Source organism: Paenibacillus sp. sgz302164 (genome assembly GCF_056120505.1).
Genome location: NZ_JBVYOL010000004.1, coordinates 162,106 through 277,448, shown reverse-complemented (window position 1 = coordinate 277,448; position 115,343 = coordinate 162,106). Strand labels below are relative to the sequence as shown.

Below are 115,343 nucleotides of genomic sequence, written 5' to 3'. Positions count from 1 at the left end.
TGGGATTAAAGGATATTGTTTCCTGCTGAGGAGGAAGCGTTATTTTTTTCTTCCTAATTTCATTTATTTTTTGCAAAATGGATTGAACAGACATCATGAGCACTAGCGCACACTCCTTTAGAAGCGTCTTATGACATCATTCTACCATGTAACTCTCTTTTGCAAAAATGATTGCTCGGCTATAAAAAAAAGTCCACCGAAAGGTGAATAACCTTCCATTGGACTTTTCCTTTCACTCTGCAGCTATTCGCTGCTCCATGTCACCGCAATCCACACATCCGCCAACTCTTTGCTTTCAAAAAACAGGTCCAGCTTGCTTTCCGCACTTTCCGGCACGGCAATCTCATGCACGCCGCCGCTGAACTTGCCGATGAGCAAATTGCCCATTCGCTTGTCCTGCACAAGCGTCGATTTCTTCGTTCGATCGGCCGTTTCGTAGACATCCAAGCTGGCGGGAGACGAATGCGGGGTGCGGACAATCAAATCGAATCGCTGCATGGTTACTTTCCCCCGGCTCCAAAACGGAAAGTGCTCCGCGCGAAAATCGAGCGAAAGATTGTAAAGCGGATTGCCCCCCTCCGGACTCTGACTTTGGCTTTGGCGCTGGAATTTCGCCCATTCCGTCGGGAACTCGTGGCGTACGGAGAACAGACGCACGGAGCCCGGGGCGAGCGCTTCCTTAATCAACGATTTCAAGTTTTTAACGGCATCATCGCGTAACCGGGCGCCGCCTTCGCGTGCCGTGTAGCGGATATGCAGGATGACGTCGCTAATCGAGTTGTAATCGAACTGGCGATGATCGCTTGGCAGCTCCAACAGCCATTCGCTGATGACGCCGGAATTCTCAAACGGCAAATACCGCTCGTCGCGAAGATTAGTTTCGAACAGTCCGCTGTCGTTCTGGGCCGTGCTCGTAACGATCGCCTGCATGCTCCCGTAGTAATCGCTGAACCTGCTGTCCTCGCCCTCCCGATTGCGCGCATAGCCGTCCTCCATGCCCGCGTCTTTGCGAATCGAGCTTTTGTTCAACTTCAGGGTGCAATTCACCGAAGTGTAAGGACCGGCCACGCAAGGAATGCTGATGGCCACGTTTTTGATGCGGCGGAAAAAATGCCCAGGCCCATCCATATCAAAAAGCTCTTCAGGCAGCGATACCGTACATGTCCCTGCAGTCCGAAGCTGCAGCAGCGCCATCGGGTCCAATTGCACAAGGCTAACGTGCTTCGTAAGCTCGTATTCGCGCTGGTTCTGCTCGTGATAGGCCATCTCCATCCGCTTCAAATCGAGATAGAGCTTTTCACCGGCCAGCAATCCTTCTTTGCCGGACATGTAACCGAATTGCAAAAACGTCAACTCCGGCTTTCCCAGCTCGTGCTGCAGCGCCCGCTCGGCTTTCTTCGCGATATCGAAGGCGAATTGGAATACTTGCGCATACATGCCGCGAACTTCGCGCTTCAGCCACGTATAAAAGGCCTGGTTCGTTTTTTTGCCATTTTTTTCGTTGGTGAGAAAGTTTTCGATTTCCTGCGAATGCTCCATTTGCTTCTGGTGATTGAGCCACTCGCGCTGGGCGATGTTTTCGCGAATTTGCGCGGCACGCAGTTGTTTGAAAATTTGGTTGATTTCGCCGGCGGCGGCATTGCTCTGCTGCACCCAGTCTTGCTCCCGACGGGCGTAAACGCCTATTTTGGCGGCGCGCCCCGCTTCATAACTCAGCCGGTCGGAAATTGCGAGCGCGACGTTTGCCGCAAACCGGCTCACTTGCGACAGTTTGGAACCGCCGGAGATGTTGGTAGATCCTCCAAGCCCCCAGTAATGGAGGTTAATTTTGAAATCCGGAATTAATGACAGCCCTTGTGCCGAAAGGTTCAAAAGCTTGATCGCATCCTGGATGCCGCGCGCCTGATCCGATTTGTCCAATTCTTCCGCCTCGTATTTGTTCACGATTTTGCCGCCGGAATCGCCCAGGTCTTGGGCAATGTCGATGTCTGCGGCGCGGCGCTGCAATTCCGGTTCGACGCTTTTGAACTTTAATTTGTCCAAAAGGCTCGTGTCCAGCGGATCAAGACCCGGAATTTCGATTTCGCTCTCCTGTTTGCCGAGCATCCGCTCATAGTAAATAAATCGATTGGCGGCATTGGCAAGTGAAGTTTCCAGCCCTTCGCGGCTTTTGATTGCCTCTTGCCATTGCGCGTACTTCACTTGCCGGATCAGACCCATCATTTCTTTCTCGTGTTTGGCGCGCAGAATCGACAGCGCCTCGTTGTCCTCTTTCTCCATCGCCGACAGCAGGCTGCCGCCCAGCGATTTGACCTCTTGGCAAACCTCGGCTGCCTTTTGCACGAGCAGTTGAAAGCGCACTAATGGCAGCGGCTGGTTGACCCCTGCGACTACGCCTCCCGCATCAAGGCCCGAGGCGGCCGCGCGCGCCAGCAAGGCCGGGTCGATAGGCGGCTCGAACAGCGGCAGCTGGCGGAAAATGCCTTGCAGGTTCAAGCTGTTGCGGATTTTGAACAATCGGTCCGCTACCGTATCCCAGTAGCCCATCAACTTGTCGTTATGCGGCACGCAAAAATAGAGAGATGTGCCGATGCTGCTTAACGCCGCGAATTGGTCGCTTGAACCGCCCGCCTGGGGAAACGGCGCCAGGTCAAACAGGATCTCGCTTTCCATTTTTACCAGCGTGTTGCCGAGCTCATCCCATTTGTCGCGCACGCGAGCGTAGGTGAGCGGCGCCAAAGAAGCTTTTTTGGGCACGGCTTGCGGACGCTCGCCCAAAATCAGCGCAGCAAGCACATAAATTTGCGTCGCCTCGTTAATCGACTCGCCGGAATCCTGGCGGAACAGATCGTCCCCCCATGAGATGAGATTGTCCAAATAAGCCATGACGGCCTTGTACATATACGCCGTCTGGCGGTAGCGCGCGACGAGGTGAGGGCGAAACGGCGAATCCTTCCATGCTCCGATACTGTTGATCGTATCTTGTTTCAAAAGCGAATCGGCTCCCGAGGACAAATTGACGAGGATGTCTTCGATTTGCTTGACTTCGGTGTATTGAAACGGCTTCACTTTCCAGTATCGCTCGGGAGCCGCCCCGTCGCTGCTGTCCGTCGGATCGAAAATGAAGTGGAACCAGCGCTGGGCGTCCTCGTAGCGCTGGTTTTTGCTTAAATGAACGGCTACTGCCATCGGCACATGATAAAACAATTCCCAATTGTAGATGGAATAGGCTCCGCCGGACGTGAAGTCAAGATCGCGCACCGGATACGGCTGTTGAACCGCTTCGGTCGGGGTATATTGCGTTTCGGTAAATATATCCCGGTACAAAACAGGACGCGGCTTGCCTCCCAGCAGCTGCACATCGGTCCCGATCGGCACTTCCACGACGCTTGGCTCTGTAAGCCGGCGCAGCTTGCCGTCTTCGCCAATGATAACGACCGCTTCGGGCAAGGTTACTTTTGCGGCGTCCAACAACGAAACGATCTCACCGATGTCGAGATCGGCGGTTGTGCCGTCATTTTGCAATACGCGCGTGCCATGCTGCGAATCGTGGGCAATGACGCTGCCGGGCAGGACAGCCTGATTGCCGCCTGCAAGCTTGATTTTGACGCTGTCCGGCAGCGTTACCGCGACGCTGCCCTGGAGTGTAATCGCCTCCGATTCGGTCGGCCGGGCGGGTTTGGGTATCGTCAGCGCAAGTCCGATAGGCAGCGCGATCCGATAGCTGAACGGCAGCGTCTGAAAGGTGCCGTCGTCGTTCGCTTTGTATTCGGTGTCGGCAACCTGCAATCCCGGTACCGATTGCTCGTTCAGCCGCTTGACCAGCTCACCTACGTAAGGGTGTAAGTGCGAATAGAAGCGGTAACGCAGCGTGCGGGTCAAGGTGATGATGTTGCGTTCGCCTATTTCGGTCACGACGACATCCTCGGCGGCATTCAAATACCTCCGGGCAATGGAATCCATCACCCCGTGAAAAGGAGTCGTCACATTGTTTTTGGCACTATTCATATGCATTCTGCTCCTTTACCTTCTCAAATTAAAGCTGCCGTTAACACTGGTGATGATGCGGGTATTCGGATCGGGATTTTGCAGCCGGCCTGCGCGTCCTACGACCGTACTGCCGAACATAACCGCAGTGTCGGGCTGGGCGAGCATATCCCGGTTCGGCTTGATCGCATGCAGCGCCGTCGGGTCAATCAGAGCAGGCAGCTTGTATTTGGGCGGAATGATCGGTACGAGCTGTTGCGGCGGGTGCTCGATAAAGTCCTTCCACTTCGGACGCTGCGATTTTCGGGTATGGCTGTAACCTTGCCACAAGTCGATTCTTGTCTCCGTCAGCGAAGGCTCGACAAAAAAAGTATGCAGGTCGTCGGCATAAAACACCGGGCTAATGAGCGGCACGAACTCCGCATTGGGAAAAGCCATGCGGTTGCCGCTCGGCAGCAGCGTATAATCGCCGATGTTCGACAAAATGGGTTGCGGTGCAGGCGGATCGGCTTTTGTGACGCCATCCGTCGTTTCCATTTTTTGCACGTACGTTACCGCCAAAGAACCCGTTCCCGTATAGCGGTTATACAGCTTCTCTTTGGCATAAGGGGAAACCGGACCGGGCATTCTTGGTTCTCCTTTAAGCTGGGGGAGGCTGTTTTTGCTAATGACGCGGAAGTATAATTTCAAGTTGAGCTTGTCCGCATTCAAATGGATCCGGATGGCGCCTTCCAAATCCGAATCCGGATTCTTTTCCTTGGACGCAGTCATAAATATTTGGCTTGGGTCGAACGGCGAGGATAAAGAAACGGTATAGTCAAGCCCGCTCGATTCGCGCACGGTCCAACTGCCTTGAAAGTATTCGGACCAATTCAGCTGGATGGACAGCTTTCGAGCCGTCACCCCCTGCGAAATCGCCGTCGCCGCCGTGACCAGTTTGTCGAAATGCAAGCCACCGAGTGCACCTTGTTCCGTCATCTGCGGCCCCTTCCCTGTTTCTTCCATTTTCTCCATGAACGTCAACCAAAATACATGCAGTCGCTCGCGCCACATGACCGCTACGAGATGATCTCCGTCTATTTCGGCCGTCACGGGCTCCCACGGAGTCCACATCTGATGGGCGTAGCGGCGGTAAAAATATTGATGCGGCGACAAATAAGTGCGCCCGATGACATGCATGACCGGCGGGCTGAGCGGTTTCTCTTCGGCATACATCGTCACGATTTCCAGCCGCGCCAATTGGTCCAGCTTTTGCAGGTATACGTACAGCGCATCCTCGGCGAGCTGATTGGTCACATCGCCCTGCAGCAAACTACTCTCCAGTTCCTGGAATAAATGCGTTTTGTCATCGCGCCATTCCGTCTCCAGCCAATTTTCGGGAAACAGAAATATTTTGCGGTTCGCCTCCCACACCCGATACCGTTTCATCCAGCTCCAGTGCTGCGCGTTCAGTACGGAAGGATGCACTTGCTTCTCCAAATTTAAAAAGCAGCGTTGAATGAACGTTTGCAGCGAAGAGATCGCCAGTCGCAGGCGGGAAGTTTGCACGACAGGTTCGGTACCGGGATCGATCAGAAAATATTCGAACAGCTTCTCCACGCTGTCCAGCTCTTCGTTCATATGCATGATGCGCGCGACGAGCGCATCCCGCTGCCGCTGCCGCAAAGGATCAAAGACGGATTTGGCGATACGCTGCCAAGCCTCCGGTTCAAAGCGGGCCTTGACCGCATTGCGCACATTCATGGCGACGGGCGCGTCCGGACGCGGGGTCAGCCATCGCTTCAACGCTGCGGCCGACACGCCGAACCGCTCCAATATTTGCAGAGCATGCCACAAACTTTTCAAACGTACGACGCCGGCAAAATCGGCGGCTTCCGTCATCTTCAACATGGCCGCTGCCGCTTGAACTGCGTCAAGCCTCCGCCGCGTCATATCCGCTATTTTTTGGCACAAATCCTGTATGCCCGCGGCAATATCCGCCGTTGAACGATGCGCGGCCTCGAAAACGGCAATCAGGTCGTCGCCCCCGCCGGCCATCTCCTGCTTGAGCGCATCGTAATCCAGCAACCCCATTAATCCGGCGAAAAGCATGGCGGCAGAATCAGCGCTCTCATCGGCCTGCGTCGGCAGCAATCGCCAGTCCGCGCCCCCGCAATCCGACGGGTGCGACAACATATGACGAACCTCCCGCTCGCTGAGGTTAAGCCCTTGCGCAAGCTGCAGCGCTTTGGCCAGCATAGTTTGCGAGCGCAATGCCCCGTCCAGCCCGGTTTGAGGAATCATAGCCACGAGCTGGTTGAGGGGCACTTTGGCCGTCGTCTCCCCTTTGATTCGCAATCGAAACGCTCCTTCTTGCAAGCTGCTTGCTTGCAGCGTCACTCTGTATAGCACACCTGACTTCAAGTCAACAAAGCCGCTTAGCTCAGCGCCGTCTTTTTCCGCCGTACCGGACAAAATCGGTTCATCGGCCGTGTCTAAACGCATTTCGACTGCTGCGCCTTTCTTGCCCAGCATGGCGTAGAACCGGTAAGCGCCGTCCGAAGGAACTTCGATAGCGCCCTGCCACCGGGCTTCTGTGCATTTGTCGGCTGCCCGGATTTCGAACAGGCCGTCAATGTGCGGCTGCCCGGGAGCGGACGGCGTGAAATTCGCGGAGAATCCGCTCGCTCCGAGCTCTTCAAACCGCGCTATAAGCGGCTCGTTGCCCGATTCGGGCAAAGCGAGAAACTCGCTGTTTGTCATCAAGGTTTCGACGAGCGCCGGGTCGGCGCCGGTTTGCAGCGCCAAAGCCCGGATGATAGCCTGATGCGTCAGCTTCGCTTGCAAGAACGGCAAAATCTTTTTCACTAACCCGCTGCGTCTCTCTTCCCGCGTAACAACCGCTTCCCCGCCAAAAAAATCGTCAAACTTTAACAGCTCGTCATCAAAATGTTGGTCAAAGAACGCCTTGTATTGGTCGATCGACTTCGTCGCGATGTTATCGAGCAGCTCCGCAAACAATGCATGTGCAGCGGTGGCGGCCTGATCATCAGGCGCCGGTGGCGGCAATTGGTCCAAGAGCGCTTTTTTCGCCGCTGCGGTTAGCACGCCCGTATATGCTGCTTTTTGCAGCTCGCGCGTATCGTCATAAGAGACGGTTACTCCATTTTGACCGAATTCCGCAGGGTCGAGACGATTCTCCGGAAGTACGTTTTCCTTTGTTGCGGTAAATACGACTTTATCCAGCAGCTTCTCCACGACATCGGGCGCAAACGCCATGGCCAACTTTTGCCGCAGCGCATCATCGCTTATGTCGTTCCCGCCGCCAGGCACGGCAAAATCGCCGGCAATCGTCCGCAGCTCCGCTGCCAAAGTTCTGAGCCATGCCCCGTTGGCGCCATTGTCAGCCCCGTATTTGCTGAGGGGATCGGCTTTGTGCCGGAATACGTACTCGAGATCCGGAATCGAGAATGCACTCGTTTTTAACTGCTGTGCACGCTGTACGAATTCAATCGTATGCATGATCGGATATTCGTTCCGCGCATCCGCGCTTATACGGACAAACGGGTTCACGCCGCTTAACGTTTTCAATGCAATCAATTCGCCGATGGACAACTTTAATGCTTTTGCCAAAAGCCCGTAACGGTATAACAAGGAAACATTGGCGAGCGTGAGCGCCGCATGGCCGACATCGCCCTCGCCGCCAACATTGCCGTCCTGCAAAATTTGCGCAATCTCGCCGGCGGTTAGATTCAGCGCAGCTTGCAGAGCAGGCAGGTGATCGATAAGCGGCACATTGGAGCTGCCAAGGTAATTTCCTGATGGATCGTCGAAAACATCGTCGTCTTTCAGAATGCTGCGCGTTAAAAATAATTGCGCATACAACGAGTTTTTGCCCTTGACCGGCAAGTCGCCCCACAGCGTCAGAAGCTTGATTTTGCCAATGCCGATAAGCGCTTCGAGCTCTTTAAGCTGTGCAAGATGGACGACTGCCGTCCTCATCGCATTTCCTAACGATTGGTCGCTTACGACCTCGTTGTCGGGCAAGAAAAAGAAAGCTTTCAGAGTGCGATCCGTCTCCTCGATCGACCAGCCGAGCCGTTTCCATAGCCGAACGAACATATTCAGCTTCATCAAATCTATCGGCTTTACGACTTCATTCGGATTCGCATAGCTTAACTTCGTATCGTCGAAATTGCCTCCCGATCCCGAGTCCTTGAGCAGCAAAATGCGCTCGAATTTGCCATCGTCCCACGCACTATTCAGCCAACTTGCGGCATCGAATTGCGGCTGGAACTGCCCGGTCAGCAAATCAAGCTTCTTCTTCAATTCAGCCTCATCTTCCGGGGAGAGCGGTTCGTAACCTTCGTGTTTTTTGTAGCTGAACACCTGGCTTACTTCCAAACCGAGCTTACGCAGCGTTTCCAAAGCGCTCAGATGCGGATTTACGAATTCCGTCTCTAACAACCGGACGAGTTCTTTGTAAGTCACGCCTAACCGATGCGAAAGCGTTTTGGCAGATAGTAACGCCTCGATCGCTGCTTCTGCGGTGTCGTTTTCTTTGTCATAGCCGTATAGCTTCGGCCATTCTGCAATCCTGGGTGTCGTGTAAATGACGTATTCGTTAGGGGAAATGCCGAGATACTCCGCAAAAACATGCTCGCGGTAATAGGCTTCCGCACCCGAATCGATCGGTGCGAAAACATCATCGCCGGTCCGGAACGAGTCCAGCACTTTCCAGAACGGCATGTCAAAATAGTCGCAGAAACGGCGAACGGTTTCCAACCACAAATCAAACGGCAAAGTTAGAGGATATACCGCGTTTTTTAACGTATCGTATGCCTGAGGGATGATATGGTGCGGTTCGGCGATAAGCTCGGCCGACGGGGCTTCGCCCGTGTTGTACACGGCGTTTTCGTCCATACGATGATGGGCGACGTAATATTCCAAAATTTCGTTCACAAGATCGATGTAAGGCAGCGCCGTGTTCGTATTTTCGCAGGTCAACGGCAGATGCGGCAAATCCGGGCGGCGGAGAAGGAGCGCGTCATACGGTTTGAGGAAGTTATATTCGGGCCCTGTGTACTCCCGCTGATTGTGCCTCTCTTTCCAGTCCTTCATTATATGTTCCCAGTCTTGTTCCGCCGGATCGATAAAACGCAGCAAATCGACCATATATGCGGCCGGGCTCAGCACCGAGCGGCAATGCTCGCATTCGCAGTAATCCATGGAACCGAAAAGCGATTCCATCGACGGATACTCTTTCAGCAGCGTTTTCAAATCTTCTTTCGTTTTTTGATGCCGTTCGAGAGTGCCGGAAAGCGCCATCACCGGCGGGGTGCTGTCTATTTTTTTCGCCAGCGTATAGATGTTGAACGTGGAGGAATAAATTTGCATGCTTTTATCCCAGACGACTTCCGTTTCCGTGCGCGTGGCGAACTCCTTCCCGTATATTCTTACAAAATCCGCTTTCGGAATGGAGGCGATCTGGCTGGCCGACGTAAAACCGAGCGTGAGCAGCTTCGCCATCGTTTCGTCGCCGGGGGTCATCTGGTAAACCCGGGTCAACAGCTTGGCGCCGTCCACGGCAAATTGTTTGTTTTCCTCGGAGAGACCTTCCAACACATCTCCATGCTGCTTCAAAAACGAATCCACCGGCGTTTGCCCAAGTTGAAACCCTTTATTCGCAGCACGTTTCAAAAACGATTGCACCGGCAAGTTCATCGCTTCACGCTGCGCGCCAAGCGTGAGGTCTTCATTTTCCAACATCCGGCCGATGACTTGGGTGGGGTAACTTTGCCGTACTTTGTGCGCCATGTCGCTTGCATACGCATCAAGGCGGTCAGCGGCTTCGCTTTGGGTATAGCCTGTCGGAATCAGCTTCGCCAACCGATCCCAATCCAGAACGCCGCTATCGGTCGCCAAGCCCTTGAGCCGGATGATCCATGCTTCTTTTTTGTATAAATCTTTCTCGGCCAATTGCACCAAATTGTCCTGCGAGCCGATCTCATTTTGCAAGGACTCGATCAGCGGCGCGTTGTTCAATGTCAAGTAAGCCAATTTCCCCTGCAGCTGCAGATCGGCGATTTGTTCGCCCGGGATTCCGCTCGTCTTGGCTTCCTTCCAGAGGTGCTCGTCTTCTCCGTCGTGCATGAGCACCAGCTTTTCAAAAACCGCTTTATGCGCCGGCTCGATGTGCGCCCGATCCAGCAGCTCTCCCACGCTGGACAACGTGCCGGGGACGATCAGATTGCGCCTCGTTCTCAGGGCATAGTCCGCGAACTGTTTGCCGGCTGCAGCCAGCCGCTCATTGTCGAAGGCAATGACGCCCGCCTCATTGGCGCGGGTCAATGCCGTCGCGAACGCATCCGGGCTCACCAGTGCAAACGCTTCCGGATCGTCGGGCAATCCGGCGCGAAAAGCGCCATACAGCGCTTCTTGCGGAATGCCTGTTATGGCGTTCATTTGGACGGCCGAGGAAGCTCTGGCGATCAAGCGGGCATCCCAATCCGTGGATTGATACAGCATGGTCAAATCCTGCCGGTCTTCGCCCTCCGCAGCTTGGGCGAGCTTGCTCAAGTCCGCACCCGCGAACGTTCCCAAATCGGTCGCCAGCAGCGAAAATTCGTTGGCCAGGGATTTGACCGCGGACGGCGCGACGAGGTTCAGCACCTCGCTGCGGTCGGCGTTAAATTTAGGATTGGAGAGGCGCACCTCGTTGTCGTGCCTATCCCACGTACGCACCTCGATATTGGCTGCCGCTCCGTTTATCTCGTACGGCAGCGCATAAAACCCGCGCTCGTCAGTCTCAATCTCACCCAGCAGCGCCTCATCTTTGCCGAAGCCTTTGTTGACGATACGCAGCTTGATTTTCGCGCCCGGCAGCCCGTTATCCAGGACGATACGGCCTTCGACCCGTCTGGGATGGGCGGCATTGCCCGCGGTGATGGCAAGAGCGCTGCGCGTTGCGTCGTCAAACGCCCCGGTGCGGGCAAGATCGTATTTCGCTTGCAGCTGCAGCAGCGTATCGCGAGTCCCTACGCCGAAGATGCTCTCCGCCAGCTCGCTCTCCGGCAATATAGCGCCTGCGCGTGCCAACTGCGCGTGCAAGCCTTTTACGGCTTCGCCGCGCATGCCCAACGAAAGCGTCGGCGCCGGCGCCGGCGTTTGGCCGCATGTGCCGAGCTTCTCGTCGATCTTCGCCAAATAATCCGTACCGCGGTTAATAGCGGTTAACGTTTGGCTCTGCGCATTCAGCGCCTCGACTACTTGCGCCCAGCCGCCGTCGCCGAGCAATCCGGACTCGCGCAGCATGGCGTTGATCGCGCCGGCGGTCCGTTCGTCGACCGCACCCCCGCCTTCCATGCGCCGCTCCTCCTGAAAGATGCTGACCAGTTTACGGGTGGCATCCTTATAGACTTGCGCGGCGCGTTCGCGCTGCAGCTCGGCGCCAAGCTCCCGGCGGACCGCCTCATCGCCGGGCAAAATTTTGCCCCGGTCGAGCATCCATTGCAGCGCATCTTGCAAATCGGCCACTTCAGGGCCTTGTTTTCCCGGTTGCAGGGGGAAGATGATTGGGTTCATGATGATCCTCCTCGTAAAATCATGTTCTCCTTCGATTGCTGCGTATTTACCATCTATTGAAGCTTGCACCTCTGCCGGTTGATAAGTGAATATGGAAAAACTGATCGATGAATAACGCTTGAATAAAGACGCTTCGTTTAGCAGCTTCATCTCTTGCAGTTTCTAATTCCTTTTTGGCCGCAGGATTCACGATCCGGCTGAAACCCGCGTCTCCCGTTGTATGAATGGTTCCTTTATAATCCTTGTAAACTCGCGGAAGAATACTTTGGCCGCCCTCCGGTCTGTAAGGCGAAGGCGTCAAATTTTTAATTTTGCCGTTTGGCTCAATGACAGCAGGCGTTGCCTGTTCGCTGGAGGACAAGGAGCTGTTGTAATCATTCTCAAAAGCTTTATGCTTTGAATCGCTCTCGATTTTAGGGTTATCCAAAAAGGTCGCGGGATTCCGCGGCAGCCCAAAAGCATATTCTCCGGCGGGCAAATCGCCTATTAATTTAATTAACGCCTTTTGTGTTTCCTTCCATGCATTTTCGCTGCCTTGACTAATAAAGTGTCCGGCATATCTGCTAATATCAACTGCAAGAAGAGAACCATGCAGCCCTTGACCGCTTCTGAATAAACTATCGATGGAAAAAGTAATCAGCTGATCTTTCTTCTGATAATCCTTAGCTTTTGCCGTGAGGACCGACAATGGCTGGAGAATATTCAATTCTTGCAGCTCAGTGCCCCTCCATTGCTTGTCTGTATAAGTTAATTTCTTGAGCGATTCTAATTGCGAACGGACGGACGGGTCTAAACTTACGGCGGCGTCCGATCCGGTTGCAGAATCCAGGATCGCTGCCGCATTTTTCTTAATGGCATCTATCGCTTTTACTCTGTCGTTAAATTTTTTATTTTGTTCAGCAGCATTTCGGGCAAATTCCTGTGCGTATTTACCCGGCTTATCCTCGACCTGGTCGTCCGGGGGCTCTCCTTCGTATCCTTGCAGATCAGACAATACAGTAGGCCTATTATTTGTATATGCATACAAATTAGGCCCATCCGCCAGTCCCGCCGGATCGCAGCTGCACCACCTCCCCAGCCACGGCGCGTAATACCGCGCCCCGTGATAGGTGAACCCCGTCTCCTCATCGCGCTCTTTGCCCGTATAGCGGTATCGCTTCAGGCTCACTTCGGCGGCGCTGCGTCCGGCGCAATAAGCTGTGCTGCCATATGGCGTATATTCCTCATACGTGATCACCGCAGCGTTATCGTCCAGTTCCAGGCTGACCGAACCGAGGTGGTTGCCCAGTTGATAGCGCACAATCGGCGGAGGATCAACGACCGGTGTTTGCTCCCGGATCGTCTGCGTCTCCACCAGCGCCACAAGCTGCTTGTCGTCCATCACGTGCAGTGACTCGCGCTCCATTGCGACTGCTCCGCCGCTTCCGTATTCGCGATACACCTCATATCCGCCGAGATAAATGCGCTGCGTACCGATTGCCCCCGACTGGGTTTCGGTCACTTTGCGCACGCGTTGTCCTGCCGCATCGTACACATAGTATGTCGTCGCAGGAACAGTGTCCGGCGGCGGGCTGCTATTTATAACCGTCCCCGCAGCTGCGAGTAATTGGTCTTTGAAATCCCATTTCATCTGCGGCAAGTGCGGCATCGCTGTCATATTGCCGTGCACATCGTACGCGTAGCTCACGCTGTAACCGGGTGCGGCGGCATAATCCGGCAAAGCGTCGGGATCGCCGGGCAAACTCGTGGCCAGCAAACGATTGCTGTCCATCGCGTATTGATAGCGCCGGTCCCAAAGCGCCTGACCCGGCTGCTCCGGATTGCGGCCGGCATGATGCACCAGCTGCATGATATTGCCAACCTCGTCGTAGCGATACGTCTCGACATAGTTCCGGAGCGCCTGACCGTCATTTGGCAAGGTCGTCATATATCTCGGACGGTCGTTCCCGTCATACGGCTCGCCTGTGCCCTTGTGCTCGCGCCCGCTGGCCGCGATCAGTCGATACAGCGCGTCATAGCGATACTCCGCGCCCGGCAGCACGTGTTGATTGCCGTGAAACACGTGATCCTGAGCCTCGTCGACGATTTGGGTAATATTGCCCGCCGGATCGTACGTGTAGCGCAAGTCTTGCAGCACCGCCCCGTCGCTTGCCCTCGCAGTTTTCAACCGGTTCAGCCGAAAAGTGTATGGATCGTAATCGTACGACGTTTCCGCTCCATTGCCGTATTGCAGCAGCAAACGCTGCCCTTTGGCGTTATAATCAATACGGCTCACGACATGCCGGCTTGCCGAATCGGCAGCAAGCAGCGCCGCCGGTTCGACGGATTGGCCGAACCATACATCCACCCGCTCCAACAAACCGGCTTCGTTGTATGCAGGTTGGGTGACCGTGACGCGCTGCGTATGATTCGCCAAGTTATGGGGTGCGACGATTTGGACCGGCCGGTTCAGCGCGTCGTAACAGATACCGGCGGCATAGCGCTCATCTTCCAGAGCCGGAATTTGCGACCAGTCGGGAACGACCTTGTAATCGGCTGCCAGTTGGCGTATCGTACGCAGCGGGTTGCCCTTGAAATCATAAGCTTCGCTGGTCGCGATGCCCGCGGTGTCCATATGCTGATACAATTTGCCGCGGAGATTGTACTGCTTGCCGTCAGCCTGCCCTTCGCCATAAATCAGCTTCTCGAATTGAATCTCGCGCGCAGGATCGGCCGGATGAACGCCGGTGACGAAAGAGCCGGTCGGACGACGCAGCTCATCGTAGGTTATCCTCGTCGCGAACGAGCGGCTGTTCCAGGCGAACATCGGCTTGCCTGCCGCGTCGTTCAACATCCAGCGGTCGCCGGCGTCCATGCTGTGCTGAAAAAGCAAATTCCCTGCGATGTCGTAACAGGGTACAAACCCGCCCGGCGCCAAATTGCCGGCATCGTCGAACGGATGACCGCCTTCCGGCAGCGGCGGCATGATGTACTGCATCACGCGGTTGCCGCGTGAATCTTGCACCCACAGCGGCTTGCCCTCCGCATCGAGCCGGGTAAACGTAACATACCGCTCGTCCGCCGCCGAGTCAGCGGGTCCTACGCGGTTGTGAGCGATCGTGACGACTTCGCGCCCGAGGCTGTCGAGCACCGTCACCGACGGCGTGTCCGCATGTTCCGCAGCAAGCCGGGCCGCGCGCCGGTCTTCCGCCGATGCCGTCGGCGCGCTTTTTGCTTTAAACCAGGCATTGTCCGCTTCCAGCACCGTATCGTTCGCATCGTAGTGCACCGCATCCCACGCCGAAAAATCGACCCGGCTGTACGATCCGTCCGGCGACTCGGTGCGCCCGATCCGCCCGACCGCGTCATAAAACATGACCGGCGTTACGCCTGCTTCAACCGGTTCTTCGCAGCGATGCCCGGCTGCCGCCGGACTGAAATACGGCTCATACTGCTTGACCGGTTTGCCCTTGTTGTTCAGGATGACTTTGCCGCTCGCAATCCATCGCAAAGGCCCCCCGGCCTGCTCCGGCTCGGCCTGCGTCTTCTTCACGAGCACGCTGCCCGCCCCGTCCGAATACTCAAAAGCGCACCGTACCGGGCTATCCGCTTCGTCGGCCAAGTGCCGCTCCCGCTCGATGCTGCAAGCGCATGCGGGATGCTGCCCCCACACTGTGCCGCCCGCTTCATCCGCGGTTTCGCCCGAATAATACAGATACCTTATGCTGGCTCCGCTTAGCCAGCTTTTGGCCTCGGCCGCATCATAGTCCTCCAGGATGAAAAACTTTTGCAGCGCATCCGGATTCGGATTCAGCAGCGCCTCGCCAGGATCAAAGCCGCTGAGGCTGTCGGCTTCCGTACCTTTACCGAGCATGGCGGCGGCGGTTGGCCTGCCCAGCGCATCGAATCGCGCTTCCAGCAAATTGTCGTTCATATCTTTGATTTGACGCGGAGCCAGCGCATGAAAATCGAACTCCGTCACCTCGGTGCGGTTGCCGAGCGCATCGGTGCAGGACGCGATGTAGAGACCGTGCGGGTCGTAAGCCAGTGCAGTCAGGCTGCCAAAAGGGTCCGTATACCGTTCGGGCAAATAAAAATGAGCTGCCGGTGCCGCGTCCGCGTTAAAACCGGCAACGCCGGAACACATCCAGTATTGTCCCGCAGAGTCGGGCCCAAAACGCAAAGCCAGATCGGCGCCTGCCATGCAGCCGCTTTTACGCTGATCTGCAAGCGCGGTCCGAACATCCGGAGTGATTTTGTCCGCGAAGATCCGATCCAGAATGTCATCCGTCAGCGCCAATTTGTAACTTTCATACGGCAATGCCAAAGCATTCAGTTGGCCCAGCGTCAGCGGCTTATCCAACGTTTTATCGAAAAACAGCGTGCGCGTATGTTCCATGAGCCGTTTTTGAGGCGAACTGCGGTCAGGCTGCAGATGGTAAGCGATTTCTTTTACGGCCATGCCGCTGCTTTGATACTTGTCGCTCAACCGATAGGCGCGCAGATCCGCCAAAGTATAGTGACGATTCACCGAATCGGCGTCACGGAGTATGCCTGTCAGCTCATAAATCATGACCTCGCATGGCATGCGCAAGCGATAGTTGTCCGGATCGGGGTTAGCGGAATCCGGCAAGTCGTTGGTATAGCGCGTCTCGGTGTAGGACATCCGGAGCTCGTCCTGAAGCTGCCGGATCAGCTCCTGCGCGTCTTCCTTTAGCGTGGCGTCGGCATATTTGCCCAAGCGGGGGTACACCGCAGTGACGGACTGCCGGACGTTGCCGTACTCATCGACGTTCAGATGAAGCGCGTGCACGATGCGCGGATCGGGATTCAGCGAATCCGGACGCAGATCCAGTTCGTAATGATAAGTGACCGCCTCGCTCTCGGTAACGTGAAAAACCGCATGGAGGTTGGCCGCTTGCGGCTGTATACGGCGAATGCGGCAGTTGTGATACGCAGCCGAAAAAAGCTTGACCGGCACGTGCCTGCCGTCTCTCAGCGCATCCACATCGAGCTCGTACACTTCCTGGCGCAGCATCATGCTTTTGCACGCGCGCAGCGCCTCGCGCCACTCGTCCGCAGTAAGGTACGATGCCTCGAGGTCAGGCTCGGGCAGCTCATTTTCCGCAAAACCGCCCGGCACTTGCAAGCCCGGCCTCCCCGCTTTCAGCGCGTTCGGAAAATATTCGTCCTTAAACCGCTCCAGAGCCGCTTTGCGGTTAAGAAAATCGCCCGTATGATACCAGGTCACGGTTTTGACTGGCGGTTGAAACAGCGTATGGTCGTCGGTCATGTAGGGGCTGCTTATGTTCCCCGATGCGAAGGAACCGTAATCTTCCACATCGATCTGCTCTACGCGCCCAAAACCGCGAAACTCGCGCTCCGGCCCATCGAAGTAACCATGATGATAGCTGTAAGCGGTTGAAAAGGCGGTTTTGCGCCAACGATCGTGCACCGTTACCTTCTCCACACAGTGCACCGGGAAGGGCAGCTTGGTGATCCAAGGCTTTCCCGCCTGCTTGTCCTGCAAATAGAACTTGGTTGAGGGCGCATACGCAATCGTCGTTTCCGCACCCAGATTGTTGGACGTTTGGATCAGCAAATGGGGCTTCTGCCCGCCCATCAGATCCAGGTAACGCAGCGGACGGCGGGCATCGCCCGGCAGCGGTGAGGACCAGACCAAACAGGCCGTGCCATTGCCCAATAGATCCAGTACCTGGACGTCAACGGCGTTATCGAAGGCCGGGAAGCAAGAAATTATCGTCGCTTCGCTCCAACTGTTGCCGGATTGGTTGAAAAACACACGGACGCCTTCCCTGGTCAAATATAGGAGGTCCGTCGTGCCGGTGCCGTCGATATCCGCAAGCCGAATACGGCGGTGGTCGAATTGGTCGGCATAGTCAAACTGCGGCGCGCAATCCATCGTGACTTTGGCGCCAAAACGGCCATAGCCGAGATTCGGCCAATAGCATATTTCGCCGCTGCTGCGAATTCGGACGATGTCGGTCAGGCCGTCGCCGGACATATCCGACAAATAAATGGACTCTTCGCCGTCCGCAAAGACGATATGCGGCCCTTTTTCTTCATCCCAGTGTTTGTGGACGCGCTGCGCCGAATCAAAACCGGCCTCTCCCAGCGAGCGATACCACACAAAAGCATCGTGTTCACTAATCAAAATGTCAGCGTGGCCGTCGCCGTCAATGTCTATAAACTTGAGATTGGAATCGTCCCAATTCACATTCGGCAGAGCAGCCAGCGGCGTGAACGGAGTCCACCGGCCATCCGGGGTCCGCTCGTAAAAACCCGGATTCGGACCCGCGAATTGCACCAGATCGGGCCGCCCGTTGCCCGACAGATCGAGAAACTGCGCACGATCGGCCAGCGCTGCGGCGGGCTTAGGCGCAACGAGCTCCGCCGGCCCAAACTTGGCTTCGCTGAGCAACCGCCCATCGCGATTAACCACATGAATCGGGCTGAGGTTGGATTTGTAAAACCATGCGCCGGCCTGCTCGGTCAATACACCCGCTAGCCCTTCGCCTTCCAGGTCAATCCACTGAAACCTTGCGCCGCCGATGCCGATGCCGGCCGGTAAATTTACTAAACCGTCCTCATCGCGCAGCTCGCACACTTCGGACTGGATGACGGCATCGCTATAGGCGAACGCAAGCGGCGGGAGCTGCCGGGAGATGCAGCTCCCGTTCGGTGTAAGCTGATAACCGCGCTGCGAGACCTCAACCAGCTTGGAAAACAACGGCGTCCGAGTGCTTGCGGCACCCTTCTCGTATTCGTAGGTGAAATCGGTCGAGCGGACAAGGCCGTTATAGCCTTTTTGCCCGCCGTTCGGATGGTCAGGGATATGGTGGAACATCAGCACTCGCCGGCACAGGCGATATGTACGCACCTCAAATGCTGCCCGATAGGAGGAAAACGGGTCCGGCCGGGACGCCCACTCACCCGCCTCCTGTGGCGTGGGGTGTTCGCGGTCGTGCTCGCCGTAGTCGAACACCGCTTCGAAGTGCCAGCTGTCGCCGTCAGGCGGCTCAGGCCATGGCCGGTCAGCTTCAAGTTTAGGAAAAAAAGGAGCGTGATTGCCGTATTGTATGCGCTTTAAATAGCGGTTGGCGGAACGGTGCGCGGCCGTCATCTCGCCGCGATTTTGCTCGTGAGCTTGCGAAAGATCTACTTGATCGGCGTTTTCGGCTTTATATCGGTAAGAAACGGCGTTTCCTTTGTCATCATGGCTCAGACAGATGAGCCAACTGAATATGCGCGGAGTGCTTTCGGGATTTGCAGGGTTAAGGTCGGTGGCAGTGGGGTCGTATATACGCGAGTTTTTGTCTCTTCCGTACCATGTTGTGATATTGTCTTTGGAGATCGTGCGCCAGAACATATCATCCGGCTTGGCGGCGTTCGTCCACCGCTCGATGCGGGCGAACAAACCTTCGATGCGTGGTCGATAGCGGTGAATAAAATAGATCGTTCCATTTACCGTTCTTGGCTGCGTTTCCTCGCGTATCCAATGCCCCTCCGCCTGCTGCTGGAGCGTGGGCACAAGATCTTCGGCGCCGGACAGGATGAACACATCCGATTCTTCGTCATCCAGATAGCGCGGCAGCCCTTTGTCCGTTTTACGCGTGATTGCAGGCAAGGCCAGATTCCACCCCATTCCAAACGGACCGTTGCCTGCCCCGGAGTCATACGAGAGCGAAAGCTGGGGGCCGAAGCCGGCGCGGCCAGGGCTGGTTGGAATAGGGACGCTCATGGAGCCTGTGGCCGTGACCGGGTTCGCGGCGAACTTCTCGCCGATCCCCCGGATGGCTCCGCCTCCCTTGGGCAGCGATATGGACGGAGTCTTTAAGATATGCTCGTCTTTGCTTGAAACGTTTGGCATGTCCGAAAGGGTCATAGGGAGCACCTTCCACTCGTTTTTTTGCATCTCAAAAAAACTATAGTATACCGATTCGGAAAAGTCTGTAGTTTCTTGTCGACCTGTGAAATCATTTCTCTTCGCGTCTCGTTAGAACGGCAACCAGAGGGGCACAGCCACTCCCCAGCCACTCCTCCCCTACCTGCGCCTCTCCCGCACGGATTTCGGTGCTGAAGAGATGGCGGAAAAGTGGCTTAACAGGGAAAAAACGGTTCATTTTGACGAAAATCCTGCGAAAGTGCGGGAATTTTCGATGGGAGCGCATCTCAGCCTACGTTCGCAGCGAAAAGCCTGCACAATTGCAGGAATATTTCGCTGCGAGCGTTTTAAAGGGCAAAAAGATGCATTTTTGCAGGTTTTTCTGATCACTGCTCATGATCCGTCAGCTCTAGCAGGAGATTTTTACGCGAACAACAGCCTCTGAACTTTTCTTCTTTCATTGGAAGAAAGTATTCCAAAAAGAGGCTAATGTCAATCCGAGAAGCAGAGTAACCATTCCCCAACCCCATATTTTTCCAAGCAGCTTGGTTATGTGTTCTCCCATTAACTTCTTATCGCTCGTCATCAATACCATGAAAATAAGCAGAGGCAGCATCAGAATACCACCAATGATTTGTGTGATAATGGAGATGAGATTTAATGGCAAATTCGGTATCAAGATGGCAAGTGCCGCAAGGACCAGGCTGCCGATATAGACTGCGTAAAACTTCGGCGCCTCCGTTATCTTGTCATTTAGACTTTTCGACCAGCCAAACAATTCCGCAATGCTCCAAGAAGAAGATAAAGAAACGGTTATGGATGCCAGGAAGCCGGCATTGAACAACCCGAGTCCAAAAAGGATTGCCGGCCATCTGCCTGCAACGTCAGAAAATGCGCCAATCAGGTCGGCCGGGCCTGCGTCGCTAATATTTTGTATATTGCCAAAGAGTGCCGCACCACCGATAATGATGCCTGCTGCAATGATTACCTGGATAATGATGCCTAATGCAGTATCAATTCGGCCCAGACGCAGTTCTTTTGCCGTAACACCTTTATCAACCGTACCGCTTCCTTGAAAGAAGATCATCCATGGAGCGACAGCATTGCCGATGGTAGCGATCACGAACCAAATCACACCGTCTTGCAATTCTAACGGAACATTCCACGTTGCAAAAGCATTTCTGATTGCAGCCATACTCGGGTGTGTCATGCCCGCCACCACTAAAAAGATAACGTTGAGCGCACCCAACAATAGAGCGATTCGCTCTTTTGTCCAATATCCAGTGAAGAGGACGAAACCAACGACAAGCAATAAACAAAGGATGGAGCTGATCCACAGAGGAAGGCCTAAGAGGGCGAGGCCTGCCGTCATGCCGATGAATTCCGTAATCAGTGTCAGCAGATTCTCAAAAGCAAGGGTCGAGATGTGATAGTACCCCCAAAACTTACCATAACGTCGCAAAGCCAATCTTGCAAAACCTTCTTGCGTTACCGCGCCAAGGCGCATGCTCATCTCCTGAATCGTAAACGTCAAAGGCGCAAGGCATAGCACCAAGGCAACAAATAGACCGATGCCAAATTTCGCCCCTGTTACCGTGTATGAAATCACCCCGCCTGCATCATTATTAGCAATTGCAGCAAGTAAACCTGGTCCCATAAGAACCCAAATGAGCCAAATGTAACGTCTCCATCCCTTCTTGCGATTTGTAACCATTTCACGAAACTTGGATTGATTTACATCCGGAGAGGTCAATACTGATTCCAATTTACTCATGTACGTACTCACACCCCATACGAAATTTTCAAATTCATCGTAGTGTATTACGGGGTGTTGAAAAATGTGCATGATCTTCAATACATGTTGAAAAAAAAGAAACTCTTCTCAACACTTTAGCATCATCTAAATATCCGATTGGAAAAACATAATCAGGGATAATGTCAACATATTCAACGGATTTGCATCGTGCTCATCATTCTCCATATGATATTTATCAACAGGAGTTGCATTTTTGTCAACACAATCTCAACGGACTTGCACTCATCTCAACATTTTACCATATGCTGGATTAAAAATAGGTTGGGTGGTGCAAATGGAAATCAAAAAAAGAGCTTCAAACAACCATCATTTGTTGTAACTTGGAAAAATAAGAAGACATGGAGTGGATATCGAATGTTGAAAAAAGTTATGAAGTGCTTATCTCTTTTCTTTCTTATTAGTGGTTGTGTAGCAATTGCCTATGAAGTAAAAGAAATGCAATCGGCTACCGTTCAAGTTACCCAATCTGACGGTCAGGACCGAGCGGCTCAGGCAGATGACCGGAATCAAGCGGCACAAGGGATAATCAAGATCACGTTACCCAATCTGACGATCAGGATCAAGCAGCACTGGCAAATGACCAGAATCAAGCAGCGCAAGCGGAAATCAAGATCAAGACACCCAATCTGACACAGAGCACACGTTGAATTTAATTCTAAAAAGAGGTGATTTAGTATGTACTATTGCATTGTTTGTTCAAGACTACACAATGAAAGTAACATCCGTGGCAAGGTTTTTGAAAAGGGGGTTTATATTGAACCGGGAACCGGCGCAAGGATCCATCTAGGAATGTGTATTGATGAAGAGGATCAAAGACAGATTTGTGATCCTATACAACGAACAAACGTTAAAGAAACTATTCTCAATTATCTACCCTCTCACGATTTTATTAAGAAACTCGATAGAGTCAGGACCTTTGTCAATAGAATGAACACTTAAAACTGAAAGCAAATTGGCTGCCGCTAGGTGAAGCCAAGAACGCTCTGGCCAGAGCGTTCTTTTTCGGTAAGCTTGGGGAACTGCGGGAACGTGCACTACAACCAGCTTCAACGAGCCAGCGCATAGAACATCGCGAAAAGCATACCGATAATGCTTCCCAAATGGATCGCTCATGATCCGTCAGCTCCAGCAGGCGATTTTACGCTCATTTCCGCGATCATGGTCCGGTTTCTTCCCAACTCTTTGGCTTTATACAAGGCCAGGTCGGCCATATGGATCAGTTCTTCGGCTGAATCGGCGTGTTGGGAAAAATGCGCGATGCCCTGCGACACGGTGATCGGCTGCCCGACGAGGTTGTCGCTATTTTCCAGGGCGGTACGGATTCGCTCGGCTGCCAAATAAGCTTCCTCGGCGGACGCGCGAGCGATAAGCGCAATGAATTCTTCGCCTCCGTAACGGCAGCACACATCGCCCGGACGGACGGATGAAACGATGATATTCGCGAAATGCTTGAGCACTTCGTCACCGGCCTGATGACCGTACGTGTCGTTGATCGATTTGAATCTGTCGATGTCCATAATAATGACGGAAAAAGGGATCGGCTCCGCAATCCATTTATGCATAATGGTCTCAAGCGTTCTCCGGTTAGTTAAACCGGTCAACGGATCGGTCATCGCATCATGCGTCAGTTGATCCGTCTGTTTTCGAATATCCGTCAAGGCGTAGCCGATCGCTTGCGTCAATAAGTCGGCCTCCCGGTTCCAGTGCTGCTTCCCTGCAGGGAGCTCGACTTTTTCTCTGCCGATTTTGCTGACCAGGTCGGCAAGGGTGACGAAAGGCCGCGCCAATTTGTGCGCAAGCCATATGACTACGAGCAGCAATGCCGCAAACGAAGGCAGCATATGCAGCAGAATTGAACGGATATGACTGTTCAGCTGTTCGTAGATGACGCTGATCGGCGATACGACGACTACGCCCCAGCCGTTTTCCGGAACTTTGACATATCCCGCCAGCAAGGATTCCCCCTTCAGGTTGACCGACTGTTCTTGTCCGGTTTGGCCCTGGATCAGCTTTTTGACAATCTGGTTGGCGCTGATATCTTCGCCGATCCGGTTTGTATCGCGGTGGTACAGCAAATGGCCGTTGGACCCGACGATGTAAAAGTAGGAGCCTATTTCATCGGCAAGATTGCTCCCGAAGATCGAGTTGAAGATGTTGTTCTCCTGAAGATAAAGAGTGCCTCCGATATATCCCCGGTATACGCCTTCCTTATCGAATATAGGCTCGCTCATGAACACAATGAGGCGGCCTGTCGGCGAAACGTAGGGCTGGGAGACGTAGGGCTTTTTCGATGCCAAAGCCGTCTTGGAAGCTTCCGTCGTAATCGCTTTTCCGGCTGTGCCGATCGATGCCGGGGACACATTTCGCACGATTCCCGTTTCATCGACAATCGCGATGGAATTAAAATAATTGCTGCTGTGACGGACTAATTCGAGATCGGCATTTATCTGCTCCGCGCTCATGGCGTTCATATTTGAAAAGATGCCTGAAGCATAATGCAAGCTGCTCCGCATAGATTTGAACAAAGAATCGATGGTCTGGCTCATTTTCTCGGCGTTCGTACGATTTAAAGTGAGTGTCGTATCGATTAGCGTTTGCTTGTTCGACTGGTAAGAGGCGAAAAGAAGAATGGTCACGGTCAAAAGCACGGATAGTGAAACAAGGCCTGTAAAAAGGGTGGCGAGGCTGATTTTGCTGCATTGAAATACGGTTTTGTTGCGCGGCGGAGACATCGGATGCCCTCTTTTCGACAAAATTCGGTAAAATTCCTCCTTTATTATAAACCAAAAGCCCCAAAAATGGGGAACGAAAATAAAATGCCGAAAAGGCGCCTTTCAAAAAGACGCCCCTCTTTACCCGTGAGCCCGCCGCTCCCGTATTAAGCACACGAACTCGCGGCTCACGCAGCTGCGGATTCCCCTCGTCCTGCTATGCCTTGTTCTGGCGGCACGCTTCCCAGTCTTTCCTGCGCAACCGCGGAGTGTTTATTTGAATCATGGAAACGGATGCGGATGCTGGTTGAGCTGTTCGGCCGTCAGCGGCTGCGCCGCATAGCCCAATTCCGCCGGTACGTTAAACAGCCGCTCCAGGCCCGTTAAACGGGTCAGATGATGCCCGAACGTCATCGGCAGCATGCCGGGTATGAGCACTTTGACACAATGCAGACCGTTGCGCGAAATTTCCGGCATCGTTTGATCCACGACGATCATATCGAGGTTCAAGCGGCGAAACGTTTGAATGAGCTCCTTTAGATCGTCGGTCAAATCCATATGCCTTGCCTGAGGTTGGAATTCTTGGCTGAACGTTCGCAGCGGACGCCGGGCATCCAGCAAAAACTGCAGCCGCTCCTCCGCTTGGGGCAGCCCGTAGAGCATGACATGATCTTCCATTTGCAGCACCTTGAACGGATCGCGAAGCATGGCCTCCAAATTCTCCTGCTCCGCCAGAAACTTGTCTTGCAGTATGAACATCATGCCGGCCAATTCGTGTATAGCGCTTTTCGCCGCCTTCACGGGGTCCAGATGGGCTCCCGCTGCGCAGAGCAGATTCATTTTTCCCGGACCCCCGCCGTTTTTGGCCAGCGCCCAAATGCTTGGTATCCCATTCTCCATCGTTATATTGAACAAATGGACATCGTATCCGGCAACCTGCCGCAGCCTCTCCACCATTAACTCCAATTCCCGGTCATCGGCGGAAAATGGGTCCAGCCGCGGGACGGGCAGCTGCGCATACCAGGTCATCAGGAACGCATCGCGCTCCGCCACTTCCAAAATCCCGTATAAAACGGCTTCCTCCAGACTCCCGCCCAACGCACAGCCGTTGGAGCCCTCCTGAACCAAACCGTCCCCGCCGCCGGAGCTGTAATAAACGAGGCTTTCCGGAACGAGAATCGGCCGCTCCTGCAGCAAAGAATAACCCCACACCCAATCGACGTCACAGTCGGGATCAAACGGCTCGCACGGAAAATCCGGCAGCTCGTACTGCTCCTTCGCATATAACCCCGCTTGAACCGGATTCAGCGCTTGCCCGGCCAGACGGTTGTAGCTGTCGCGAACCACGGTGCGTCTGCCTTGAGGGGCCATGCCGCAGCGCCGTTCCAATCCTTCCAAAATCGCGGTCAATTCGCTTTCCGCATAAGAATGGCTGCGCCCTGCTGTCACCACGTCACCGGTCGCGAACGACGGCATATTCATGCCAACGGCGGCAAACGGCGAAACAAGGTCGTACATGTGTGCGTTAAAAAGCCCTGTTCGGGCATCCCGGTAATCTTGAAGCAAAACTTCCCGCAAGCCGATGAGCGAACGGGAGCGATAGCTGCCGGCACTGAGCTTGGGTCTGGGCTGCAAGGATATACGGGTCGCTTCTCTTGAATCGTCGGGCAGACACCCGCATACCGGGCACAACGGATCAGGCAAAAAATGATGAACGGAGCTTTTCAGCGTTTTCAGGTTTATCAGGTAGACGTGTTCTTCGGTATACGGCCGTCCGCCTTGCAGCGCCAGGTGCGTCTCCGCCGCCAGCAAATGTGCCGTCTGCCGAATTCCCGGACGCAATGAAGCCGCCTTGGGGGCCGCCCCCTCGGGTCCGGCTGTGAGCCAATCCGGCGTCTCCCCGCTGCCGTGTCCTGCAATGAAGCGCCGGTTGTCCGCGCATTGGGAACATCCCGGCACACCCGGACGAATCAAGGGCCCAACCACACCTTCGTCCGATAAAAGGAAGCCGCGAAGCCACGGAATGCCGGTCGGCCGCATCCGTTCCTCAATCTCGAAATAATCGCAGGAATGCCCGTTATCGTCCGCAGCCAAAACAAGTTCCGCCGCCTGCGGGATCCCTGTTGTGAAACCGGGTTGTCGAACTATTGTATAGTGGTCGGAGAGTTCCCCGCAGACGAAGTCCGCCAATAAACCTTCTCCGACAATGGCTACTACAGCTTTCATCAGGATAGCTCCTCCTCTCGCAGCAGCGTGGCGAACAGTTGTACCGGCTCATCATTCCCGAAGGGCTCAAGTCCGATGTCGTAAATGAAAAGCCGCTTGCGGTTCAGTTCCAAAATTTGCATGGCTGACCGTAAAATATCCGCCTCCCCCGCCTCTTCCATCGAGGGAATGTCAAGGACGAGCGGCGCCAGGCCTTCCGCGAAAAGAGGCTTCGCTTGATCCGTGGGCGCTTTGCACGACTCCAGCGCTTCCCGCACGTTCTTCTCCTCAGCTTCAGCCTGTGCAGCACCCCCTGCTGCAGCAACTTGCGCTTGCTGCAGCGCCTGCAGCAGAGCGGCACGCAGCGCCAAGGTCGTAGTTAAGCCGGCGCATCCATGCCAGCCCCCGTCTGTCCCGACCCACACGACGGGAAAACCGGACAGATTCTCTCCCAAGCCGACGGTCGGCGTTCCTTGCAAAATAGTTAATGACGTTAAATAAAAGCGGCAGCGGCGGTCTTCAATTTTATGCAGCCTGACTTCCCGGATAGCCAGGCTTAGGTGCGCAGAGCGCTTGCCCAGTTCATGCGCCAAACACGTTCGCAATGCGCGGCAAACGCCTTCGGCAAACGTCATGCCGGCTCCGAAGCCGATAAACTCCTGCCGCCGGTCCTGCTCGTTCCTGCTGCCGTTCCCGGCAGGCGACGGCAGCGCGATCCAATCGGACATTCGCGACGCGTAAGCTTCCATTCCGGCCAAACCGGCTTCCCTGCGCGCTTCCTCATGAGTAAAGCCGGCACACGCAATGTCCGGCAGCAGCTCGGCCGGCCCTACCGACAGCGGGTCCGCCACCCGCACCCGGCATTGGGCAAGCGGAAGCTGCCTCAAGTCCCCTTCCTCCCACGTATGAAAAATGCCGGTTACCGCCGAAGTCAATCGCTTAAAATAAGAAAACCACGGGGAAGGCTCGCCCCGGATGACCGAGTTTTGCTGCAGCCGCTGCTCTCTATGTTGGACTTGTACGCCCGCCGGGCGGCCGCTCACAAGCGGATGGGGGAACAACAAGTGTACTTCCCCCTCCAATGTTGCCAGATTCAGTATATAAATGTGCCCGGAAGCTTGATCGGACGATTGCAGCATTGCAAATACAAGCGCATTCGCAAGCATCGCAACTGCGGCAGAAGAGCAAGCTTGTGCGGACGGCTGTGTGTCAAACACCGATCGGTGAATCCGGCGCCACGCCGTTTCCCAGCAAATTTCGGAGTCCGGATGTATGAGCGGGCCTGCCAAACCTGTCTGCCGGATGCATACGGCCGGCAAAAAAAGCTTCTTTTCCTCCCGGCAAACTGAGTGAAGAGCGCGCAATTGTTCCACACGGTTTTCCTGAGATACATACAATATCCAATGAAACGGTCGAACGAGTTCCCGCCAACTATCCGTTCCTTCCTGTTCAGGGACGATCTCTTCGATGACGGCCCCGGGATCCGTCCGGCGGACGCGTTCCGCCATATTCCTTAACCGCTGCCGGTCGGCCGGCGCCGGGTCCGTCATCCGCACATGCACATGGGTCATTCCGGATTCGAGCAGCGACGCGACCAGCGAGAGCAAAATAGAACCGGCCCCGATTGCCAATATTTTGGCTTGCGGCGGGCATAATTGCAGCCTGTTCGTCCCGGCTTTGGCCGCCGTGCCGACTTCCCATTCCTCTGCCATGCCGTTCCCTCCTTCATTTATATGTTTAAATTATGTTACGAGAGCCGTGATCGTTCCCTCCGGCACGTTGTATTTTGTGCCCGGAAAGCAAAAAAAAGACGATAGCGCCGGGCGGGGATGCTCCGAGCGGTTATCGTCGCGATCTTATGTAACAGGGAACGCGAAGTTCCCTTGCATTTCTGCCAAACCGCCCTGGCATCGATTGTCGGGACGCAGCCATATTTTTTATCCGAAAGAGTCTCATTTAGGTTGTTGTCAGTATTACCAAGCAAAAGTCACCGAAATAATAACCAGAAGGATGAAAAGAACCAAAATAGCAGCAGTGCTAGTTCCCATACCGTAACCTGCGCAGCTGCCCATGCCAGCTCCGTACGCGCCCATACCAAACACCTCCTTCTGCTAATGAATCACTTGCAATGGCATTATATGTCCCGGGCGGGTGGGTTGTTTGGACGTATGACTACTTGCAAATACCTAGACCCAAAAAATTTGCCGATTGGTTACATAATAATAATTATGTAATCATTTATCCGGGTTCGGCCCTGTTTGACAATAATCGGGAACCACGAGATCATCGAATCCGTTAGATATTCATCTAAGTAGAAGCAACTCGTAACCGAAATGGTTTTTTCGTTTCGCGGTCAGCTCCTCCGTTAGCGGCTTCACGATATAGTCCAGTACCCCCATATCAAACGCTTCGAAGACTTAATCGCTGTTTGAAGCCACGAAAGCAATAGAAATGTCAGGTCTGGAAGACTGGATGACATTTGCCAACTGTAGACCATGAATGCCGGATCTATTCATGTCCAAATCAATTAGCACAAGATCGACGGATGCTCTGGGCAACTGCTCCAGAAGCTCTCGGGGATTCGTGAAAAGAGAGCAAATCCACACAATTTCTAACGCACGCAGCACGGTTTCAGCATGACGTAAGGCGAATGGATCACCACTGACAGCCATTACATTAATCACGTTCTCATGCCTCCTATAACGCCTTGTTGATCGCCTCGATAACCCTTTCTTTTTGGATCGGCTTTACGATGAAGTCCTTGGCACCGGCAGTAATAGCGTCGAGAACCATCGCCTGCTGACCCATGGCCGAGCACATGATGATTTTGGCTTTCGGGTCGATCTTCCGTATTTCTCTGACAGCAGCTACGCCGTCCATATCCGGCATTGTGATGTCCATAGTCACGAGGTCCGGGCGCATCAAAGCATATAGCTTTACGGCTTCGTGGCCGTCGGATGCCTCGCCTGCGATTTCATGCCCCATACTGAGAATAATGTCTTTGATTATTGTCCTCATAAATACCGCATCGTCAACGACCAGCACTTTTGTCATGAAGCATCCTCCTTCAGTAATCGATGTCGGTGTATTCCGTAATCTTCTAACATCTAAAGCAAGGGCCGTCCCTCAGCTTCATATCCGCTTTTGGACGGCCCCGCTTCTCAGAGCTATCTATTACTTGGAATTACGGTTGTCGATCAATTTAGCCTTTTCCAGCATCCGCTGAACGATAGCCGCCGTTTCCGCTCTCGTGATGTCGCTCGTCGGGTTGACTCCGGCATCTCTGCCTTGAACTAACCCGCTCTTCACGGTCGCTGCAACTGCTTGTTTCGCCCATGCATCTACCGACGCACCATCCACAAACGTGGAGAGCATTGATTCCGCTTCCGCGCCGCTGACGCTTGCGTTAAGTCCCGTCCACTTCATCGCCCGCGCGATCATCGCCATTGCTTCTTCGCGGGTGATTGTTTTGTTCGGACCAAACGTTCCGTCCTCATATCCTTCAATGATGCCGTATTCCTGCGCTTTCGCCACCGCGCCGACGTACCATTCACCAGCCATCACATCGCCGAATGGAGAGATTTTCCCGTTATCGGCCAGTCCCAACGCGCGAACGATAATCGCTGTGAACTCGGCACGAGTGATCGCCATGTCAGGATTGTAATGCGTTGCATCGATACCGTTTACCACAAGGCGCGAAGCCATATCGTTCACCGCGTCTTTCGACCAGTGCCCTTCTACATCCGCAAACGTCATCGGGTGCCATATCAAGGCATAGGTGCTGTTGGTCAAGCTATTGATGTTCGCATAATACTTGCCATCGATCGCAACAACTTTGGTCGGCACATGGCGTACGGTTCCATCAGGCTCGACGACAACGCCTGTAGTGATCTTGTTCTGGTCAACGCCGTCCGGTATCGCAAGGGTGCGTTTCACAATGGTGTTGAACTTCGATACTTCGATGGTTTTTTCTCCGTAGGTGCCTCTCACCGTAAAGTTCAGCGGCGGTGCGACAAGCGTAAACGTTCCTTTGGCTGCTGCATTTTCAACAACTTTCAACGTATCCGCTGTCGGAGTCGCGATTTCGATTTGCACCTTAATGTCCTGCAACGCTACAGACTTGCCGATCTGAGCGGATATGGAGTCGATGTTGATTTGCTGCGCAGGTAGAGTATAAGTAGCAGTCTCCGTCTTTACTTCGACTACCGCCTGCTTATTCTCCATAGCTTTCACCATCTGCCCGTTCAATTCTCCGATAACAATATCAGCCTTCGTGTTCATCGGTATTGTAACGATCGCATGATTCCCTTCACTTTCCAGCCTTTGATTCAGTTTTTGCGGATCCACTGTGATTGTTGTTACCGACTTATTTCCTTCGTTCGTTGTCACAGAAGTTCCAGCACTTTCAACCTTGCCGTTCACAAAAATATCCACGCTTGTATTCCCCGCTGAGGGAGTGGCAGGCTGTGTAGTCGTGGTGCCGCTTCCGTTATTGTTTCCGCTACCGTTACCACTTCCACTATCACTTCCACCTGAGGAATTTTGTTTAATATCCGCAGAGGTTAGCGTAATGAGTTTGTAGCGTACAACTTGATTATTGGCGTTGACTTCGTACACCCCGACATATTTATTGGTTGCCGCATCGATGCCAGAAATGTTTGTGCCCGGAATGTATGGATTGGTGACCCCCGCTCCTGTCGGCACAGCATCTCCTTCATTCGGAGTGGCGATGCTGCCGGACGATACGATAACCACCAGATGGTTGCCTGCCTCTGGCGCGGCTGCAACTGCCGTTGTTCCTGAAGTTGTTCCCGGTGTTATTGTTGCTGCCAGTACGGCTGCTTGTTTATTATTGACGGTGCTTGTTGTAAGAACAATCTGTTTGAAGCCGACGATCTGGTTGTTTGCATTGACCTCATATACGTCAACAAATTTGTTGCTTGCCGCATCTACACCGGGAATGTCTGTACCCGAAATGTACGGATTGGTGACTCCTGCACCATTAGGTGCAGCATCTCCTACATTTGGAGTAGCAATACTGATGGGCGATACTTTCACGACTAGGTGATTGCCGTTTCCGTAAACTGCGGAAACTACCGTCGTTCCAGATGCGCCACCCGGTGCGGCCGAAGCTGTAACTACCGGCGTTGGCGCGCTATTGCTATTTACATCGCCTGCTCCCAGGATGATCTGCTTGAAGTTTACAATTTGGTTGTTTGCGTTGACTTCATACACGCCAACGTATTTGTTCGTTGTCGCATCGACGCCAGAAATGTTAGAGCCCGGAACGTATGGATTGATGACCCCTGCTCCTGTCGGCACTGCGTCTCCCGCATTCGGTGCAGCAATGCTGCTGGACGATACTTTTACGGCCAGATGGTTGTCGTTTCCATAAATCGCAGAAACTACCGTCGTTCCCGGCGCCGCTCCCTGCCCTGGCACGGCTGTCAGCACTGGAGTAGGATTGTTGATATTAGCCGCTGTCAGCGTAATAGGCTTGAAGCTTACGATCTGATTGTTGCTGTTCACTTCATACACGCCAACATACTTGTTCGTTGTCGGATCCGCTCCGCTAATATCTGTTCCCGGCGTATACGGATCTGTCACTCCCGTTCCTGTCGGCGCTGCGTCTCCCACATTGGGGGTAGCGATGCTGCTGGACGATACTTTCACGACCAGACGGTTGCCTGCTCCTGCGGTTGCTGCAACCTCTGTTGTCCCCGGCGCCGTTCCCGGCCCTAGCGCGGCTGTCAGCACTGGAGTAGGATTGTTGATATTTGCCGCCGTCAGCGTAATAAGTTTGAAGCTTACGATCTGGTTGCTGCTGTTCACTTCATACACGCCCACATACTTGTTCGTTGTCGCATCCGCTCCGCTAATATCTGCTCCCTGCGTATACGGATCGATCACTCCCGTTCCTGTTGGCACTGCGTCTCCCGCATTGGGGGTAGCGATGCTGCTAGACGATACTTTCACGACCAGACGGTTGCCTGCTCCTGCGGTTGCTGCAACCTCTGTTGTCCCCGGCGCCGTTCCCGGCCCTGGCACGGTTGCCAGCACTGGAGCAGGATTGTTGATATTTGCCGCCGTCAGCGTAATAAGTTTGAAGCTTACGATCTGGTTGCTGCTGTTCACTTCATACACGCCCACATACTTGTTCGTTGTCGCATCCGCTCCGCTAATATCTGCTCCGGGCGTATACGGATCTGTCACTCCCGTTCCTGTCGGCGCAGCGTCTCCCGCATCGGGGATAGCGATGCTGCTGGACGATACTTTCACCACCAGTCGGCTGCCTACTCCTGCGGTCGCTGCAACCACTGTTGTCCCCGGCGCCGTTCCCGGCCCTGGCGCGGCTGTCAGCACTGGCGCTGGCGTTGCGGCGGCCAAGGCCACCGCCGTAGGAACCATGAAGGTTCCCACCATAAATGGACCTGAACTCAAACCTATCGTCTGAATCACGGTATTATTGGAGGTATCAATCACGCTCATGCTATTGGAGAGGTAATTAACCGAATAGGCACGGCTTCCATCTTTTGAGATACCCACAACAAAAGGCAAGTTGCCAACTATAATGGTAGCTGTCACAGTGTTCGTAGCGGTATCAATGACAGAAATATTATTGCTATTGCTACTTGCCACATAAACCTTACTGCCATCGGGGGTGACTTCCGTTGCGCTGGGTTGATTACTTATATTAATTGTTGCTTCCACAGCATTGTTAGCAACATTGATGACCGACACAGTATTGCTGGTTTGGTTTGCCACATAAATCTTGGTGCCGGCAGGATTAGCCGATAGACCAAAAGGGTGAGTACCCACCATAATTGTAGGTGCGATGACGGTATCACTAGCGACATCCACAATAAAAACACTATTTGAACTACAAGTGACATAAAGCTTCCCATTAACCACTACCATGGCAGCTGGACCAAGGGATACCTGTATCGTTTTGGTAACAGCAAGGGTATTTGTATCGATCACAGAGAGTGTGTTGCTACCATTGTTTGCCACGTAGGCCTTGCTGCCATCTGCGTTAAAGGCTACACCAAAAGGCGCGGAACCGACTGGTATTGTTCTAACCACCGTATCAGTAGCCGGGTCAATCACCGAAACGGTGTTGCTGCCCCTGTTGGTAACAAAGACTTGGGTGCCGTTGGGGTTAAACCCTGCACTATTAGGTTGGGTCCCTACTGTTATTTTGGCCTTTTGTACCGTGTTGGTGGTCAAGTCCACCACATCCACCACGCCGGTATTATAGCTTGTTATGTAGGCTTTGGTAAATGCGGCGCTGCCGGCTGCATGAACCGCCGCCGGCGGCACAGACAGCAGTTGAATAATCATACTGAGTATCAGTGCCCCTGCAAAAACAAGTCTTTTTAGTTTCAAATGCTGCTTTCTTGCTTTCATGGTTATATCCATTCCTTTCGCTTCGCTCAAGGCACAAAACGGAATGAAATCCGTTCGCCGTGAGCGATTTTTCTGTATTCTTGAGTTACAGGGATATCAGTACACTACAAATCACGTGGAGGTGAGTGGGCCGCCTCTTTTTACGGAGTGACCGCATGGTTATATGTGTAGATTGCCTTTCCAAGCATAAATAAGTGTCGCTTCGAGCACGCACCCTGTCTGTTGCGGAATCAACGTCTACAAAACCTTTATTGTGGCCTGCATCGCTTCCACCAACTTTGTTGTTGATGTCCAGCGTTTTTAGACTACGTTGTAGTGCTAACATTCAGCTTGGAAATGTGGTTTCGGATACCTTCAGCAAAAGCTCCTCCATGAACATCATTGACAAGCTCTTGGACAATCGTCCGATACTTCTTTTGATATCGAACCACTCATTCACAGCTCCATGAAGGAGAAACTTCCTGAACTGAAGCTTTCCCTTGCCGAGTCCTACCTAGATGAAATCAACTTGATCTTGACTGTTCCGTCCATGAAAAACCTGTTTTCCGCCATTACCGTGGTTTCGGAAATCGGTGTGAATATGGACGTGTTCCCGACATCCCCTCCCTATCTCTCCCTCCCATAATGAAACGTTGATGTTCCAATTTCCGGGACCTGTGACAAAGGTATGTCCTGCAAGAGCAGATGCTGAAATTCCGTATACAAATCGAACTTGCTTTAGCCATGGAATCGACGACTCCCGCTCAACTTCATCCACATTTTATCAAACGGTTCTCACAAAATTCTCACAAAACCGCGATTTCTGTCAAAAAACACAAAAAAAGCAGAGAGAATTGCTCTCTGCTTTAAGTCTTTATGCCTATTAGTCGCTTCATCCCAAATAGGACGCCATACGGCTTCTTATCTCCTGAGGCGGTTGCAGACCCATTTCCCGGTGATAGAAGGCTTCGTACCTCGCATAATGCCTGTTGAATTGCTCCCTGTTCCCACGACTTGCATACAGGTCCAGCAATTAAAGCAAATGTTTGCCGCGAGTTTATTAAAGCAAATACTTGCCGCGGCGGCAAAGTTTTGGTTTAACTCTCACACCGCCATTCTATACCCCGAAGATTGGCAGGGGGCGTGGGCATCGAACCCACCACAGTCTGCTTTGGAGGCAGACTCGCCGGCCGAGGAACATGGACCCCTACATAATTGGTGGAATCGAAAGGACTCGAACCTGCATTACATACATTAACAGTGCGTTTATGGAACCGAATTGGAGACGTAGACGGGATTCGAACCCGCGAATCCCTGTTCGAAAGACAGGTGTGTTATGCCGCTTCACCACTACGTCATATGGTCGGGATGACCGGACTTGAACCGATGACCTCTAGTACCCGAAACTAGCGTTCTACCAAGCTGAACTACATCCCGATGGTGGGAAAGGACGGATTCGAACCGCCGAACCCCGAAGGAAGCTGATTTACAGTCAGCTGCGTTTAGCCTCTTCGCTACTCTCCCATATTGGTGCCGGCGAAAGGATTTGAACCTTTGACCTACTGATTAAAAGTCAGTTGCTCTGCCAATTGAGCTACGCCAGCTTGTGGACACGGTAAATCCTTGCTTGGAGCGGGTTAGTCTCCCACAGATTTTTTTACAGCTTGTGTTTCGTTCAACCACAACTCTGAACCCAACTCATGGTCGACTCACACTCTGCGAACCGTTCATTTATGTACTTTTTGGTGCGGCAAGTGGGACTTGAACCCACAGGTGAGCTTTCGCTGCACGAGCATCTGAGGCTCGTATGTCTGCCATTCCATCACAGCCGCATGGCTGCCCCTCCAGGGCTCGAACCTGGGATCGCGGCTTCAAAGGCCGCTGCCTTACCAACTTGGCTAAGAGGCAATATAGGGAGATCAACCGGAATCGAACCCATACCGAATGCTTGGGAGGCACCCGTTCTTCCGTTAAACTAATTCCGCATTTTGGTGACGCATGCCGGATTCGAACCGAGCGAATGCAGGATTGAAAGTCCTGTGGCTTAGACCGCTTGCCTAATGCGCCAAGTATTTGGAGGGTCGAGCAGGATTTGTCCTGTGATCGACGATTTTGCTGATTGCCGAGTTAGCCGGCTTCACCTTTGGTCTTTTGAACCCTTGGAGGCGCTCGTTTTCAATACGAGTGCAATAACCCCGCCCTCAATGAAACATATGTTCGTTATTACGGTGTAGAAAAGGCTACTCGCCCATTGCGGTTCCACTTGTATCGTTTCGCCTAACCCGGTAGTCCGGAATTACGACAAACACAAATGGACCACTCGCCAAGGGTGCAAGTAGCCTTTTACGTACAAATCTATGGATCAACGGATTCAGATTCAGAACGGTCCGCGATTCATGATCACGTTAGCGCCGTTCCTCCTCTTTTTAGGATTGCACGGCCCAAACGTGGCACGTAAAAACTACTTTTGATTGGCTGGATATAGGCTTTAAGAAAGTTGCTAAATGCCCCTTTACTGCCGCTCTCGCGCCAAATATCGGCATGCTCATGAATGATCGATATCTCATGATAGCCAAATGGCTGTTGCTGATTAGACTGCTCGCATGGATTCATAAATAATGGCTTTCTCATGGCCTATCCCTTCCTTTCTTCGTAGTTTTTACAATGTTACACTTTTTTGCTTTCGCGCTTTATCACTTTAATGTTTTACCGCTTTACTGATTATGATCTTATCACGGGTTTTTTTTGCTGTCAACCCTTTTTTTATTATTCCCCCATCGCCTTATAAAACAAAAAGACCGCTGGACTCCAGCGGTCTTTTCATACCCGGACAAATGCGTCAAAAATGACGCAATTTTGCCTGCAATTCCTCCCTGTCGTCAGGGAGATAGGGATATCGAAAAAAGGCCGCGTGGCGAGGTATAAGGCTTTGGGGCGTTTATAAATAAATGGTCGCCTTCCGATGGGCTCCACAGTTGAATGCGCTCATATCCAAATGCCTTTTTCATCCTCGCTCACGCTCCTTCCTACATACCTAAATTTTCCTCATAATAAATCAATAACAACTCCAGTGTCAAGCAGAAGTATGATTAATCGCGAAAAAGAATGAGATCATGTTCTTGTCACCCGATACTTATTGATGGTCCCGTTACTGTACGAGCAAACAAAGCACTTGCTACATCCTCATTTCCAGCACTTTTGGGAGCGCTTCGGCCGATTCGTATTGAGCCCGGCCGCCTAATTGCCTGAGCGCGCGGAGAAAGCCTGCAAAAGTGCAGGCTTTTGCTCGTTCATACGCTGAAAACGAAACATTCCTGCATTTGTGCAGGCTTTTCGCCACGCACAGGGGCTCAGATTCATTTTCAGCGAAAATTCCTGCACTTTTGCAGGCTTTTTGCCAAAATGAATCGCTTTCTCAGAAAAAACCTGCACTTTCGCAGGTTTTCTCCCCAAGCCGGCCATGTGGCCGACCGGCCCCCGTCATGCGGCGCAACACCGCGTGCTTGGAGCTGCGCGCGGTACTGCCTCTCCGGCGCGTGACCGCCCGCCGTGCAGCGCTGCAGCCCGCGCCGGGAGAGGCGCGCATGAGAAAAGAGCCGCTGCGCGATCACCAGCACCGCCGTCTTTGGGCGGCAAAGCCCTGACCGCGTTGGAGAATTATGACGCCGGATCACCGACGTTCATCGATTATATAGGCAAAAAAGCCGCGCCCCCTCCATGCTGAGATGGAGGAATTGCAGCTTTTGCATTAATCAAAAAGTCGGCGGTATGCTCCGTAGCCTTCTTTTTCAAGATCGTCAACCGGGATGAAGCGCAGTGCGGCGGAATTGATGCAATAGCGCAGTCCGGTCGGCCCAGGCCCGTCGTTAAACACGTGTCCGAGATGCGAGTCGGCCTCCTGGCTCCTCACTTCGGTGCGCACCATGAAATGGCTTAAATCCTGCTTCTCTTTGATCGTGCCGGCATACAAAGGTTGGGTAAAGCTCGGCCAGCCGCAGCCCGAATCAAATTTGTCCCGCGAGCTGAACAGCGGTTCCCCTGAGACGATATCGACGTAAATGCCTTCTTCGTGATGGTCCCAAAACTCATTTTGAAACGGCGGCTCGGTCGCGCTATTTTGCGTAACTTCATATTGAAGCTTCGTCAAGTTGCCCCTGCGCGCTTCCTTGTCTCTGTCAGTGTTCCAGTGATTTTCGATAAAAGCGTCACGGCCGGAGCCTTTCCGGTACATTTTGTAACGGAGCGGATTTTTATGGTGATAATCCTGATGGTACTCTTCCGCCGGATAAAATACGCCTGCCGCCACGATTTCCGTCGCGACCGGGCGATCAAACCGTCCGCTTTGTTCTAGCGCCAGCTTGGACGCTTCCGCCTGCTCCCGCTGCTCCTCGCTATGGTAAAAGATCGCGCTGCGATACGACGAGCCTCTGTCATAAAACTGACCGCCGGCATCTGTCGGATCAATTTGCCGCCAAAAAATGTCCAGCAGCTTCTCGTAAGGGAACAGCTTCGGATCAAACGTGATTTGCACCGCTTCCGCGTGCCCGGTCGTTTCCGAACAAACTTCTTCGTACGTTGGGTTCACCGTGTGTCCTCCGGTATATCCCGAAACGACCTTCACGATGCCCGGCATCTCCTCAAAGGGGGTTACCATGCACCAAAAGCATCCTCCTGCAAATGTCGCCAGCTCATATCCGCCGGTTTCATGCGTATGCTCTGTCATCCACTTTTCACCGCTTTCTTTAATTGGATATTGTACCTATGACCTATGATAACAAAGAAAGCGGAACTTGCCAAAAATATGCGGCATTCCGTATTCGCGCTCTGTTGACTTGGCGCCTCCGGCGCGCTAAGGTTATTTGAAGAAAGAAACTGCCATCACCTTACGAAAACGGAGGATTTCCCATGTTCCAATCTGCCAGCTATACCGGATCGAGAGAGGAAAACTACGAAACGCTTATCAAACAGCTGACCTCTTTATTGGAAGGCGAATCGGACCAAACCGCCAATCTGGCCAACGCGTCGGCCCTGCTTCGCTCTTTTCTTCAGGAAGTGAATTGGGCGGGCTTTTATTTGCTGAAAAACAACGAGCTTGTGCTCGGTCCCTTCCAAGGCCTCCCCGCCTGCGTGCGAATTCCTCTCGGCAAAGGCGTGTGCGGGACATCCGCTCTCCAAAGACAAACCGTCCGGGTCGCCGATGTCCATCAATTTCCCGGCCACATTGCGTGTGACGCCGCTTCGCAATCGGAGATCGTCATCCCGCTGATCAAGCATAACGAGCTGATCGGCGTTCTCGATATCGACAGCCCCGTCAAGGACAGATTCGATGCAATCGACCAAAAGTATTTGGAAAAATTCGTCGGCGAGCTAATTCGTTTTATCGGTTAGCCGGCTGTCCCTGACGAGCCTCTGTCATCGCCGTACCACAATTCGCGGAAGGTGGCGCTGCCCTGCAAAAGCTCTGCGGAAGTCCCTTCCGCTTCAATTCGCCCGTCCTTCATCACGATGATGCGGTCGGCCCGGCTGAGAGCCGCTTTGCGGTGCGACACGACCAGGCAGGTGGCATCGCCCCTCAGCCTGAACAGCCGCTCCCAAAGCTTTTGCTCCGTCTCGACGTCAAGCGCGCTCGACAGATCGTCAAACACGTACAGCTCGGCGTCGCGCACGAGCATGCGGGCTGCCGCCGTCCGCTGCGCCTGGCCGCCGGACAGCTTGACCCCGCGCGGGCCGATGACCGTCTCGAGCCCGTCCTGCAAATGAGCGACGTCCTCCTCCATCACCGCGGCGTAGACCGCCCGCTTCAAGCTGTCCTCGCCGCCGGCCTGCCCTAACAAAATGTTGTTCCGCAGCGTATCGCTGTACAACCGGGGAACCTGCGCCGTGTAGGCGCTGCGCGGCGGGACGAAGAACGATCCGGCATCTTCGACCTCCATGCCGTTCCATTCCACCGTGCCGTCCGCCTTCGGCAGCAGGCCGAGCAGCGTGCGGACGAGCGTCGTTTTGCCGGAGCCGATCGCTCCCGTGACGACGGTGAACGATCCCCGCTCAAGGCTGAATGCCACGTCCGCAATACCCCTCCCCGTATCCGCGTAGCGGTACGACAGCCCTTTTACGCTAAGACGCCGCAGGGCGCCGGCGTTCACGGTGCGCTCATCCGGCGCATCCGGGTCGATGCTTTCACCGCCGTCCGCAGCCATTCCCCGGCTTGCCGCAGCGAATCCGCCGCTTTTACGAAGGTGCAGCGGCCTGACCATCGTCAGCACTTTGGCGGAAGCCCCCTGCAGCAGCAAAGTGAGCCGTTCCAGGGCGACGCTCATCTGCTTGAAATAAGTCAAAAATTTGCCGACATTGGAAATAAACTGCGTGACGAACGTCAAATAATAGACGAACAGCGCAAAATCGCCGACGGAAAAAGTGCCTGCGCGCATTTTTTGCCCTGCCAACAGCAAGATCAGCCCCGTGCCGAGGTTGACCGAGTTGGAAAAGACCGAATCGAGCAGTTCGCTCATCAGGCGGTCCTTGATCATCGCCTTTCTCCGTTCATCGCCCGAACGGGCAAAACGGCCGATGACCCGCCGCTCGGCGCCGGCCACCTGAATCGCCTGCACGTTCCCGAACATCTCGCTGATCTCGCTGGTCACGCGGGACGTCGCCTCCCGGCTGGCTGCGCGGTATTTTTGCAATCGCGCGGTGGCCAGTTGGGCTGCCGATACGACAAGCACCAAAGGCAAAAAGACAAGCAGCGTCATCTGCGCATCGATGCGAATAAGAATCCAGCTGGATACGGCAGCGAAGCAGGTCATCCCGAACACGTCCACCGACCAGCTCGCCGCTTCTTCCGAATGGTCGACGTCATCGCGGAAATGGCTGATCGCCTCCCCCGGAGAAACCGGAATCGCCCGCGCTCCGGGCTGCTTGAGCACATGCTCCAGCAAGTTGCGCCGCAGCAGCATGCCCATGCGGAAGCGGAAGTTTACATCCGTAATAAAGCCCATCAGGATCAGCATCATCCGGCCGAGCGCAGCGCCCAGCAGAAGCGCGATAATGCCCCATACGCCGAACCCCGCAGCCGATTGGCCGGCCAAAAAGTCGAAAAACTCCTTGGTCACAAGCCCCGGCGCGATCGGAGCCAAATAAATGGCCGTCCATGCCGCCGCATTTATCCAATACAGAACGGGACGGTACATAATTAACCGCCACAAATATTGATGCGTCTTCATCGCTAAGCGAGCACCTCCTCAAGACCGGTGGCAAGCAGCCGGCTGAACCGGGATGACGGGTCCGCAGCCAACTGCTCGCGCCTGCCCGACTCCAGAATCCGGCCGTTTTCCAAAATGACGATCTGGTCCGCCCGCTGCACCGTAGCGAGCCGATGCGCGATCATCATGCAGGAGCGGCCTGCCAGCAGCTTGCCGATCGCTTTCTCGATGCGCTGCTCCGTTAGCGGATCGAGCCTTGACGAAGCTTCGTCCATAATGACCAGCCCCGGGTCCGTCAGAAACACCCGGGCAAAAGCGAGCAGCTGCGCTTCGCCTGCCGAAAGGCTTCCGCCCCCGGAAGCAAGCTGCGTCTCCAGCCCTTCCGGCAGCGACTCGTACCACGCTTCCAGGCCGAGGTCCCGCAGCACTTCGACAATCCGCCCGTCAGGCACGGTATCGTCGTAAAAGGTCAGGTTGTCTCTGACCGATCCCTGCATAATTTCGATATTTTGCGTGACCATCGCCACGCGTTGTCTCAAGTCGTTGAGTGTGCAGCTGCGAATGTCGACGCCGCCCAGCTCGATGGAGCCGTGCTGCGGATCGTAAAAGCGGAGCAGCAGCCGCGCCAGCGTCGTCTTCCCGCTCCCCGTCCGCCCGAGCAGGCCCAGCACTTCTCCCGGACGCAGCGTCACGTTCAGCTCCTCAATCGTCGGCGCTCCGGCGTCGCTGTCGCTCTCGTAGCTGAAAGTCACATCGCGAAACGCCACGCCCAGCGGCCCTTGCGGCAGCGGCGCGCCGGGACCGTCCGCGATCCGCGAGCGCGTTTCGAAGAGCTCGCGGATGCGGCTGATGCTGGCGTCGGCTTTTTGCAAATCTTCCATTTGCGTCCTGATTTTCTCAATCGGCTTTGCCAGCAGCTCGGTGTAGAAGAAAATCAAATACACGGTGCCAAGCGAAATATGCTCGGTGTGCCACAAGTAAGCGCTAATGCCGAATGCAAGCGCATTCCCGAGAGCAAACACGAGAATCGACGTGTTCCACATCGCGCAAAATCCGAGGAACGCTTTGATGCGCAGCGGCAGCATCCGGCGAAGCATCGCATAAAAGCGTCCCATCACAAATCCGGCGGCCCCGTTGGCCCGAATATCTTCGGTGCCTTCCAGATGCTCCCCGATAAACCCATAAAACTCGGCGTTCACCTGCCTCCACCCCGACCATACGGGGACGGCGAATTTGCGGATCCGCCGAATGATAACAAACGCAAAAAGCACGAACAGCGCCATCCCCGCGCCGATCATCCAATTTTCCCGGAACAGCAGGACAACAATCCCGATCATTAAAAGCAAATTGCCGACCAGATGAATCATCATGCTGGAAAAAAAGTTGGCCAGCGCATTCACATCGCCGTCAACCCGCTCGATCAGCGCCCCCGGCGTATGCGATTTATGGAAAGACATATCCAGAGACAGGCAGTGAGCGGCCAAATCCACGCGGAGCGTATTGGTCGTTTTCCACCCGATATTTTCACTAAAATACGTAACTGCGACGGAAATCAGCTGATGCGCGAGCGAAAACGCGATAAACAAGCCCGCGGCAGTGTACAGCGGCGTCATTTCCCCCTGGGATTGCGCCGTATCGATAAAAAAACGGATAATTTGCGGATTGACAAGCTGCATGCCGATGGAAACAAAAAGCAGCAGAGCAAGCACAGTCAGAGCTTTCCGCTGCGGGAGCAAATACTTTTGCAGCATGTTGGAATATTGATGAAGCGAATTTACGCTTTTCGATTGCTGCATGCGAATCCTCCTGAATATCGAAAAAAATAATTCCGGCGTTATGAGCGTATGCCCGTTTCAAAAGCTTGAATCATGACGTCCATCCACATATTCCAGGCGTCATCCACCATACAGCGGTGCGGGTCCGCTTCGAACCAGCGGATCGTGCGCTGAATCCCTTCGGCAAACGGGACAGTCGCCGCATACTCCGGCACGTACCGTTTGATTTTGCTGTTGTCGAATACGCTGCTGACCGCTTTGTCGCCATACAGCCCACCGGCCAGCTCCGGGGAACGCGCGCACAGAAAATCGGATGAAATATGTATAAGTTCGGGCTCCACGCCTGCCGCCCGGCCAATCAAGCCGTAGATCTGATTCCAGGACAGAACCTCATCGGAAGTAATGTGAAACGCCTCCCCGATAGCCGCTTCATTGCCCAGCAAACCGACCAGACCTTTGGCAAAATCGCTGTTATGCGTCATCGTCCACAGGGATGAGCCGTCTCCGTGCACGATGATTTTTTTGCCGCTGCGCATGCGGTCTATGAGCGACCACGGATGCTGCCGGCTGTTCAGCGCCGACGGAATCATCGTATTGCCGTACGTATGGGACGGCCGCACGATGGTCACAGGGAACCCGTTCCGCCCGTACGCTTCCATGAGCAGCGTTTCGCAGGCGATTTTGTCGCGCGAATATTGCCAGAACGGATTGTCCAGCGGCGTTTGCTCCGTGACGAGATAGTGCTGGAGCGGTTTTTGGTACGCGGAGGCGGAGCTGATGAAAATGTACTGCTTGGTCTTTCCTTGAAACAGCTCGATATCCGTTTGCACATGGTCGGGGGTAAAGGCGATCCAATCCACGACAACGTCAAAATCGTAGGGCTGCAAAGTCAGCGAAGCGGCCGCGGCATCGCGAATGTCGCCTGTAATGACGTGCGCTCCTTCGGGAACAAAGCTGCTGCGCCCTCCCCGATTGAATAAATACAGCTCATGCCCCTTCTCCACAGCTAACTTGGAGACAGCTTCACTAATGAGTCCGGTACCGCCGATGAACAATATTTTCACACCTATTTCCCTCCCAAAATTTCTAGTTCATTCCTAAATATGCAGTACCCTCAATGATACTAGATTAAGCCTCTGCCGACAATGCGGTATTCATCGGACAAGCCTGGAGAAACCGGGGAAACTTGACGTTCCTCATCGATTACTTTCAGAAATTCAACTATTGATTTTAAAGATATGCAGCTTTTATAATTAATTTTTAAGTGAAATTGGAGAGGATGTGTAAGCGTGTATCAAATCGGATTAATTGGCGATTACGATGCGGAAGTCACGGCACATGCAGCTATACCTCAAGCGATCCAATTGGCGGCAAATGATCTGGGTGTCTCCATCCATTTTGAATGGGTTCCCACCCCTTCGCTGGATCAGGATTGCGAGCGGAAGCTTGCCAAGTATCATGCGCTTTGGGTAGTTCCTGCCAGCCCTTACCGCAGCATGCAAGGCGCCCTCAATGGCATCCGGTTTGCCCGCGAGCGCCGGATTCCCTTTTTAGGCACGTGCGGCGGTTTTCAGCATATGATAATTGAGTTTGCCAGAAATGTCCTGGGACTTGCTGAAGCCGATCACGCCGAGGAGAATCCTTCCGCTTCTTTGATACTGGTTGCTCCTCTCACATGCTCGGTCAGTGAAAAGATACATACGTTTAAGCTGAGCCCCGGTTCAAAAGCGGCAAATATTTATGGAACCCATGAGATTGTTGAACAGTATGGGATTTGCAATTACGGCTTGAACCCCGAATTTGGCCCTATGTTAGAAAAAGCGGGCTTGCGCATTGCCGGAACAGATCTTGATGGTGAAGTTCGCATCATGGAGCTCGATCAGCATCCTTTCTTTATGGGGACGTTATTTCAACCTGAGCGTTCGGCTTTGAAACATGTCAGTCATCCATTGATCGCAGCCTTTCTTCGCAAAGCCATCCAAACAGGTGGAGCTAGAGGGGACGCTTAATTAGGGCGCACCGGGTGCTGGGAGCTGTGCCCGATGGGTTGTACGGCGGCGGTCCAGCGCACCGCGCGGCTGGGAACTGCGCTCGTTACGGCGTCGCTACCCGAGCCGGCTAGGCGCGTGTTGGGCAGGAACGGTTGCATTTCGGCGAAGTGGCATGAGGCGCTTGGCAGGCCGGGCCGACGGGAAAACCTGCGAAAGTGCAGGAATTTTCTATGAAAATAGCTCGTTTTGGCGAAAAGCCTGCGAAAGTACAGGAATTTTTGACAAAATGGAATGTTGAGCCCCTGTGCCGAGGAAAAGCCTGCACAATTGCAGGAATTTCGCGAAGCATGCGCATAAAGGAGCAAAAAACTGCACTTTTGCAGACTTTCTTCGCGCAGTCGGGTAGATTGGACGACTTTCGCACCGCGCACAGCTCCCAGCGCGCGGTGTCGCGCTGCATGACGGCGGCCGGTCGTCAAAACAAAACGGCAGCTGAACCCTTCGGGTTCGGACTGCCGTTTTGTTTTGGCCGCTGCGCAATCACGCGGAAGCTGCGCGCAATAGCGAGCCTGGCTCCATGTAGGCCAGGTGGTGCGCCTCGGCGACCGCTTCGTGCGTAATGCAGCCGCCGATTACATTGATTCCTTTGCGCAGAGGGGGGCTGCCCAAAGCCGCTTCATAGATACCCTTGTTCGCGATTTCCAGCGCGTACGGAAGCGTGGCGTTCGTCAACGCAAGGGTTGACGTGCGGGGAACCGAGCCCGGCATATTGGCGACCGCATAGTGCAGGACGCCGTGTTTTTCGAACACGGGTTCGTCATGCGTCGTGAGGCGGTCGATCGTTTCGAAAATGCCGCCCTGGTCAATCGCGACATCGACGATGACGGAGCCGCCGTCCATGGCGTGTACCGCGGATTCGCCGACCAGCTTGGGGGCTTTGGCTCCGGGGATGAGCACAGCTCCGACGGCCAGGTCCGACTCGGCCACGGCTGCCGCTACGGCCGAAGCGCTGGACATGATCGTATGCACGCGATGGCCGAACAGCTCATCCAGTTGGCGCAGCCGGTTCAAGTCGGTATCGAAAATCGTTACGTCCGCCCCCAGCCCCAGCGCAATGTGCGCTGCGCTTGTGCCGACGACGCCTCCTCCGACGATCGTCACTTTCCCGCGCCTGACGCCGGGTACGCCGCCGAGCAAAATTCCTTTTCCGCCGCGCGATTTCTCCAAAAACTGTGCGCCGATCTGCACGGACATGCGGCCGGCGATCTCGCTCATCGGCGTGAGCAGCGGAAGCTGCCCGCCTGCAAGCTGTACAGTTTCGTAAGCTACAGCCGTCACTTTTTGCTCGGCCAGCGCATAAGTCAGCTTAGGTTCGGCCGCCAGATGCAAATACGTGAAAAGGAGCAGATCGTCGCGAAAAAACCGGAATTCTTCGGCAAGCGGCTCCTTGACTTTCATGACCATCGGTTTGGACCACGCCTCCTCGGCGGTCGCCACGATAACGGCGCCTGCGGCGGCATACTGCTCGTCGGCGAATCCGGAACCAATCCCCGCGCAGGATTCTACAAATACTTGATGCCCATGCCGCTTAAGCTCATGTACGCCTGTCGGCGTCATCGCCACGCGGTTTTCATTGCGTTTGATTTCTTTAGGGATTCCGATTTCCATACATGCTCCCCTCCTCGCTCAAAAATAAGTACGACAAATTCCCCTCTTTTGCCATAGCACAAAGATCCCTGATAGGGGCGAAAGAAATGTATACCACTTCCATTGGACACATTGTATAATGAGAAAAACTGTTTTTCATTCATTTTGTGTTAGTTTACCTGACATAAAGGCGGTGTGTTTCATGGTACAGACATGGCTTCAACTTACTGTGCGAGACATTCTTCAACGCCCTTTGTTCCGCAAAGCGGAAGCTATCGCCGACGAAGAAGCGCTCAGCCGCACAGTCCGCTGGGTCCATATTATGGAGGTCACCCATGTCGGGCATCTGCTTAACGGCAGCGAGCTCATTTTATCGACAGGCATCGCATGGCACGACGATGAGGATTTAAGCGTCTCCTTCCTGCAGCAGCTTATTGATTGCGGCGCCTCCGGTCTGTGCATCGAGCTGGGCACGTATACCAGACAGCCGCTGGAGAAAATGAAAGAGCTTGCGAGGCGCGAGCACTTTCCCCTCATTTTTTTCCACGAAGAAGTCCGCTATATCGATATTACTCAGGATTTACACGCATATTTCATCAATCAGCATCACCGTATGGTATCCGAGCTGGAATCTTTATCCACGGAGCTCAATCAGCTGCTGCTTTCCGGCAAAGGCTTGAAGCCGCTGCTGAAGCTGCTGCATCAGACGACGGGGGCGCAGGTTGCCTTTTTCCCGCTTGGCGCGGAAGCGCACTTCATGCCGTTCATGCCGAAGCCCAAAGCGGATGCTTTTTACCAAAAATGGATCTACGGCGAAATGTTCGACGCCCCCGAAATCAAAAGCAGGCTGGCGCATCGCCCGATCCTCGCCCTCGATCATCTGTTTGCGGATTTGCTGCTTTATTCCGAACAGGAGCTCAGCGAGTTCCACGTTCTGGCGCTGGACCGTTGTGCCACGGCGGTCGCCCAGGAGATGATGCGCACGAAGTATATCGAAGAAAAAAGGCGCTACAAAGAGGATCTGTGGGTCATCGAATGGCTTGGCGGCAAGCACTCGCTGCCGAATATTCGCGAGACGATCGGCTCGATCAAACCGACCGCAAAGCTGAGCCGGCTAGCCGTATGCGTGTTCGACATCCAGGCGGATATCGCCGTTTTTAAAGACTGGGAATCTTTGCTCATCCAGAAAAATATGGTCGCCCGCGCGATTTTCGAAGCGGAAGGCATGTATTTGCTGCCGGCTCAACTTCAGGAGCAGATCGTTTTCGTCCTGCTGGATCAGCTGCAGGCTCCCGGCTTCAAGGAGCGAATGCTGAGAGCGATCCGCAGGCTGCAAAAAACCGAAGCCCGGCAGGAGCTTGCGCTGTTCTCCTCGCTTCTGGGCATCGGCAAGGTGACGACCGATTTCACCCTCGCGAAAGAGAGCTACGAAACGGCTCAGGAAACGATCCTGATCCAAAAAGACGCCGGAGCGCTGGAGGAGCCGTTCTATGACGACCTGCACGTGCACAAAATCGTGTACATGATGAAAAAGTCAGGGATGCTGCACAGCTTCATCGCAGCGTACATCGGGCCCGTCATCAGCTTTGATCAGGAAAAAAACGGCCAATTGCTGAAAACGCTCAAGATGTATTTGGCTTTGTGCGGCTCCAAGCAGGAAACGGCCAAAGAGCTGTTTGTCGCCAGGCAGACGCTCTACCACCGGCTGGACAAAATCGCGCAGCTGCTCGGCGGCGATTTCATGCAGCCGCAGAAGCGAGTCTCCATTGAGCTCGCCCTGCATGCCTATGAATACGTTCACGGCGCGATACGTTAGGAAAGCGTGCTGCGCCGCTGCCGGATCAGTACGCCGCCGAAATATTTGCGGGCCTCGGCCGTTTGCAAATGCAGCGTCGCCTGCTCGCCGCCGGGATGCTCCAGATCGAGCCAGGAACCGCTCAAATCTTCCTTGACGGCGACGATTTTAAATTGACGGGCGACAAACCCGTCAAGTTTTTGTTTTTCAAGCATGGCTAGCTCAAAATCGGACATGGGAAAAACCTCCTTAGAGTTTTGCGAAGCAAAACCGGCTTCGAAAGCGGCACAGCAGCTTGTCAAACCTGCAATGGTGAAGAAATTCCCTGCCAGTGATGAGCCGATGCAGGAATTATTCGAAGTGCGTGTATTACAGCGCAATAAAACTGTATGTTTGCAGACTGTCGAGAAATCCGCTCGTAAGAGCTGGGGCGACTCCAATAACATCGCGTGTAAAAAACCGAAAAAGCCAGACTGTCGAGAAAAACCGCTCACAAGAGCTAGTTTATCTGCTTGGCAACGCGCAGAAAGCCTGCAAAAATGCATCCTTTTGCTTCTTGATGGTCTGGTTTCGAAAAAGTCGGGCTGTTGAGAACCCTACGTGCTAGAGCCAGTCGCATAATCTGCTTGTTTGCGCGAGGAAAGCCTGCAAAAGTACAGTTTTTGCTCGGTTGATACGCTGGCCACGAAAAATTCCTGCAATGGTGCAGGTTTTTTGCCGCGAACAGGGGCTCAGGTTCATTTTCATCAAAAATTCCTGCACAATCGCAAGCTTTTCGCCAAAATGAACCATTTTTACGGAAAAAGCCTGCACTTTCGCAGGTTTTTCCGCCAAGCCGCCTTGTCTTCCCCTACTTCAATTCCGCGCCCCATACAGGAGAGAAATGAATTACGGAAGAACGGCGGTGCCCCTGCCCCTCTGATTCCTCTAAACCGTCACTTTATCAACAATCTGATTTTTGCTGGTTGTCTACGCGTTTATAGAGATTCGCCTATCCAATATACGTTTTCTCAACAGCCTGATTTTTGCAGGCTTTCTGCGCGTAGGCAAGGGGGCAGCGGCTTCAGTGAAGGCTTTTTCGATGGAACCAGCACGTTTGGCGGAAAAGCCTGCAATGGTACAGGAACTCCCCGCCGGCGATGGGCCGGAGGCCTGATCTGGCAGGAAAGTCTGCACATTCTGCGGCTTCCGTCCTTCCGTCCTCCCGCCTCGCTTACAGTTGAACGGGCTCTTTGGCCGGCGTCCCCTTCTCCGTATACGGCGTATAGTAAGCGGCGCGCTTCACGAATTGTCCTGCGCCCGGGGTGCCGGCGAACTGCTTGTTCTTGACAACGAACTCGCCCCTGGACAGCACAGATACCGGCTCCCCCGTCACCGTCATGCCTTCGAACGGATTGTAGTCGACGTTCATATGATGCGTCTCGGCCGAAATCGTCCGCTGCACGTTCGGATCGAACAGCACGATATCTGCGTCCGCGCCTACGGCGATAGTGCCTTTTTTCGGGAAAAGCCCGAACAGCTTGGCGCTGCGGGTCGACACGATATCGACGAACTGATGGATCGTGATCCGGCCTTTTGCCACACCTTCCGAATACAGCAGCGTGAACCGGTCTTCGATGATCGGGCCGCCGTTCGGGATTTTGCTGAAATCGCCGATGCCCAAATCTTTTTGTCCGTTGAAGTTGAACGAGCAGTGGTCGGAACCGAGCGTTTGCAGCTGCCCGTTTTTCAGCGCATTCCACAGCACTTCCTGATGAAATTTCTCGCGGAGCGGCGGCGACCAGACGTATTTCGCCCCTTCAAAATCGGGCTTTTCGAGAGCGGACCGGTCCAAAACCAAATACTGCGGACACGTCTCTCCCCATACGGCCAGCCCCTGGTTGCGGGCTTCCGCGATTTGCCGGACGGCTTCCTCGCAGGTAACGTGCACGACGTACAGCTGGGAATCGGCTAGCGCGGTCAGCTTGGCCGCCCGGCCCGTAGCCTCTCCCTCGATCGCCGAAGGCCGGGTCAAAGCGTGATAGATCGGCTCCGTCTGCCCGGCGTCCAGCGCCTTTTTGACCAAATATTCGATGACGTCGCCGTTTTCCGCGTGAACCATCACAAGCGCCCCGTGCTCCTTGGCTTCCAGCAGCGTGCGGAACAAGGTGCCGTCGTCGGCCTGAAACACGTTTTTGTAGGCCATGAACACTTTCAGCGATGTAATCCCTTCGTCGTGGATCATCGCCGGAAGCTCCTCCAGCACGGCATCGCTCATTTCGGCGATCATCAGATGAAAACCGTAGTCAATGACGGCTTTGCCCTGCACCTTTTGATGCCACGATTGCACGGAGTGCCGCAGCGGAACTCCTTTGTTCGTCAGACAAAAATCAATAATCGTCGTCGTACCGCCAAACGCAGCCGCCTTTGTACCTGTCTCCCAATCGTCCGCCGTAACCGTGCCGCCAAAAGGCATATCCAGATGCGTATGGGGGTCGACCCCGCCGGGAAACACATAGAGCCCTGCCGCATCGATGACCTCAGCTCCTTCCGCTTCCAATCCGATTCCCACTTTCACAATAACGCCGTTATCGATGTAGACGTCCGCCTGATAGCTGTCTGTGGCGGTGACGATCGTGCCGTTCTTAATGAGTTTGGCCATCGGCTACACAGCCTCCTTGGTCGTATTCTCTTTGTCGGTTCGCATGCCGGCTATCGCTTCCTGTCTTTCGTTCCACGTCATGGGCGCGAGCCCGGAAGGAACTTCCACCATGGTAATCGCCCCGTCTACAGGGCACACGATCGAGCACAAATTGCAGCCTACGCAGTCTTCCTCCCGGACTTGCAGGATCGGCGCACCGCTTGCATCCGTGACGCGTTCGATGCACTGGTGCGAAGTATCTTCGCAGGCGATATGGCACTTGTTGCAGTTGATACACGTCTCCGCATCGATCCGGGCGACGACTTGGTAGTTCAAGTCAAGGTTGCCCCAATCCGAATAGCGGGTTACGGTTTTGCCGACGAGCTCGGTGACGCTGGCAAGCCCTTTGCCGTCGAGGTAATTGTTCAGGCCGTCGATCATATCCTCGACGATCCGGAAGCCGTGATGCATCGCAGCGGTGCATACCTGCACGCCCGTCGCTCCCATAAGCAAAAACTCGACCGCATCCTGCCAGTTGGAAATGCCGCCGATTCCCGAGATCGGCACGCCGATAGCGGCGCCCATGGCACATTCCGCGACCATGTTCAGCGCAATCGGCTTGACGGCCGGGCCGCAGTAGCCGCCATGGGCGCCTTTGCCTCCGACGTGGGGAATCGTATTCCACGTATCCAGATCGACGCCGGCGAGCGAGTTGATCGTGTTGATCAGCGAGATCGCGTCGGCGCCTCCACGCACGGCCGCTTTGGCCGTCGCCGTAATGTCCGTAATGTTCGGCGTCAGCTTGACGATGACCGGCGTTTGCGCCGCTTCTTTGGCCCACATCGTCTGTGCTTCGACCAGATCCGGCTGCTGCCCGGAAGCGGCCCCCATTCCGCGCTCCGCCATCCCGTGCGGACAGCCAAAGTTCAGTTCGAGCCCGTCAACGCCGACGGCTTCCACTTTTTTGACAATTTCATGCCATTTCTCGCGCTTCGGCTCCACCATCAGGGAAGCGACTACGGCATGGTTCGGGAACCGCTTTTTCGTCTCGTAAATTTCTTTCAGATTGACCTCCAGCGGCCGGTCGGTGATCAGTTCGATATTGTTGAAGCCCGCTACCCGCATGCCGTTAAAATGCACCGCCGCAAAGCGCGAAGAAGTGTTGATGATCGGGTCCCCCAGCGTCTTCCATACCGCCCCGCCCCATCCGGCTTCAAAAGCGCGCTGCACCTGGTAGCCCGTGTTCGTCGGCGGCGCGGAGGCCAGCCAAAAAGGATTCGGGGATGAAATGCCTGCCAAATTAATACGTAAATCAGCCATTAGAGATCCCTCCTGTTCCGATTGATAAAATGAATAAGCCTGGCGCCCAAACAGCGAACCAGCGCTCTTACGCCGTTTCGTGGCGAAGCTTGATCAGCTTGTTGTAAATGGCAAAGGCGGCCTGCTTGCCTTGCTGTGCAGCGCTCACGACCATCGCTTCCCCTTGCCCGTCGCCGAACGTCACATCTCCGGCGGCAAAAATGCGCGGATCGGACGTTTCGCCCGTCTGCGGATTCACCTTAACCGTACCGCGGTAATGCTCCAGGCCGAACTCCTCGATAAGCGAGACATGCTTCGTCTGTCCGATCGCTTTGATGACGGCATCGGCTTCGATCACAAAGTCGGAGCCTTCCACCGGAACCGGGCGTTTGCGCCCTGTGCCGCCCTCGGTTTCCTCCAGCCGCATACGGACGCATTCGATGCCGGTCACTTCTCCGCGTTCGTTGCCGATGATCCGTTTCGGAGCGGTCAGCCATTGGAAACGGACGCCGTCCTGCTTGGCGAATTCGAACTCGAAGTCGTAAGCGGTCATCTCTTCCTGCGTGCGCCTGTATACAATCTGCACCTGTTCCGCACCCATGCGCACGGAACACGTTGCGGCATCGATGGCCGTATTTCCGGCGCCGATGACGGCTACGCGCTTGCCGGCCATGCGGCCGTCGATGTCCGTCTTCGTCGATTCGACGAACTCGATGGCGTCATGCACGCCTGCGAGCCGCTCGCCTTCGATGCCGAGCATCGGAACTTTCGACATGCCTGCGGCCAGCACGACCGCGTCATAGTCCCGCAGCAGCTCCTCGGGGCGAATATCCCGGCCGACGACCGTATTCATGCGGAATTCGACGCCGAGCTTCCGCACCTGTTCCACTTCCCACAGCGCCACATCCTGCGGCAGCCGGAACGATACGATGCCGTACGTATTCAGGCCGCCCGCCTGCGGCTTGGCGTCGAACACCGTAACGGCAAAACCGAACCGCGCCAGCTCGCGCGCCGCAGACAATCCCGCCGGCCCGGCGCCGATCACGGCAACGGCTTTGCCGTTCGGCAGACCCGGCTGGAACAGGTTCTGCTCGTTACGCATCGCCCAATCGGTCGCATACCGCTGAAGATCGCCGATCAGGATCGGCTTGGACGAGCGGTTCAGCACGCATGCGCCTTCGCACAGCTCTTCAGTCGGGCAGACGCGCGAGCAGCTCGCTCCGACCGGGTTGGCCTCCATAATCGTGCGCGCCGAGCCTTTCATATTGCCGGAGGCGATCTTTTTAATGAAGGACGGAATATCGATGCCCGTAGGACAGGCGTTCACGCACGGGGCGTCATAGCAGTACAGGCAGCGGTTGGATTCCTCGATCGCTTCCTTCGGCCGCATGCCGGCCTTCACTTCGGCGAAATTTCGTTTCAACTGTTCGATGGAAATAAATGTGCTGCTCATAGATAGCCTCCTCCCGTTACAAGCTGACGATTTGATCGTAAGTTTCCGGCCTGCGGTCGCGGTAAAACTGCCACACATTGCGCACTTCGCGGATCAGCTCTTTGTTCATCTCGCCGATGACAACCTCGTCGCTGTCTCTGCTGCCGATGGCGACAATCGTGCCCCGCGGGTCGACCAAATACGATTGGCCGTAAAATTCGCCCATGTTCCACGGGGCTTCCACGCCGACGCGGTTGATGGCGGCCACGTAATAGCCGTTGGCGACGGCATGGGCCGGCTGTTCCAGCTTCCATAAATATTCCGACGTTCCGGCGACGGTAGCCGACGGATTAAACACGATTTCCGCGCCGTTCAGCCCAAGTGCCCGGGCTCCTTCCGGAAAATGCCTGTCATAGCAAATGTATACGCCGACCTTGGCATAAGCCGTATCGAAAACGGGATAGCCCAGGTTGCCCGGCTTAAAGTAATATTTTTCCCAAAAGCCGCAGGAACCGCCGCCGGCGGCAACGTGCGGAATGTGGTGCTTGCGGTATTTGCCCAGGTACGCGCCATCTGCATCGATGACAGCCGCCGTGTTGTAGTAAGTCGCGATCCCTTCTCTTTCATAGATCGGGAGGACGATGACGACGCCGAGCTCCTTGGCCAGCCCCTGAAACAGCTTCGTCGTCGGGCCGTTCGGAATTTCCTCGGCGGCGTCATACCATTTGGTCGTCTGCTCCGAGCAAAAGTACGGCCCGTAAAAGATTTCCTGCAGCGAGACGATTTGCGCGCCCTGCTGCGCCGCATCCCGGATCAGCCGGATATGCTTCTCAATCGCCCAGCTCTTGTGGACTTCAACCGGCTCATCGCCGTGAACGTCATTGGCCGCCTGAATAAGCCCGATTTTCACGATACTCACGTTTATTGCCCTCCTTTGGCGGAACAAATTTGCAGTGCCGCCCGGTACAGCAGTTCCGCGCCCAGCGCGATATCTTCCCCGGCGGCAAACTCCTCGGGGTTATGGCTGATCCCCTGCTTGCAGCGGACGAAAATCATGCCGTAATCGCATACGTGCGACATCGTCAGCGAATCGTGAAACGGCCCGCTCATCAGCTCCGGCGGAGCCAGGCCCATGGCGGCCGCCTCCTGCCGCAGCGTTCGCTTGATCCAGTCGGCGCAGTAGCGCGGCTCGCTGTTCGTATCCTCGCGGATCGTGTAGGTGAGCCCGTGCTCCTGTGCGGCATGTTCGATCACGCTGAGCAGCTCGGATTCCAGCGCGTTGCGGCGCTGCAGGTCGATATCGCGAAGATCGACGGTGAAGGACACCTTCTCCGGGATGATGTTGCGCGAATCCGGAAACACCGTGAGCGAGCCGACCGTGCCGACCGTCGGCGCTCCCGGCTCCCGCTGCGCCAGCTCGTTCAGCGCTATGATCACTTTCGCGCAGCCGACCAGCGCATCCCGGCGCAGCGGCATCGGCACCGATCCCGCGTGCCCGGCGAAGCCGGTCATCTCCACCGTCAGCCACAAGGGACCGGAGATGCCGCTGACGATCCCGATCGGCGCTTCCAGCGCTTCCAGCACAGGGCCCTGCTCGATGTGCAGCTCCAAAAAAGCGCCGATCCGGCCGTCTTGAAACCGGTAATCCGCAAATCCCGCCGGATCGCAGCCGAATTCGGCCAACGCCTGCCTGCGGGTCACGCCGTTTTTATCCGTTCGCTCCAGCTCTCCTTCTTCAAGCCTCCCGGTCATTCCCCGGACGCCGAACAAGCCTTTGTTGAACCGGCAGCCCTCCTCGTCACAAAAAGCAACGACTTCAATCGTGTATGCCGGCACAATGCCTTCCTCCGCCATCGTTTGCACGGCTTCAATAGCGCCAAGCACGCCGATTACGCCGTCATACCGGCCGCCGTAAGGCTGCGAATCGATGTGCGAGCCGAGCATCAGCACGGGAGCCGCCGGATCGCTGCCCTGCTTGACCCCGATCAAATTGGCGAACGGGTCGATCGACGCGCTCATACCCGCTTCTTCCATCCACGATTTGACCAGTTCCACGGCCTCCCGGTCTTCCCGGGACAGCGCCAGCCTGCATACGCCGGTATCGCCGATGCGCCCGATTTGGGCCAGCTCCGCAATACGCCGCTGCAGCCTCGAAGCATTAATACGAAGAGCGGGTGTCGTCTTCATATGGCATCATCCTTTCTCCCGATTGGCATCAAATACGTCAAGCAGCGTGCTTATGATGAATGCAAGATCGTCATCGGTCGTCGTAAACGGCGGGCTTAACGTCAAAATGTTCGCATAACCCGGAACCGTATCGCCGTTTTTTCCGATCAGCAGCCCCTTCTGCTTGCAGCCGTTCAAAATCGCCGCCACCCGTTCGGGCGAAGCCGGCGTCTTCGAGCTTCGATCCTCCACCAGCTCGATGCCGAGCGCGGAGCCGAATGCACGGATCTCCCCGACATTCGGATGGCCGAGCAGCGGTGCGAGGCCGGTCTTCAGCTTGCCGCCGATATAGGCGGAACGGGCGACGAGATTTTCCCGCTCCATAATCTCCAGGTTTTTCAGCGCAACGGCGCAGGACACCGGATTGCCGCCGAACGTATTCACGTGCCGGAAGTGGCTGTCCGCCTGCTTATCCTGAAAAGGAGCGTACAACTCCGCGGCAACCGCCGTCGCCGACAGCGGAGAATACGCGCTTGTCAGCCCTTTGGCCATCGTGACGATATCCGGCTTGACCCCGTAATTGTGATGGCCGAACTTTTCGCCCGATCTGCCGAAGCCGCAAATGACTTCATCGACGATCAGCAGAACGTCGTAGCGGTCGCAAATGCGGCGCACTTCCAGCAAATAGTCATCCGGAGGGACGATCATCCCCCCACCGGTGATGACGGGCTCCAAAATGACGCCCGCCACGGAATCGGGCCCTTCCCACCGGATCGCGTCTTCGTAGGCTTTGGCGCATTCCAGCTTGCAGGAGCCCGGGGTTTGCCCGAACGGGCAGCGGTAGCAGTAAGGCGGCGGAACGTGCTGGAAGCCGACGCCGAGCGGCTCGTACTTCAGCTTGCGCTGCGCTTGGCCCGTCGCCCCGAGCGCCCCCATCGAATTGCCGTGATAGGCGCGGTGCCGGGAAATAAATTTGTGCTTGGTCGGCTTGCCGTTTTGATGATGATATTGTCTGGCGATTTTAAAAGCGACCTCATTCGCGTCCGAACCCGAGTTGGAAAAAAAGATCCGGTATTCCCCGTCCAGCCATTCGTTCAGCTTCGCAGCAAGCTCAATCGCCTGCACATGGGACTGGACTAGCGTGGCGTAGGCGATTTTGGTCATTTGCCCTGCAGCCGCCTCGGCTATTTCCGCTCTCCCGTGCCCGACGTTGACGCACCACAGCCCCGACATGCCGTCCAAATATCGGTTGCCCTCGATGTCCGTAATCCAGCTGCCTTCGCCGGATTCGACAATCATCGGATTGTCGTTATGGGGAGACATGTGGTGCCATACATATTTGCGGTCTTTGTCCAGCAGTTCGTCTTTGACCGCCGCATCCTTCACTTGATTGACGTTCATCTCGTTCTCCCCTCTCTGCCTCTACCTCTGCCTACTTGGCGGCGCCTTCCAGAACCGTTTTGTCGATGGAAGCCGCCAAATCGGCCGGTTTTTTGATCAATCCGTACTTCAATGCGATATCTGCCGTCCGTTTTACGGATTCGTCGACGAACGCACCGACCTGCTCATCCTTGAAACCTTCCGGCTTCACGAGCTTTGCCATCTCTTTGAGCATCGTCACTTGGTGCTGCTTCGTCGTGCTGCCCTGCGTCACGCTTTTCATCACGATGTCGACCGCTTCGTCCTGGTGATCGATCGCGTATTTCCAGCCCTTCAGCGTGGCGCGCACCGCTTTGACGGCGAGATCATGGTTTTTGTCCACCCAATCCTTCTTGGCGATCAGCGTATCCTCCAGCATGGCGACGCCCGCATCGTCAAAGTTGAATACGTTCAGATCGGATTCTTTCACGCCGCTTTCCAGAACGACATAGTACTCGTTATAAATCGTAGCCGTCGCCACGTCGAGCTGATCATTGAAAAATTGGTCCATCGTAAAGCCCTGCTTGACGAGCTGAATATCCTTTTTCGAGTCCAGTCCGTTCTTCTCCATAAAAGCAAGCACCTGGAACTGCTGGCTGCCCATCCATGTGCCGACTTTTTTGCCTTTCATTTTGGCCGGGACATCGATGCCTGCGGCCTTTTTGGCGAGCAGCCGGTAGGAGCTTTTTTGCGTGATTTGCGCCAATGACACGAGCGGCAAGCCGTTATCGCGGTTCACGAGGAGGCTGTCGAAGCTCGATACGCCAAGATCCGCAGCGCCGTTCACGACCTGCTGTTCGATGACGACGTCAGGTCCGCCGGGGATGATCTCCACATCAAGGCCTTCATCTTTGTAAAAGCCTTTCTCTTTGGCTGCGTAAATGCCGGCGAATTGCGCTTGCGGCACCCATTTCAGCTGAATTTTCACTTTTTTCAGCGGTCCGGAGGACGGCGCTTGCGCGGACGGCGACGATCCTGCAGCGGCAGGAGCCGGGGCCGCCGGCGAGGCAGCCGGACCGGAAGCGCAGGCGGACATGATCACAAGCGCGGACGATATGCAGCTTAGCAGGGCAAAGCGGACAGCAGATACTCCCTTCAACATTCAGACCAACCCTCTCCGAAAATAATGTTCTTTTCTAGGAAGTCCGGTCCTGAGCGGACCATGGAACGGACAGTTTTTCAATGAGCTGCACGATGTTGTAAAGGGCGATGCCGAGCGCGGCGGCTATTGCGATGCAGGCCCAGGCAAGCGGCATGTTGGCCAGCCTGATTTGATCGGATAGCAAATAACCGAGCCCCCTGGACGAGATGAAAAACTCGCCGACGATCGCCCCGATAATGCCGGTCGACATGTTGATCTTGAGGGCGGCGAACATGGACGGGAGCGCTTTGGGAAGCCTCAGCTTAAAAAAAGTTTGCCGCTTCCCGGCCGCATAGGACTCCATCAGCTCCAAATACGCCGGATCGACGGATCGAAATCCTTTGTACGCGCTGACCGCCATCGTCGCCATCGTCATGACGGACACGATCCCGATGCGCGAAGCGATGCCGTCGCCCAGCCAGTTGTTCATGATCGGCGCGAGCGCCACGATGGGCAGTGCGTTCAGCGAAGCCATGATCGAGACGGCGCCTTTCCCCGCATTCGGATAAAAGGACGCGGCCACGGCCGCCAGCCACCCGAGGAAAGAGCCGATCAGGCAGCCTCCGACCATTTCGATGCCGCTGTAGAGCGCATAGAGCGCCAAAGTATCGCTGTTGTCCCGGATTGCGGCGGCAATGTCGTACGGTATCGGCAGCTGGTACCTCTCCAGATGAAACAGCTTATGAAACGCCTCCGTCTGCCACAGGACGAGGAACAAAACGCCGAACGCGGAAGGCAGCAGCTTCGCCGGCCAGGAACGCGCTTTTGCCGCAGCGGCCGGCTTCGGGCGTTTGAGTTTGAGCGGGGCTTCCGCCGGCTTCGCGGGACTGGTCTGCTCCGCGCCGATCGCCATCTCCTTCATTGGCCATCCCTCCCTGCTTGCCGAAATTCGGGCTGCCACGGCGTCAACAACCGTTCCGCCAACAAAAGCGCCAGAAAAGATGCGAACCCGATTGCCATGCTGACCAGCACCGTGCTCCAAAACATATAGACTTGCGCTGTGCCGTAATATAGTGAGCTGACCATCAATACGCCTATGCCGTCGGGCGCGCCCATCAACTCGACGATGATCGAGGCCGTAATCGCCAGCGGTGCAGCCAGCTTCAGGCCTGCAAATACGCCCGGCAGCGCGGCGGGGAGCTTCAGCTTCATATAGCTTTGCCATGGACTAGCCGCATAGGAGCGCATGAGCTCCAGATGCTCGGACGAAACGCTTTTCAAACCGCGAAGCGTATGAATCGTGACCGGAAAGAATGTAACGTATCCTGACATGATGATCCGGGAGATGCCCGGGTCGTGAAGGATGCCATAAACGATGGGGGCAAGGCCGATGATCGGCACCATTTGCGAAGCGACCATGTAGGGTGACAGCGTATTTTCGACCGTTTTGGAAAGGCTCATGGCGATTGCCAATCCGCTTCCGGCAACAGAGCCGATGAGAAAGCCGAGCATGGAGTTGCCGAAGGTGATCGCCCCTTGCTCCGCGAGAGCCGGCAGATTCGCAGTCATCGACAGCACGATTTGGTGAAGGTAAGGCAGTTTCGAATCGGGGGACTTGAGCGGAATGCCATGATGCAGAAGCCATGCGAGCGCCTCCCACAAAATGATCAAGACTGCGGCCCAGACGGCGATTGACGTCCCTTGGCTCCATGTTCTAAATAATTTGCTCGTCAAGGGATTCACGCTCCTTGTAGAAGCAGTTCCGAACGGTGGCCGTCCACGCGTGGAACGTCTCCGATTCGCGGATCAGAGCCGTCCTGCTGCCGCCGAGCGGGATATCGAAAATGGAATGGACGCGGCCCGGATGCGGGGACAACACAATGACTCTGTCGGACAAAAACACGGCTTCCGGAATGCTGTGGGTGACGAAAACAATCGTTTTGTTCGTCTTCTTCTTGATTTCAAGCAGCTCCAGCTGAAGCTTTTCTTTCGTAAACTCGTCGAGCGCAGAGAACGGCTCATCCATGAACAGGATCGGCGGGTCCAGCGAGAGCGCTCTGGCTATGGCGACCCGCTGCTGCATGCCCCCGCTCAGCTGCCAAGGGTAATGCTCCTTAAACTTGGTCAGTCCGACAATGTCGAGCAGCCCGTCGACGATGCCTGCCGCTTCGCACTTCGTCTGGCCGAGCACTTCGAGCGGAAGCTCGATGTTCTCCCTGACGGTCCGCCATTCAAACAATGTGGGGCTTTGAAAAACGATGCCGAACTTACGGCGGAGACGAATTTCTCTCGGATGCTCCTTCCGGACGGAGATGGTTCCGCCTGTCGGCTGCAGCAGGTCGGCCATCAGCCTGAGCAGCGTCGATTTGCCGCAGCCCGACGGACCGAGCAGGGAGACGAATTCATTGTGATACACCTCGAAGCTGGTGTCTTGAAGCGCGGTCACTTGACGCCCCTTTTTGCCAAAAACCATCGAAACGCCGTCCACCGAAATCTCCACTTTTTTGCCGAAACCGTCTGATTGCATGAAGCCCCTCCTCATCCACTTTCAAATGTGAATTCACGGTCAACTTCAATTACTATATATGTTATATTATATAACATAATTACAAAATGACATTATACAAAGTGTTTCGAAATCAGTTGCTCCACTTTACATTCTGTAACATGGTGTGAGAAGTAAAAAAAAGAAAACGAAGTCCTGAAGGGTGAGCAGATTTTTTTGCATAATTTTTGTTATGTAAACTATATTGGCGTAACCGGGAACCTTCGCTTCACTTTCGTTCTTGATGGCCGTCTGTATAAGGATAGGAACATTGGGCAGACGCCTTCGAGCTCCGGCAGCATGATGTCGAGAATGTGATTGCCCTATACATGATATTTCCGATACATTAAAATTAAAGAGACAAACAGAATCTGCCAGAACGCCGCATAAGTTTCCGCACCTTGTTGGGACAAGCGGAAGGCTTCCCTTTTCGTCCAAGCAAAAGTATGACTTTGGCGCCACATGCGGCGCAACCGTTTTGCAATCGGCTTAAGCAGTTACAACGCACAAAACCTGCGAAAGTGCAGGCTTTTTCCGTAATCATGGGTCATTTTGGCAAAAAGCCTGCGATTGTGCAGGAATTTTCGATAAAAATGAGTCTAAGCCCATGTTCGCGACGAAAAGCCTGCACTTTTGCAGGAATAATTCCGCAGCCAGCGTATCAACGGGTAAAAAGATGCACTTTTGCAGGCTTTCTTCGCGGGCCAGGCAGATGTAGACGAAACGATGGCTCTGGCGTGCAAATTGCCGTTGGCTCTGGCGTGCGAATTACTGTTGGATCTGGCATGCAAATTGCTGTTGGTCCTGGCATGCGAATTGCCGTTGGCTCTAGCGTGTGGGTTTCTGGGCAGCTGTCTGACTTTTGCGGGTTTTTAGCGCAGCATGATACGTTAGTTCCGGCAGACGACTTGCACTACGTTCCGATCTATCAACCTTTGCAGCTGGCTTACGTTACTATGATTATTGGAGGTTTATTCGATGATCCCATCCGAAGTTTTAGCGGTTCCAGGCTCCGAGCCGCAAGTGCCTTTCCTTGTATCCGCCTCCTACCCCATCCGCCCCGGTAATGCGGTGCGGCCGCTTGTGGATAGCGCCCCCACCTTCCGGCGTATTTGTGAGGCGATCGATGCCACGCGGCACAGCGTCTGGCTTGCGGTCACTTTCCTGGCGCCGGATTTCCAAATGCCGGACGGCCGGGGCACGATCTTCGATGTGCTGGACCGCGCGGTTGAGCGGGGCTTGGATGTGCGGATCATTTTCTGGCGTCCCAATCCGGAAAGCAGTGGCTACGGTCAAGCATTTGCCGGATCGCACGCCGACTTTGAACTGCTCGGCGCACGCGGTTCGCGTTTCCGCGCACGTTGGGATCGCGCTCACAGCTACTACTGCCAACACCAAAAAATTTGGCTTATCGATGCAGGCGAACCGTCCGAAACGGCATTTGTCGGCGGGATTAATCCGACTTTCAAGGCTTTCGAACCCGGCCACGCGGGAGAAGGCCACCGCCACGATGTCTATGTCGAAGTGACCGGACCGTCCGCAACCGACGTGCATCACAATTTCGTCCAGAGGTGGAACGAGGCCAGCGAAAAAACGGCGGAAAACGGCGTATGGGGCCATGACGGCGACGACGAACTGCCCTTTCCGGTGCGCGTCACCGAGCCGCGGGGCGATAGCCTCGTGCAGATCCAAAGGAACGTGTACGCCGGCCGCTACAGCAATAGCCACCCGACTCCCGGGGGTTCTTCCTTCGATATTGCCGCTGGCGAGCGTTCCGTTTTGGAGCAGTACAAACAGGCGATCGATGCCGCGCGACGCTCGATCTATATCGAAAATCAGGCGCTCCCGGTACCGGAAATAGCGGCCAGGCTTGAGGACGCCCTGAAACGCGGCGTCGATGTCGTTCTCCTCGTTCCGGCCGAACCCGAGGAATACGTGCGCGCAGCCCGCCGGAACCCGGACCGCAAGGGCTTTTTCGATCACATCGAAGCGCTCGGCCGATACGGCAATTTTACGCTTGTCGGCATTGCCGGTCCAACTGCTCAAGGCGGACGCAGCGATATATATGTACATGCGAAAATCATGCTTGTAGACGACACGTGGGCGACAATCGGGTCCTGCAATCTCCACTCGAATTCACTATTCGGCCATACGGAGATGAACGCAGCGATATGGGATGCAAAAGTGGTGCGCGCACTGCGCCGTCAACTTCTGTCCGAGCACCTGGGGCAGGACACCGTGCAGTTGGACGACCGCGAAGCCCTTCGGCTCTACCGCAACGTCGCCGGTGAAAACCGCCTTAGAAAAGCGTGCGGAGACTTCGACTGGCAAGGTCTTGCATATAGCCTGGACCCGGCGACTTACGGTGAATAGCGGCAATCTACAGGCTAGACGGCAGTTCCGCGCTTACAGAGCTTTTTCATTTTGAACCAAGCTAAGCTGCTAGCCTAAATCCAAAGGACCTCACTCTCCACTTGGCAGTGGAATTTGAGGTCCTTTTGCTCGATTTTCGCGCCGTTCTCATACTATGCGAGCTTTTTTGGGACAGTTCCTTCTTTCGTTTTGGGATGTATTTTGCGTCGCAATAATTAGCTAAGTTGATGCCGAACCGGTTCGTGCGCGGACGCAACTGGGACAAGACGGTGCTGCCGGCCAAACAGCTCGCAGCCTACGCAAGTTGATATGGCGTTTCGAGGTTGGACAAGGTACAAGCTACAAATAAAGTCACCGATTTAGTTGTTACCAAAGTAACGCAGCTTAGTGAGCTGTGCGGCCATCTGGAACGCATCGATCAGCGGATGAAGGCGCAGCACGAAGGTACCTCCTTTGGGAGTAGTTGGCGATCCGGCGGCTGAACAAACTCCTTTGTCTGCTCCTCACTGTACCCGAGCCACTTCGCGCCGAGGATGGCGCTATTACTCCAGCTTCCCTCCAGCCGCAATTCATGCAATTCTTTCGCATTTATCCTCTCATTTGCTTCTTCGTCCTTGTATTGTAATTACAATGATTTCTATAGTACTTGCTATTATTAATACGATCAATCCGCACGTAAAAATTGGTTCCACTAAACAGTTTTATCTAATCAAAGAAGTGCATAGAAAATTAAGTGGCGAGGAACACAGAGGTTATTGGTAAGTGAAGATAGAAAAGGCTACTCCTCCAATTGGGGGAGCAGCCTTTAAATTTCAGTTATCACACCATGGAATTAGGTTGGGCGAGATTTCCTGACGAACATACTGTCAAAATGTGCGAATACAAAAGCGACCGCTTTATTTTGATAGTTCCTGCATTTGCTCAGGCGTAATATTGTAATGAAAGAACAGCGAGTAGAATTCGGTCCATTTTTGTCGGAACTGCTGCTGGAAAGCTTGGTCGTCAAGATGATACATGACGCCGTTCGCCCATTTCAAGCCCATGATGGCCATCATTCCGTCCATAATCGCATAGCGGGGCTGCACCGCAATCCGCTGCTTTTTGACGGCATCGACGCCTTGCCATTCCGGGCTTTTCAGAATCTGTTCTTTTTGCGCGAGCGATTTGACGATTATGACCTGCGGATTCCACTCCAGCACTTGTTCCATTTTGACCGGAAGGTTCTCGTCCGTCGAATTGCCGGACAAACCGCTCGCCACGTTCACGCCTCCGGCAAGCTCGATAACTGAAGCCATTATCGTATCTTTGCCAGGGGTTGCAAGCAATTCCGAATTCGCATAATAAACTTTCAACCGCTGGCTGTCGGGAATGCGCTTGCTTTCGCCTGCGACTTCTTCGATCGCGTTTTTCCAATAATCGGCCAGCTTCGCCGCTTCGGATTCGTTGCCGACTAGCTTCCCGATCAAGCGAATCGATTGTTCATAGTCGGTCAACGTATCTTTGGATATCGCGTAAACCGGAAGTTTGATTTTTTCGGCCAACTGATCCTTTTGCGGATCTTTCGTCATCGTGATGACGATGTCCGGCCGTACCTGCAGCAATTGCTCAGGATCGAGCCCTTTAAAAAATACGCCCGTCGTCGGCAAAGCTTTCAGCATGGCGGAATCTTGCTCGGCAAACAACTTCGGGCTGTTCTCCGCCAAATACTGGGATACAAAAACCATGTCTTTGCTCACCATCTTTTTCGGGGCAAGCCGCCAAAGCAAGTAGGACGGGATCGGATGCAGCGCTGACACGCGTTCGATTTTGCTTGGCACGGCTACCTGCCTGCCCGCCATATCCATCTGTGTGTTACCCGATGCCGATGCCGGCTCCGCGTTTTTCCCTAAGCCGCACCCGGACAGCAGCAGCGCCAGCAGCAGCACCGCAGCCATTACACTTCGCGTCGCAGCGCGCTTTTTGATTGTTTCAAACATATAGTCGCTCCCCTTCTCTGGTGTTATAAGTTGGCTAACTCAGGCATGACCCGGGTTGAAAAGCGCTCCAAAGATTTTTCCAGCAGCTCGGCAGGAAGTAATCCGAAAAAAGACGGCAGCAGATTGATATCGTTCACGCCGAGTTCTTCGCGAAGCTGCCTTAGCTTGCCGCTGCACGTTTCCGGGCTTCCGATAATGGCGAGACTATCGTAAAACCGTTCCGGCTCCAAATCGTCTTCATCGTGTATAAGCGAGAACCGTTCGGTGCGAATCCGTTTCAACAGGTCCGTTAACCGGCATACGGTCGGCCAAATGTCCCTTCTTGCTTCTTCGTCGCTTTCTCCTACATAAACGAACCGCCCTACAGGCAATGCTTCCGAATCGCCTCCGGACTCCTTGTACACGTGGAGGCAGCCGCGAAGGCTGTCTATGGACTGAATGCCGTGCTGTATAAGCCGATACCCGGACCGGGCGATCCATTCGACGGATTCATCCGAATACGCAGCCACATAGACGGGAGGATGAGGCGCCTGAACCGGCAGTGGCGCAAAAAGAACCTCTTCATCCGCCAAAGAGACGATGCCGTTGCGCCAGTAGCGGATGATTTCTTCCAGCACGTTGCGAAATTGTGCCGTTCTTTGCTCGGGATCGGCGCCGTATGCTTCAAAATAACGGCCGGCGTGCCCGCGGGAAATGCCGAAATCGATTCGGCCGTCGGATAGCCGGTCCAAGGTTGCAATCTCTTCCGCCAACCGCAGCGGATGATGCAGCGGAAGCAGCAGCGCCGAGAAGCCGATGCGGAGCCGGGACGACAACGCCGCTGCAGCAGCCGCCAATATAAGCGGTGAATAACCGTGCCGATCCGGCGCCGCTGCGTTTCGTTGAAAATGTTCCTCATTGATCCATATCGACGTAAATCCCATTTTCTCAAGTAAAGGTATGAATGCTTTCATGCGGGCCTGCGGCAGTGATTCAAGCCCCCCGCTGCTTCCTGATAATCCGAATTTCATCGCTGATTACCTCCCTTTTATCATGCCGCTCTCGGCCATTACGGGTATTACAACGCGCACGGTCCGGTCCGGCGAATCGTCCAGCTGCGCCTTCGCCGTGCGGATATCGGCTTCGTAAAGCTCGCTGAGCAAAGCGGATGTCAAAATCCGATCCGGCGCGCCTTGGGCAATGAAGATCCCATCCTTCATGAATGCGGCCATATTGCAAACCCAGTGCGCATGGTCCGGGACATGCGTAGTCATAATGACCGTACGGCCGCTCGCGCCCAAATCTTTTATAACTTGAAGAATTTTAAGCTGATTGCCGTAATCCAGACTCGCAGTCGGCTCGTCCAGCACCATGACAGGCGCCTGCTGGGCCAGCGCTCTTGCAATGAGCGCCATTTGCCTCTGCCCGCCGCTCAGCCGCGAAAAGCGCATGCCGGCGAGTCCGGCTATGCCAAGCTGAACCATCGCGTCATGCACGATTCGTTCATCCTCTCCGGATGGCGATGACAGCATTTTGATGTAAGGATTCCTCCCCATCATGACGACATCAAAGACGGTCTGGTCCATGTCGGCCAGCGCCGCCTGCGGAACGTACGATATGCGCCGGGCAAGCTCTCCGGGCTTCAAAGAGGCCACATCGGCCCCTCCGACCCGAATCGTTCCGGGCGCAGATTTCACAAAGCCAAGGAGGCACTTGATCAGCGTCGTTTTGCCGGTTCCGTTCGAACCGAGAATGCAGAAAACATCTCCCGGACGGAGCGAAAATGAAAGCCCGCGAAGCAAAGGGCGGTCGGGCGAATAATGAAAACGAAGATTATGTACGTCAAGCATCACCGATCCCTCCTCCCTTTTTGAATGAGCAGGAATAAAAAGAACGGCGCGCCCAGCAGCGCAGTAATAATTCCGAGCGGTATTTCCGTCGAACCGATGGAACGCGCAGCCGTATCAACAGCGAGCAGCAGCATGGCGCCGGCCATGAATGTCACCGGGAGCGAACGCACGATATTTTCTCCAGCCAGCATTCTCGCCATGTGTGGAACGAGCAGCCCGACCCACCCTACGATTCCGCCCAAGCTTGTGGCGGCGGCCGTCAACAGTGTCGCGCATAAAATGACAATGAGCCGGATCCGGGCGACCGGGACGCCGAGCGAGCGGGCCTCGTCTTCACCGGACGAGATGACCTGCAGCGGCCAGCGTAATCCGAGTAAAACAAGCAGTGCGATTGCGATTGGCACGAGCGTTATCCAAACTTGGCTGCTTTTCACACTCGCAAAGCCGCCCATCAACCAAAACACGATGCTCGGCAGCGTATTGTCCGGATCGGCCACATATTTCACGATGGAAATCAGAGCCTGGAAAATGGCAGCCACGACAATACCGCTCAAAATGATCATCATATTCGAACCGTTCCATGCTAATCTGGATACGAAAAGCGAACAGGCAACTGCAGCCAGGCCGAATGCAAAAGCAAGCAGTGGAAGCACCGTCCAGGGCAATAACAGCAAAAGGGCGAGCGACGCGCCGAATCCGGCCCCGGCGGAGACGCCCAGTATATCGGGCGATACCAACGGGTTTTTAAATAAACGCTGGTAGACGCTTCCGGACACCGCAAGAGCTCCCCCGGACGCGATTGCGGCAACGATGCGGGGCAGCCGAATGTCCCAAACGACCGTATTCATAATATCGGAGGTTTCACGGGTTGCGCCGAATCGGGAAAACAAGGCATCGACCACCTGCCAGGGGGAAATGGAAAACCTCCCGACCATAAAAGACAAAAGCACAAGCGCCGCCAGCCCGGCTAATAATACGAGAAATACCCATCTGTCGCGGATCGGGCTTATGGACCGCATATCGTGATCACCTCAATCGCTTGACTGGCCGGCTTGTTCGAGCCGATTCAAAAAGCTTTCCAGCAGCGCGACGGATTGTTTCATCTGCGGCCCGGCGTCCAGCATCTCCTCCGCTGTCTGAATAAACAGCGCATCGCCAATTTCGTCACCGCAGTTCTCGACGATCAACCGGACATTATCCTGCATCATTTCCAGATGGAACTGAAAACCGTACACGGACCGGCCAAAAACGAATCCCTGATTGCGGCACGCAGCGCTTGACGCGAGCAATGTCGCGCCTTCCGGCAATTCGAACGTCTCGCCATGCCAATGAAACACGACCGGCGCCTCGGGAAAAGACTGAAAAACAGGCATATTCAGCCCCGCTTGCGTCCATTGAAGCGGAAACCATCCGATTTCTTTTTGTTCGTTCGGATATACCTTCGCACCCAGCGCATCCGCAATCAATTGTGCGCCCAGGCAAATGCCGATGACGGTTTTGTTGCTGCGGACCGCTTCGGCAATGTAACGCTTTTCGCCAAGAAGCCACGGGTATTCACGCACGTCATGCACGCTCATCGGCCCGCCCAGAACGAACAGCCAGTCCCAGGAATCCATCGGCGGAAGTTCTTCTCCGGCGTATAATCGGCTGACAGAACACTCGTGCCCTCTTTCCTGGGCCCAATCCACGATTGCTCCCGGGTTTTCAAAAAAGACATGCTGCACACATTGAATTCGCATCCTGTTCATCCTCTCCTTATCCAATCCGGTAATAAAACTAATTATATCTAAACCAAACTAATTATTATCAATATATATCGTTCTACGATTTATTTCAATGCAGTTTTGATATATTTGCGTCATTTTTCATCACATAAAATGGCGAAAAGCAGAAGTTTTTGTTAAATTTATGTGAAAATTCAACATTTTGTGTTATGTAAAATAACAAAGATTTACCCTGCACGTTGCAAAGTCAGGCAGTTACGGAACGCGCGCGCAGAACCGGTTCGCCCGGATGCCTGACCGCCAGGCTGCCTAGCAGCGCGAGAAAGCCTGCAAAAGTGCAGGTTTTCACCTATTCATGCGCTGAAAACGAAATATTCCTGCATTTGTGCAGGCTTTTTGCCCCGCACAGGGGCTCAGATTCACTTTCAGCGAAAATTCCTGCACTTTTGCAGGCTTTTCACCAAAATAGTCCAAATTCAGAGAAAAAAACTGCATTTCGCAGGTGCAGCACTATAACATCTCTATATGCAAAAAAAGGCCCCTTCCCCAAGGAAGAGACCGTTAGATCCAACTTTACTTTAGATAGAACGCGACCCGGTTCCGTATCTCCTGCGGCGGCTCCAGACCCATTTCCCGGCGGTAAGAGGCTTCGTACCTTGCGTATTGTTTGGCGAGCTGCTCCGTGTCCCCGGTGCTTGCATAAATATCCAGCAGCATCTGATTCATTTCCTCATGCAGCGGATACAGAGTCAAATACGTTTCAAGCCGCTGCTCCGCCCTTTTCCAATCCTGTCCTGCAAGATCGTGCCGGATCAGACTGCGCATTAGCGCTGTGTACTGTTTGAAATACCCTTCCTCAAGCGGAGTTTTCCAGATGTAATCTTTTCTGTCCAGCAGGGGGCCTTTGTACAATGAACACACATGTTCCGCATGCGCCGTATCCTTCAGCTCTTCCGCAGGGGAAAAGCCGTACTGCTCGTATCTCAACACATCGTACACTTGATCGGCTGGTTTCAGTATGTACCCTTCGTTCATTTTTTGAATGTCCATGCCGATTTCTTGCTCTTTCAACAGTTTTTTCAAGCGATACATCGTGTTGTGCAAATTGTGCGACGCGCGGTCCTCGCTCATTTCCGGCCACAGCAAGTCCGCCAATTGCCATTTGTTTATATCCTGATCCGGATGGCAGAGGAAAAATGCGAACAGCTCCTCGGTCTTGCGTGTCGGAAACCGGATTAGCGAGCCTTCGCGATTTCGGACTTCGAATCTCCCGAAGCACTGGATCGAGGCAAGCCTCGCCTGCTGCTTGGCGTCGGAGGCCGGGCGATGCAGCTTGACGAGCCGATTCGCAACCCGCTCGATCGCGGCGGGCGTCACAGGTTTCAAAATATAATCGGAGGCGTACACCTTGAACGCATCCAGCGCGTATTGCTTGTAAGCTGTCGTGAAGATGATTTTCGTATGCTCCGACACTTCAGCGATCTTTTCCGCCAGTTCCAGCCCGTTCATCCTTGGCATTTCCACATCGAGGAAAGCGACATCCGGCTGAAGCTCAGGCAGGCTGGCCAGCGCCTCAAGCGAACTTGTGAACGCGCCTGTGATCGTGAAGTGCGGGTTTTGCCCGATGACATATTTCATTAAATTCAAAATCGGTATTTCGTCCTCAACAATGACCGCATTAAACAATCTTATCCCTCCCTCGCCCGCCTGAGCCGGCGATATCGTTATTCCTTACAGGCAAATACATCGTTATTTTCGTTCCGCTTCCCATCTCGGAGCTGACGGTCAAAGTCGCCCCCGGCAAAGAATCCAGACGTTTGCGGATATTGCGGATGCCGATGCCGCTGTCCTTCAGCTCCCCTTTGGACATGCGATACAGCAGATCATCCGGTATGCCGACGCCATTGTCTTCGACGACCACCCGGATATAACCGTCGCCCTCGCTGATCGCCAGCGTCACCTTGCCGTGGCCGTCCTTCTCGAACAAACCGTGCCGGATCGCGTTCTCAACAAAAGGCTGGATGCATAAAGAGGGAATTTCCACATGCCCGATCCGTTCGTCGTAATGAAATTCGTAGTCGAAGCGCTCCCCGAAACGTGCTTTCTCGATTTCGACGTACGCATGAATCAGCTCCATTTCCTGATAAAGAGGGACGAATAGCGTGGAGCGATCCATATCCAGAATGTAGCGCAAATATTGACTGAGCATGGACAGCAAATACGCCGCTTTTTCCCCGTCCGTATAGCAAAAAGAAATGACGCTGCTCAAGGCGTTGTAGAGAAAATGCGGTTTGATCTGCGCGTGATGAAACGCCTGTTCATTGCGAATCGCTTCCTGGAGCGACGTTTTCACGGCGATCAAGGTGCGGATTCTGGCAATAAGCGTTTCGGCATCGAACGGCTTGGTCAAATAATCGTTCGCCCCGGCCCCGAAACCGAGCGCGATATCCTGCGGCGTGTCCTTGACTGTCGCGAACAAAATGGGCAGATCGAGTATGGAATGGCTGCTCCGCAGTCTCCGGCACAGCTCGATGCCCGAAATTCCCGGCATCATCACATCGAGAATGACGAGATCGATTTGCGGGTACTCTTCGATTTTCTCCAATGCTTCCTTCGCCGAGAAAGCGGTGACGACATTGTAGCGATGCCGCTCTAAAATATTCAGCAAAGTACGGATATTGGAAGCTTCATCGTCAACGATCATGACCGTATGTTCGTGCCCCTCCCAATTGTCCAGATCCTGCTCTTTACCGGTATGCCGCTGCTGCTCTTCCCAGGCGTACGCCGTTTCGCGATGAACCGGCAGCTCGATTGCGGCCGGCAGCGTAAAGGTCAATCTCGTGCCATGGCCGACCTCCGACCAATCCACCCGAATTTGTCCGCCCATCCGCTCGACCAGCTTTCGGCTGATGTACAAACCAACCCCCATTCCTGTATATCCGTCCTTCGGCAGCGGCCCGTCGAGCTGCTCAAAATATTCAAAAACGGCTTCATGCCTTTCCTTCGCAATTCCGGTTCCGGTATCTTCCACAGAAATCGTTACGGCATCCCCGCGGACGCCAGACATCACTTTGATCACCCCTGCGTCCGTATGCTTGATGGCATTGCTCACAAGGTTGTACAAAATTTGACGCAGCCGATTCTCATCCGCGAGAACCCAGACGTCGGAACCGACTTGATTGTCCAGCCGCACGGCTTTGCCCGCAAGTTCAAATTGCAGCACATCGAACACAATTTGCGCCGCCACCCGTACATCCACGACCGTCGGGTGCAGGAGCAGCTCGCCATGCTTCAAGCGGGAGACATCGATTAAATCATGAATCAGCATGGACAGTTTGACGGACGTATCTTTGATAAGCCAAAGATTTTGTTTTTGCTTCGACGATAAATTGTTGGCCTCGTCATCCAGCAGATGGGAAGTCAAGTTCAGGATGCCATGCAGCGGAGTCTTGAGCTCGTGGGACGTGTTCATCAAAAATTCGTCTTTGAGCTGAATGGAAGCCGACAACTGATGCGATAAGATTTCCGTCTTTTCATAAGCGTTCGAGAACCTGACGGCGAGCAAAATATTGATGAAAATAATGAAGCAAATGACCCCGAATTTGCCCGCCAGGTCGGTCGGGACGACATTTTCCGCGTAGAGGCTCCCGTCCACCAGGAAGATCGCCAGCGAAACGCATCCGCCAATAAACAGCATCAATTCCTTCCGCTCGGACGATCCTCTTTGGCTTTGACTATACAAATATGACATTCTGCCAATCATGTATAGAGTAACTATGCCTAAGTAAAGCATGAGAACATATTTGGCAGAGATATGGATACGGTAAGGCAGCACGACAACCGCCGCAATATAGAGGACAGGCAGAGCAAGTATCCACTTCATGATCCGGGCCGTCATTAGCCGTGCCTCGACGGAACAGAAAAACACGATGATCACTGCCGCGCTTACAACTTCGCTTATATCCAGCAGCTTGTAGGCTATGTCAAAAGGGAGGCCGGGAAGCGCCCGCTGCAAAATTTTCTCGCCGTAAAGCACTTTTTCAAGCATCAGGATCAGCAAATACAGCCCGCTGAGCCAATACGTTTTCTCTCGCCGCCCGAGGAAATAGAAGCTGAGATGATACGCGCCGAACATGCCCAAAATCAACATAATCCCGATATCCGTTCCGAGTTGTATCCCGTTTAGCTTCGTCATGTCTCTTTCCAATCCGAACGGGATCGAGTTAACGATGCCTCCGGTGACAAATACGTAGTTGGACACTTGAATGACAATATCGATTTCTTTGTCGTTCGTGTAAAAAAACGCAGTATAAGGCGTATTGCCTGGTTGATTCGTCTCCAGACCGGCCGAAGGACGCCCGCTCTTGCCTTCCAGCTTGTCGTTGACGAACAACCGGTGGGAAATGCGGATGCTCCTTATTTTCAGACCGTAAACTTCATTCGCATCTTTAACCAGCACTTTCAGCCGGTACGTTCCGTAGCCTTTGTTGTTCATGCCGCCATTCGCTGATTTTCCCCGCCAAGTGCCGGGTGCGGATAAATATGAAACTTCCGCCCGCGTTCCTTCGCGAAAATCGGCAGGCTCCAGCAGCTCGCCTTCGTAAAACTCCCACTCTCCATCGAGATTGACCCATCCCTGCTTGTGAAAGTCCCAATTCGACAAATCGAGCACCCCGCGCTTTGCAGGCGGCATGTCCCGATTCGGTATCGTTTGCGAATAAATTGCCGCGAACAGCGCAACAGAGAGCGCAAAAATCAAGCTGATTCCGATGATTTTGCGGTAATGACCCCTTTTCAAAACATAGTCCCCTTCCGGAATACGACCACACGACCTTGATCTTGTCATTCTATCATTGCACACTCACAAAAAACTCACAAGATGGGCGCAAGTAAGGAATGACTTCCGGGCAACAAAAAAAGCAGTCCGAACCGGGCCTAAGCCGGAATCGAACTGCTTTTGAAGGTGACGGATTCGCCATGCTGTGACCGGCCGCCCGCTCGTGACACCGTTAGGCGTGCTCAGCGGCTGGTTGTTATCGCGTCGATGACTTGTTCCAGCCTGGACATATCTTTATGGAAAGGAGACAGGATAGCATGTACAGCCCCTCCTTCCAAATCGTGCAAATTGCGTTTGACGAAATTCGCAAGCGTGCCTGACGGTCCCAGATCGATAAAAATTGTATTTTCCTCGGGTCTCACATGGCTCAAGGCGCCGCGGAAATCGAACGGTTTCCTGACGACATTCCAGAAAAAATCCGCTTCAAAGTTGGTACAGGGCCCTCCCATGAGGCTGGATATAACCGCAGTCTGCGGGGACTTGAAGGAAACCGAGCTTAAAAATTGCCGGTAAGACGGACCGGCCGCATCGATCCACCTGGAATGAAACCCGTAGGAAACCGGCAGTCTTAGATAGAGGATGTTGTTTTTCTTTACAAACGCTTCCACTTCCGATAGTCCCTCTTCGCCCCCGGAAACAACAAAATGAGAGTCATAGTTAACGGATGCAAGTTCGCTGTTCCGGTTCAGCGAAGGCTCGGCATCAAATAGCGAGCTGCGCTCAAGAATGGCCGTCATGCCCCCAGGCTCGCACTGATTTCGGATGCATTCGGCTTGGACAACCAAGGATTCCAGTGCCGAATCGCAGTCAACCGAGCCCGCAACCGCACAGGACGCAAACTCTCCCAAGCTCGTGCCCAGCACATAGTCGGGATAGATCCGATTTTCGATAAAAACTTGCGCCAAGGCGTACTCAGTCATAAATATAGCAGGGTGCGTGTAGTGCAAACGATCAAATGTGTCACTGCTGCGACGAGCCTCATCGTACAATTCGCTCACCACTGATTTGCCGCAAATGTCGCAGACGATTTTGTCCAGCTTCAGCAGCCAATGGCGGAACACGGGCTGATGGCGGTACAGCTCTCTGCCCATGTGATAATATTGCGAGCCTTGCCCGGAAAACAAAAACACGATCGCTTTCCCCATTGTTTTTTCACCCCCAGGTCTATTGAAAATTGTACGCTTTGCGCTGGTTCGGTCTCATTCTAAAATGAACAAAGTGCTGCAAAGAATCGATTTGAAACTTCCTTTGAACTCACAGCTTCCGCAGCCTTCGATAAAAACGGTATCTCCCGTAAATATGCAATCCGGAAGCAGGAATTAATAAACGGGTGTGAAACTGTTCGCAATGGAAACACTTCGTAATTTGCCATAGACCCTCCAGCTCGTTTTTGAGCATGAGAAAGCTTCCGGCCAAGCGCGGTTTCGCGTACCCCGGCCGGTAAACTCTCATAGCTGAATCGCGCTCATCGGAACGGAACCGTTCAAACCTTGCTTCCGTGCAGCTGCTTCACCTTCGTTTTAAAAGCCTGGAGAAATTTGCCCGTTACTCCTTTACCGGCATACAGCTTTTCGCAAAATTCAAAAATCGTTTCATACACTTTGGGCTCGGACAGCATCACCATATGATTGGGTGAATCGATATCGATGATGTGCAGATTCGCAAATTGACGCTCCCATTCCTCCCAATATTGGGCACTATCCAAAGTGGACGAATCTTCGGTCGTTGAAAAATAGGGCTCCAATTCCCCGAAAATAAGACCGCGCTTATTGCGGAAATAGTAGCAGGATACCGCATTGACGTCGGAAAGCGGCATAACGGAAAAACGGTCGAACTGGTAAGCGTGCTGGATTTTAATATTTGCTTCTATCATGGAATGGATTTGGCTTTCGGTTTTGGTGAGCCCGCGTTCGTTTCCAAGCTCGATAAGCTGTTTCAGCAGCTGTTCTTCCTCCGCGTTCAAATCCAATTCATCCCTGTGAATAAGGGTTTGCGCAAATTTCTCCGGCTCTTGGAAATTTTTTGACGCGAGCACCAGGTTCACCGCCTGCAATACCGCCGATTTTCTGGAAATTTCCCCTTGCTGGAACTCTATGCCGAAAGGCGAATCCAACATTACAACCGAACTGACGGTTTTTCCCAATTCCTGCAATTGGCGTATGACTTCATAGGCCAGCATTCCGCCCAGCGAATATCCTCCCAAATCATACGGTCCTTCCGGTTGGACGGATTGAATAATGTGCGCATAATAGGCGGCCATTGCCCCGACTCCTTGCAGCGGAGACCGGTCGGTCATCCATCCTCTTGCCTGGATTCCGTAAAACGGACGTTTGCTTTTTTGGGCTAGCGATTGATACATTTCCACTCCGCCCAGACCGCCGTGGAACCAAAATACAGGCAGTCCCTCCTTGCCTTTGTTCAGCAAAATAAGCTCGGGAAACTGCGGCCAGCCGGCCGCAACCGGGGTCTTGGCTCGCTGTTGGAACAACTGCGGCTTATTATCTTAGTGAAGCTCGACGAGACGGATCATATCCTGCAGCGTCCTGCACGTCTGCAATTGGACCGGGTCGACCTCCGGATTCACCTGATTTTGCAATTGCTGCAGCAGCTGCATCAGTACAATGGAGTCAAGCCCATACTGAACTAATGGTATGTCCGGATTTATCTCGGCAGGTTCCATGCCCAATATGCGGGATAAGCTGTCAAGAACGCGGCTGTCGGACGGGATACCGTCGGCCGCAGCCCGGCTGCTGATTGTGACCGGTAGCTTGACCGGTCCTGCATTGGATTCCGGTTTATGAGGCTCCGGCCAACACCGTCTTTTCTCGAACGGATACGTAGGCAGCGACATTCTCCGCGGGTTTTCGCCTTCATGAAGCGATTCCCACGGAATTTTGCCTCCATTTGCCCAATGCGATGCCATTTTCTGCAAATTATTTTCCGCCAAAAGCGCTTGCCAAGCATCATCTCCAGGCTGCCCGAAAACCATGCTCCTGTCATCCGGGTCGGAGCCTCCCGTAAAAATAGGTATCGAGGCTTCCGCCGAAAGGAACGATTTGAAGCCGTCGATCAGCTCCTCCCTGCTCCCGGCCACGAATGCGAGGCGGCATTCCATTGGCTCTCTCCCTACTTGCAGCGTAAAGGTAAAATCGGCTAAAGAAAATGATGGCTCGCGCTCTGCAAATGCAAGCATCTGTCGGGCGGATGCCTCCAGGCTCCCATTCCTTTTCTTTGGGCGCCCTGCCCCGGAAAAACATAAGTTACCATAAGCTTCTACCATCCTCCCAGTTAGATTCGAATAGGTATGTTTAAGCTCTTTTTGACCGCATCGGCGTCCAACTCCACCCCTTTGGGGTAAACAATCGAGCAGACGAACGGATGAAGAAAAAAAGAAGCGGCTTCATATTGATAAAAGTTTTCATACCGGCTTATGCAACCATGTTCCCCGATTTCAATCCGATTCAGTTCAAAGATGCGAAGCGGCGCCATCAATCCGGTCTTGAGCACTTTGGACAGCGTTTCTTTTACCGACCATAACACGGTCAGCATACTTTCGAACGAATACGGCAGCGAGCGAATGAACTTAAGTTCCCCAGGTGTCGCTTGACTTTCCAAAATATCCAGCTTATCCGGCCGGATGAGCTCGATATCGATGCCCAAAGGCTGCTTTTCCGAAAAAGCGACGGCGGCAGCCAGGTTCTCGTAGTGGGTGATGCTGACCTGAACATTGGGCCGATGAGCGACAATCGGCTGTGTAAAGATGCCTTGATCAATGCAAATTTGCTGCAAATCGTTCTCCTTCAAGTGAAGAGAGACGGTTCTCTTGGCTGCGTACCTGCCTGCCAAATAACTTTTGATTCTCCGTTCAAACTTGAGAGAACAGCAGATTCTCAATCTGACGCTCCATCAATCGTAAAAGTCCTCCCCGCCGGAAAAGAAAACATAAAAATGCCTGCGGATCCTCCCCTGGCAGGGAGGCTTCGCAAGCATTACACAGCACCATGTGCATGACTATGGCCCTTACACGCACCTAACGCGCCGAAACGTCGATTAAGTTTACGTAAGTTAATGTTACATAAAGTAATGAATTACCCATATAATACTATATTTTTTTATATCAGTAAACTACTAGTTCTGCAAGAAAATAATATCGGTTTCTTCGCATAGAAACTATGATTCGACATTTTCTCTATAGTTTTTTGGTATTATACCCATAAAAAAACAAAAAGGAGTTTCACCTCATGTCATGGTACGTGCTATTCGTAAAATCAGGATCACAATTGAAAACCAAGAAGTGGCTTGATCTGAAATTTGATAGCAGCGTGTTGCATTATGTGATTCCTAAAAGAAAAGTGCCCGAAGAGGAAATACTCGTAGTGCTGAAGCTTATTCATCACAGCGAAACTATCGAATATTCCCGAGTCTATTTCAAGGAATCGCGTATAATCGTTCAGGCAGGCCCGTTAAAAGGAATGGAAAGCTCGATCAAATAAATCGACAAGCATAAAAAGCGGGCCAAAGTGAAAATGACCATGATGGGAGCCGAACAGTTAATCGATTTTGGCATTGAGATCATTCACTCGAATGAACGAACGGATATGTGATATCATTTATATCATCATCAAATAAAAGGAGGAGTCGCTGTGCCAAGAGAAAAAATCCCCCGGTAATCTCGCGGTCCCCCCTCTCATTGCGCTTTCTATCCCATTCAATTCGACAATGAGAGGATGAGTGTGTTGGTTAAATCAGTTGATTGGAAAGACTTGAGATTCGGTGTTGAAATTGAGTTTATCGGCGGCGATGCGGAAAATTTGGAGCTGCTGCCCGGATGGGTTATTTCATTGGATGAGCTGCAGATTGACGAGACGGGCGCAGATTCGGGCAGCGAGCTTAAAACGCCCCCGATCTTGTGGGAAGACCGGGAACAAATACGAGTCATGTTGAACCGGCTGCATGTGCAGGGAGCATCTGTAAATTGGAGCTGCGGACTCCATGTTCATATCGGTTTGGAATCGTGGGGGCAAGATATCGTGCTTCCGCTGATTGATGCAGCGCTACTGTATCAACATACGATCCGGGCGCTGTTACAGACGAGCGAGCATCGGCTTATATTTTGCCCTCCTTTCACTCGAGAGATGCGGAGCCGCTTTATTTCTGATCCGGGTCCGGACGCAGTCCATCATCGGGGACGCCCTCAATCCCATCGCTGCGGAATCAATGTCGGGGCCTGGTATGATATCGGCACCGTGGAAATTCGCTATGCGAACGGCACCTTGGACTACGATGAGGTGCTCAATACGATCGAGCTTTGTCTGCGGTTCGTAGCGGCGATCGGCGCCGGCCGCAAGCTTTCGTGCGACCCGCAAAGCCTTGCGGCGGAACTGGAAGCTCCCGCCACAGGCTATCCGGTGCCAGTGCCGATTCCCCGCTGGTATCAGGAAATTGGCTCGAGGAATCCCTTTTTCCGGCTGTAACCGATCTTGCGGCTGAGCTTGGGCAAGACGGTGAAATTCTCCACATTCTGCCTGTCTCGGACGGCATTAAGATTGTCATAGAAGACGCTGACGGACAGTTGTTCAACTATGTTGTCCACCCCCCTTCCGCAGGCTGGACTCTAGTGCGTCAGCAATAATTTGAACCTTCCGCCGCTGCCGCGATATTCGCAGAGTCCCCCGCCGTAGGCCTCGCCTATACGGGGTGCGGAGGTGCAGTGGGCCTTCTCGCCTCTCCTGCGCAGACCTGTGGTGGGCCCACCTCGACTGTACGGGTTGTAGAAGGCCTCTCCTGCTTGGGTTGCGGAGCTAGAATAGACCTCTCAGGGGTTGTAGGGCTGAAGTGAGCCTCACCTCTCCTTCACTGCGGGGCTGAGGTGGGCGGCAAGGCTACTTGGCACGGAAAAACCTGCGAAAGTGCAGGTTTTTTCCGTAAAAAAGGTTCATTTTCGCGAAAAGCCTGCAATTGTGCAGGAATTTTTGCTGAAAATGAACCGTAGCCCATGTTCGCGGCGAAAAGCCTGCACAATTGCAGGAATTTGTCGCGAACAGCGTATCCATCGAGCAAAAGCTGTACTTTTGCAGGTTTTCTTCGCGCGATCAGGCAGATGGTGCGGTCGGCTCTGGCGTGTGGGTTTCTCACCCTGCAAAAACTGCACTTTTGCAGGCTTTCTCCGCATTGCCGAGCAGTTGCTGCCTCTAGAACGCGAATTCCTAGCTTTTGCAGGCTTTCTTCGCGCGACCAGGCTGATGGTGCGGTCGGCTCTGGCGTGTGGGTTTCTCACAGCCTGTAAAAACTGCACTCTTGCAGGCTTTCTGCGCATGGCCACCCGATTTCCCGCCAGACTCTTGCAGCGCTTCCCTGCGGGCACCTCCTCCAAGTCGCGTTTCTAGTAGCCGGCTAGTCCAAATCAATCACCTTCAGCGCATCATGAATCTCAACGGCTACGTTGCCCGGCTGTCTCCATTCGCTGGCGTATCCGAGGCAGGCGCAAATCAGCTGCGTATGCGCATAAGCAGTTGATTTTCTGTAATGGACATGTCCCATAATGCCGAATTTGACAAGGGGGTCTTCATACAGCTCGGCGTACTTTTCGCTGCCCAAAAAACCGTTGAAATAGTCCCATGGTTCGCGGTCCGCCGGCACTTTGAAAAAAGGATGCGTTAGCATGTGCGTAACCAGCACGATTTTTTTGCCCTTGTGCTGCGCCAGTTCGTTTTTCAATTTGTCGTAAAAAAATTCGGTCATCTCCTTGTTGCTCTTTCCCCATCGTACGTGCAAGCTGTCCCCCCACGTTCTGTCCGCAGTCATCATCCTGTCAAATTGCTCAACCGAATAGCGCGGATCGCCAAACGAATAGTCATACCACCCCGAGTCCCCGATAATGACCCAGTTGTCGTTCGGGTAATAAGGTTCCCCGCTCAGGCAGCCCGGCGCTTCTTGGAATTTTTTGTAAGTCCCCCAAGTATTCTGCACCTCGCCGTTCACCGACCAATAATCGTGATTGCCCGGAACGAACAATACTTTAATCCCCGTAAGCTTTTCGATTTCCCGTACGGCCTCTATGCTTTTCAAGTAATCATTCGACAGATCGCCGGCGATAATCAGCAATTGTAACTCATTCTGTTTGACGGCATCGCATAAAGCGGGCAAAACCGCCTTCTCCTTATTGATATCCAGATGCAAATCGGAAATTACGCCTGTTTTCATCGGACTTTCCCCTCTCGGCTTTTTTATTCGTACAAATGGCACCTTACAAAATGTTTGTCCGCAATTGGCCTTAGCTGCGGCTTGATCTGCGTGCACTGCGGCTGCGCAAAAGGACATCTGCCGTGAAACGAGCAACCGTCAGGCACATAACCGGACGCGGGGGCGCCGGATTGAACAAGGAATGGATTGCTGTCCTCATCCTGCCGGTTCAAATCTGGCACCGCATAAAATAAAGCTTGCGAATACGGATGCATGGGCTTGCTCCCGATCAGGTCCGCGTCCGCAATCTCCACCATTTCCCCCATATACATGACACCGACGCGGTTGCTTATATATTGAATCACATTCAAATCGTGGGAAATAAACAGCAGCGTTAAATCAAAGCGCTGCTGCAACTCTCGAAGCAGGTTCAAAATTTGGGCTTGAACGGAAACGTCCAGCGCGGAGACGGCTTCATCGGCAACGATAAATTCCGGGTTCAGGATGAGCGCGCAGGCGATGCCCACTCTTTGCCGCTGGCCTCCGCTCAATTCGTGCGGATAGCGGTCCAGATAGGTTTCGTCCAGACCTACGTGCCGCAGCATTTGCACGACGGCTTGCCTGCGGGCCTCACGGTCCCCCATCCGATGAATGATCAGCGGTTCTTCCAGGATCGCTTGCACCTTCATTTTCGGATTTAGCGACGAGTACGGGTCCTGGAAAATCATTTGAATGTGCCTGCGCAATTCCTGCTGCTCTTTCCCTTTGACATTCGTAATGTCCTGGCCGCGAAAAGCCAAGGTTCCCTCTGTCATCGGCAAAAGCCGCACTAGCATTTGGCCTAATGTCGACTTGCCGCAGCCGCTCTCGCCGACGAGCCCGAAAATTTCGCCTTTGCGGATTTCGAACGATACGCCGTTGACCGCTTTGACGTGCGAGCGCTTTTCCAGCATATGTTTGCGTGGAACCGGAAAATATTTGTGCAGTCCGTTGACTTCAACAAGCGGTTCGCTCATACGATAGCCTCCATGTTCGGGAAATGGCAGCGCACTTGATGGCCGAGCGTCTTCTCTTCCAACTGCGGCAGCTCTTCATGGCAGCGCTTGTCCGCTTTAGGGCACCTCGGCGCAAAAGGGCACCCTTTTTGTTCCTCTTGAATGGAGGGAACGAAGCCCGGCATCGTGTAGAGCGGCTTGCCTTTTTTCTCGGCGGTCGGCAAAGACTCGATCAGCCCTTTCGTATAAGGATGCAGCTGCCGTCGGCTCAAACTGGCCTTATCCGCTTCCTCCACGATATGGCCCGCGTACATGACGATAATGCGCTGGCACAAATTAAAGATAACGCCCAAATCATGCGAAATAAACAAGATGGACGTATTTTGCCTGGAATGAATGGTTTTCAGGAGGGCCAGAATCTGGGCCTGCACCGTCACGTCCAGCGCGGTTGTAGGCTCATCGGCGATCAGCAACTGTGGGCCGCAGACGAGCGCCATGGCAATGACGACGCGCTGGCGCATTCCGCCGGAGAGCTGATGCGGGTAATTGTCGTACAGCTGTTCGGCTCGCGGGAGCTCCACCTGATGCATCACTTCAAGCGCTTTTGCTTTGGCCTGCTTTGCCGACAATCCGCGATGCCGGATTAATCCTTCCGCAACCTGCCTGCCCACGGGAATAAGCGGGTTGAGTGAAGTCATGGGCTCTTGAAAAATCATCGATATCCGGTTGCCGCGAACGTTCATCCAGCCCTTTTCATCCAGTCCGGACAGATCGCTGCCCTGAAACCGCATTTGTTCGGACACGCTGCGCGCGTTCGCCGGCAAGAGCCCCATTAACGCCAGCGAAGTGACGCTTTTGCCGCAGCCGGACTCCCCGACCAAGCCGACCACTTCGTTTTCGCGAATATGAAAAGATACGTCCTTGATCGCCCTGAATTCGCCTTTGTCCGTAGAAAAGCGGACATTTAAACGATCGATGCGAAGTAATTCGTTAGCCATACGCCCTCCTCTTCCGTTACTTCCGTTTATCGGCCAAATCTCTTAAGCCGTCTGCCAAAAAATTCAAGCTGAGTACCATCAGCGTAATGAAGCTTCCCGTAATAATCGTGTACCAGGGAGCCGACATCACGTATACCTGCGCCTCGTTCAGCATTCTCCCCCAACTGGCCAGCGGCGGCTGAACCCCCAGACCCAAATAGCTGAGCCCGGCTTCCGCCAAAACCGATCCCGCACCCGCGAGCGCCGCCGCCACGATCAGCGGCGAGGTCATGTTCGGCAAAATGTGGCGAAAAATAATGCGGAGCGGACCCGCACCGCGCACTTTGGCCGCCTTGATAAATTCAAACTCCTTGTATTGGATGACTCCGCTCCTAATGATGCGCGAAAATCCGGGAATGCTCATAATGCCCAGCGCGATAATCGTATTGCCCAGCCCCGGCCCGAACACTGTGACGAGCATGAGCGCGAACAAAATGCCCGGGAACGCCATCATACCGTCCATAACCCGCATAGCCAACTCATCGATCCAGCCTCCGAAATAACCGGCCGTCGCACCGATCAGCAGGCCTCCGGTCAATCCGATCGTAACAGATAAGCTGCCGACATAAAACACGATCCGCGAGCCCTCCATAATCCGGCTCAGGATGTCCCGCCCGAAATTGTCGGTGCCGAACCAGTGGGCTGCGCTCGGGTGGGCCAGGCGCTGTCCCGTGTTCATCGCCTCCGTGGCATAAGGCGTGTAAAACAAGCCGACCAAAAAGACGATAAACAGGATAGCGAACAAGAAGGCGCCGATCATGAGATGGACGTTCTTATAAAATCTGCTCAACTTCATCAAATTAGCCCTTTCTACCGATTCTTGGATCGACTGCTTTATACAAAATGTCCACGATGAAATTAATCATGACGACGGTGATGCCGATGTAGAGAACCATTCCTTGAACGAGCGGCAAATCTCTGCTGTTGATGGACGTCACGAGCAAGCTGCCCAAACCGGGCAGACTGAACACATTTTCCACAATAATGCTGCCGCCCAAAGTTTCCGCCACGATCAAACCGAGCACGGTCAATACCGGAACAAAAGCATTGCGGATGACATGTCCGTATAAAATGGCGGCCGCATTCAATCCCTTGCTCCTGGCCGTCCTCACATAATCCTGTTTCATTTGGTCCATGACGGTGTTTCGGATATAGCGGATGAGGACTGCCGTATTGTGAATCGCAAGCGCCGTCGAGGGCAGCAGCAGCGATCTGAACGCTTTCCACGGATCTTCGCTCCAGCTCACATATTCCCCGGAAGGCAGCCAGCGCAGCACGACCGAAAATATAAAAATCAAAACGATGCCCAGCCAAAAGGAAGGAATCGCCAGCCCTAATTGCGTGATAAAAGATAACAGATAGGCCACGGGTTTTCCATTGCGGGTTGCGATGAAAATGCCCAGGGGGAGACCGATCAGCACGATCAACCCCATGGAAATGAAAGTCAAAGACAACGTGACCGGCAGACGGTCGCCCAGAAGCTGAAAGACGGGAAGCTGATAGCGGACAGACATCCCCAGATCGCCGTGGAGAGCCGCTTGAATCCATTCGGCGTAGCGGACAATGGCCGGCTGATCCAGCCCCATCTGCTGTTCCAGAACTTCGACCTGCCTCGGATCGGCGTCAACGCCTAACATAATGAGCACCGGGTTTCCGGGAAGGATTTGAAATACGAAAAAGGTAATCACGGATACGAATAGTACCGTAGATAGCAAAGTTGCGATTTTTCGGGCAAAAACGGTCACTGTATACCCTCCATCAGGATTGGGTGTAGTACAAATCCGCCATATTCAGCAATTGGTTCGGATAAATTTTGAATCCGTTCAATCCTTTTTTCATCGCTGCGGTTTGGTTCATGTCCATAATATAGACAGATGCCGCTTCTTCCGTCAGCAAACGCTGCGCTTTCTTATAAATTTCGATCCGTTTGGCGGTATCCGATTCCAGCGTCCCCTGCTTCATAAGCTCATCATATTTCGGATTGGAGTAGTTAATAAAATTTTTGCCGTAAGAACTGTCGTACCGGATTAGCACATCATAAGGGTCCAGCTTGCCTGTAAAGCTGATTACAGTAGATACGTAATTGCGTTTCGTGTACACATCATCCAGCCATTTGCTCCATTCGATCTGTTTGATCTGCACTTTGATGCCGACCGCCTTCAACTGATCGGCGATGACCTGGGCGGTGTCCACATGGGTTTTGTAGTTGGACGGAACGGTCACTTCCAGGTCGAAGCCGTTCGGATAGCCCGCCTCGGCAAGCAAAGCTTTGGCCTTTTCCACATTCACGTTGTACATTGTGTCAAGACCCGGTTCGTAGAAGCTCGCCATCGCCGGGCTCATATTGGAGCCGAGCTTTGTGCCGTTTCCGTCCGCAATCGTTTTAATAATCGCATCCACATCGATCGCATAATTGATGGCTTGTCTTACTTTGAGGTCGTCCAGCGGCTTCACTTTATTATTTAATGCCATTAACTGCACCATATTTTGCGGACCTTTGACGTAATTGAAGCCATCTCCCAACTGCTGCAGCCCTTGCGCCGAAACCGACGGGATCATGTCGATGGCGCCGGATTTTAACGCCAGCAAAGTTGCGTTGGCATCGGTCATGAATTTAAACTCCACCCGATCCAATTTGGCGGCTTTATCGGGATTGTAGAAATCTTTATTTTTCTCCAGAACGAGCGACTGCCCGGGTTTGTATTCCACAAATTTGAATGGTCCTGCGCCAATCGGCTGCTTGCTTTGATCTTTATAATCTTTGGGCAAAATAGCCGTAGTCGTCCGGGAAATAAACGACGAATCGCTCACTTTCAAATGAATGACCGCCGTATAGTCGTCAGGCGTATCGACGCTTTTCACCATCTCGAATTTAGACGACAGCGGCTTGTCACCGTTAAGACCGGCCAAACGGGAATACGAATATTTCACATCCTGAGAAGTTAGCGGCTGGCCGTTATGAAACTTGACATTTTGCCGCAGCTTAAACGTGTATGTAAGCCCGTTGTCGGTAATTTGATAGGACTCGGCGATTGCGGGTTCCATACTCCCTTTGTCGTCATTTCCGAGCAAACCGTCGAACACATTGTCCATCATGGAAGCCGTATCCGTCGCTGAGGATAAATACGGGTCCAGATTATCAGGCTCCGTAGCAATCGGCAGTCTGACCGTTCCCCCTTGCTTGGCCGCTGCGGCCGTTTCCGCTTTCGGACTCTGCTGGGGACTGCCGGCGGCTGTGTCCTGGCCGGACTTCTGCGGACTGCACGCAGCTAGAATAAGGACGAGCATCAAAACGCAGCATACAAAAACAACCGGTTGTTTGCTTATTTTCTTTTTCATGGTTTCTCTTCCTCCTGGTTATTGTTCTTTCTCCGTTTTCCCGACAATCGACCAACTGAAACTTTCTTCAAAAGCTTCGAACATGTGCTCCATCGTTTTCATGCTTTCCTGCATGCGGTTTTTGTCGTGAATCGACATTTCCCGCAAAATCGCGTTGACAAGCGCGAGCGGAGCCGTATAAGAGTCCAGAAAACTGACCGATTTCGTCAAGGCGTACAAATTGACGTCCCCATACTTCACGAACGGCGACATTTTCGAATCGGTCAGCACAATGACGCGAAGCCCGCGCTGCCTGGCGATCTCCGCAAGCTTCAGCGTTCTTCTGCAATATCTCGGAAAACCGCTGATGAACATCACATCCCGCTTATCCAAATAGGTCGCGTATTCTGCGGTTTGCCCCTGCGGGATGAGCTCGGCATTGCCCAACAAATATTTGAAAATAAACCCCGAAAATGACGTAACCGCCAGCCCCATCCGCCATCCGGCCACCCAAATTTTGTTCGCCTGAAGCAGCATGTCGGCCGCTTTTTGCAAATCGGAGTAGTCATTGAGCCGGCGCGTCGCCTCGATATTATGAATTTCCGCATCGTAATGCGCGTCCACCCAACTGCTGTCCGAAATGTCGGCGGTCTGCTGCAGCCTCGAAATCGCTCTTTGCTTGAATACGGCTTCCTTAATCGCTCCATGCATGTCTTTGTAGTTCGCGTAATCCAAAGCTTGCGCCAGCCGGTGCAGCGTCGCTTCGCTGACGTTCGCCAGTTCGGCGATTTGGCGTGCGGGCAGCGTCACAATTTCAACTAAATTCGAAGCAATGTAGTGCGCCGCTTTTTTTTGGCTGGTGCTTAGTGAATCGAAATGCAAATCTATTCTCTCTGTTATTTTCAACTTTGTTACCCCCTGGATATTTACTGCAGCGCCTGTTTACGTTGGCACCACGGCAGCACGCCCGTTACATCTTCGATAACGGCCTGGAACGATAATTCTTCGATGCCCGTCGTTCCGAACCGATTGATGAGCAGGCAATCCATCCCGACTTTGCGCGATCCGATGACATCATCGTAATAGTTGTCTCCAACGTATAGGCACTCCTCCGATTTCAATTTTTGCTTGTCGAGGGCGATTTTAAATATTTTCGAACTGGGCTTTTCCACGCCGACCTCGGCAGAGACGACCACTTCGTCGAACAAATCATCAAGGAGATTGTCCTGCAGAACTTGTCTGGCCGATAAATCCCAGTTGGAAATCAGGCCTACGCCGTAACCTTCCCGCTTCAGCTTCAAAAGCGTATCCCTCGTATGCGGATAAGCTTTCCAAATATCAACGCTGAAATAATTGTTTTGCCTGAAATGCGCCACAACGTTTTCCAAATCAATCGCGATGCCGAGAAAATGATTGACGACCCCCATATACCACAAAAAGTACGTTGAGCTTTTTTGGCTCAGCACTCCCGGGTACTCCCGCATGAACAGCTTGTCCGTGCAGTGAAACGCCAATTCGACTTCGCGAACCGTTTTCTGAATCTGGTATTCGCTGGAAAGAATGTTTTGATACAAACGTCCTATGTAACGATCCACCAGCGTATACCCCAAATCGAACCATACGAATGTTAAAGCCACTCTGCCGCCTCCCAAATGAAGCATTTGCTACATTTTTTTTATTTTGAATGATTTGCCTCACTGCCATTGTACTTGCCTTGTGTAAATGGAATGTCAGAATAAAATGAATTGTTTATTAAGGTGAAAAAATAGCATGGATTCAGCATCCATGCTTGTTGCAGCTTTGCGCTGTGGCGGCTAGGGCTCCGCCCTTATGGGCGGAGATTCCTGAGCTATCGCGGGCATTTCCTTCAAACCGGCCTCTTCCTGCGAAAATTTCTGTATTTTCGCAGGTTTTCAGGCAAGGCCGGCCGTTGCTTGAACAGCCCGGGCCGCTTGAGCTAGTGCGCCGGCAGCGACGTGTTCACAAAGCCTGCAAAAGTGCAGGTTTTTGACCCTCGTAGCCCTTGTTTCCGGAAAATTCCTGCAAATCTGCAAGCTTTTCCGCATAAATCTAGGGCTTCGCCCCTCACGAGCGAAAATTCCTGCACAATTGCAGGCTTTTCCTCCAAACTAGCCTCTCCCGGCGAAAATTCCTGTATTTTCGCAGGTTTTCGGGCAAGGCCGGCCGTTGCTTGAATAGCCCGGGCCGCTTGAGCTAGTGCGCCGGCGGCGTGTGTGCAGGAAAGCCTGCAAAAGTGCAGGCTTTTGACCCTCGTAGCCCTTGTTTCCGGAAAATTCCTGCAAATCTGCAGGCTTTTCCGCATAAATCTAGCGCTCCGCCCCTCACGAGCGAAAATTCCTGCACAATTGCAGGCTTTTCCTCCAAACTAGCCTCTCCCGGCGAAAATTCCTGTATTTTCGCAGGTTTTCGGGCAAGGCATGGCTGTTGCAAACAATAGTGGATCGGACAACCGGGTTCGTCTTGATAGGACCTGATTTGGCATAACATTAGCGCTTGAGAAGCACTGTTACATATCCGCGGCGGCTTTAGTCGACAAAAATTAAGGCCACGGTACACAAAAAGTGTGCCATGACCTTTTCATCGATGAAATCGCCGACCGCCAGTAATTGACATGCCGCCGCGACCCGCTCTCCGCCGGCCATCGTCTTGCCGCCGCGACCCGCTCTCCGCCAGCTATCGACTTGCCGCCGCGACCCGCTCGCCACCGGCCATCGTCTTGCCGCCGCAATCCGCTCTCCGCCGGTTATCGACTTCCCGCTACGATCCGCTCGCCACCGGCCATCGTCTTGCCGCCGCGATCCGCTCTCCGCCGGTCATCGTCTTGCCGCTACGATCCGCTCCCCGCCGGCCATCGTCTTGCCGCCGCGATCCGCTTTCCCGCCGACCATCGTCTTGCCGCCGCGACCCGCTCGCCACCGGCCTTCGACTTGCCTCCGCAATCCGCTCTCCGCCACCGGAACCGCGCCCGTCGCTCCCAGAACATCCATTCCAAGATGGTTCGTGACGGCATGACGGCCTTCCAACAGCCCGCCCATCGCAAACAAAAGAGAGCCTCCGCAAACCGTAGCCACAGTTATATCGGGTCGCTGAAAAGCTTCTCTCATCAAATCCGTCAACTGTGTTTCCATCGCTCTCTTGAGAATAGCCGGGACGGAATCCAGCCCATCTCCGCTTACTTCTCCGGACGCTCCGGGTACAACAATGAGTCCGGCTCGTTCCGGATCGAGTTTCCCGCCGGCCGCAATGTGCAGGCCGTTCAAGCCGCTGGGCACGGACCGCACCCCTTCGGCGGTAACGAGCTCAACGCTAACTCAGCCGCGCAGAACACTTCATAGGGCGCCAAAGCATCCAGCAGATCAAAACCGTCAAACAAAACAATTTGTACGTGCATCGCAACCCTCCTTTCTTATTCAACAGCTTTTATGTTCGGCTCCTTCGTATACACAAAACGAATCACGATCTCCGCGAGGATGAAGTTAACAAGTATCGATCCGTATACGCCGATTATGTAGCTTAGCTCATACTTCATTGCTAACCCGTTATGCAGAATAAAGGTAATCAGATGAATAAACAGGTTCGTAAAACAAAATACGAAGCTTCGAACCATCCATTTGCGATGTTTGGCGACCTGCTTGCGTTTAATTTGAACAATCGCGGCGATCGTCATGGCGAACCAGACCATGCTCAACAGATTGAAGGCAATGCTCGTAACCCTCCCGCCTGTCGAATAGGGCGCCATATAACCGGAAGTTATACATACGATCAGGACGAAAATAACGTACAAATAGCCGTTGATTCTATGGAATTTCCGGTATTTTCGCAAAAACGGGGTGGAGAAATTCAAAGCTCCGGCCAGCATAGCCAGACAAGCGGCAACGACGTGGATATGCATCACGCTCAACCAAACCGGAACATTAAGTGCCCGTCTCAGATTGATTTTTTGCCCCAAAAATGCGGCGGCCTGCGGGTCGTGATACAAGTTCATAAACGCAACATAAATAATGTAAACAACCGATGCCGCCAACATCAGCGGGTATAAGTACTTGAATTTCGTTTTTTCCATAAAAAAGACATCCCCTCCTCATTTTGAAACCGAACCGTCCGGTCTCTTTTATTGTACAACAAACTGCATTATAATTCACTTATGAACTGTTACAATATTATGAGAGAGTCCAAGCCACAGGTGAGAGGAAGCTGCACATGCGCAAAAGCGACAAAACAAAGCTGCATATCATTATGAAATCTGCGGAGCTTTTTAACGATAAAGGATATGCGGGTTCGACGATACAGGATATTATGGATGCGACCGGTTTGACCAAAGGGGGAATCTACCGGAATTTCGCGAACAAGGACGAGATCGCTTTGGAAGCTTTCGCGTATGCGGGCCAAGTTTTATGGGGGCATTTCTCCGCGGCCATCGAAAACGCTTCTACCTCAATCGGCAAAGTGATCGCCATGTGCGACGTTTACAGCGATACGGTCCACAACCCGCCAATTAAGGGCGGATGCCCTTTTCTTAATACAGCGGTCGAAAGCGACCACTCCTTCCCCGTGCTGCGGGAACGCGCCCTGGAAGCGTACGAAGGCATGTCCTCATTCATTCAAGACATTTTGCGGCAAGGTGTCGCCGACGGGGAATTCAGCGCCGATATGGACACCGAATCTATCGCCTCTTTCATCTTTTCTTCCATCGAAGGCGGAATTATGGCAAGCCGGCTGACCCGGGACAACAAGCATGTCGGCTACGCCAGAAGCAACATCGAACGGCTGCTGAACAGCTTTAAAGCGGTACCGCAAAACGCTGAATAAAACGATAAAAAGCCGCATCTGTGCGGCTTTTCCTCTTTTCACGATTAGGGATTACTCTTCAAATTCCACATTATGATACACTTGCTGAACGTCTTCCAGGTCTTCCAGGGCGTCGATCATTTTTTCGAATTGCGCCTGTGCGTCTTCCGGGAGCGTTACGAAGTTTTGCGCAAGCAAAGTCAATTCGGCAACTGTAAATTCCGTTATGCCGGCGTTCTTGAACGCTTCCTGTACGGCATGGAACTGTTCGGGTTCGGCGTATACAACGACGGAATCGTCTTCTTCCTCGACGTCGCGCACGTCCACATCCGCTTCCAGCAGCAGTTCAATGACTTCATCCACAGTTTTGCCGGCGAGACCGATGATCGCTGTCGGATTGAACATATACGCTACCGATCCGCTTACCCCCATGCTGCCGCCATTTTTATTGAACGCAGAGCGCACAGTCGAAGCCGTGCGGTTCACGTTATTTGTCAATGCATCTACGATGAGCATGGAACCGTTCGGTCCGAAGCCTTCATAGCGAAGCTCTTCATAAGTTTCTTCCGAACTGCCCTTAGCCTTTTCAATCGCACGGTCGATGATCGCTTTGGGTACGTTGTACGTTTTTGCTCGTTCAAGCACGACTTTTAACGCCCGGTTGGATTCGGGGTCCGGCTCGCCCTTCCTTGCCGCCACATATATTTCAAGTCCGAACTTCGAATAAATGCGGCTCGTATTTACATCCTTCGAGGCTTTTTTTTCCTTGATATTGTTCCACTTACGACCCATGCTGATCCCACTTTCTTATTTTACTTGATCTTCGTTAACGGTAACGGACATGTTAATACCCAATCTATTATATCTCTTAGCGCCATACTTGAACAAGTTTATAATTTCGGATTACACATGAAAACGCCGCTAACAAAGGGCGGCCTGTAACGGCCGACGAGCTTGCCGAGCGGATTTCCCGCAATTTCGTTATCTTGCTATTACATTCGAAAATGCGTACAAACGATCCTTTTTGGGGTTATACTGTTCGTGGGAGGTGAGCGAAGATGACGAACCAAAAGAAGCAGGAACCGAAAATCGTTCATCGCAGCTTTGACGGCGGCGCGGCCGGCCCGGCAACCATGGAGCCGCTGACGGACGAGCAATGGCAAGCGATCATCGGCAACGATGCTTCGTATGACGGTCATTTTTATTATGCGGTCAAAACTACCGGCATTTTTTGCCGCCCATCCTGCAAATCCAGACCGCCGAAAAAAGAAAATATCGGCTTGTTTCGAACCGCGGAGCTGGCGCTGTCCGCCAAATTTCGCCCCTGCAAGCGATGCAAGCCTACCGGCGAGCGGCTGCCGGATGACGAATGGGTAGCTCTGGTCACGGCATACATGGACAAACATTACATGGAAAATTTAACGCTCGGCATGCTCGCGGATATCGGACATGGCAGCCCGTATCATCTGCATCGGACGTTCAAAAAGGTGACGGGCATCACGCCGGTCGAGTACATCCAGCAGAGGCGGATCGAGCAGGCCAAGGAGCAGCTTGCTTCGACGGATAAAGCGATTGCCGAGGTTGGCCGGAGCGTAGGTTTGTCAAATACGCCCTATTTTATAACTTTGTTCAAAAAGAAAACGGGCTATACGCCGGCAGGCTTTCGCCAAATGCGGCACCAAATGATAAAGGAGGCAACTGAACATGAGCAACAAAACTAATTCGCCGATTTATTGGTCGGCACTCGCGCATGACGAGTGGAATATTCATATCGCAGCTACGGCGGCAGGGCTTTGTTTCGTAGGGTCGCAAAACCGCCCTTTCGAGGAATTGGCCGACTGGGCCCGCATCCGGTTCCCCGGCAGCGCGTTCGTTCGGGACGATGACAAGCTGCTGCCCTATGCGGCCGAGCTTACCGAATATTTGCAAGGGGCGCGCACGAGTTTTTCCGTTCCTTTCGACCTGCGCGGGACGCCCTTTCAAATGGCCGTATGGAACGCGCTTTGCGCCATTCCCTATGGGCAAACTTTTTCTTACTCGGATATCGCTGAGCAAATACGGAAACCGGCTTCGGTACGGGCTGTCGGTGCAGCCATTGGGGCGAATCCCGTTTTAATAACGGTGCCCTGCCACCGGGTCATTGGCAAAAACGGCGCGCTCACCGGCTACCGCGGCGGCCTGGATATGAAAACGAAGCTGCTGCAATTGGAACGCAGCGGCGCTCCGGTCGAAGGAGGCTTGCAGCATGCCTGACCGCCTCGCTGCGCGCATGGCCGCTCTGGACTGGGAGTCGCTGCAGCAGTCGCTAGATAGGGACGGGTACGCGAAGCTCCCTTCCCTGCTCGATCCGGCGGCGTGCACGGACATTATCGGCACCTACGGGGAGCAAGAGCATTTCCGCACCACCATCGACATGGCCAGATACCGTTTTGGCATCGGCGAGTACAAATATTACGACGCTCCCCTCCCCGCTCTGCTGCAGCAGCTGCGCGGCGGATTATATCCGGAGCTGTCAAAGACGGCCAATCGCTGGCTTGAGCAATTGGGCCGCGAGGCCGTTTATCCGCAGACGCTGGCGGAATTTCTGGAGCAATGCCATGAAGAGGGGCAGACCCGTTCCACCCCGCTGATTTTGAAATACGAAGCCGGGGGCTACAACTGCCTGCATCAGGATTTGTATGGAAAAGTATTCTTCCCTTTTCAGGTCGTTTTCGCGCTGAATCAAAAAGGCCAAGATTACACCGGCGGGGAATTTCTGCTTGTGGAACAGCGGCCGCGGGCGCAAAGCCGGGGCCACGTCATCGCCCTGGAGCAAGGCGAAGGGCTCATTTTCCCGACCCATCATCGGCCCGTATCGGGATCGCGCGGCTATTACAGAACGACGCTGCGGCACGGCGTAAGCACAATTACGTCAGGGACGAGATATAGTCTCGGCATTATTTTCCACGACGCCAAGTAAAGGCAGGTATGAATGGAATATTTATACAAACACCCCAAAACGATTCTGAATAAAGGGACCGGCTTTTTGCGCGGCTACAGTCATTCGCTGAACCCTTATACCGGCTGTTCGTTCGGCTGTTCTTACTGCTATGTGCGGCAAATGCCCGTCTCCACTTTCCGGGACGCGCCGTGGGGAACGTGGGTCGATATCAAACAAACGGCGGCAGGCGTTTTCCGCAAAGAGTTCCAAAAAGCGAAAGCCAAAGGGCCTGTCACCATCTTCATGTCATCGAGTACCGATCCGTATCAGCCCGTCGAATATAAGGAGCAAATCACCCGATCCTTGCTGGAAATTATGGCCTGCAACCCCCCTGATTTTTTATTCGTGCAGACCCGCAGTCCGCTTGTTCGCAGAGATATCGATCTGCTTGTGCGGCTCGGAGATAAGGTGCGTGTCAGCATGACAGTCGAAACCGACCGGGATGATATCCGGAAGCATTTTTCGCCGCAGGCCCCTCCTATCAACGCGAGGTTAAAAACGCTCCGAATGCTGGCCGACGCCGGCGTGCCAACCCAAGCGGCGATCGCGCCGATGCTGCCGAGCAGCGAAAACTTCCCTGCCCTGCTGCGCCCGCTCGTCAATCGCGTATGTGTGGACGATTATTTTATGGGGGACGGCAGCGAAGGAAAACGCTCGCGCCGCTTGGGCCTTCAGGCTTTGTACAAACCGCTGGGCTTGGAAAATTGGTACGACCCTGCCGCCTATCGCATCGTCTACGAGCGCTTGAAGCAGGTTTTTCCCGAGGATCAAATTTATGTGAGCCAAAAAGGATTCGAGCCTTAAAGCGGTTTCCTGCGGGCGCTGCATGACAGCGGTCGGTCGACCAACCCGGCATGTCCAGGGTTATAGTTTGTTTCAACTTTCAATAAATCGCAATGCGCATTGGGAATGATGAGCGGCCAGATTTTTTGCAAATTGTTGATCCGGAAATCCTCTATGAAGCAGCTTCAACCCTCCCGAGGTTAACGATATGTGGTGGTGGAATCGATAAAATAACATCCTGTCTGGATCGAGAGTATCGTTCTTTAAATACCGGTAGAAGTCCCCAAACCGCAGCTCCAAAAAACTGTGCTCATGTTCAATATCAAAGTACGCAGCCCCTTCGATATCGATTAAAAAGGGTTCCAGTTTATCATTAACCAGAACATGATCAGGACCCAGTTCCCCGTGAATAAATCCGTACTGCGTTCTAGGTTTAATCCTTGATTCAAGCTCATACAAAGAATCGAGCAGCTTGCTTTGATTGGACTTGATGCTATCAATATGGCCGGAGGCATAAGATAACTGCATTTTAGCATTTTCCATTTGTATGAGATGACAATGTTCTGTATGGGTGATTCCGGTATAATTCGGCTTGCCAAAAAAATGTCTTTCGTTGGCATGCATGCCGGTAAGCATATCCCCCAACCGCTGGAATAGTTTATCTCGAGCTTTTGAATCGGAATGATGGAAATAATGTTCCGCCATCTGTCCGTCTACGTATTCAACGAGGGCATAATCAAAAGGGTAACGGTTTCTTTCCTTATTCAGGTCATAAAGAAAGGGGGTTCGAATTCCACGCTCCGTTAAAAACTTGTTGTTTATTTCAAAATGATCGCTTCCATAGGATCGCTCGCACGTATCCATGTTTGCTATTTCTTCTTTAAAATAATTCATGGAAAGATCCCACACGTACAAAACGCAGGAAAATCCATTGCTGCAGTCGATCTTGTACACTACCTTTTGTGCGCCGCCGCGCATTTTTGATACGTTAACAACTAAATAACCGACACCTAAAACCTTTCTCACATATTCCTGCAGATCAGCTTGATCGAGGTGGCAAGTCATGTCCATTGAACATCTACACTCCATTTTATAAGTTTTGCCGGCAACCCAATAGTAAATATAATCCATCAAAAAGTATAGACTTTTTCTTTATGAATTGTTATGATGTTGAATAAGGTCTCGAAAAAAATAGCCATACAAAAAGCCTCTGGATCCGATTCCAAAGGCTTTTTTTCATATCCAAATGAAAAAGGAAGACTGCAACGTCCATGAAGACCTTTGCATCCTCCCGATAATGCGTGCATGTTATTCGCTGAATGACATATCCGACAAGCCCGTTCTGACCGCCAGTCCCCATCCAAAACTTTCGTTTTGCGATACTTGCGCGCGGACGGTGTTCAGCCCTGCTTTCCATTTGACCGGAACGCTGGCGAAGTTTGGCCTGATGCGCCCGTCGGAGGCAGGAGGATTCCATTTCCAGTCGCCCCGGTAAACTTCCTGTTCATTCACCCAGAGCCGAATATGGTCGCTGAAGCCGAGAGTAAGCACCGTCTCTTGTTCCTCCGCAATCGTAAACAGGCTCTTCGCTTCGACTGCGATGCCCGGTTCAGCCTTAAACAGTCGATTGAGGTTCAGCGTGCCGTTCTCTTCCACGATAGCTTTCGTCCAATTGTGTTTGGAAGCAGCGGGCTGTTCGCCCGGCAAGTACGGCTGCGAAACAAGCCATTCCGTCACAAACGATTCTGATTGAAGAGCGTTGATATCGCTGTTTCTTCCGGCAATCGGCGACGGTTCGATTTCTTCGACGGTAAGATTGCGGATGCAGCTTGGCAAAAAGCTCCAGAAGCCGATTTTTCCCGCGGAACCGCCGTGCTGCAGGTTGGAAATGACAAGCTGCGGCTCAGGATCGTCGCCGAAATACACCGCCGCCCCGTTCGGCTGAACCTCCAGGGCCAATTGCTGCCATGCGCCGGTAGTGTCGGGCAGCGCCTTTTGATAGGCCGGTCCGTTATAAATTTGCCAAGTCATGGAACCGTTCATGACAGGATCGTATTGAATTTCGACCGGAGCCAAATAAACGAGCTCATAATTCTCGGCATCTCTCGCTCCGAAAACAAATCCGACGAACCCCACCTCTCCGGGGATGGCCACTTCGGCTTGAATGCGAAAAGCCTGGAAACGGATCTCGTCGCGAAGAAAAACTGCGGAGTTCGGCTTTTCAAGCAATAAAGCTTTGCTGCCCAGGAATTCGGCCGGACGCGCCCCGGAATCCCCCAAATCCAACTTCTCCCAATCATCCCAGAGCGTATAGAACAGTTTGGTTGACGTCATTGCAGCACCTCATATTTTCAGATTGTCGAAAAACTCGCACGTTGCAGCCAGAGCGGCCCATCCGACTTTCAGTGCGAAGAAAACCTGCAAACATACAAGAATTTGCGTCCTTGATCGCTCGCCACGAACAATTCCTGCAAAGGTGCAGGCTTTTCACCGAACACATAGGCTTATACTCACTTTCAGCGAAAATTCCTGCACTTTTGCAGGTTTTTCACCAAAACGAGCCACTTTCGCAAAAAAAACTGCACTTTCGCAGGTTTTGCAGCTTGCCAAGCCGGCTCCAACTCTGGCTGCGCTAACAGAGCGTCCCTCTCAACACGCCTCGGACATCGCGGTTCCATGGAATGGTTCCCTGCACTTCCTATACAGGGAATTGTCCACCCGCGGCCGACCAGTGCGGAGGACGGGTGAGTGACGGCGGCAGCTTCGTATCACCGTCTCCCTTCGCTGCGTTAAGCTGCGCTTGGGTGAGAAAAATGCTCCCGGTAAGGTCCGCTCCTCCCAGGTCGGCGTCCCGGAAATCGGCCCCGATCAGATCGGCCGCTCTCAAATCCGCTCCCTTGAGGTCGGCGGCGATCAGGTACGCCCCTCTCAGGTTGGCGCACCGAAGGTCGGCGCCTCGGAGATTCGCGCCGATGAGGTCGGCTCCCCGGCCGTAAGCTTTTTGGCGCCCGGTGCGCCCCTTTTGCCGGCGGCGGGCTTCATCACGCACGAGTTCGCTCGTTTGCAGCAGCCATACATTGACATCCGCCCGGTGTGCCGCCACATCCAGTTCCACGAGGGACTCAGGACTGAGCTGCGTGAGGCGCAGCGTTTCGTCTAGCGCCGCACCGAGCGCGCTGTGGATCGGCCTGGCCGGCTGCAGCGTCAGCGCTTCGGTCAAATACCAGAGCAGCTCATGAAGCTGCTTCATGATCGGGAACACCTCAAACATAAGCTTCGCGGACTCCGGAGCCTGCCGCCAGTCGCGTCCCTTGAAGGTCACTTGCGACACCTTCTGTCCCGCGCCAAAACAGTCGTAAACCGTGCAGCCGCGGAAACCCAACTGTCTGAGTTTGTCGTGAACGCCGCAGCGGAAGTCCGGCTGCAAGTTTCGGCAAGGCTGTCCGGCGCTTTTGTCGGCCGCGAAGTCCGCCGAAGCCGCAAAGGGCAGCGCGACGCAGCACAAACCGAAGCAGTTTCCGCAATCGGCTTGCATGTGGTGGTATTCGTGATTCTCAGTCATAGCGTGATTTCTCTCCGCTTCATCTTATTTTCATATCGTAGTTTAACAGATATTTTACCGGTAAAACAGTTTTTTCGCCAGCAAGAGCATGGGTGCCGCTATCTTTTACAAAACGAACAAACGATTGAATCCTGCTTTTATGATATATTCATAGCGTATCTGCCCATCCAAATCATGAAGGGATGACACTTATGCCAAATCCGGTCGTACATTTTGAAATCCTTGGAAAAGACGGAGCGAAACTGCAAAGCTATTACAGAGATCTGTTTCAATGGGAGATTAGCGCCGACAACCCGATGAACTACGGTTTGGTCGATACAAAAAGCGGCGGAATTAACGGAGGCATCGGCGGTTCGGAGTACCCGGGGCATGTGACGATTTATGTTGCGGTCCCTGACATGCAGGCGACTTTGGACAAGGCCGTCGAGTTGGGCGGCAAAATCATTATGCCGATTACCGAAATTCCCGGCACGGTGACGATGGCGCTTTTCACGGACCCGGAAAACAACATTATTGGCATCGTTAAAGATCAACCGCCGGCATAATCGGAACCAACGCGCAAACCTCCAACCCCACGTCAAGTGGTTTTGGAGGTTTTTTACGTCAGGTGGTTTTGGAGGTTTTTTTGCTGCTTTCCCTGGGAATTTTGCGAATTCTTTAAGATGATATGTTCAAATTGTTAAATAAAACCTGAAAAGCTTAATTCCTACTATATTATGCATAAATAGATGAAATGAAATATTCACAAACATTTTAAATGCAAATATATGGAAAAAATGAGATACTAGTAGAGTAACATAAAAATCCATTTTTTGAAAGGAATGAAATTATGAAGAAGTTTTACACCCTCATCCTGGCATTTTTACTCACAGTAAGCTTCGTAGTCACCCCTGCAAGCGCTTCAGTCAGCAATCCCAACCTGTCCCGAGTTCCGGGAACATGGGCGCCCGGAGCAACGCCCGCCAACCTCGATCCCAAGCTGCCGGTCATTTTGTTCGTACAGGGCCTTGACAGCTACGCCGGATCTTGGTATGAAACCAATGACATGTATCAGACCGCGTACAACAACGGGTATCAGACCGCTTTCGTCGAGTTGAACGATTCCGGCGGAACTCCCAAAAGTATGTGGGACAACGGCCAAATGCTGGCCCAAAAAATCGCCGACATCTCCAGCTATTTCAACAAAAAAATCGTCATCGTCGCGCACAGCAAAGGAGGCGTGGACACGCAAACCGCCCTTGTTCAGTATAACGCATACCCTTACGTGACTAACGTGATCACGCTGGGCTCCCCGCATCACGGTTCCCAATTGGCCGATCTGGCTTATACGAGTTGGGCTGGATGGCTGGCAGACCTCATTGGTTATAAAAACGACGGCACTTATTCGATGCAAACGTCCTACATGAACTACTTCCGCTCCGTAATCGACGCGAACCCGAACACCGCTTACAACAAATTTTACACCTTCGCCGGCACAGGCTGGTCGGATTCGTCAAAAGGCTCTTATGTCGCCGGCGGCATATTCCTGTCGCTTTTCGACAGCAATGACGGCGTCGTTACGGTGAGCAGCGCAAATGTGCCGAAAGGTACGATGGTCAAAGTCGGCACTTGGGACCACAATACGATCCGTCAAGGCTCCCAGACGTTCTCCTTGTTCAAACCTTATTTGACGGCTGCAGCCAAAGTTTCCGCCGGGCAATCAGGCCAAGACGACCTTGCCACCATTGCATCGCCCGCCTCCGCTTCGGCCCAGGATGCCGACGCTGCCGGCAAAAATGTATTAGTCCGGGGCGGCAGCCATAACGGAACCGCAAGCGAAAGCTTCCCTGTAGAAAACGACGTTAAAAACATTACGCTGGACTGGATTTCCGATCAAAAAGCGAACCGGGTGGAGCTTGTTTCACCTACAGGCGATCAAGTGGGTGTAGAAGTCAAATCTTATCAGGACGAGCAGGTGTTCAAAAATGCCTGGCATCATGTTGCCGTAGTGAACCAGCCGAAACAAGGCGAATGGACCGTCAAAACGCAATCCGGCAATCCCGGCGGCTACATGATGACCGTTCGTTTCGACTCGGAACTGGACAAGTCTATTCAGTTGCAGCTCAACAACGATAAAACGAAAATGCACGTTCAGCGGAATAAAGCTTCCCTGAAAGCGGACAAGCTGAAAATCCAATATCAGGTGGATTTCACTCCCGAAGACGGCAATGCCGGCAAAAAGCAAACCCGCAAAATGACCAAACTCGAATCCATCGATTCGGACAGCGATGTCAATTTGTCTGACACAAGCAGTAAAGGCGTTTACCAAGCTTCATTCGTCGTCAAAGGACAAACTGCAAAAGGCGCTCCATTCGAAAGAACGCTGCTTCGTTCCGTCTACATTGACGAGAAAGGCAACAGACACTAAGACGCCATGAAAAAACGGCTCTTTCGCACAGCTTGCGAACAGGGCCGTTTTTTTGCCGCATTGCGCAACTATTGAAGCTTATGCATACAGCGAGTCTGCATCGACTTGAATAGGGTGTTCCGGCATAAAGGGCGATGCGGCGCATAACGATAATTTATAAGCCGGGTCGATTTCATACTGCTTAAAATAGAAGCTCCGCAAATCGTTTTCGGCGGTCAGACGGATGTCGTCCCCCTGCTTGAGGATGCTGAATGAATCCAAAGCCAGACTGAGCCCTCTTCCATCGGCTTTGATATAGCTTTCTTTTAACGTCCAAATGTCAAAAAAACCAGCCAACCGATGCTCGCCGGGCATGTCCATAATCCATGCGCACTCGGCTGCGGAAAAAAAATGCCTGGCTATCTGCAGATCGATCGGTTGAATTTTCTCAACATCTACGCCTATCGGGTTCGAATCGACCGCACAGACGACCCAGTCCCCGGAATGGGAAATGTTGAAACAGACGCCATCCGCACCGTCAAGCTGCGGCTTGCCGTACGCACTCAAGCTGAAACGAATCTCATGGCGAGGCAGTTTGGCCGCAAGCCCGATCGCATGCTTGGCAAGCAGCTCCCCGATCGCCGAGCGAACCGCGTCTTCGATTCTCAGCATGCGCCGGACTTTGTTCTGTTTTTCCGGAGTTAACTGTTCCGTCATCCGCTCAAGCTTCAATCGATCCATACTTTCCGACACCCGCACGGCAAAAATTTGCGGTTTGAGCAAAGCAGATCCCTCTCTTCTTTTCAAATCGGCCCATTAATCGTTAAACTCAAGCAATCCCGCTCTCATTAATTCGTCCATATGAATTTCGGACAACTCTTCAAGGAGGCCCAATCCGGTTGCGGTTAACCTTATAAAAATACTGCGTTTGTCATCCGGGTTCGGAAAGCGCTGCACCAGCTCCAGTTCTTCGCAGCGTTTAATCAGCTCCACGCAGGCATGAGGAGTAATTTGCAGGCGCTCGGCCAGCTCTTTTGGCGTCGCATAGTCACGGTCGGGAAAACCCATTATAGACAGCATAAGTTGATGGTACTGCGGGGTGAGCCCTTTTCTCCGCGCGGCCTCCTCGCTGAACCGGATAAATTTGCGTATGCGATATCGGAACAAAGCGAGCTGCTCGTACACATGTTTAGGCAATCGTTCCTTATTCATATCCAACACCTCGCTTCAACCGGAATATATTTACTGTACAGCATTCGCTTAAGAGGAACAAGCTGAAGAAATGAAAACAGCTCAGTCTGTTTGATCAAAGTCATAATACCTTACATATAATTAATGAAAATATGATTTGTGAACAAAAAAACATATTTATATGTCATATTTTATAACATAAAATCTTGACTTAAATCGTTATACGATATATATTGAGCGTAAATAGTTATATCCAGTTATATTTCGTATCATGAAATCTGTCCGTGCCACGCACGTTAACGCTGGTGAATAAACATGACAACCAAAAAAGTGAAAAGCGTCTGCCCGTATTGCGGCGTCGGCTGCGGCATTGTGCTCGAAGTGTCCGGGGACCGCGTCGTTAAAGTTACAGGCGATAAAGAACATCCGACCAATTTCGGCCGACTGTGCACGAAGGGTAACACCTGCGCTCAGGCAATCGCCGAATCCGGGCGAATGGAATATGCCTACCGGCGTTCGACCCGTACCGATCAACCGGTTCAAACCGGTATCGATGAAGCGATCCGCGATACGGCTGCGCGGCTGCGTGCGATTCTTGACCGGCACGGCCCTGACGCGCTTTCCTTTTACGTATCGGGTCAAATGTCGCTGGAATCGCAATATCTCATCAACAAGCTGGCCAAAGGTTTCATCCGCACCAACAACATCGAATCCAATTCACGCTTATGTATGGCCAGCGCTGGCAGCGGCTATAAATTGTCGCTCGGAGCGGACGGTCCTCCCGGCTCTTATCAGGACATGGACCGCACGGACTTGTTTTTCGTTATCGGAGCGAATATGGCCGACTGCCATCCGATACTTTTTCTGCGGGTTATGGATCGGGTCAAGGCGGGCGCCAAGCTGATCGTCGTCGATCCGCGGCGCAACGCGACCGCAGATAAAGCAACGCTTTTTATGCAAATCAAGCCCGGTACGGATCTTGCGCTGTTGAACGGCCTCCTCCATTTGATCGTCAAAAACGGTCATACCGATCCGGCCTTTATCGCCGAATTCACATCCGGTTGGGAGCAGATGCCGGACTTCCTCGAAGCGTACACGCCGGACAAAGTAGCGGACATAACCGGCATTCCCGAAGCGGATATCCGCCGGGCGGCATCATGGATCGGCGAATCGCCCGAGTGGATGAGCTGCTGGACGATGGGGCTTAATCAGAGCACGCACGGCACCTGGCATACGAACGCCATCTGCAACCTGCACCTGGCGACCGGCGCCATATGCCGCCCCGGCAGCGGCCCCTTCTCGCTGACCGGCCAGCCGAATGCGATGGGCGGCCGGGAGATGGGCTATATGGGACCCGGCTTGCCGGGGCAGCGTTCCGTGCTCGTCGAGCACGAGCGGCATTTTATCGAGGATATGTGGAACGTGCCGCGGGGCACGCTCAGGACCGAAGTCGGCACCGGAACCGTATCGATGTTCCAAAGCATGCAGGCCGGCGACATCAAGGCGTGCTGGATCATTTGCACGAACCCCGTCGCCACCGTGCCCAACCGCAAAAACGTCATCGCCGGCCTGCAGGCGGCCGAACTGGTCATTACGCAGGATGCGTTTTTCGATACCGAGACGAACCGCTATGCGGATATACTGCTTCCCGGCGCATTATGGTCGGAGGCCGAGGGTGTGATGATCAACTCCGAGCGGAACTTGACGTTGATGCAAAAAGCGGTCGAACCGCCCGGAGAAGCGCTGCCCGACTGGCAAATTATCGCCCGGGTCGCTTGCGAAATGGGCTATGTCGAGGCATTTTCCTACGACTCTGCGGCAGATGTCTACAAAGAAATTCAACGGGCATGGAACCCCAAAACCGGCTATGACATCCGCGGCGCCGCTATCGAACGGCTGCGCAAAGAGCCCGTACAGTGGCCCTGCGCCCCGGACAGCGAAAGCAGCCGGAACCCGATCCGCTATTTGAACGACGGGACCAGTCAAACGCTGAAAGAGCATGCCGACGGCAGCCGCCCGCGGCTCGTATTTCCGACGGAAAGCGGCAAAGGCATCTTTTTGGCGCGGCCCTATTTGCCCCCTGCCGAGATGCCGGACAGCGACTTTCCTTTCGTGCTGAACACCGGTCGGCTGCAGCATCAATGGCACACCATGACCAAAACCGGCAAAATTCCGACGCTGAACAAGCTGAATCCGGGGCCTTTTATCGAAATTCATCCCGAAGACGCGGCGGCGCTCGGCATTGCCGATCAGGAGCGCGTAGAAATCCGCTCGCGGCGCGGTCTGGCTGTTTTGCCGGCTGTCGTTACCGACAGGGTGCGGCCGGGCAATTGCTTTGCCCCCTTTCATTGGAACGATGTGTTCGGCGACCAACTTGCGATTAACGACGTCACCAACGACGCGATCGATCCCATATCGTTTCAGCCGGAATTTAAATATTGCGCCGTCTCGCTGGTCCGTGCCGCAGAGCATTCCGCACAGGACCGGTCCATGCCTCAGGGCGATGAAAATCAAGCTTACGCCTATGCAAGCGAAGCGGCAGCCAATCAGAAGGAGGACGTGTATATGACGCAAATCGATACGCTCGCCAATATGCTCGGCATTCAATCCTCATCGATGATCACGCTGGATAATCACGAGAAAATGTATATCGCCGGATTCATAACGAGCCTGCGCGCCGAAGAAACGCGGCCTGCTCCCGGTATTCCGGTGCTGCCCCCCACCGCTCCGCTTGAGCCTGTCAAACGTTTTTGGCTTGACGGTCTGCTCGCCGGAATGTTTTCCCGGACGTACCTTCCCGAGGCTGGGCTCGCTCCAAATCACGCGCCGCCGGCTGTAGCGGAGATTACCGCCTCATCTTCGTCTTTGCCGGAGGCGGAGCCTGAAAAAGCCGGCAAGCCTCGCGTCGCCGTAGTTTGGGCATCGCAGACCGGCAATGCGGAAGGCGCGGCGAGCGACTGCGCCAAAAAGCTGCAAAGCTCCGGTTACAGCGTACGGCTTGTCAACATGAACGCCCTATCCGCAGCGGATCTGTCCGCAGAACGATTTGTTTTGTTCGTGGCGAGCACATTCGGTGCGGGCGATCCGCCGGATAATCGCGAAACCTTCTGGGAGCAGCTGGGAGCAGGCGATGCGCCCCGTCTGCCCGATCTGCGCTATGCCGTGCTCGCGTTCGGCGATTCCAGCTATGATCTGTTTTGCGGATTCGGACGCAATCTGGACACCCGACTGGAACAGCTTGGCGCGCAGCGGCTCATGAACCGCGTCGATTGCGATACGGATTTCCGGGAGCAGGCCGAAGCGTGGATGAATGCGATCGAAAAAGCGCTGGAACATGCGGAATCGGCCGCAGCACCGGAGATCGCGGAAAAAAAGCAATATGACCGCAATCATCCGCTGCGCACACGCGTCATTGCCAACCGGCGTCTGAACCGGGAGGACTCCGAAAAGGAGACGCGCCATTATATTTTCGACCTGGCGGATAAGGGGCTGCAGTACGAGGCCGGGGACGCGCTTGGCGTATGGCCGACCAATTGTCCGGAACTCGTCGAGGAGATTATAACGGCGGTCAAGCTGGGTCCGTCCGCACCGGTTACGGTGAAAGACCGCGGAGAGATGCCGCTCGCCGAGGCGCTGCTCCGGCACTTTGAAATTGCCCGCATAACGCCGGGCATGCTCCAGTTCGTGCAGGAGCGCTCGGGCAGCGGCATGCTCGCCGATCTGCTGAAGAGCGAAAATAAAGCCCAGCTGAAAAAGTGGCTGTGGGGACGGCAGCTCGCCGATCTGCTGCAGCAATTTCCGTTGACCGCCGGCGCGGATGATTTTATCGGAATGCTGAAGCCCATGCAGCCGCGGCTTTATTCCATTTCCTCCAGCCCGAAAGCGAACCCCGGCGAAGTTCATATTACAGTTTCGACCGTACGCTACTCCTGCGGCGGTAAATCGAGAAAAGGCGTCTGCTCCTCCTTCCTCGCGGACCGCTCCGATGCCAACGGCGAAATTCCGGTTTTCGTTCAAAAAGCCGCGCATTTCCGTCCCCCCGCCAACCCGGATGTGCCGATGATCATGGTCGGGCCCGGCACCGGCGTAGGGCCGTTCCGCGGCTTCCTTCAGGAGCGGCAGGCGACCGGAGCGAGAGGAAAGAACTGGCTTCTGTTCGGCGAACAGCGGGCCGACAGCGATTTTTATTTTAAGGAAGAGTTGGAGGAAATGCAGAAAAACGGCGTCCTGCACCGCCTGGATACCGCCTTTTCCCGCGATCAGCCCGAAAAAATTTATGTCCAGCACCGCATGATGGAACATGGCGCCGAAATGTGGAAATGGCTCCAGGAGGGCGCTCACTTCTACATTTGCGGCGACGCCAGCCGGATGGCCAAAGAAGTCGATTCGACGCTCAAAAAGATCGTTCAGCAGCACGGCGGCATGAGCGCCGCCGACGCGGAAGCTTACGTCAAAGAGATGACGCAAAGCAAGAGATACGCCCGCGACGTATATTAAATCATCACAGAAAAACCGGGATTCCTTTATTTGGAAAGGGTCCCGGTTTTCGTTTGCAGGAACGGGCTGCTAACCCGCGCGGCGCAAAAGCCATTTTCTCAGAAGCAATCCGGCGACAAGACATCCCGCGCCGATAAAAAACAGTTTCAAATACCGCTCCACCACGCCGAACACTTGCTGCCATTGTTCCCCGAAACCGTAGCCCAGCATGAAAAAAACGGCTACCCACAAGCAAGTCCCCGTATACGCATAAAGCGCTACAGTTTTGTACGGAACGCGAATAATTCCGATGAAATAACCGACAAACTGGCGGATACCGGGAATGAAGAAGCAGACGAGCAGCAGCTTGTCCCCGTATTTGTCATAATAGTGACGCGTTTTCCGTACCATCGACGGCTTTACCAGCAGCCATTTGCCGTACTTTTCGATCAGCGGCATCCCCAGCTTGTAGCCGATCCAGTACGTAATCGTGACTCCTGCTACCGCCCCGGTCAAAGCGGCCAAAAAAGCCGGCATCGTGCCGAGCACGCCTCTGAACGCCAAATATCCGGTATAGGTCAGCGTGCTGTTGCCGGGCGGAATCGGTGAGGCGATAAAATCCAAAGGCAGCCCGAGGAGCAGCACGAAATATCCGTATTGCCCGAACAAACGCTCCACCAAGTCGATAACATTCATATTTCTGCTCCTCATGATCAGTAGATTATCAGTCCCTACCATTATAGTATAATCCGATAACCCATAAGAAACCAAAAGCAACGATAAACGGCATCACAATTAAGCCTGAACTGTGCTTAAATGTTACGCCGGGGTTAACTGCTCTGGCGAAAGCGGCTAAGCAATCGTCGCGTGGCTCCGCCGATTAGCGCATGCTCACAGCCTCGCGGAAAAGACTTCCGGGAGGCTGTGAGCGCTGCGCCCGGAGCTGCTTACTCGCAACCAGTCCGCAAAACGCGACCTTGTGCCGCAGGGCAAAATCCGGCAACCCGCCGCAGGCGGATTCGCGGTAGGCTCCGCTTTAAGGGTCCAGACTGGGACAGCTCTTCGACTCCCAGCGGGTATAGGCGCTGTACCGCTCACCTTCTTCATCCGCGCTATCCGCAGCCTTGAGAAAATCGACGCCCGCAAATCCGGTCGACTTTTGCTCGCGGCGCTGGCGTGAGCAAAGCGGCTTGGCACGGCGAAAAGCCTGCAAAAGTGCAGGCTTTATTTGTGAAAGTGGCTCGTTTGGAGGAAAAGCCTGCGATTGTGCAGGAATTTTTGCTCACGATGGCCTTGAGCTCGTGTATTTGCTGAAAAGCCTGCACATTTGCAGGAATATTTCGCGGTGAGCGTCTTAACGAGCAAAAAGATGCACTTTTGCAGGTTTTCTCTGCGCTGCCTGCTCGAGTGCGATACGCGAACCCCGGCAGGCGTGTTTTTCGGCAGTCGCAACCGCCAACTGGCTGCTTCCTCAGCCAGTAGGCCAGTTGGCACTGGTTGTTCCGGCTACGTAACGCCATAAAGCTAGGAGTCTGTCCGAACGAGTTACTTTTGTGCATACCGGGAGAATAATGACTGCATATATTGCCGCTCGCGCCGCATAATTACGGTCATTTTGCATATATACTTTCTACGTGGTTCATCGGACAGACTCTTAGGTGCGCAGCTGCAAAGAATGCAAAAAATGCATACCAACATACCGGCTCCATAGACGCCTGTATGTTGGTATGCATTGTATCGCTGCGCTAAATATGCAAAGCTTCCAGCAGCATAGAAATCATTTTTGCCGCTTCGGCTCTTGTTAGTTTGCCTCCCGGGCGGAACGAACCATCGGGGTAGCCGCTCGCGATTTTTTGTCCGGAAATCGTCTGTATACCCGATTGGGCCCAGTCCGGAATGTCGCGCTGATCGGCGTACACGGCGCTGCTCTTGGTTGCGCCGATGGAATACCATTTCAGCACCCTGCTCATAATGACAGCCATTTCGGCACGCGTAACCGGCTGATCCGGTTTAAAGATTGGTGCGCCCTTCTCTTCGTAGCCTTGAATCACACCGGCTTGCACGGCGCTCGCGATCGAATCCTTGGCCCAATCGGGCAAGGCATCGCGGTCTGTGAATACGGACGGAGCTGCGGCTTTTTTCAAGGCTAGGGCATCCGCGATCATTTTCACCAATTGAGCCCGTGTTACCGCTTCTTCCGGCCGGAAAGTGTGATCCTCAAACCCTTGAATGATCCCCCTGCCGACCAGACGGTCGACGTAAACCGCCGCCCAATGGTTTTTCATATCGGTGAAGCTTTTCAAATTGACGGCAAATACGGCGTACGAGCCAAAATGATTCGTTTCCACGGAAATGGTTCCGCTGCCGGACACGCTGCCGCCGATATACAGCCACCGTTCCTGCACTTTATTATAATAGTACACCGCAGGCTTCAAACCTGCTCCAACCTGTGAAGCGTCAAACTGTAAACTCAGCTTCGTCGGTTTATTCAGGTTCGAACCCGTGCTGCTTGCGAATTCCACAACAGGGCTAAGGCTCTTGATTTCCGAAGCCGGAGGCGCTTGATCCGCATGCAGGACTGAAACCCGGATCTTCCCGTCGCTTGGCAGCGCGCCGGCGGGAATCGTTATGGAACCTCTGCGAGGAAGTTCCACTGTGCCTCCTTCGGAAGCGATGACGAATTGCTCGATACTCTCTGTTTCCGGAGTTTGCGCAGGTGTCGTTGAGGCACCCGAATTGCTCGAACCAGTCGAAGACGTGCTGCTTCCGCTCCCCCCGCTGTTTCCGCTACCTTCACTCGCAGCGCTTACCGTCACGTTCACCGTATCGGCATAGACATTGTTCGTGACGGTAATCACCGCCGCTCCCGCCTGCTTCGCTTCGATCAGACCGTTTACTGTCACCGTCGCCACCGCCGCATTGCTGCTGCTGTAAATCGTCCCGTATGTCGCTGAAGTTACATCCTGGGTCGTGCTGTCGGACATTTGTGCCGTCACTGCGAGCTGACGGCTGACGGTGCCGCCAAGCTGCAGCAGCACCGGCTTAGGCGATGCGGCTATGCCGGTCATGCGAACAACCGGAGGCGGCGATTGGGCCTCTGCGACCATCACGTTCACCGTATCCGCAAACCCATTGTTCGTGACGGTAATCACCGCCGCTCCCGCCTGCTTCGCTTCGACCAGACCGTTCGCGGTCACCGTCGCTACCTGCGCATTGCTGCTGCTGTATGTAGTCCCGTATGTCGCTGAAGTTAGATCCCGGATCGAACTATCGGACATTTGTTCCACGACTGCGAGCTGACGGCTGACGGTGCTGCCCAGTTGCAGCAGTACAGGCTTAGGCGATGCGGTTATACCGGTCACAGTCTTATATTCAATCGACGCTTCGCCCAACATGCTGCTGTCCCCGCCCGGGTAAGCGCGGAACGTGTATGTTCCGAGTCCCGGGTTCGTCAAACCCGCATCCCCGCTAATCCCCACTTCGACCGTGCCAAGCAAAGGAATATTTTCCGGTACACGTATCGAAAGCGAGCGGTCAAAGCTGCTGTAGTAGATATACGGCACAGGCAGCCCGTTCATAGTGATAGAGCTCGCGTTTATCGAATTGGGCACCGTTAATCCGGCCGGAAACCGGATCGTTATGGAATCCGCATTGTCCGCAGACAACGGTAAGTTCGTCTGAAAGCGGAACGTGTAAGGCACATTGGAAGCCCCGGGCGCAATGGTTCCGGCTGTCGCCGTGAAGTTCTGGATCGTATCCGGCGCAATTATAAGCGGGACTGTGCTTGGAATGACCGTCTTCGAAGTAGAGACCTGCAAGTCGTATACCCCGTAATGATCTTTGAAAAGATTCGGTATTTTGAAAACCAGACTATAATCCGGATCCAAATAATAATCCGAAGGCAGCACGAATTGCAGCTTGTTATCGGCCAGACGGGTCATCGACGCAGGCGCGGAATCCATAGACGGGCCGTCTATCACCAGATCCACCCTAACGTCGCTTGGAGATATGGACGGATCGGTCAACATCGTTCCCGGCGGACTTGAAACCGTAACCGTGTCTCCGCCTTTCAAAATCGTCGGACTTGCGAGTCTGAACCTCAAGGTCCCATCACTCTCCGGAGAAACATACCCTCTATCGTGAGACGGATTATCCGCCAAAGAAGCGCCTGCCGCCGAAATAATGCCGATGCGTCGAGTCGCCTGCAGCGGATCTACACTCGTGCCCAGCAAGAAGCTGTAATATCCGGGCGCTGAAGGATTGGCGATTTGCGCTGCCGAGTCGATATCAACGACGGCATCCGAAAAGCTGGACAACGTCGACGACGGCTCAACAATCAGCTGATTGCCTGAAACGGTTGCTGAACCGGCTGCTGCTCCATTGATTTTCACATGGGCCCGATCGACCGATGAAGGCAGCGTCATTTCCGCCGGAAACGTGATGTTGATGCTGCTCGTTTCGGCCGGTAGCTGCTGCATGACCATGAATTTAAAATGGTAGCCGGTCACTGCCGATGCCGCATAAGAATCCGCGTCAGGGTAATAGTTCGCAACACTGCGAGCGTACATCGGGCTGTTTGAGGTCGCCCGCGTCGTGTTGGACAATGTGCTGATCGCATACTGCTTCAGTCCGGCGGTCTTGTAATGGTAATCGGGCGTGATCAGGAAATTCGCCACCCGGATGTCCACAAACGCCCCGGCGGATATTCCCGCAGACAAGTGGAAAGACAGCATAGGTTGCCACTCGGGGCTTAACTGGGTTGTCACAGTATCAAACAGGCTGCTTGGCGACGCATCGACTTTGGTGCTTAAGCTCGCGGCAAGCACGGATGTATTAGCCGACCAAAAGAAAGCGGTGTTTCCTACGAAATTGTATTGAGGAGGCAACACGATTTGAATAGTTTCCCCCGCTTGCAGATTGTCGGCAGGAGTAAATACGAAATGAAAAGCAGGTGTCTCTTTGGTATAATTCCCCGAGCCCAAATAATAACCGCTAAAATACACCGTGCTCTCGGGGATCGCTTCAAAATCGCTGAATGCGCTGCCGTTTATACCGGCCCCCTCCGCTCGCTGAGGAATGCCCCAGGCCAGAACCAGAAGTGCAACCGCGAGCGTTGCGTTCATAACGATGCGAAAACGAGTCAAACTTTTGTACAGTCTTGCTGAAAACATGGATGTCCTCCCTCTATGAATTTGAAAGTCGCTCTATCAATCTACCAGCCCAAGTTTAAAACTGGGTTAAAAAATAAGAAAACCTCTACCGAGGCCCTCGATGATGAGCGACCGCGTGTAGAGGTTGGTTTTATCGCCAAGTGAGAAGCCCGATTTCGTAGCAACAGCTCTATTCAAAAATCCATTTCTCGCCGTACGATTTGATCAGATGTTTGTTTTCCGGCGTTTCTTCCACCGGCTTATTGTACATATCGATCGTTTTTCCTTTTATAGTAAAAATTCCGCCGGCTGTTCTATACCATGCGGCATGTGTCTCCCCGCTTTTTACATAAACGATTTTATAAAACGTATTCGGGTACTGCGCTCGCTTCCCGTCTCTGCTTGCCATCGTGCCTGCGAAAGGACTGTCTTCCAATTTCGTTTTACTAATAGTTTTGACCTCGCCGCCCATCGATTCGATCACTTTGTGAATTTCTTTATGTTCCAGACGGTTCCCGGCCAGCCCTGCCGCTAAAAAGAAAATAAAAGCCGAAACCAGCAAAACGATGAAAATCAAACCGCCTAATTTCGTTCCATTGCTGCGCATAGCTTGCATCATATGTTTCCTCGCGATCCTATTGAATGTTTTGCCGACGTATGGCCCATACAACACGACAAAAGTATTTCTTCTATTATACTACCAGAAAATACTTCCAGAGAATGCCTTCGCGCAAAAAAAGAAAGACAGCTTCCGTATGCGGAAACTGTCTTCCATGCAAAGCCACTTGCCTTATTGGCTTGTTGTCGGCTCCGGGGCCGCCGTATGTTTATCTTTGAGATAAATAACGATCGCTGCAGCGAAACAAAGGACAATGATGCTGATCGAAGTCCACTGCGCCGCCGTCCAGCCGAACAAAAATTTGGGCGAATCTCCCCGCAGCATTTCCAAAAGAAACCGTCCGGTATTGTACAGCGTATTCGTCAGCAAAAACAAATAACCCCGTTTTAATCTCCGCGGCAAAAGGATCATCACTATCGCAAAAATAATGACGTCCATCTGCCCTTCCCATACTTCCGCCGGATACAGAGGCTTGTCCCCGAAAGTCGCGCGGGCGTTGGTGCCCTCGGGATACAATATCCCCCAGTTGCCGCCGGTTGGATCGCCGAACGCGTCTCCGTTCATTAAATTCGCATCCCGGCCGATGCTTTGTCCCAGTATGAGGCCGGGCGCGCATAAATCGGCCAGCTCCCAAAACGATATCCGGTGCTTTCGAACATACCACAATCCGTACAAAAGCGCACCGACGATGCCGCCTTGAATGGATAAACCGCCGTGCCAAATGGCAATAATTTCTCCCGGATGCTGCGAATAAAATTCCCAATCGAAAAAGAAAACTTGCCAAAAACGGGAGCCGACGATCGCACACAGAAACATCGGTACGGCCATGTTCAGAAAATGTTCGGCCAGCTCGGTTTTCTTTTGCAATTTGGCTAATGTAACGGTTACGCCCACACCCAAACCAAATGCCAACATAAAAAGCAAACTGTACGAGCGTATTGGAAATGCGCCTATGTGGCCTAAAAATTGAAGCATCTTTAACCTCCGGAAGCCGCTGGCTTGAATTAAGAAGTCGCAAAAAGGCCGGTCAGCCGCTGCTCCCCTTTGTTCCCAAAGATGATCATACCACAGAGGACTTACTTTAAAAAGACGGGCCCAACGCAGGCGTCATGGCCGGTTACGCCGGACGTGTGCGCGCTGCGGGCTTCCCCTCCCAATTAACCAAAAAGATGCCGATGCAGATGAGCGCTCCGCCCGCGCCCATATACCATTTTACCTGCTCGCCAAGCAGCAGCCAGCTGAAAAATACGCCGAACAGCGGCACCAGGAACAGAAATGCGCTCGTTTTGGCGGGATCGCCGTTCCGGAGCAAGTAAAACCAGAGCGAAAACTGCACAATCGAGCAGACGATCGCCAGCCACAGCACAACCGTCACCGATGTGCCGGTGAATGTAAAGGCCGGATGCTCCGCAAATGCGCTCAGAATGAGCAGCGCGAGTCCGCCGGCCAGCATCTGATAGGCCGCGAGCACGGTCATATCGAACGCGGCTCCCCACCGCTTGATGAGCAGAGTGGCCGTCGCAAAGCAGAGCGCGCCCGCAAAGCCGATAAAGGTGCCCGGCGACAGACCCATGTGAAAGCCGAAAGTAAAAACGACGCCGACTAGACCGACGGCTACGCCGAGCCATTGACGGCCGCGGTACACCGCTCCGGCAAACAGCGTCCCCAGCACGATGACGAGCAGCGGATTCGTGCACGTAATGATCGAAGATTCGCCGGAAGTAATCCACCGCATGCTGTAATAGCAGCAGCCCATAACGCCGGCGGATTGCACCAGACCGATCGTGGCGATCTGCAGCCACTGCTTCCCGCCGCGGGGCCGGGGCTTTTTGGCCACGATAATAGCAAGCAAGGCACCGGCCAGCACGAAGCGGATGCCTGTCAAAAAGAACGGCGGCGCGTAGGAAAGGCCGATTTTGCCGACCGGAAAAGCAATGCCCATAATAAGCGTCGTTAGAAGCACAAGACTGACATATTTGTATTTATTCATCACTGAATCCTCCATCTCGCTGGTTTTGACCCTATTGTAAGCGAGCTTCGGAATTATGTATAATGATTGTTAAAGATATCAATTATCATTTTTTATGATAGCAAACTGAAACGAGTGCAACGTATATATTTTACGGCCAGGACGGAGGTTCAGTCATTATGGAAAGCGCAGATTTGCGGGTATTTCAAATGGTCGCGCGCGAAGGCTCGATTACAAAAGCCGCCTTGCGGCTTGGATACGTGCAGTCCAATGTGACTGCCCGGATTCAACAGCTGGAGTCGGAGCTCGGCACGGTGCTGTTTTTTCGCCACAACCGGGGCATGACGCTCTCTTCAAGCGGCAAAACGCTGCTCGCCTACGCGGATAAAATCGTCGGTCTGCTGGAGGAAGCGTCATTAGCCCTCTCCTCCACGTCCGAGCCCAGCGGCCCTCTCATGATCGGGTCGACTCAAACCGCCGCCGCCGTTCGGCTGCCCAAGCTGCTTGCCGCGTATTACGAGCGGCATCCGAACGTTTTGCTGTCGCTGACGACGGGAAATACGCAATTTTTAATCGAGAAAGTGCTGCATTATGAGTTGGAAGGCGCTTTTATCGGGGACCAGTGCGATCATCCGGAGCTTCAGTCCGTTCCCGCTTTCGACGAAGAGCTCGTGATCATATCCGCTCCGTCTGTCTCCGATTTGAAAGAAGCGGTAACAAAGCCGATCCTTACGCTCACCTCGGGCTGCTCTTACCGCGAAATTTTGGAGCAATGGCTGCGGTTCAGCGGATTGACGCAGCCGGTCATTATGGAATTCGGCACGCTTGAAGCGATTATTGGCTGCGTATCGGCAGGACTCGGCATGTCGCTAATATCCAGAACCGTAATTCGCAAGCACGAAGTGGAAGGCACGCTGAACATTCATGAGATCCCCGAGTCGTTCAGCCTTATGAAAACCGAATTCATTATGCGCAAAGATTCCTTTATCAGCAGTGCCCTGCGCGCTTTTATAGGCATGCTGCCGGGCGCCGCCGCGGCTGACAGCGCTCAAGAGCGAAAGAAACTTACTTGAAATGGTATTTTTGCTGACGATGGGCATGACGTCAATTAGGCCCTGCCTTCGGGCTCGGCAAACGCGTTGGAATAATCGCCCGGCTGCGCAAGAAGCCGGCACTTTATTGAAGTGCGGGGCCGCCCGAGAAAGTCGCGACGCCTTGTTAGGGGCAGCGACCGACCGCCGGCATGCGGCGCAGCACCGCGCACTGGGAGCTGCGCGCGGCGCGAAAAGGGCTGGGGGCCGCCATTCGTGCGGCGGCTTGGCAAGCTGAAAGCCTGCAAAAGTGCAGGCTTTTTCTGTGTATGCGGCTCATATTGAGAAAATTCCTGCAATTGTGCAGGAATTTTCGATAAAAATGAGCCTCAGCTCGTATATTCGCGCAAAAGCCTGCACATTTGCAGGAATATTCCGCTGCTGGCATACCAGCGAGCAAAAAACTGCACTTTTGCAGGTTTTCCCCGACTCGCCAAGCAGATGCGCCTCCCTGGCGGGGGTCAACAGACTTTTTTCGCAGCTTTTCCCCACGTTACCAAGCAGATACGCCTCCCTAGCAGGGGAGTCAACAGA

Annotated in this window: 84 protein-coding genes, 7 tRNA genes and 2 pseudogenes (1 of these 93 running past the window's edge); 20 read left to right on the top strand and 73 right to left on the bottom strand. The window is 53.6% G+C overall.

Features of this window, described 5'->3' with window-relative positions; all coding sequences use genetic code 11:
• The 4 genes from AC0LWT_RS09255 to AC0LWT_RS09240 form a co-directional block, all read right to left on the bottom strand.
• Nucleotides 1–97, bottom strand: the 5' end (the start) of a protein-coding gene (locus tag AC0LWT_RS09255; RefSeq protein WP_474681044.1) for an SMI1/KNR4 family protein. It extends 536 nt beyond the left edge of the window; 97 of the gene's 633 nt are visible here — the first part of the coding sequence; its start codon is at nucleotides 95–97; the stop codon falls past the left edge of the window.
• Between the two features lie 146 nt (nucleotides 98–243).
• Nucleotides 244–4,008, bottom strand: coding sequence for a Tc toxin subunit A-related protein (locus AC0LWT_RS09250; protein ID WP_474680938.1), 3,765 nt, complete (start codon nucleotides 4,006–4,008; stop codon nucleotides 244–246).
• Nucleotides 4,009–4,023: 15 nt separating this feature from the next.
• Nucleotides 4,024–11,550, bottom strand: coding sequence for a neuraminidase-like domain-containing protein (locus AC0LWT_RS09245; protein ID WP_474680937.1), 7,527 nt, complete (start codon nucleotides 11,548–11,550; stop codon nucleotides 4,024–4,026).
• Between the two features lie 46 nt (nucleotides 11,551–11,596).
• On the bottom strand, nucleotides 11,597–19,435 hold the full coding sequence (locus tag AC0LWT_RS09240) for a SpvB/TcaC N-terminal domain-containing protein (RefSeq protein WP_474680936.1): 7,839 nt from the start codon (nucleotides 19,433–19,435) through the stop codon (nucleotides 11,597–11,599).
• Nucleotides 19,436–19,634: 199 nt separating this feature from the next.
• On the opposite strand from AC0LWT_RS09240, the gene AC0LWT_RS09235 reads away from it, so the two are divergent.
• Entirely contained in the window at nucleotides 19,635–19,880 is a 246-nt protein-coding gene (locus tag AC0LWT_RS09235; protein WP_474680935.1) for a hypothetical protein, read from the top strand.
• Nucleotides 19,881–19,892: 12 nt separating this feature from the next.
• Here the strand turns inward: AC0LWT_RS09235 and AC0LWT_RS09230 are convergent, their stop codons facing one another.
• Nucleotides 19,893–21,209: an NRAMP family divalent metal transporter gene (locus AC0LWT_RS09230; protein ID WP_474680934.1), complete on the bottom strand. Its 1,317-nt coding sequence runs from the start codon at nucleotides 21,207–21,209 to the stop codon at nucleotides 19,893–19,895.
• Nucleotides 21,210–21,243: 34 nt separating this feature from the next.
• Nucleotides 21,244–21,378, bottom strand: a pseudogene (locus AC0LWT_RS09225) (DUF1232 domain-containing protein); the annotation flags it as partial.
• Between the two features lie 227 nt (nucleotides 21,379–21,605).
• Here AC0LWT_RS09225 and AC0LWT_RS09220 point away from each other — a divergent pair.
• Entirely contained in the window at nucleotides 21,606–21,881 is a 276-nt protein-coding gene (locus tag AC0LWT_RS09220) for a hypothetical protein (protein ID WP_474680933.1), read from the top strand.
• 45 nt (nucleotides 21,882–21,926) lie between these two features.
• Entirely contained in the window at nucleotides 21,927–22,190 is a 264-nt protein-coding gene (locus tag AC0LWT_RS09215) for a DUF3973 domain-containing protein (RefSeq protein WP_474680932.1), read from the top strand.
• 170 nt (nucleotides 22,191–22,360) lie between these two features.
• On the opposite strand, the gene AC0LWT_RS09210 is transcribed toward AC0LWT_RS09215, so the two are convergent.
• From AC0LWT_RS09210 to msrA, 17 genes are all read right to left on the bottom strand, one after another.
• A complete protein-coding gene (locus tag AC0LWT_RS09210) occupies nucleotides 22,361–23,983 on the bottom strand; it encodes a sensor domain-containing diguanylate cyclase (RefSeq protein WP_474681043.1) in 1,623 nt (540 codons plus the stop codon).
• A 261-nt stretch (nucleotides 23,984–24,244) separates the two neighbouring features.
• Nucleotides 24,245–26,188: a TOMM precursor leader peptide-binding protein gene (locus AC0LWT_RS09205; protein WP_474680931.1), complete on the bottom strand. Its 1,944-nt coding sequence runs from the start codon at nucleotides 26,186–26,188 to the stop codon at nucleotides 24,245–24,247.
• Nucleotides 26,188–27,879 (bottom strand): bacteriocin maturation protein, encoded by a 1,692-nt coding sequence (locus tag AC0LWT_RS09200; protein WP_474680930.1) that lies wholly within the window; start codon nucleotides 27,877–27,879, stop codon nucleotides 26,188–26,190. Before AC0LWT_RS09200 ends, AC0LWT_RS09205 begins: the two co-directional genes overlap by 1 nt.
• A 261-nt stretch (nucleotides 27,880–28,140) precedes the next feature.
• Entirely contained in the window at nucleotides 28,141–28,260 is a 120-nt protein-coding gene (locus AC0LWT_RS09195) for a YjcZ family sporulation protein (RefSeq protein ID WP_474680929.1), read from the bottom strand.
• A 324-nt stretch (nucleotides 28,261–28,584) separates the two neighbouring features.
• Nucleotides 28,585–28,851 (bottom strand): response regulator, encoded by a 267-nt coding sequence (locus AC0LWT_RS09190; protein WP_474680928.1) that lies wholly within the window; start codon nucleotides 28,849–28,851, stop codon nucleotides 28,585–28,587.
• A 13-nt stretch (nucleotides 28,852–28,864) separates the two neighbouring features.
• Nucleotides 28,865–29,221 (bottom strand): response regulator, encoded by a 357-nt coding sequence (locus AC0LWT_RS09185; RefSeq protein ID WP_474680927.1) that lies wholly within the window; start codon nucleotides 29,219–29,221, stop codon nucleotides 28,865–28,867.
• A 120-nt stretch (nucleotides 29,222–29,341) separates the two neighbouring features.
• Nucleotides 29,342–33,586 carry an S-layer homology domain-containing protein gene (locus AC0LWT_RS09180; protein ID WP_474680926.1) on the bottom strand — a complete coding sequence of 1,415 codons (4,245 nt, stop codon included), beginning with the start codon at nucleotides 33,584–33,586 and terminating at the stop codon, nucleotides 29,342–29,344.
• 1,247 nt (nucleotides 33,587–34,833) lie between these two features.
• Nucleotides 34,834–34,910 (bottom strand) — tRNA-Glu (locus AC0LWT_RS09175).
• Between the two features lie 3 nt (nucleotides 34,911–34,913).
• A tRNA-Pro gene (locus AC0LWT_RS09170) sits at nucleotides 34,914–34,990 on the bottom strand.
• 1 nt (nucleotide 34,991) lies between these two features.
• Nucleotides 34,992–35,077 (bottom strand) — tRNA-Tyr (locus AC0LWT_RS09165).
• A gap of 4 nt (nucleotides 35,078–35,081) precedes the next feature.
• Nucleotides 35,082–35,157, bottom strand: a tRNA-Lys gene (locus tag AC0LWT_RS09160).
• 139 nt (nucleotides 35,158–35,296) lie between these two features.
• Nucleotides 35,297–35,385: transfer RNA gene (locus AC0LWT_RS09155), tRNA-Leu, on the bottom strand.
• 1 nt (nucleotide 35,386) lies between these two features.
• Nucleotides 35,387–35,461 (bottom strand) — tRNA-Gln (locus AC0LWT_RS09150).
• Between the two features lie 81 nt (nucleotides 35,462–35,542).
• Nucleotides 35,543–35,620 (bottom strand) — tRNA-Glu (locus AC0LWT_RS09145).
• A gap of 333 nt (nucleotides 35,621–35,953) precedes the next feature.
• Nucleotides 35,954–36,184, bottom strand: a complete 231-nt coding sequence (locus tag AC0LWT_RS09140) for a hypothetical protein (RefSeq protein WP_474680925.1) — start codon at nucleotides 36,182–36,184, stop codon at nucleotides 35,954–35,956.
• A gap of 606 nt (nucleotides 36,185–36,790) precedes the next feature.
• Nucleotides 36,791–37,015: a hypothetical protein gene (locus tag AC0LWT_RS09135; RefSeq protein ID WP_474680924.1), complete on the bottom strand. Its 225-nt coding sequence runs from the start codon at nucleotides 37,013–37,015 to the stop codon at nucleotides 36,791–36,793.
• Between the two features lie 286 nt (nucleotides 37,016–37,301).
• The gene (gene msrA / locus AC0LWT_RS09130; protein WP_474680923.1) at nucleotides 37,302–38,276 is read right to left on the bottom strand and encodes a peptide-methionine (S)-S-oxide reductase MsrA; all 975 of its coding nucleotides are present in this window, start codon (nucleotides 38,274–38,276) and stop codon (nucleotides 37,302–37,304) included.
• A 182-nt stretch (nucleotides 38,277–38,458) separates the two neighbouring features.
• Between msrA and AC0LWT_RS09125 the strand changes: the two genes are divergently transcribed.
• On the top strand, nucleotides 38,459–38,941 hold the full coding sequence (locus tag AC0LWT_RS09125) for a GAF domain-containing protein (RefSeq protein ID WP_474680922.1): 483 nt from the start codon (nucleotides 38,459–38,461) through the stop codon (nucleotides 38,939–38,941).
• Here the strand turns inward: AC0LWT_RS09125 and AC0LWT_RS09120 are convergent.
• From AC0LWT_RS09120 to AC0LWT_RS09110, 3 genes are read right to left on the bottom strand one after another with little or no spacing between them, the layout of a single operon-like run.
• Complete coding sequence (locus tag AC0LWT_RS09120) at nucleotides 38,938–40,773, bottom strand: ABC transporter ATP-binding protein (protein WP_474680921.1); 1,836 nt, start codon at nucleotides 40,771–40,773, stop codon at nucleotides 38,938–38,940. The two genes, AC0LWT_RS09125 and AC0LWT_RS09120, sit on opposite strands and share 4 nt — an antisense overlap.
• 2 nt (nucleotides 40,774–40,775) lie before the next feature.
• Nucleotides 40,776–42,548 carry an ABC transporter ATP-binding protein gene (locus AC0LWT_RS09115; RefSeq protein WP_474680920.1) on the bottom strand — a complete coding sequence of 591 codons (1,773 nt, stop codon included), beginning with the start codon at nucleotides 42,546–42,548 and terminating at the stop codon, nucleotides 40,776–40,778.
• A 38-nt stretch (nucleotides 42,549–42,586) separates the two neighbouring features.
• Nucleotides 42,587–43,591 (bottom strand): SDR family oxidoreductase, encoded by a 1,005-nt coding sequence (locus AC0LWT_RS09110; protein ID WP_474680919.1) that lies wholly within the window; start codon nucleotides 43,589–43,591, stop codon nucleotides 42,587–42,589.
• Between the two features lie 225 nt (nucleotides 43,592–43,816).
• Between AC0LWT_RS09110 and AC0LWT_RS09105 the strand changes: the two genes are divergently transcribed.
• A complete protein-coding gene (locus tag AC0LWT_RS09105; RefSeq protein WP_474680918.1) occupies nucleotides 43,817–44,536 on the top strand; it encodes a CTP synthase C-terminal region-related (seleno)protein in 720 nt (239 codons plus the stop codon).
• 522 nt (nucleotides 44,537–45,058) lie between these two features.
• Here the strand turns inward: AC0LWT_RS09105 and ald are convergent.
• A complete protein-coding gene (gene ald, locus AC0LWT_RS09100) occupies nucleotides 45,059–46,186 on the bottom strand; it encodes an alanine dehydrogenase (RefSeq protein ID WP_474680917.1) in 1,128 nt (375 codons plus the stop codon).
• 181 nt (nucleotides 46,187–46,367) lie between these two features.
• Between ald and AC0LWT_RS09095 the strand changes: the two genes are divergently transcribed.
• Nucleotides 46,368–47,981: a PucR family transcriptional regulator gene (locus tag AC0LWT_RS09095; protein ID WP_474680916.1), complete on the top strand. Its 1,614-nt coding sequence runs from the start codon at nucleotides 46,368–46,370 to the stop codon at nucleotides 47,979–47,981.
• On the opposite strand, the gene AC0LWT_RS09090 is transcribed toward AC0LWT_RS09095, so the two are convergent.
• Complete coding sequence (locus AC0LWT_RS09090) at nucleotides 47,978–48,196, bottom strand: hypothetical protein (protein WP_474680915.1); 219 nt, start codon at nucleotides 48,194–48,196, stop codon at nucleotides 47,978–47,980. The genes AC0LWT_RS09095 and AC0LWT_RS09090 overlap by 4 nt on opposite strands.
• On the opposite strand from AC0LWT_RS09090, the gene AC0LWT_RS09085 reads away from it, so the two are divergent.
• Nucleotides 48,195–48,551, top strand: coding sequence for a hypothetical protein (locus AC0LWT_RS09085; RefSeq protein ID WP_474680914.1), 357 nt, complete (start codon nucleotides 48,195–48,197; stop codon nucleotides 48,549–48,551). The genes AC0LWT_RS09090 and AC0LWT_RS09085 overlap by 2 nt on opposite strands.
• Nucleotides 48,552–48,563: 12 nt before the next feature.
• On the opposite strand, the gene AC0LWT_RS09080 is transcribed toward AC0LWT_RS09085, so the two are convergent.
• The 11 genes from AC0LWT_RS09080 to AC0LWT_RS09030 form a co-directional block, all read right to left on the bottom strand.
• A complete protein-coding gene (locus AC0LWT_RS09080) occupies nucleotides 48,564–48,794 on the bottom strand; it encodes a hypothetical protein (RefSeq protein ID WP_474680913.1) in 231 nt (76 codons plus the stop codon).
• A 379-nt stretch (nucleotides 48,795–49,173) separates the two neighbouring features.
• Entirely contained in the window at nucleotides 49,174–50,601 is a 1,428-nt protein-coding gene (hydA, locus tag AC0LWT_RS09075) for a dihydropyrimidinase (RefSeq protein ID WP_474680912.1), read from the bottom strand.
• Nucleotides 50,602–50,604: 3 nt separating this feature from the next.
• Entirely contained in the window at nucleotides 50,605–51,900 is a 1,296-nt protein-coding gene (preA, locus tag AC0LWT_RS09070; RefSeq protein ID WP_474680911.1) for an NAD-dependent dihydropyrimidine dehydrogenase subunit PreA, read from the bottom strand.
• Between the two features lie 67 nt (nucleotides 51,901–51,967).
• Nucleotides 51,968–53,332, bottom strand: a complete 1,365-nt coding sequence (locus tag AC0LWT_RS09065) for an NAD(P)-dependent oxidoreductase (RefSeq protein WP_474680910.1) — start codon at nucleotides 53,330–53,332, stop codon at nucleotides 51,968–51,970.
• Nucleotides 53,333–53,348: 16 nt separating this feature from the next.
• On the bottom strand, nucleotides 53,349–54,230 hold the full coding sequence (locus AC0LWT_RS09060; RefSeq protein ID WP_474680909.1) for a nitrilase-related carbon-nitrogen hydrolase: 882 nt from the start codon (nucleotides 54,228–54,230) through the stop codon (nucleotides 53,349–53,351).
• A 2-nt stretch (nucleotides 54,231–54,232) separates the two neighbouring features.
• Complete coding sequence (locus tag AC0LWT_RS09055) at nucleotides 54,233–55,498, bottom strand: M20 family metallo-hydrolase (protein WP_474680908.1); 1,266 nt, start codon at nucleotides 55,496–55,498, stop codon at nucleotides 54,233–54,235.
• A gap of 6 nt (nucleotides 55,499–55,504) precedes the next feature.
• Entirely contained in the window at nucleotides 55,505–56,878 is a 1,374-nt protein-coding gene (locus tag AC0LWT_RS09050; RefSeq protein WP_474680907.1) for an aspartate aminotransferase family protein, read from the bottom strand.
• 31 nt (nucleotides 56,879–56,909) lie between these two features.
• A complete protein-coding gene (locus AC0LWT_RS09045; protein ID WP_474680906.1) occupies nucleotides 56,910–57,998 on the bottom strand; it encodes an ABC transporter substrate-binding protein in 1,089 nt (362 codons plus the stop codon).
• A gap of 34 nt (nucleotides 57,999–58,032) precedes the next feature.
• Nucleotides 58,033–58,899 (bottom strand): ABC transporter permease, encoded by an 867-nt coding sequence (locus AC0LWT_RS09040; RefSeq protein ID WP_474680905.1) that lies wholly within the window; start codon nucleotides 58,897–58,899, stop codon nucleotides 58,033–58,035.
• Nucleotides 58,896–59,720: an ABC transporter permease gene (locus AC0LWT_RS09035; RefSeq protein ID WP_474680904.1), complete on the bottom strand. Its 825-nt coding sequence runs from the start codon at nucleotides 59,718–59,720 to the stop codon at nucleotides 58,896–58,898. Before AC0LWT_RS09035 ends, AC0LWT_RS09040 begins: the two co-directional genes overlap by 4 nt.
• Nucleotides 59,692–60,504, bottom strand: coding sequence for an ABC transporter ATP-binding protein (locus AC0LWT_RS09030; RefSeq protein ID WP_474680903.1), 813 nt, complete (start codon nucleotides 60,502–60,504; stop codon nucleotides 59,692–59,694). Before AC0LWT_RS09030 ends, AC0LWT_RS09035 begins: the two co-directional genes overlap by 29 nt.
• A 996-nt stretch (nucleotides 60,505–61,500) precedes the next feature.
• Between AC0LWT_RS09030 and AC0LWT_RS09025 the strand changes: the two genes are divergently transcribed.
• Nucleotides 61,501–62,895: a phospholipase D-like domain-containing protein gene (locus AC0LWT_RS09025; protein ID WP_474680902.1), complete on the top strand. Its 1,395-nt coding sequence runs from the start codon at nucleotides 61,501–61,503 to the stop codon at nucleotides 62,893–62,895.
• Between the two features lie 896 nt (nucleotides 62,896–63,791).
• On the opposite strand, the gene AC0LWT_RS09020 is transcribed toward AC0LWT_RS09025, so the two are convergent.
• The 11 genes from AC0LWT_RS09020 to AC0LWT_RS08970 form a co-directional block, all read right to left on the bottom strand.
• On the bottom strand, nucleotides 63,792–64,871 hold the full coding sequence (locus AC0LWT_RS09020; protein WP_474680901.1) for an ABC transporter substrate-binding protein: 1,080 nt from the start codon (nucleotides 64,869–64,871) through the stop codon (nucleotides 63,792–63,794).
• 23 nt (nucleotides 64,872–64,894) lie between these two features.
• Complete coding sequence (locus AC0LWT_RS09015; protein WP_474680900.1) at nucleotides 64,895–65,881, bottom strand: LLM class flavin-dependent oxidoreductase; 987 nt, start codon at nucleotides 65,879–65,881, stop codon at nucleotides 64,895–64,897.
• A gap of 6 nt (nucleotides 65,882–65,887) precedes the next feature.
• Nucleotides 65,888–66,700 (bottom strand): ABC transporter ATP-binding protein, encoded by an 813-nt coding sequence (locus AC0LWT_RS09010; protein WP_474680899.1) that lies wholly within the window; start codon nucleotides 66,698–66,700, stop codon nucleotides 65,888–65,890.
• Entirely contained in the window at nucleotides 66,700–67,719 is a 1,020-nt protein-coding gene (locus AC0LWT_RS09005; protein WP_474680898.1) for a FecCD family ABC transporter permease, read from the bottom strand. The genes AC0LWT_RS09010 and AC0LWT_RS09005 overlap by 1 nt, the downstream gene beginning before the upstream one ends.
• Before the next feature lie 12 nt (nucleotides 67,720–67,731).
• Nucleotides 67,732–68,439, bottom strand: coding sequence for a type 1 glutamine amidotransferase (locus AC0LWT_RS09000; protein WP_474680897.1), 708 nt, complete (start codon nucleotides 68,437–68,439; stop codon nucleotides 67,732–67,734).
• A 558-nt stretch (nucleotides 68,440–68,997) separates the two neighbouring features.
• Nucleotides 68,998–70,110, bottom strand: coding sequence for a response regulator (locus tag AC0LWT_RS08995; protein ID WP_474680896.1), 1,113 nt, complete (start codon nucleotides 70,108–70,110; stop codon nucleotides 68,998–69,000).
• Nucleotides 70,103–73,222 carry an ATP-binding protein gene (locus tag AC0LWT_RS08990; RefSeq protein ID WP_474680895.1) on the bottom strand — a complete coding sequence of 1,040 codons (3,120 nt, stop codon included), beginning with the start codon at nucleotides 73,220–73,222 and terminating at the stop codon, nucleotides 70,103–70,105. Before AC0LWT_RS08990 ends, AC0LWT_RS08995 begins: the two co-directional genes overlap by 8 nt.
• Nucleotides 73,223–73,443: 221 nt before the next feature.
• Entirely contained in the window at nucleotides 73,444–74,406 is a 963-nt protein-coding gene (locus tag AC0LWT_RS08985) for an acyltransferase domain-containing protein (protein ID WP_474680894.1), read from the bottom strand.
• 338 nt (nucleotides 74,407–74,744) lie between these two features.
• Complete coding sequence (locus AC0LWT_RS08980) at nucleotides 74,745–75,749, bottom strand: thioesterase domain-containing protein (RefSeq protein WP_474680893.1); 1,005 nt, start codon at nucleotides 75,747–75,749, stop codon at nucleotides 74,745–74,747.
• A gap of 15 nt (nucleotides 75,750–75,764) precedes the next feature.
• A complete protein-coding gene (locus AC0LWT_RS08975; RefSeq protein WP_474680892.1) occupies nucleotides 75,765–76,541 on the bottom strand; it encodes a phosphopantetheine-binding protein in 777 nt (258 codons plus the stop codon).
• A gap of 8 nt (nucleotides 76,542–76,549) precedes the next feature.
• Nucleotides 76,550–77,107 (bottom strand): 4'-phosphopantetheinyl transferase family protein, encoded by a 558-nt coding sequence (locus AC0LWT_RS08970; protein WP_474680891.1) that lies wholly within the window; start codon nucleotides 77,105–77,107, stop codon nucleotides 76,550–76,552.
• A 395-nt stretch (nucleotides 77,108–77,502) separates the two neighbouring features.
• On the opposite strand from AC0LWT_RS08970, the gene AC0LWT_RS08965 reads away from it, so the two are divergent.
• Together AC0LWT_RS08965 and AC0LWT_RS08960 are read left to right on the top strand one after the other, a co-directional pair.
• Nucleotides 77,503–77,754 carry a hypothetical protein gene (locus tag AC0LWT_RS08965; RefSeq protein ID WP_474680890.1) on the top strand — a complete coding sequence of 84 codons (252 nt, stop codon included), beginning with the start codon at nucleotides 77,503–77,505 and terminating at the stop codon, nucleotides 77,752–77,754.
• Between the two features lie 243 nt (nucleotides 77,755–77,997).
• Complete coding sequence (locus AC0LWT_RS08960; protein WP_474680889.1) at nucleotides 77,998–78,735, top strand: amidoligase family protein; 738 nt, start codon at nucleotides 77,998–78,000, stop codon at nucleotides 78,733–78,735.
• A 379-nt stretch (nucleotides 78,736–79,114) separates the two neighbouring features.
• On the opposite strand, the gene AC0LWT_RS08955 is transcribed toward AC0LWT_RS08960, so the two are convergent.
• The 11 genes and pseudogenes from AC0LWT_RS08955 to AC0LWT_RS08905 all read right to left on the bottom strand — a co-directional run bounded on the left by AC0LWT_RS08955 (nucleotide 79,115) and on the right by AC0LWT_RS08905 (nucleotide 89,877).
• Nucleotides 79,115–79,396 (bottom strand): hypothetical protein, encoded by a 282-nt coding sequence (locus tag AC0LWT_RS08955; RefSeq protein ID WP_474680888.1) that lies wholly within the window; start codon nucleotides 79,394–79,396, stop codon nucleotides 79,115–79,117.
• Nucleotides 79,397–79,654: 258 nt separating this feature from the next.
• A complete protein-coding gene (locus AC0LWT_RS08950) occupies nucleotides 79,655–80,464 on the bottom strand; it encodes a metallophosphoesterase (RefSeq protein ID WP_474680887.1) in 810 nt (269 codons plus the stop codon).
• Between the two features lie 23 nt (nucleotides 80,465–80,487).
• Nucleotides 80,488–81,459 (bottom strand): ABC transporter ATP-binding protein, encoded by a 972-nt coding sequence (locus AC0LWT_RS08945; protein ID WP_474680886.1) that lies wholly within the window; start codon nucleotides 81,457–81,459, stop codon nucleotides 80,488–80,490.
• Nucleotides 81,456–82,436: an ABC transporter ATP-binding protein gene (locus tag AC0LWT_RS08940; RefSeq protein ID WP_474680885.1), complete on the bottom strand. Its 981-nt coding sequence runs from the start codon at nucleotides 82,434–82,436 to the stop codon at nucleotides 81,456–81,458. The genes AC0LWT_RS08945 and AC0LWT_RS08940 overlap by 4 nt, the downstream gene beginning before the upstream one ends.
• A gap of 16 nt (nucleotides 82,437–82,452) precedes the next feature.
• A complete protein-coding gene (locus AC0LWT_RS08935; RefSeq protein WP_474680884.1) occupies nucleotides 82,453–83,271 on the bottom strand; it encodes an ABC transporter permease in 819 nt (272 codons plus the stop codon).
• 4 nt (nucleotides 83,272–83,275) lie between these two features.
• Complete coding sequence (locus AC0LWT_RS08930) at nucleotides 83,276–84,220, bottom strand: ABC transporter permease (protein WP_474680883.1); 945 nt, start codon at nucleotides 84,218–84,220, stop codon at nucleotides 83,276–83,278.
• Nucleotides 84,221–84,233: 13 nt separating this feature from the next.
• Complete coding sequence (locus AC0LWT_RS08925; protein WP_474680882.1) at nucleotides 84,234–85,814, bottom strand: ABC transporter substrate-binding protein; 1,581 nt, start codon at nucleotides 85,812–85,814, stop codon at nucleotides 84,234–84,236.
• An 18-nt stretch (nucleotides 85,815–85,832) separates the two neighbouring features.
• On the bottom strand, nucleotides 85,833–86,699 hold the full coding sequence (locus tag AC0LWT_RS08920) for a MurR/RpiR family transcriptional regulator (RefSeq protein ID WP_474680881.1): 867 nt from the start codon (nucleotides 86,697–86,699) through the stop codon (nucleotides 85,833–85,835).
• Between the two features lie 20 nt (nucleotides 86,700–86,719).
• A complete protein-coding gene (locus AC0LWT_RS08915) occupies nucleotides 86,720–87,430 on the bottom strand; it encodes an HAD family hydrolase (protein WP_474680880.1) in 711 nt (236 codons plus the stop codon).
• A 1,335-nt stretch (nucleotides 87,431–88,765) separates the two neighbouring features.
• Nucleotides 88,766–89,205: pseudogene (locus AC0LWT_RS08910) on the bottom strand (DJ-1/PfpI family protein); the annotation flags it as partial.
• Nucleotides 89,206–89,220: 15 nt separating this feature from the next.
• Entirely contained in the window at nucleotides 89,221–89,877 is a 657-nt protein-coding gene (locus AC0LWT_RS08905; RefSeq protein ID WP_474680879.1) for a DUF2306 domain-containing protein, read from the bottom strand.
• A 137-nt stretch (nucleotides 89,878–90,014) separates the two neighbouring features.
• Between AC0LWT_RS08905 and AC0LWT_RS08900 the strand changes: the two genes are divergently transcribed.
• Nucleotides 90,015–90,623: a TetR/AcrR family transcriptional regulator gene (locus AC0LWT_RS08900; RefSeq protein WP_474680878.1), complete on the top strand. Its 609-nt coding sequence runs from the start codon at nucleotides 90,015–90,017 to the stop codon at nucleotides 90,621–90,623.
• Between the two features lie 51 nt (nucleotides 90,624–90,674).
• On the opposite strand, the gene AC0LWT_RS08895 is transcribed toward AC0LWT_RS08900, so the two are convergent.
• Entirely contained in the window at nucleotides 90,675–91,394 is a 720-nt protein-coding gene (locus tag AC0LWT_RS08895; protein ID WP_474680877.1) for a YebC/PmpR family DNA-binding transcriptional regulator, read from the bottom strand.
• Between the two features lie 266 nt (nucleotides 91,395–91,660).
• Between AC0LWT_RS08895 and AC0LWT_RS08890 the strand changes: the two genes are divergently transcribed.
• From AC0LWT_RS08890 to AC0LWT_RS08875, 4 genes are read left to right on the top strand one after another with little or no spacing between them, the layout of a single operon-like run.
• Entirely contained in the window at nucleotides 91,661–92,323 is a 663-nt protein-coding gene (locus AC0LWT_RS08890; protein ID WP_474680876.1) for a bifunctional transcriptional activator/DNA repair enzyme AdaA, read from the top strand.
• Complete coding sequence (locus AC0LWT_RS08885) at nucleotides 92,307–92,855, top strand: methylated-DNA--[protein]-cysteine S-methyltransferase (RefSeq protein WP_474680875.1); 549 nt, start codon at nucleotides 92,307–92,309, stop codon at nucleotides 92,853–92,855. The genes AC0LWT_RS08890 and AC0LWT_RS08885 overlap by 17 nt, the downstream gene beginning before the upstream one ends.
• Nucleotides 92,848–93,561 (top strand): 2OG-Fe(II) oxygenase, encoded by a 714-nt coding sequence (locus AC0LWT_RS08880; RefSeq protein ID WP_474680874.1) that lies wholly within the window; start codon nucleotides 92,848–92,850, stop codon nucleotides 93,559–93,561. The genes AC0LWT_RS08885 and AC0LWT_RS08880 overlap by 8 nt, the downstream gene beginning before the upstream one ends.
• A gap of 12 nt (nucleotides 93,562–93,573) precedes the next feature.
• Nucleotides 93,574–94,386, top strand: a complete 813-nt coding sequence (locus tag AC0LWT_RS08875) for an SPL family radical SAM protein (RefSeq protein ID WP_474680873.1) — start codon at nucleotides 93,574–93,576, stop codon at nucleotides 94,384–94,386.
• Nucleotides 94,387–94,458: 72 nt separating this feature from the next.
• Here AC0LWT_RS08875 and AC0LWT_RS08870 read toward each other — a convergent pair whose 3' ends face one another.
• From AC0LWT_RS08870 to AC0LWT_RS08860, 3 genes are all read right to left on the bottom strand, one after another.
• Complete coding sequence (locus AC0LWT_RS08870) at nucleotides 94,459–95,391, bottom strand: phosphotransferase (RefSeq protein ID WP_474681042.1); 933 nt, start codon at nucleotides 95,389–95,391, stop codon at nucleotides 94,459–94,461.
• Nucleotides 95,392–95,673: 282 nt separating this feature from the next.
• Nucleotides 95,674–96,699: a hypothetical protein gene (locus AC0LWT_RS08865; RefSeq protein ID WP_474680872.1), complete on the bottom strand. Its 1,026-nt coding sequence runs from the start codon at nucleotides 96,697–96,699 to the stop codon at nucleotides 95,674–95,676.
• A gap of 364 nt (nucleotides 96,700–97,063) precedes the next feature.
• Entirely contained in the window at nucleotides 97,064–97,927 is an 864-nt protein-coding gene (locus AC0LWT_RS08860) for a pentapeptide repeat-containing protein (protein ID WP_474680871.1), read from the bottom strand.
• 191 nt (nucleotides 97,928–98,118) lie between these two features.
• On the opposite strand from AC0LWT_RS08860, the gene AC0LWT_RS08855 reads away from it, so the two are divergent.
• Nucleotides 98,119–98,472 carry a VOC family protein gene (locus AC0LWT_RS08855; RefSeq protein WP_474680870.1) on the top strand — a complete coding sequence of 118 codons (354 nt, stop codon included), beginning with the start codon at nucleotides 98,119–98,121 and terminating at the stop codon, nucleotides 98,470–98,472.
• A 284-nt stretch (nucleotides 98,473–98,756) separates the two neighbouring features.
• Entirely contained in the window at nucleotides 98,757–100,334 is a 1,578-nt protein-coding gene (locus AC0LWT_RS08850; protein WP_474680869.1) for an esterase/lipase family protein, read from the top strand.
• 78 nt (nucleotides 100,335–100,412) lie between these two features.
• Here AC0LWT_RS08850 and AC0LWT_RS08845 read toward each other — a convergent pair whose 3' ends face one another.
• Together AC0LWT_RS08845 and AC0LWT_RS08840 are read right to left on the bottom strand one after the other, a co-directional pair.
• Nucleotides 100,413–101,096 (bottom strand): 4'-phosphopantetheinyl transferase family protein, encoded by a 684-nt coding sequence (locus tag AC0LWT_RS08845; RefSeq protein WP_474680868.1) that lies wholly within the window; start codon nucleotides 101,094–101,096, stop codon nucleotides 100,413–100,415.
• 33 nt (nucleotides 101,097–101,129) lie between these two features.
• The gene (locus AC0LWT_RS08840; protein ID WP_474680867.1) at nucleotides 101,130–101,525 is read right to left on the bottom strand and encodes a MarR family winged helix-turn-helix transcriptional regulator; all 396 of its coding nucleotides are present in this window, start codon (nucleotides 101,523–101,525) and stop codon (nucleotides 101,130–101,132) included.
• A 294-nt stretch (nucleotides 101,526–101,819) separates the two neighbouring features.
• On the opposite strand from AC0LWT_RS08840, the gene AC0LWT_RS08835 reads away from it, so the two are divergent.
• Complete coding sequence (locus tag AC0LWT_RS08835) at nucleotides 101,820–106,001, top strand: sulfite reductase subunit alpha (protein WP_474680866.1); 4,182 nt, start codon at nucleotides 101,820–101,822, stop codon at nucleotides 105,999–106,001.
• Between the two features lie 69 nt (nucleotides 106,002–106,070).
• Here AC0LWT_RS08835 and AC0LWT_RS08830 read toward each other — a convergent pair whose 3' ends face one another.
• Both AC0LWT_RS08830 and AC0LWT_RS08825 read right to left on the bottom strand, forming a co-directional pair.
• Nucleotides 106,071–106,676, bottom strand: coding sequence for a DedA family protein (locus tag AC0LWT_RS08830; protein ID WP_474680865.1), 606 nt, complete (start codon nucleotides 106,674–106,676; stop codon nucleotides 106,071–106,073).
• Nucleotides 106,677–107,725: 1,049 nt separating this feature from the next.
• The gene (locus AC0LWT_RS08825; RefSeq protein WP_474680864.1) at nucleotides 107,726–111,151 is read right to left on the bottom strand and encodes an S-layer homology domain-containing protein; all 3,426 of its coding nucleotides are present in this window, start codon (nucleotides 111,149–111,151) and stop codon (nucleotides 107,726–107,728) included.
• Nucleotides 111,152–111,166: 15 nt separating this feature from the next.
• Between AC0LWT_RS08825 and AC0LWT_RS08820 the strand changes: the two genes are divergently transcribed.
• Nucleotides 111,167–111,295 (top strand): hypothetical protein, encoded by a 129-nt coding sequence (locus tag AC0LWT_RS08820; protein ID WP_474680863.1) that lies wholly within the window; start codon nucleotides 111,167–111,169, stop codon nucleotides 111,293–111,295.
• A 25-nt stretch (nucleotides 111,296–111,320) separates the two neighbouring features.
• On the opposite strand, the gene AC0LWT_RS08815 is transcribed toward AC0LWT_RS08820, so the two are convergent.
• The 3 genes from AC0LWT_RS08815 to AC0LWT_RS08805 all read right to left on the bottom strand — a co-directional run bounded on the left by AC0LWT_RS08815 (nucleotide 111,321) and on the right by AC0LWT_RS08805 (nucleotide 113,739).
• On the bottom strand, nucleotides 111,321–111,749 hold the full coding sequence (locus tag AC0LWT_RS08815; protein WP_474680862.1) for a hypothetical protein: 429 nt from the start codon (nucleotides 111,747–111,749) through the stop codon (nucleotides 111,321–111,323).
• 171 nt (nucleotides 111,750–111,920) lie between these two features.
• Nucleotides 111,921–112,724, bottom strand: a complete 804-nt coding sequence (gene lgt / locus AC0LWT_RS08810) for a prolipoprotein diacylglyceryl transferase (protein ID WP_474680861.1) — start codon at nucleotides 112,722–112,724, stop codon at nucleotides 111,921–111,923.
• Between the two features lie 142 nt (nucleotides 112,725–112,866).
• Nucleotides 112,867–113,739, bottom strand: a complete 873-nt coding sequence (locus AC0LWT_RS08805) for a DMT family transporter (protein WP_474680860.1) — start codon at nucleotides 113,737–113,739, stop codon at nucleotides 112,867–112,869.
• A gap of 158 nt (nucleotides 113,740–113,897) precedes the next feature.
• On the opposite strand from AC0LWT_RS08805, the gene AC0LWT_RS08800 reads away from it, so the two are divergent.
• Nucleotides 113,898–114,791: a LysR family transcriptional regulator gene (locus AC0LWT_RS08800; protein ID WP_474680859.1), complete on the top strand. Its 894-nt coding sequence runs from the start codon at nucleotides 113,898–113,900 to the stop codon at nucleotides 114,789–114,791.
• Nucleotides 114,792–115,085: 294 nt separating this feature from the next.
• Here the strand turns inward: AC0LWT_RS08800 and AC0LWT_RS08795 are convergent.
• Nucleotides 115,086–115,343, bottom strand: a 258-nt coding sequence (locus AC0LWT_RS08795; RefSeq protein WP_474680858.1) for a hypothetical protein, incomplete at its 5' end; no start/stop codon positions are given.

What these genes read in the sequence shown, in the direction of transcription:
- AC0LWT_RS09250 (WP_474680938.1), bottom strand. Translation starts at nt 4,008, where the DNA reads ATGAATAGTGCCAAAAACAATGTGACGACTCCTTTTCACGGGGTGATG.
- AC0LWT_RS09245 (WP_474680937.1), bottom strand. Translation starts at nt 11,550, where the DNA reads ATGAACCCAATCATCTTCCCCCTGCAACCGGGAAAACAAGGCCCTGAA.
- AC0LWT_RS09240 (WP_474680936.1), bottom strand. Translation starts at nt 19,435, where the DNA reads ATGACCCTTTCGGACATGCCAAACGTTTCAAGCAAAGACGAGCATATC.
- AC0LWT_RS09235 (WP_474680935.1), top strand. Translation starts at nt 19,635, where the DNA reads ATGGCGGAAAAGTGGCTTAACAGGGAAAAAACGGTTCATTTTGACGAA.
- AC0LWT_RS09230 (WP_474680934.1), bottom strand. Translation starts at nt 21,209, where the DNA reads ATGAGTAAATTGGAATCAGTATTGACCTCTCCGGATGTAAATCAATCC.
- AC0LWT_RS09220 (WP_474680933.1), top strand. Translation starts at nt 21,606, where the DNA reads ATGTTGAAAAAAGTTATGAAGTGCTTATCTCTTTTCTTTCTTATTAGT.
- AC0LWT_RS09215 (WP_474680932.1), top strand. Translation starts at nt 21,927, where the DNA reads ATGTACTATTGCATTGTTTGTTCAAGACTACACAATGAAAGTAACATC.
- AC0LWT_RS09210 (WP_474681043.1), bottom strand. Translation starts at nt 23,983, where the DNA reads ATGTCTCCGCCGCGCAACAAAACCGTATTTCAATGCAGCAAAATCAGC.
- AC0LWT_RS09205 (WP_474680931.1), bottom strand. Translation starts at nt 26,188, where the DNA reads ATGAAAGCTGTAGTAGCCATTGTCGGAGAAGGTTTATTGGCGGACTTC.
- AC0LWT_RS09200 (WP_474680930.1), bottom strand. Translation starts at nt 27,879, where the DNA reads ATGGCAGAGGAATGGGAAGTCGGCACGGCGGCCAAAGCCGGGACGAAC.
- AC0LWT_RS09195 (WP_474680929.1), bottom strand. Translation starts at nt 28,260, where the DNA reads ATGGGCGCGTACGGAGCTGGCATGGGCAGCTGCGCAGGTTACGGTATG.
- AC0LWT_RS09185 (WP_474680927.1), bottom strand. Translation starts at nt 29,221, where the DNA reads ATGACAAAAGTGCTGGTCGTTGACGATGCGGTATTTATGAGGACAATA.
- AC0LWT_RS09180 (WP_474680926.1), bottom strand. Translation starts at nt 33,586, where the DNA reads ATGGATATAACCATGAAAGCAAGAAAGCAGCATTTGAAACTAAAAAGA.
- AC0LWT_RS09140 (WP_474680925.1), bottom strand. Translation starts at nt 36,184, where the DNA reads ATGAGAAAGCCATTATTTATGAATCCATGCGAGCAGTCTAATCAGCAA.
- AC0LWT_RS09135 (WP_474680924.1), bottom strand. Translation starts at nt 37,015, where the DNA reads ATGGCCGGCTTGGGGAGAAAACCTGCGAAAGTGCAGGTTTTTTCTGAG.
- msrA (WP_474680923.1), bottom strand. Translation starts at nt 38,276, where the DNA reads ATGACAGAGCATACGCATGAAACCGGCGGATATGAGCTGGCGACATTT.
- AC0LWT_RS09125 (WP_474680922.1), top strand. Translation starts at nt 38,459, where the DNA reads ATGTTCCAATCTGCCAGCTATACCGGATCGAGAGAGGAAAACTACGAA.
- AC0LWT_RS09120 (WP_474680921.1), bottom strand. Translation starts at nt 40,773, where the DNA reads ATGAAGACGCATCAATATTTGTGGCGGTTAATTATGTACCGTCCCGTT.
- AC0LWT_RS09115 (WP_474680920.1), bottom strand. Translation starts at nt 42,548, where the DNA reads ATGCAGCAATCGAAAAGCGTAAATTCGCTTCATCAATATTCCAACATG.
- ald (WP_474680917.1), bottom strand. Translation starts at nt 46,186, where the DNA reads ATGGAAATCGGAATCCCTAAAGAAATCAAACGCAATGAAAACCGCGTG.
- AC0LWT_RS09095 (WP_474680916.1), top strand. Translation starts at nt 46,368, where the DNA reads ATGGTACAGACATGGCTTCAACTTACTGTGCGAGACATTCTTCAACGC.
- AC0LWT_RS09085 (WP_474680914.1), top strand. Translation starts at nt 48,195, where the DNA reads ATGGGAAAAACCTCCTTAGAGTTTTGCGAAGCAAAACCGGCTTCGAAA.
- AC0LWT_RS09090 (WP_474680915.1), bottom strand. Translation starts at nt 48,196, where the DNA reads ATGTCCGATTTTGAGCTAGCCATGCTTGAAAAACAAAAACTTGACGGG.
- hydA (WP_474680912.1), bottom strand. Translation starts at nt 50,601, where the DNA reads ATGGCCAAACTCATTAAGAACGGCACGATCGTCACCGCCACAGACAGC.
- preA (WP_474680911.1), bottom strand. Translation starts at nt 51,900, where the DNA reads ATGGCTGATTTACGTATTAATTTGGCAGGCATTTCATCCCCGAATCCT.
- AC0LWT_RS09065 (WP_474680910.1), bottom strand. Translation starts at nt 53,332, where the DNA reads ATGAGCAGCACATTTATTTCCATCGAACAGTTGAAACGAAATTTCGCC.
- AC0LWT_RS09055 (WP_474680908.1), bottom strand. Translation starts at nt 55,498, where the DNA reads ATGAAGACGACACCCGCTCTTCGTATTAATGCTTCGAGGCTGCAGCGG.
- AC0LWT_RS09050 (WP_474680907.1), bottom strand. Translation starts at nt 56,878, where the DNA reads ATGAACGTCAATCAAGTGAAGGATGCGGCGGTCAAAGACGAACTGCTG.
- AC0LWT_RS09045 (WP_474680906.1), bottom strand. Translation starts at nt 57,998, where the DNA reads ATGTTGAAGGGAGTATCTGCTGTCCGCTTTGCCCTGCTAAGCTGCATA.
- AC0LWT_RS09040 (WP_474680905.1), bottom strand. Translation starts at nt 58,899, where the DNA reads ATGAAGGAGATGGCGATCGGCGCGGAGCAGACCAGTCCCGCGAAGCCG.
- AC0LWT_RS09030 (WP_474680903.1), bottom strand. Translation starts at nt 60,504, where the DNA reads ATGCAATCAGACGGTTTCGGCAAAAAAGTGGAGATTTCGGTGGACGGC.
- AC0LWT_RS09025 (WP_474680902.1), top strand. Translation starts at nt 61,501, where the DNA reads ATGATCCCATCCGAAGTTTTAGCGGTTCCAGGCTCCGAGCCGCAAGTG.
- AC0LWT_RS09020 (WP_474680901.1), bottom strand. Translation starts at nt 64,871, where the DNA reads ATGTTTGAAACAATCAAAAAGCGCGCTGCGACGCGAAGTGTAATGGCT.
- AC0LWT_RS09015 (WP_474680900.1), bottom strand. Translation starts at nt 65,881, where the DNA reads ATGAAATTCGGATTATCAGGAAGCAGCGGGGGGCTTGAATCACTGCCG.
- AC0LWT_RS09010 (WP_474680899.1), bottom strand. Translation starts at nt 66,700, where the DNA reads ATGCTTGACGTACATAATCTTCGTTTTCATTATTCGCCCGACCGCCCT.
- AC0LWT_RS09005 (WP_474680898.1), bottom strand. Translation starts at nt 67,719, where the DNA reads ATGCGGTCCATAAGCCCGATCCGCGACAGATGGGTATTTCTCGTATTA.
- AC0LWT_RS09000 (WP_474680897.1), bottom strand. Translation starts at nt 68,439, where the DNA reads ATGCGAATTCAATGTGTGCAGCATGTCTTTTTTGAAAACCCGGGAGCA.
- AC0LWT_RS08985 (WP_474680894.1), bottom strand. Translation starts at nt 74,406, where the DNA reads ATGGGGAAAGCGATCGTGTTTTTGTTTTCCGGGCAAGGCTCGCAATAT.
- AC0LWT_RS08975 (WP_474680892.1), bottom strand. Translation starts at nt 76,541, where the DNA reads ATGGTAGAAGCTTATGGTAACTTATGTTTTTCCGGGGCAGGGCGCCCA.
- AC0LWT_RS08965 (WP_474680890.1), top strand. Translation starts at nt 77,503, where the DNA reads ATGTCATGGTACGTGCTATTCGTAAAATCAGGATCACAATTGAAAACC.
- AC0LWT_RS08950 (WP_474680887.1), bottom strand. Translation starts at nt 80,464, where the DNA reads ATGAAAACAGGCGTAATTTCCGATTTGCATCTGGATATCAATAAGGAG.
- AC0LWT_RS08945 (WP_474680886.1), bottom strand. Translation starts at nt 81,459, where the DNA reads ATGAGCGAACCGCTTGTTGAAGTCAACGGACTGCACAAATATTTTCCG.
- AC0LWT_RS08940 (WP_474680885.1), bottom strand. Translation starts at nt 82,436, where the DNA reads ATGGCTAACGAATTACTTCGCATCGATCGTTTAAATGTCCGCTTTTCT.
- AC0LWT_RS08935 (WP_474680884.1), bottom strand. Translation starts at nt 83,271, where the DNA reads ATGAAGTTGAGCAGATTTTATAAGAACGTCCATCTCATGATCGGCGCC.
- AC0LWT_RS08925 (WP_474680882.1), bottom strand. Translation starts at nt 85,814, where the DNA reads ATGAAAAAGAAAATAAGCAAACAACCGGTTGTTTTTGTATGCTGCGTT.
- AC0LWT_RS08905 (WP_474680879.1), bottom strand. Translation starts at nt 89,877, where the DNA reads ATGGAAAAAACGAAATTCAAGTACTTATACCCGCTGATGTTGGCGGCA.
- AC0LWT_RS08900 (WP_474680878.1), top strand. Translation starts at nt 90,015, where the DNA reads ATGCGCAAAAGCGACAAAACAAAGCTGCATATCATTATGAAATCTGCG.
- AC0LWT_RS08895 (WP_474680877.1), bottom strand. Translation starts at nt 91,394, where the DNA reads ATGGGTCGTAAGTGGAACAATATCAAGGAAAAAAAAGCCTCGAAGGAT.
- AC0LWT_RS08890 (WP_474680876.1), top strand. Translation starts at nt 91,661, where the DNA reads ATGACGAACCAAAAGAAGCAGGAACCGAAAATCGTTCATCGCAGCTTT.
- AC0LWT_RS08885 (WP_474680875.1), top strand. Translation starts at nt 92,307, where the DNA reads ATGAGCAACAAAACTAATTCGCCGATTTATTGGTCGGCACTCGCGCAT.
- AC0LWT_RS08880 (WP_474680874.1), top strand. Translation starts at nt 92,848, where the DNA reads ATGCCTGACCGCCTCGCTGCGCGCATGGCCGCTCTGGACTGGGAGTCG.
- AC0LWT_RS08875 (WP_474680873.1), top strand. Translation starts at nt 93,574, where the DNA reads ATGGAATATTTATACAAACACCCCAAAACGATTCTGAATAAAGGGACC.
- AC0LWT_RS08865 (WP_474680872.1), bottom strand. Translation starts at nt 96,699, where the DNA reads ATGACGTCAACCAAACTGTTCTATACGCTCTGGGATGATTGGGAGAAG.
- AC0LWT_RS08860 (WP_474680871.1), bottom strand. Translation starts at nt 97,927, where the DNA reads ATGACTGAGAATCACGAATACCACCACATGCAAGCCGATTGCGGAAAC.
- AC0LWT_RS08855 (WP_474680870.1), top strand. Translation starts at nt 98,119, where the DNA reads ATGCCAAATCCGGTCGTACATTTTGAAATCCTTGGAAAAGACGGAGCG.
- AC0LWT_RS08850 (WP_474680869.1), top strand. Translation starts at nt 98,757, where the DNA reads ATGAAGAAGTTTTACACCCTCATCCTGGCATTTTTACTCACAGTAAGC.
- AC0LWT_RS08840 (WP_474680867.1), bottom strand. Translation starts at nt 101,525, where the DNA reads ATGAATAAGGAACGATTGCCTAAACATGTGTACGAGCAGCTCGCTTTG.
- AC0LWT_RS08835 (WP_474680866.1), top strand. Translation starts at nt 101,820, where the DNA reads ATGACAACCAAAAAAGTGAAAAGCGTCTGCCCGTATTGCGGCGTCGGC.
- AC0LWT_RS08830 (WP_474680865.1), bottom strand. Translation starts at nt 106,676, where the DNA reads ATGAATGTTATCGACTTGGTGGAGCGTTTGTTCGGGCAATACGGATAT.
- AC0LWT_RS08825 (WP_474680864.1), bottom strand. Translation starts at nt 111,151, where the DNA reads ATGTTTTCAGCAAGACTGTACAAAAGTTTGACTCGTTTTCGCATCGTT.
- AC0LWT_RS08820 (WP_474680863.1), top strand. Translation starts at nt 111,167, where the DNA reads ATGAATTTGAAAGTCGCTCTATCAATCTACCAGCCCAAGTTTAAAACT.
- AC0LWT_RS08815 (WP_474680862.1), bottom strand. Translation starts at nt 111,749, where the DNA reads ATGATGCAAGCTATGCGCAGCAATGGAACGAAATTAGGCGGTTTGATT.
- lgt (WP_474680861.1), bottom strand. Translation starts at nt 112,724, where the DNA reads ATGCTTCAATTTTTAGGCCACATAGGCGCATTTCCAATACGCTCGTAC.
- AC0LWT_RS08805 (WP_474680860.1), bottom strand. Translation starts at nt 113,739, where the DNA reads ATGAATAAATACAAATATGTCAGTCTTGTGCTTCTAACGACGCTTATT.
- AC0LWT_RS08800 (WP_474680859.1), top strand. Translation starts at nt 113,898, where the DNA reads ATGGAAAGCGCAGATTTGCGGGTATTTCAAATGGTCGCGCGCGAAGGC.